69 protein-coding genes and 1 riboswitch (1 of these 70 running past the window's edge) are annotated in these 107,005 nt (G+C 71.6%); of the genes, 32 read left to right on the top strand and 37 right to left on the bottom strand.

Annotated elements, in window-relative coordinates:
• The first annotated feature begins 202 nt into the window (after positions 1-202).
• The 3 genes from ABGB05_RS11530 to ABGB05_RS11520 are packed head-to-tail and all read left to right on the top strand — an operon-like array spanning position 203 to position 3,386.
• Positions 203-1,759 (top strand): Nramp family divalent metal transporter, encoded by a 1,557-nt coding sequence (locus ABGB05_RS11530; RefSeq protein WP_347653239.1) that lies wholly within the window; start codon positions 203-205, stop codon positions 1,757-1,759.
• Between the two features lie 19 nt (positions 1,760-1,778).
• Positions 1,779-2,357: a hypothetical protein gene (locus ABGB05_RS11525; RefSeq protein WP_347653238.1), complete on the top strand. Its 579-nt coding sequence runs from the start codon at positions 1,779-1,781 to the stop codon at positions 2,355-2,357.
• A gap of 3 nt (positions 2,358-2,360) precedes the next feature.
• The gene (locus tag ABGB05_RS11520) at positions 2,361-3,386 is read left to right on the top strand and encodes a TerC family protein (RefSeq protein ID WP_347653237.1); all 1,026 of its coding nucleotides are present in this window, start codon (positions 2,361-2,363) and stop codon (positions 3,384-3,386) included.
• A gap of 66 nt (positions 3,387-3,452) precedes the next feature.
• Here ABGB05_RS11520 and ABGB05_RS11515 read toward each other — a convergent pair whose 3' ends face one another.
• Positions 3,453-3,662, bottom strand: a complete 210-nt coding sequence (locus ABGB05_RS11515) for a hypothetical protein (protein ID WP_347653236.1) — start codon at positions 3,660-3,662, stop codon at positions 3,453-3,455.
• A 661-nt stretch (positions 3,663-4,323) separates the two neighbouring features.
• On the opposite strand from ABGB05_RS11515, the gene oxc reads away from it, so the two are divergent.
• Positions 4,324-6,057, top strand: a complete 1,734-nt coding sequence (gene oxc / locus ABGB05_RS11510; protein ID WP_347653235.1) for an oxalyl-CoA decarboxylase — start codon at positions 4,324-4,326, stop codon at positions 6,055-6,057.
• Positions 6,058-6,256: 199 nt separating this feature from the next.
• Complete coding sequence (locus tag ABGB05_RS11505; protein WP_347653234.1) at positions 6,257-7,615, top strand: NAD-dependent succinate-semialdehyde dehydrogenase; 1,359 nt, start codon at positions 6,257-6,259, stop codon at positions 7,613-7,615.
• A 71-nt stretch (positions 7,616-7,686) separates the two neighbouring features.
• On the opposite strand, the gene ABGB05_RS11500 is transcribed toward ABGB05_RS11505, so the two are convergent.
• Positions 7,687-8,445: a TetR/AcrR family transcriptional regulator gene (locus ABGB05_RS11500; protein WP_347653233.1), complete on the bottom strand. Its 759-nt coding sequence runs from the start codon at positions 8,443-8,445 to the stop codon at positions 7,687-7,689.
• A gap of 124 nt (positions 8,446-8,569) precedes the next feature.
• On the opposite strand from ABGB05_RS11500, the gene ABGB05_RS11495 reads away from it, so the two are divergent.
• A complete protein-coding gene (locus ABGB05_RS11495) occupies positions 8,570-9,157 on the top strand; it encodes an NAD(P)H-dependent oxidoreductase (protein ID WP_347653232.1) in 588 nt (195 codons plus the stop codon).
• A gap of 33 nt (positions 9,158-9,190) precedes the next feature.
• The gene (locus ABGB05_RS11490; protein WP_347653231.1) at positions 9,191-9,940 is read left to right on the top strand and encodes an SDR family oxidoreductase; all 750 of its coding nucleotides are present in this window, start codon (positions 9,191-9,193) and stop codon (positions 9,938-9,940) included.
• Positions 9,941-10,001: 61 nt separating this feature from the next.
• Here the strand turns inward: ABGB05_RS11490 and ABGB05_RS11485 are convergent, their stop codons facing one another.
• The 7 genes from ABGB05_RS11485 to ABGB05_RS11455 form a co-directional block, all read right to left on the bottom strand.
• A complete protein-coding gene (locus ABGB05_RS11485) occupies positions 10,002-10,763 on the bottom strand; it encodes a GntR family transcriptional regulator (protein ID WP_347653230.1) in 762 nt (253 codons plus the stop codon).
• Between the two features lie 266 nt (positions 10,764-11,029).
• Entirely contained in the window at positions 11,030-12,754 is a 1,725-nt protein-coding gene (gcl, locus tag ABGB05_RS11480; RefSeq protein ID WP_347653229.1) for a glyoxylate carboligase, read from the bottom strand.
• 364 nt (positions 12,755-13,118) lie between these two features.
• Positions 13,119-14,123 carry a 2-dehydropantoate 2-reductase gene (locus ABGB05_RS11475; RefSeq protein WP_347653228.1) on the bottom strand — a complete coding sequence of 335 codons (1,005 nt, stop codon included), beginning with the start codon at positions 14,121-14,123 and terminating at the stop codon, positions 13,119-13,121.
• A gap of 388 nt (positions 14,124-14,511) precedes the next feature.
• The gene (locus tag ABGB05_RS11470; RefSeq protein WP_347653227.1) at positions 14,512-15,474 is read right to left on the bottom strand and encodes a LysR family transcriptional regulator; all 963 of its coding nucleotides are present in this window, start codon (positions 15,472-15,474) and stop codon (positions 14,512-14,514) included.
• A 26-nt stretch (positions 15,475-15,500) separates the two neighbouring features.
• Positions 15,501-16,613 carry an AAA family ATPase gene (locus ABGB05_RS11465; protein ID WP_347653226.1) on the bottom strand — a complete coding sequence of 371 codons (1,113 nt, stop codon included), beginning with the start codon at positions 16,611-16,613 and terminating at the stop codon, positions 15,501-15,503.
• A gap of 2 nt (positions 16,614-16,615) precedes the next feature.
• Positions 16,616-17,263 carry a nicotinamide riboside transporter PnuC gene (gene pnuC / locus ABGB05_RS11460; protein WP_347653225.1) on the bottom strand — a complete coding sequence of 216 codons (648 nt, stop codon included), beginning with the start codon at positions 17,261-17,263 and terminating at the stop codon, positions 16,616-16,618.
• Between the two features lie 219 nt (positions 17,264-17,482).
• A complete protein-coding gene (locus ABGB05_RS11455; RefSeq protein ID WP_347653224.1) occupies positions 17,483-20,551 on the bottom strand; it encodes a S8 family peptidase in 3,069 nt (1,022 codons plus the stop codon).
• Positions 20,552-20,731: 180 nt separating this feature from the next.
• On the opposite strand from ABGB05_RS11455, the gene ABGB05_RS11450 reads away from it, so the two are divergent.
• A complete protein-coding gene (locus tag ABGB05_RS11450) occupies positions 20,732-22,018 on the top strand; it encodes an endo-1,4-beta-xylanase (RefSeq protein ID WP_347653223.1) in 1,287 nt (428 codons plus the stop codon).
• A 31-nt stretch (positions 22,019-22,049) separates the two neighbouring features.
• Here ABGB05_RS11450 and ABGB05_RS11445 read toward each other — a convergent pair whose 3' ends face one another.
• Positions 22,050-22,637, bottom strand: a complete 588-nt coding sequence (locus tag ABGB05_RS11445) for a hypothetical protein (RefSeq protein ID WP_347653222.1) — start codon at positions 22,635-22,637, stop codon at positions 22,050-22,052.
• A 133-nt stretch (positions 22,638-22,770) separates the two neighbouring features.
• Between ABGB05_RS11445 and ABGB05_RS11440 the strand changes: the two genes are divergently transcribed.
• From ABGB05_RS11440 to ABGB05_RS11415, 6 genes are all read left to right on the top strand, one after another.
• Positions 22,771-25,560, top strand: coding sequence for a family 78 glycoside hydrolase catalytic domain (locus ABGB05_RS11440; protein ID WP_347653221.1), 2,790 nt, complete (start codon positions 22,771-22,773; stop codon positions 25,558-25,560).
• Between the two features lie 257 nt (positions 25,561-25,817).
• A complete protein-coding gene (locus ABGB05_RS11435; protein WP_347653220.1) occupies positions 25,818-27,374 on the top strand; it encodes a sugar ABC transporter ATP-binding protein in 1,557 nt (518 codons plus the stop codon).
• The gene (locus ABGB05_RS11430) at positions 27,371-28,432 is read left to right on the top strand and encodes an ABC transporter permease (protein WP_347653219.1); all 1,062 of its coding nucleotides are present in this window, start codon (positions 27,371-27,373) and stop codon (positions 28,430-28,432) included. Before ABGB05_RS11435 ends, ABGB05_RS11430 begins: the two co-directional genes overlap by 4 nt.
• A complete protein-coding gene (locus ABGB05_RS11425) occupies positions 28,422-29,480 on the top strand; it encodes an ABC transporter permease (RefSeq protein ID WP_347653218.1) in 1,059 nt (352 codons plus the stop codon). The genes ABGB05_RS11430 and ABGB05_RS11425 overlap by 11 nt, the downstream gene beginning before the upstream one ends.
• A gap of 125 nt (positions 29,481-29,605) precedes the next feature.
• Positions 29,606-30,664, top strand: a complete 1,059-nt coding sequence (rhaS, locus tag ABGB05_RS11420) for a rhamnose ABC transporter substrate-binding protein (RefSeq protein ID WP_347653217.1) — start codon at positions 29,606-29,608, stop codon at positions 30,662-30,664.
• A gap of 109 nt (positions 30,665-30,773) precedes the next feature.
• Positions 30,774-30,989, top strand: a complete 216-nt coding sequence (locus ABGB05_RS11415; protein WP_347653216.1) for a LuxR C-terminal-related transcriptional regulator — start codon at positions 30,774-30,776, stop codon at positions 30,987-30,989.
• Positions 30,990-31,056: 67 nt separating this feature from the next.
• On the opposite strand, the gene ABGB05_RS11410 is transcribed toward ABGB05_RS11415, so the two are convergent.
• From ABGB05_RS11410 to ABGB05_RS11380, 7 genes are all read right to left on the bottom strand, one after another.
• Entirely contained in the window at positions 31,057-33,273 is a 2,217-nt protein-coding gene (locus ABGB05_RS11410; RefSeq protein WP_347653215.1) for a ubiquitin-activating E1 FCCH domain-containing protein, read from the bottom strand.
• Positions 33,274-33,420: 147 nt separating this feature from the next.
• The gene (locus ABGB05_RS11405) at positions 33,421-34,353 is read right to left on the bottom strand and encodes a carbohydrate ABC transporter permease (protein WP_347653214.1); all 933 of its coding nucleotides are present in this window, start codon (positions 34,351-34,353) and stop codon (positions 33,421-33,423) included.
• On the bottom strand, positions 34,347-35,438 hold the full coding sequence (locus ABGB05_RS11400) for an ABC transporter permease subunit (protein WP_347653213.1): 1,092 nt from the start codon (positions 35,436-35,438) through the stop codon (positions 34,347-34,349). Before ABGB05_RS11400 ends, ABGB05_RS11405 begins: the two co-directional genes overlap by 7 nt.
• A 44-nt stretch (positions 35,439-35,482) precedes the next feature.
• Positions 35,483-37,096, bottom strand: a complete 1,614-nt coding sequence (locus ABGB05_RS11395) for an extracellular solute-binding protein (RefSeq protein ID WP_347653212.1) — start codon at positions 37,094-37,096, stop codon at positions 35,483-35,485.
• Entirely contained in the window at positions 37,078-40,746 is a 3,669-nt protein-coding gene (locus ABGB05_RS11390; protein ID WP_347653211.1) for a hypothetical protein, read from the bottom strand. The genes ABGB05_RS11395 and ABGB05_RS11390 overlap by 19 nt, the downstream gene beginning before the upstream one ends.
• A 10-nt stretch (positions 40,747-40,756) precedes the next feature.
• The gene (locus ABGB05_RS11385; protein ID WP_347653210.1) at positions 40,757-42,355 is read right to left on the bottom strand and encodes an FAD-dependent oxidoreductase; all 1,599 of its coding nucleotides are present in this window, start codon (positions 42,353-42,355) and stop codon (positions 40,757-40,759) included.
• A gap of 94 nt (positions 42,356-42,449) precedes the next feature.
• Complete coding sequence (locus tag ABGB05_RS11380) at positions 42,450-44,138, bottom strand: FAD-dependent oxidoreductase (protein WP_347653209.1); 1,689 nt, start codon at positions 44,136-44,138, stop codon at positions 42,450-42,452.
• A 334-nt stretch (positions 44,139-44,472) separates the two neighbouring features.
• Between ABGB05_RS11380 and ABGB05_RS11375 the strand changes: the two genes are divergently transcribed.
• From ABGB05_RS11375 to ABGB05_RS11365, 3 genes are all read left to right on the top strand, one after another.
• Positions 44,473-46,026, top strand: coding sequence for an FAD-dependent oxidoreductase (locus tag ABGB05_RS11375; RefSeq protein WP_347653208.1), 1,554 nt, complete (start codon positions 44,473-44,475; stop codon positions 46,024-46,026).
• A gap of 17 nt (positions 46,027-46,043) precedes the next feature.
• Positions 46,044-47,096: a LacI family DNA-binding transcriptional regulator gene (locus tag ABGB05_RS11370; RefSeq protein WP_347653207.1), complete on the top strand. Its 1,053-nt coding sequence runs from the start codon at positions 46,044-46,046 to the stop codon at positions 47,094-47,096.
• Between the two features lie 109 nt (positions 47,097-47,205).
• Positions 47,206-48,144 carry a hypothetical protein gene (locus tag ABGB05_RS11365; protein ID WP_347653206.1) on the top strand — a complete coding sequence of 313 codons (939 nt, stop codon included), beginning with the start codon at positions 47,206-47,208 and terminating at the stop codon, positions 48,142-48,144.
• On the opposite strand, the gene ABGB05_RS11360 is transcribed toward ABGB05_RS11365, so the two are convergent.
• Positions 48,141-49,616: a hypothetical protein gene (locus ABGB05_RS11360; protein ID WP_347653205.1), complete on the bottom strand. Its 1,476-nt coding sequence runs from the start codon at positions 49,614-49,616 to the stop codon at positions 48,141-48,143. The two genes, ABGB05_RS11365 and ABGB05_RS11360, sit on opposite strands and share 4 nt — an antisense overlap.
• Positions 49,617-49,792: 176 nt before the next feature.
• Positions 49,793-50,827 (bottom strand): LLM class flavin-dependent oxidoreductase, encoded by a 1,035-nt coding sequence (locus tag ABGB05_RS11355; RefSeq protein WP_347653204.1) that lies wholly within the window; start codon positions 50,825-50,827, stop codon positions 49,793-49,795.
• A 502-nt stretch (positions 50,828-51,329) separates the two neighbouring features.
• On the opposite strand from ABGB05_RS11355, the gene ABGB05_RS11350 reads away from it, so the two are divergent.
• Positions 51,330-52,556 carry a hypothetical protein gene (locus ABGB05_RS11350; RefSeq protein ID WP_347653247.1) on the top strand — a complete coding sequence of 409 codons (1,227 nt, stop codon included), beginning with the start codon at positions 51,330-51,332 and terminating at the stop codon, positions 52,554-52,556.
• 63 nt (positions 52,557-52,619) lie between these two features.
• Here ABGB05_RS11350 and ABGB05_RS11345 read toward each other — a convergent pair whose 3' ends face one another.
• Both ABGB05_RS11345 and ABGB05_RS11340 read right to left on the bottom strand, forming a co-directional pair.
• Positions 52,620-54,110, bottom strand: coding sequence for a phosphoesterase (locus tag ABGB05_RS11345; protein WP_347653203.1), 1,491 nt, complete (start codon positions 54,108-54,110; stop codon positions 52,620-52,622).
• Between the two features lie 229 nt (positions 54,111-54,339).
• Positions 54,340-55,518, bottom strand: a complete 1,179-nt coding sequence (locus ABGB05_RS11340) for a DUF5685 family protein (protein ID WP_347653202.1) — start codon at positions 55,516-55,518, stop codon at positions 54,340-54,342.
• Between the two features lie 236 nt (positions 55,519-55,754).
• Between ABGB05_RS11340 and ABGB05_RS11335 the strand changes: the two genes are divergently transcribed.
• Positions 55,755-57,521: a thiamine pyrophosphate-dependent enzyme gene (locus tag ABGB05_RS11335; protein WP_347653201.1), complete on the top strand. Its 1,767-nt coding sequence runs from the start codon at positions 55,755-55,757 to the stop codon at positions 57,519-57,521.
• A gap of 504 nt (positions 57,522-58,025) precedes the next feature.
• On the top strand, positions 58,026-59,306 hold the full coding sequence (locus tag ABGB05_RS11330) for a hypothetical protein (protein WP_347653200.1): 1,281 nt from the start codon (positions 58,026-58,028) through the stop codon (positions 59,304-59,306).
• Between the two features lie 70 nt (positions 59,307-59,376).
• Here ABGB05_RS11330 and ABGB05_RS11325 read toward each other — a convergent pair whose 3' ends face one another.
• From ABGB05_RS11325 to ABGB05_RS11300, 6 genes are all read right to left on the bottom strand, one after another.
• A complete protein-coding gene (locus ABGB05_RS11325; RefSeq protein WP_347653199.1) occupies positions 59,377-59,916 on the bottom strand; it encodes a gluconokinase in 540 nt (179 codons plus the stop codon).
• Positions 59,906-61,135, bottom strand: coding sequence for a D-mannonate dehydratase ManD (gene manD / locus ABGB05_RS11320; protein WP_347653198.1), 1,230 nt, complete (start codon positions 61,133-61,135; stop codon positions 59,906-59,908). The genes ABGB05_RS11325 and manD overlap by 11 nt, the downstream gene beginning before the upstream one ends.
• 107 nt (positions 61,136-61,242) lie before the next feature.
• Positions 61,243-62,391, bottom strand: coding sequence for a galactonate dehydratase (dgoD, locus tag ABGB05_RS11315; protein ID WP_347653197.1), 1,149 nt, complete (start codon positions 62,389-62,391; stop codon positions 61,243-61,245).
• Between the two features lie 14 nt (positions 62,392-62,405).
• Positions 62,406-63,215 (bottom strand): carbohydrate ABC transporter permease, encoded by an 810-nt coding sequence (locus tag ABGB05_RS11310; protein ID WP_347653196.1) that lies wholly within the window; start codon positions 63,213-63,215, stop codon positions 62,406-62,408.
• Positions 63,215-64,144 (bottom strand): sugar ABC transporter permease, encoded by a 930-nt coding sequence (locus tag ABGB05_RS11305; protein ID WP_347653195.1) that lies wholly within the window; start codon positions 64,142-64,144, stop codon positions 63,215-63,217. Before ABGB05_RS11305 ends, ABGB05_RS11310 begins: the two co-directional genes overlap by 1 nt.
• A 130-nt stretch (positions 64,145-64,274) precedes the next feature.
• Positions 64,275-65,519, bottom strand: coding sequence for a sugar ABC transporter substrate-binding protein (locus ABGB05_RS11300; RefSeq protein ID WP_347653194.1), 1,245 nt, complete (start codon positions 65,517-65,519; stop codon positions 64,275-64,277).
• 175 nt (positions 65,520-65,694) lie between these two features.
• Between ABGB05_RS11300 and ABGB05_RS11295 the strand changes: the two genes are divergently transcribed.
• Positions 65,695-66,498 (top strand): FCD domain-containing protein, encoded by an 804-nt coding sequence (locus tag ABGB05_RS11295; protein ID WP_347653193.1) that lies wholly within the window; start codon positions 65,695-65,697, stop codon positions 66,496-66,498.
• 76 nt (positions 66,499-66,574) lie between these two features.
• Here the strand turns inward: ABGB05_RS11295 and ABGB05_RS11290 are convergent, their stop codons facing one another.
• Positions 66,575-66,865, bottom strand: coding sequence for a hypothetical protein (locus ABGB05_RS11290; RefSeq protein ID WP_347653192.1), 291 nt, complete (start codon positions 66,863-66,865; stop codon positions 66,575-66,577).
• Positions 66,866-66,872: 7 nt separating this feature from the next.
• Positions 66,873-66,938: riboswitch (guanidine-III (ykkC-III) riboswitch) on the bottom strand.
• Between the two features lie 153 nt (positions 66,939-67,091).
• Here ABGB05_RS11290 and ABGB05_RS11285 point away from each other — a divergent pair.
• Complete coding sequence (locus ABGB05_RS11285) at positions 67,092-68,216, top strand: magnesium and cobalt transport protein CorA (RefSeq protein ID WP_347653191.1); 1,125 nt, start codon at positions 67,092-67,094, stop codon at positions 68,214-68,216.
• Between the two features lie 48 nt (positions 68,217-68,264).
• Here the strand turns inward: ABGB05_RS11285 and ABGB05_RS11280 are convergent, their stop codons facing one another.
• The 5 genes from ABGB05_RS11280 to ABGB05_RS11260 form a co-directional block, all read right to left on the bottom strand.
• Complete coding sequence (locus ABGB05_RS11280) at positions 68,265-69,416, bottom strand: magnesium and cobalt transport protein CorA (protein WP_347653190.1); 1,152 nt, start codon at positions 69,414-69,416, stop codon at positions 68,265-68,267.
• A 231-nt stretch (positions 69,417-69,647) separates the two neighbouring features.
• Positions 69,648-69,923, bottom strand: coding sequence for a ubiquitin-like small modifier protein 1 (locus ABGB05_RS11275; RefSeq protein WP_347653189.1), 276 nt, complete (start codon positions 69,921-69,923; stop codon positions 69,648-69,650).
• A 2-nt stretch (positions 69,924-69,925) separates the two neighbouring features.
• A complete protein-coding gene (locus ABGB05_RS11270) occupies positions 69,926-71,011 on the bottom strand; it encodes an exo-alpha-sialidase (RefSeq protein WP_347653188.1) in 1,086 nt (361 codons plus the stop codon).
• Between the two features lie 136 nt (positions 71,012-71,147).
• Entirely contained in the window at positions 71,148-72,389 is a 1,242-nt protein-coding gene (locus tag ABGB05_RS11265; protein ID WP_347653187.1) for a sialidase family protein, read from the bottom strand.
• A gap of 22 nt (positions 72,390-72,411) precedes the next feature.
• The gene (locus ABGB05_RS11260; protein WP_347653186.1) at positions 72,412-73,500 is read right to left on the bottom strand and encodes a hypothetical protein; all 1,089 of its coding nucleotides are present in this window, start codon (positions 73,498-73,500) and stop codon (positions 72,412-72,414) included.
• A gap of 139 nt (positions 73,501-73,639) precedes the next feature.
• Between ABGB05_RS11260 and ABGB05_RS11255 the strand changes: the two genes are divergently transcribed.
• The gene (locus ABGB05_RS11255; protein ID WP_347653185.1) at positions 73,640-75,280 is read left to right on the top strand and encodes a glycosyltransferase 87 family protein; all 1,641 of its coding nucleotides are present in this window, start codon (positions 73,640-73,642) and stop codon (positions 75,278-75,280) included.
• Between the two features lie 63 nt (positions 75,281-75,343).
• On the opposite strand, the gene ABGB05_RS11250 is transcribed toward ABGB05_RS11255, so the two are convergent.
• The 3 genes from ABGB05_RS11250 to eccCa form a co-directional block, all read right to left on the bottom strand.
• Entirely contained in the window at positions 75,344-77,014 is a 1,671-nt protein-coding gene (locus tag ABGB05_RS11250) for a right-handed parallel beta-helix repeat-containing protein (protein WP_347653184.1), read from the bottom strand.
• Between the two features lie 84 nt (positions 77,015-77,098).
• Positions 77,099-79,156 (bottom strand): hypothetical protein, encoded by a 2,058-nt coding sequence (locus ABGB05_RS11245; protein ID WP_347653183.1) that lies wholly within the window; start codon positions 79,154-79,156, stop codon positions 77,099-77,101.
• Positions 79,157-79,245: 89 nt separating this feature from the next.
• On the bottom strand, positions 79,246-83,217 hold the full coding sequence (gene eccCa, locus ABGB05_RS11240; RefSeq protein WP_347653182.1) for a type VII secretion protein EccCa: 3,972 nt from the start codon (positions 83,215-83,217) through the stop codon (positions 79,246-79,248).
• A 41-nt stretch (positions 83,218-83,258) separates the two neighbouring features.
• On the opposite strand from eccCa, the gene eccD reads away from it, so the two are divergent.
• The 6 genes from eccD to ABGB05_RS11210 all read left to right on the top strand — a co-directional run bounded on the left by eccD (position 83,259) and on the right by ABGB05_RS11210 (position 88,809).
• The gene (gene eccD / locus ABGB05_RS11235; protein ID WP_347653181.1) at positions 83,259-84,647 is read left to right on the top strand and encodes a type VII secretion integral membrane protein EccD; all 1,389 of its coding nucleotides are present in this window, start codon (positions 83,259-83,261) and stop codon (positions 84,645-84,647) included.
• Positions 84,648-84,695: 48 nt separating this feature from the next.
• Positions 84,696-86,105, top strand: a complete 1,410-nt coding sequence (gene eccB, locus ABGB05_RS11230) for a type VII secretion protein EccB (protein WP_347653180.1) — start codon at positions 84,696-84,698, stop codon at positions 86,103-86,105.
• Positions 86,106-86,167: 62 nt separating this feature from the next.
• A complete protein-coding gene (locus ABGB05_RS11225; RefSeq protein WP_347653179.1) occupies positions 86,168-86,584 on the top strand; it encodes a hypothetical protein in 417 nt (138 codons plus the stop codon).
• Between the two features lie 9 nt (positions 86,585-86,593).
• Positions 86,594-88,123 (top strand): hypothetical protein, encoded by a 1,530-nt coding sequence (locus ABGB05_RS11220; RefSeq protein WP_347653178.1) that lies wholly within the window; start codon positions 86,594-86,596, stop codon positions 88,121-88,123.
• A 42-nt stretch (positions 88,124-88,165) separates the two neighbouring features.
• Positions 88,166-88,501, top strand: a complete 336-nt coding sequence (locus ABGB05_RS11215; protein ID WP_347653177.1) for a WXG100 family type VII secretion target — start codon at positions 88,166-88,168, stop codon at positions 88,499-88,501.
• Complete coding sequence (locus tag ABGB05_RS11210; protein ID WP_347653176.1) at positions 88,498-88,809, top strand: hypothetical protein; 312 nt, start codon at positions 88,498-88,500, stop codon at positions 88,807-88,809. The genes ABGB05_RS11215 and ABGB05_RS11210 overlap by 4 nt, the downstream gene beginning before the upstream one ends.
• A gap of 4 nt (positions 88,810-88,813) precedes the next feature.
• Here the strand turns inward: ABGB05_RS11210 and ABGB05_RS11205 are convergent, their stop codons facing one another.
• Positions 88,814-89,875, bottom strand: a complete 1,062-nt coding sequence (locus ABGB05_RS11205; RefSeq protein WP_347653175.1) for a S8 family serine peptidase — start codon at positions 89,873-89,875, stop codon at positions 88,814-88,816.
• 191 nt (positions 89,876-90,066) lie between these two features.
• Here ABGB05_RS11205 and ABGB05_RS11200 point away from each other — a divergent pair, with 191 nt between their 5' ends.
• The 3 genes in view from ABGB05_RS11200 to ABGB05_RS11190 are tightly spaced (at most 19 nt apart) and all read left to right on the top strand, a layout consistent with a single transcriptional unit that may run on beyond the window.
• Positions 90,067-90,450: a YbaB/EbfC family nucleoid-associated protein gene (locus ABGB05_RS11200; RefSeq protein WP_347653174.1), complete on the top strand. Its 384-nt coding sequence runs from the start codon at positions 90,067-90,069 to the stop codon at positions 90,448-90,450.
• Entirely contained in the window at positions 90,447-90,779 is a 333-nt protein-coding gene (locus tag ABGB05_RS11195; RefSeq protein WP_347653173.1) for a hypothetical protein, read from the top strand. The genes ABGB05_RS11200 and ABGB05_RS11195 overlap by 4 nt, the downstream gene beginning before the upstream one ends.
• A 19-nt stretch (positions 90,780-90,798) precedes the next feature.
• Positions 90,799-107,005 carry the 5' portion of a DUF6531 domain-containing protein gene (locus tag ABGB05_RS11190; RefSeq protein ID WP_347653172.1) on the top strand. The gene runs 9,800 nt beyond the window's last position, so 16,207 of the gene's 26,007 nt are visible here — the first part of the coding sequence; the start codon lies at positions 90,799-90,801; its stop codon lies off the right edge, out of view.

The following is a 107,005-nucleotide window of genomic DNA, read 5'->3' as shown; positions in this document are numbered from 1 at the left end:
TCGGTCGCGGCGACCGCCGCGACGGACCCACCGGAAGGTCGGGGAAGGTCCGATGCACATCCGCTACACCACACCAGGCAGTTGGAGGGGCCACTAGCCTCACGGCGACCCGCTCCGCGGCCAGGGGTCGAAGGACACATGCACGTCGGGTCCGGCTCCGTCCACCGGATTCGTGTCGTCGGAAGTCCCTAGGAGGTCCAGCGTGGACGCTTCGAACCGCCCTGCCCACAGCCAGTCGACAAGTAGTACGCCAGCGACATCCGGCACCACAGAGATCCCCGACCAGCGCTCCGGCGCAGGCGGGGGCACCGCCACCGAAACCCGGGTGTGGCGGGCCGGCAAGCTCGAACCGATGCCGATCCGCGAACTCCCCAAGGCGCCACCCTCGGTCCACCTGCTCGGCCCGACCGTGTTCCTCGTCGCGCTCGGCGTGGGCATGGGCGAGTCGTACATGTGGCCCCGGCTGGTCCTGATCTTCGGGCCGGAGATCCGGTGGCTGTTCCTGATCGGCGTCACCCTCCAGGCGTTCGTGATGCTGGAGATGGCCCGGTACGCGATGGCCACCGGCGAGAGCATCTTCTTCGGCGCCGCCCGGGTCTTCAAACCACTGATGTGGTTCTTCTTCAGCGTGGCGATCCTGGTCTACATCTGGCCGGGGCACCTCTCCACCGGTGCCGCCGCGTTCGAGCAGGTGACCGGCATACCCTGGACAGTATCCGCGTGTGTGGGTCTGATCCTGGTCGGCATCGTGTTCAGCCTCGCCAAGGTGATCTACCCGCTGCTGGAGAGCCTGCTCGGCATCCTGATCGGTGTCCTGGTGATCGGCACCGCGGTGGCCGCCTCGATCGTCGGCCAGTGGAGCGACGTCACCGAGACCCTCGGCGGCATGTTCCACTTCGGCTACCTGCCGGACGAGGCGATGTCGGCGACCTGGTTCCCGGTCATCGTCGGCGCGATCGCCTTCGCCGGCCCGTCCGGCATGCAGCAGATGTGGTACACGCTGCACCTGCGGGACTCCGGCGCCGGCATGGGCGCGCACATCCCAAAGATCCGGGGCCTGCGGCACGCCGGTGAGCAGGAGGTCATGCCGTCGCGTGGCTTCATGTTCGACACCGACAACCCGGAGGAGATGAAGAAGTGGAAGGGCTGGCGGCGGTGGGTCACCTTCGACGCCCTGCTGCTCTTCTGGGGTGTGACGATGCTGGTCACCATCTCGTTCACCGTGCTGGCCCAGACCGCGGTCCGGGAGAACCCGAGCGTCGGTGACGTGATCCGGGACGGCGAGCGGGAGGCGGCGCTGAGTGCGATGGCGGAGGCCTTCGCCTCGGCCGGAGCCCCGGTGCTGCACGGCATCTTCCTCGGATTCATCGCGCTGATCGGTCTCAACGCCACCCTGGGGCTGTTCGACTCGTTCTCCCGGGGCCAGGCGGACATGACGTACCACTTCGTCCCGGGGGCCAAGCGGTTCAGCATGTCGAAGCTGTACGCCGGCTTCCTCTGGGGCGTGATCGTCTTCGGCATCCTGATCCTCAACTTCGGTCCCGCGGACGGCCCGGGTGCGATCCTCGACATCCTGGCCTTCCTGTCCACCTTCGCGATGGGCGCGTACTGCGTCGTGCTGCTGCTGGTGAACAACCTGATGCTGCCGAAGAAGATCCGACCGAACATCTTCCAGAACCTGGTGATCGGCTTCGGTGCGACGTTCTACCTCGGCATGCTGATCTACAGCCTCGTCCGCTTCGGCGTGGTCATCGACTAGACGGAAACGAGGACCTGTGATGACTGCTGACCGTCTACGGCAGCTGACCGAACTCGCCACGCCGGGGGCCGCGATCGGGCTTCTCGGCGGGCTGGCCACCGCCGGAATGGCCCTGATCGCCGGCCAGTCCGGTGGCTGGGCCCTGGCCGCCGGCCTCGGCCTCGGCCTACCGCTGGCGCTGGCCGGTGCCGGGTACGGGCTGCTGCAGGCGCGCGGCGTCCTGTCGCCCGGGGTGTTCGCCCCGGCGGCGCTCTTCTGGCTGGTGGCGTTCCCGATCGCCCGGCTGCTGCACGAGGTGCTGGCCGGCCTGCTTCTCGCAGGCCGGCCGGCCCTGCCGCCGGACGTCCTCGGGTTCCTCGTCTACCAGGCGATCGTCAGTCTCGGTTTCGCCATCGGGTTCAGTTGGCTGCACGAGCGGATCGCGCCGTACTGGCTGCGTCGGATCCGGCACCGCAACCCCGCCGCCGACCGGCTGTACGGCTTCTACCTCCGGCACGCCGAGGCGCAGTACCGGGCCCGGGAGAGCCGACGGCGGACCCGGGCGACCGCCCGCGCGACGGGCCGACCGGCCCTGTTTCGAACTGGCCCCAAGGAGTAGTTCATGAACCTACCGGTCTGGGTGTGGGCCGTCACGATCGGCGGCTTCCTCGTGATGATCGCCTTCGACTTCTACCTGGTCGCCCGTAATCCACGTGACCCGTCCTTCCGGGAGTGCGTCGCCTGGGTGAGCTTCTACGTACTGGCGGCGGTCGTCTTCGGGTTCGTGATCATGGGAACCCAGGGCACGTCGTACGGCGGGCAGTTCTTCGCCGGCTGGCTCACCGAGTACTCGCTGAGCGTCGACAACCTGTTCGTCTTCGTCATCATCATGAGCCGGTTCGCGGTACCCCTGAAATACCGGCAGAAGGTGCTGCTGATCGGCATCGTGCTGGCGCTGCTGATGCGGGCCGTCTTCATCGCGGCCGGCGCCCAGGCCATCACCCGGTTCGACTGGCTGTTCTACATCTTCGGCGCGTTCCTGATCTACACCGCGATCAAGCTGGTCGGTCCGCAGCACGAGGACGAGTTCTCCGAGAACGTCGCGCTGCGGACGATGAAGCGGATCCTGCCGACCACCGACGGCTACCGTGGCTCGTCGGTGCTGGCCAGGGTGGACGGGCGGATGATGGTGACGCCGATGCTGATCGTCATGATCGCCATCGGTACCACCGACCTGCTGTTCGCCCTGGACTCCATTCCGGCGATCTTCGGCCTGACCCAGGAGCCGTACCTGGTCTTCACCGCGAACACCTTCGCGTTGATGGGCCTACGGCAGCTCTACTTCCTGATCGGCGGGCTGCTGGACCGGCTGGTGTACCTCAGCAAGGGTCTGGCGATCATCCTGGCCTTCATCGGGGTGAAGCTGGTGATGGAGGCCCTGCACCATGACGGCGTCTCCTGGGCGCCGGAGGTGCCGATCGCCGTCTCGCTCGGGGTCATCCTCGGGACCCTGGTGGTCACCACGGTGGCGAGCCTGGCGGTGTCCCGGCGGGAGCAGCGGCAACGGCCGACCGCCGCCACGGAGGGTACGGAGGCGGATATCGCCGACGCCCCCGATCCGGTGGCGGCGGAGCGGGACAAGGTCTGAGGCGGGACGAGGTCCGTACCGGATGCTCGGTCAGGCCGCGCACCGGCGGCCTGACCGAGCTGCCCGTCAGACCTTGAGCAGGTCCTCCTCCGAGGCGGAGCCCCGGAGGAAGCGCTCGATCTCCTCGTCGCTCGGCCGGGCGGCCCGACGCTGGTTCTCCAGCGCGGCGGCCAGGCCGAGGCCGAGGGAGCGGCCGTCGGCCGGGAAACCGGTCGGCAGGGCCAGGCGGTCGCTCAGGCGGGTCAGGGAACGCGAGAACGTTCGCCAGGTGGTCATGACATCACCCCTGATTGATTGGTCTTCCCGGGAAACGACGCTTCCCGGGACTGTGCGCACCGGACCGGCGGCGTTGCGCCGTACGGGTCGGTGGTCCGGCAGGACACCCGGATGTGCCTGGTGGGGCCGGGCACACTCCGGGTCGCCGGGTTTGCCGTCGCCACGTTCTCCTCGGGTGGCGGCGGGGTCTGTCGCCGGATCGGCCGTGAACGGGGGATACCCGCGACGACCGGACGGGGCCGCGGCGTTGCGTCCCGGATCGGTGGTGTCAACGGTACGGTTCGCCTCCTGTGTGGAGCTACCCGGTGTCGTTCCACCACAAACCTGCTCAGTGCTCGTCCTGTCCGTTGACAGGTCCCATGTTGTGCGCTTCCAGGATACCGCCTGCGGTATACAAAAGACGATCTAGTGACCAAAGCCACCGCCGGGACCGTCGCGTTCCCCGTGACCAGGCCGGCACTGGCGGGCCGGCGGCTGCCCGGAAAACGTGCCTGCTACCCCCTAGACACTCCGCTGTTACATGGTCCACGATTATTGCCTACCCCATACGGTATGCAATTCTGGGGACGGCGAGGGGGAGGGTGTCGGTCGACCCCGACGGCCGGCGTCTGGATTGCATATGCATACAGCGGTCGCATGACCACGATGGAGGACTCTGATCATGACCATCGCTTCCGTCCGGGAATCAGAAGCTGACGGCGCCGTAGGTGCGAAGAAACTCACCGACGGAATCCATCTGGTCGTCGACGCGCTCAAGCTCAACGAGGTCGACGCCATCTACGGCGTCGTCGGCATCCCGATCACCGACCTGGCCCGCCTGGCACAGGCGTCCGACATCCGGTTCATCGGCTTCCGGCACGAGAGCGCCGCCGGGCATGCGGCGGCCGCGGCCGGCTTCCTGACAAAAAAGCCGGGAATTTGCCTGACCGTCTCCGCGCCGGGCTTCCTCAACGGGCTGGTGGCCCTCGCCAACGCCACCGTGAACTGCTTCCCCATGGTGCAGATCTCCGGATCCAGCGAGCGGCACCTGGTCGATCTGCAGCGGGGCGACTACGAGGAGATGGACCAGCTGGCGGCGGCCCGACAGTTCGCCAAGGCGGCATACCGCGTACACCGGGCCGAGGACATCGGCCGCGGCGTGGCCCGCGCGATCCGTACCGCCGTCTCCGGACGACCGGGCGGCGTCTACCTCGACATTCCGGCGGCGGTCCTCGGCGAGGTCATCGACGCGGACCTGGGCGCGGCGTCGCTGTGGCAGGTCGTCGACCCGGCACCGCGTCAGCTGCCGGAACCCGCGGCCCTGGACCGCGCCATCGAACTGCTCGCGAACGCCGAGCGGCCGCTCGTCGTGCTCGGCAAGGGCGCCGCGTACGCGCAGGCGGACGAGCAGGTCCGCGAGTTCGTCGAGCGTACCGGGGTGCCCTACCTGCCCATGTCGATGGCGAAGGGGCTGCTGCCCGACGACCACCCGCAGTCGGTGGCCAGCACCAGGTCGCTGGCACTGCGCCGGGCCGACGTCGTGATGCTCGTCGGCGCGCGGCTGAACTGGCTGCTCGGACACGGCGACGCGCCGCAGTGGGACCCGGACGCCAAGTTCATCCAGGTGGACATCGCCAGCACCGAGTTGGACAGCAACCAGCCCATCGCGGCGCCGCTCGTCGGTGACGTCGGTTCGGTGCTGCAGGCCCTGATCGATCGGACCAAACCCGGCCAGATCACGGTCCCGGCCCAGTGGCGCGACGAGCTCTCGGCCCGCTCCGCGGCGAACGTCGACAAGATGGCGAAGCGCCTCAAGGCCGCCGAGACGGCACATCCGATGAAGTTCCTGGGCGCGCTGCAGGCCATCCGCGACGTCCTGGCGGAGAACCCGCGGGCGTACGTCGTCAACGAGGGTGCGAACGCGCTGGACCTGGCCCGTAACACCATCGGTATGTCGGTGCCGCGACACCGCCTGGACAGCGGCACCTGGGGCGTGATGGGCATCGGCATGGGGTTCGCGATCGCCGCCGCGGTCGAGAGCGGAGACCCGGTCGTCGCCATCGAGGGCGACAGCGCGTTCGGCTTCAGCGGCATGGAGATCGAGACGATCTGCCGCTACAACCTGCCCATCGTCACGGTGGTGCTGAACAACAGCGGCGTCTACCGCGGCGACGAGGCGTCACCGTCGGCAGACCCGGCACCGACCGCCCTCACGGCCCGCCACGACGTCATGATCAGCGCTTTCGGGGGCAAGGGCTATCGGGCGACGACGCCGGCGGAGGTCACCGCCGCGCTGCGCGAGGCCCTGGCGGCGCGGCGGCCCGCGCTCATCGACTGCGTCATCGACCCCGCCGACGGGACCGAGAGTGGCAACATCGCCCACCTCAACCCGAAGGGCATCACGGTCCAGCGCTGAGGACGACCGGCTGTCCTGTGTTCCACGGTGCGCCCCGGTGACCGGGGCGCACCGCACCGTCGGCGTCGGCGTGGACGGCGTCGGACATCTCGCTCAGGCGCCCCGGTGAGCAACGCCCCTTCGCCGCGACGAACCCGCGGTGCGGGTGAGCGGCCGGCCGATGCGCGACCGTGGTCAAGAACGGAGGGCTCGGATCCCCATGTACACAGTCACCGACCCAGCGACGGGTGAACTGGTCGAGAAGATCGAGAACGCGACCGAGGAGGAGGTCCGGGAAGCGATCGACCGCGTCCACCATGGGTACCTGTCGTGGCGGCGCCGGTCGGTCGCCGAGCGGGCCACCATCGTGTCGAGGGCGGCGGACCTGTTCGCCGAGCGCGCCGACGAACTGGCGGCGATCATGACGCTGGAGATGGGCAAGCGGATCAACGAGGGTCGCGGCGAGATCGGCGTGGTCGTCGACATCTTCCGGTACTACGCCGACAACGGCCCCGCGCTGTTGGCCGACGAGCCACTGGAGATCAGGGGCGGCAGGGCCGTCATCACCAAGAACCCCATCGGGGCGCTGCTCGGGGTCATGCCGTGGAACTTCCCCTGCTACCAGATCGCCCGGTTCGCGGCGCCGAACCTGGTCCTCGGCAACACCATCCTGCTGAAACACGCCTCGATCTGCCCCCGGTCGGCGGCCGCGTTCGAACGGGTACTGCACGACGCCGGAGTGCCGGAGGACGCGTACGTGAACATCTTCGCGTCCAGCAGGCAGATCCCCGGGATCCTCGCGGACCCCCGCATCCAGGGCGTCTCCCTGACCGGCAGCGAGCGGGCCGGCATCTCGGTCGCCGCCGAGGCCGGGAAGCATCTGAAGAAGGTCGTCCTGGAACTCGGCGGGTCCGACCCGCTGGTCCTGCTGGACACCGACGACATGGACCGGACGGTGAAGGCGACCGCCACCGCCCGGATGCGCAACTGCGGCCAGTCGTGCAACTCGCCGAAGCGGATGATCGTGCTCGCCGACATCTACGAGGAGTTCGTCGACCGGTTGACCAAGCACGTGGCCGAGACCTTCGTACCCGGCGACCCCCGCGACCCCGCGACGAAGTTGCCGCCGCTGGCGTCGGTCGCGGCGGCCGACGAGGTGGCCGGTCAGATCGAGAAGGCGGTCCAGCAGGGCGCCACACTACGCACCGGCGGGCGTCGCATCGACCCGGGCGCCTATCTCGAGGCCACCGTGCTCACCGACGTGACCCCCGAAATGGACGCCTACCACGAGGAGATCTTCGGCCCCGTGGTGGTGGTCTTCCGCGCCCAGACCGAGGAGGAGGCGGTCGCGATCGCGAACGACTCGCCGTTCGGGCTCGGCGCCAGTGTCTGGGGCACCGATCCGGACCGGTTGCGCCGGGTCGCCGAGCAGATCGAGTCCGGCATGGTGTATCTGAACAGCGCCGGTGGCTCGCAGGCCGACCTGCCGTTCGGCGGGATCAAGCGCTCCGGGGTGGGCCGGGAACTCGGCCCGGCCGGCATCGAGGAGTTCATGAACAAGAAGTCCATCCGGCTGTGAGGCCGTGACGACCTGTGAGGCAGTGACGACGGACGAGTAGTCGTCGCACCCGGCCGCGGTCCGGGCGCCGGTCACCCGGTGCCCGGGCCGCGGTCCTGGTTCCGGCCGGCCAGGGCGGCGGCGATCCCGTTGAGCACGTGGTCCAGCCCGTACCGGAAGCGTGCGTCGGGGGACAGGTGCGCGAGCCGCCCCTCGCGGATCGTCCGGTTGAACATCGGGTAGCGGCCGGACGCGACGACGTGTCCGACGTACGGGCCGACGTACTCGCTCATCCACCGCTCGCGGTCCATGCCGGTGTGCCGGGCCTGGTCGAGCCAGCCGATCTCGTCGCGGACGGCGCTGGCGACGTAGTCGCCGACCATGCCGTACAGGCTGGTGATCTCGTCGATGTGCAGGCCGAACCCGTCGAGGGCGCGCAGCGCGAAGTCGTAGACCCGAAGCGAGTGGGGCCCGAGGGTGGGGCGTCGGGCCAGCGTGGCCCGCCACGGGTGACGCAGCCCCACGGCGCGGGACTGGTGCGCCACCAGCGAGAGGTCGGCCCGCCAGTCCCCGCCGGGCCGCTCGGGCAGGTCGATCTCGCCCGTCACCGCGTCCACCATGAGGTCGATCAGGTCGTCGCGTTTCGGCACGTAGCGGTACAGCGACATCGCGCCGGTGCCGAGTTCCTGGGCGATCCGCCGCATGGTCGCCGCGTCCAGCCCCTCGGCGTCCGCGATCCGGATGGCTACCTGGGTGATCTGTGCCCGGCTGTAGCCGGGCCGTCGCCCAGGACCGGACCGCTCGACCCGCTCCGGGGACATCCAGATGCTGGCCCGGCTGTTGTCGGACATCACACCCTCCGTTCTCTTGCGTACATCGTACCCAAATGGCTAGCGTTCATTTCGGGTACGGCGTACGCGAATTGTTCCGGGTGCGGCCACACCCCTTCGATCCACTTCCGCCTGAGGAGCAGACATGTCCGACAACCGGCTGAGACTCGCCGTCATCCTGGGCAGTGTCCGGGACGGACGGTTCGGCCCGACCGTGGCCAACTGGTTCGTGGCCGAGGCGCAACGCCGCGACGACGTGCTGGTCGACCTGGTCGACCTGGCCGAGGTGCCGCTCGGTCCGGAGGCGCCGTCGAGGTCGCCGTCGGCACAGACGCTGCGTGCCCTCGGTGTCCTGACCCCACGACTGGCGGCCTCCGATGCCTTCGTCGTGGTGACCCCGGAGTACAACCACAGTTATCCGGCGGCCCTGAAGAACGTGATCGACTGGCACAACGTCCAGTTCCACGCCAAGCCGGTGGCGTTCGTGTCGTACGGCGGGCTCGCCGGCGGACTGCGTGCCGTCGAGCACCTGCGGCTGGTCTTCGCGGAACTCCACGCCGTCACCACCCGGGACACGGTCAGCTTCCACGGTGCCTGGAGCCAGTTCGACGGCGAGGGCAGGCCCAAGGACCCGGAGGGTCCCGCCACCGCCGCCACGACCCTGCTCGACCAGGTGACCTGGTGGGCCCGGGCGCTGAAGCACGCCCGGAGCACCGCCCCCTACCAGGCCTGATCCAGACGCGACAGATCGAGAGGCGAACCAGTCATGAGCACACGTGCCGGCAGGACGGCGCTGGTCACCGGCGGCAGCAGGGGAATCGGCCGGGCGATCGCCCAGCGCCTGGCCCAGGACGGCGCCCGGGTCGCCGTGCACTACGGCAGCAACGCGGCGGCGGCGAAGGAGACCGTCTCGATGATCGAGGGGGCCGGTGGGCAGGCCTTCGCCGTACACGCCGAACTCGGCGTACCCGGGGATGCCGCGGCGCTCTGGGCGGAGTTCGACGCGCAGGCGGACGGGCTGGACATCCTGGTCAACAACGCGGGGATCCTCGGCGACCCGCAGGAGATCGGGGACGTGAGCGACGCCGCCTTCGACCACGTCTTCGCGGTCAACGCCCGGGCACCGTTTTTCATCACCCAGCAGGGACTGCGACGACTGCGGGACGGCGGCCGGATCGTCAACGTCTCCACGATGCTGACCCGCGGTTCCGCGATGCCGAGGTCGATCGTCTACGCCATGTCCAAGGGCGCGCTCGACGTCTTCACCGCGACCCTGGCCAAGCAGTTGGCGCCGCGCGCCATCACCGTCAACACCGTGGCGCCGGGGGTCATCGACACCGACATGCACCAGGGGCGCCTGGTCGGCGACACCCGGGCCTGGTTGTCGTCCCTGTCCCCGATGGGTCGACTGGGTACGGCCGAGGACGTCGCCGACACGGTGGCCTTTCTGGCCTCCGTGGACAGTCGCTGGGTGACCGGCCAGTGGATCGATGTCTCGGGCGGCACCCTGTTGTAACCGGTGCCGCCCGTCAGGCCGGGGAGCCCTTCCACGAACGGGACGCGGAAAGGGCTCCCCGTCAGGCCAGGGCCTCCCGCTCGGCGGCCTCCTTGCGCCGCTGGTGGTAGCTCTCCCGGGTGCGCTCGGTGTGCTTGCGCATCAGCTCGGCGGCCCGCCTACTGTTCCGGCCGGCGATCACCTCGATCAGCGCCGCGTGCTCGTCCCACGCCTCCCGGCCCCGGGACTGGGCGATCGGCGCGTAGTACCACCGGACCCGACGGTCCACCATGGCGATCAGCTCGGCCAGCACCTTGTTGCCGGACATGCTGACCACGTACGCGTGCAGGGCCGCGTTCGCGGCGACCAGGCCGGACTGGTCGTTGTCGCTCAGCGCCTTCTCGCCGGCCGCCTGCAGTTCGTGCAGCCGCTCGACGTGCGCGTCGGTGACGTGCTTCGCGGCCAACCGGGCGGACTCGGTCTCCAGCAGGGTACGGGTGGCCAGCAGTTGGTCGGCCTCCTCCTCGGTGGGTACGTGTACGAAGGCACCGAGAGCCGGGCGCAGGTCGACCCAGCCCTCGCTCTGCAGGCGCTGCAGCGCCTCCCGGACGGGTTGCCGGCTGACGCCGAGTTGGGCGGCGAGCTCGTTCTCGACGAGGTGCTCACCAGGTCGCAGTTCCCGGTTGATGATCATTTCGGCGATGACGTCGTAAACCGCCTGGCGCAGCGGTGCGGGACGCTCCAGCGGTTGCCGGGCGGCCCGGCTCTGGCCGCGGGTGGCGGCGAGCCGGCGGCGCCCGCCGCCGCTGGCGGCTGGCGAGGACGAGCCTCCCCAATCTGTCATCGACTACCTCCGGCCGCGAAAGAACGAATCGGACGCTGCTCGCGTCCGAACCTGGGCTATAGCATACAGTCGCCGACATGCAATGACGTCGCCGGCGGTACGTGACCGCGACGACTTCCGGTGAAATCGACATCCGGTGACCCCGGCCGGGAAGCTTTCCCGGTGGTGCCGTCGGGGCGGACGGCTCGGCCGTCCGCCCCGACATTGGGTTTGACGATGGTGAATGGCGACGGCTCGACGGAGCGCGCCGCGCCGGGAGCCGGAATTCAGCCGGCGAGGCCGTCCCGGTACTCGATCTCCGGAACCGGCTCGAACTCGTTGACCTGCGCGATGCTCAGCCCGTGCGCGGTGTTCGCCTCCCGCTCGATCATCACCTCGACCAGCACCGGACGGCTGGTCCGCTTCGACTCCTTGCTGGCCCAGGCCAGCGCGTCGGCGATCTCACCGGGCCGGGTCACCCGGCGGCCGGAACAGCCGTACGCCTCCATCACCTTGACGTTGTCCGTGCCGTACTCGTCGTAGTGGATGTCGACCTCGTAGTTCATGTCGTAGCCGATCTCGGCCTGCCGGATGAGTCCGAGATACTCGTTGTTCAACATCACCAGGACGAACGGGATGTTGTACTGCGCGGCGACCGCGAGTTCCTCCACCAGGAACTGGAACGAATAGTCGCCGACCACCCCGACCACCTCGGCATCGGGTTTCGCCGACTTCACCCCGATCGCCGCCGGAATCTCCCAGCCGAGCGGACCGGCCTGCCCGCAGACCTGGTAGTGCCGGGGCTTGTAGACATTCTGGAACTGGCCAGACCAGATCTGGTAGAGACCGATCGCGGTGACGAAGTAGGTGTCCGGGCCGAAGAATTCGTTGATCTCCCGGAACACCCGGGGTGCCTTGATCGGCACCGAGTCGAAGTCGTCCCGACGGACCAGGGTGCGGCGCAACTGGCGTACCCGGGCGACCCACTCGCCGCGGTCCGGCAGCGCGGCGCGGCGCCGGGCCGCGTCGCGCAGTGCCACCAGGAACGCCCTGGTGTCCGACACCACGCCGAGGTCCGGGCCGAAGACCTTGCCGAGCTGGGTCGGCTCGATGTCGACGTGGATGAACTTCCGCCCGGCCCGGTAGGTCTCCAGGTCACCGGTGTGTCGGTCGCCGAACCGGGCGCCGAGCGCCAGGACCAGGTCGGATTCCAGGAACGATGCGTTGCCGTAGCGTTGGGTGGTCTGGATGCCGGTCATCCCGGCGAACAGGTCGTGGTCCTCCGGGATCGCGCCCTTGCCCATCAGGGTGACCTGCACCGGCACGGTCAGCAGCTCCGCGACCTCGCGCAGCAGGTCGCCGGCCTCGCCGATGATGACGCCGCCGCCGGCCAGGATCAGCGGGCGCTCGGCGGCCAGCAGCATGTCGAGGGCGCGCTCGACCCGGGGCGGGTGCGGTTCGACCACCGGCACCGGCAGCGGGGCGTCGATCGAGGCGTCCCACTCGATCTCCTGCCGCTGTACGTCGATCGGCAGGTCGATCAGCACCGGCCCCGGACGCCCGGAGCGGGCGATCCGGAACGCCTCCCGGAAGATCCAGGGCGCCTGGGCGGCCTCCTTGACCTGCACCGCCCACTTCGTCACCGGCTTGGCGATCTCCACGATGTCGACCGCCTGGAACGCCTCCTGGTGGAGTTTGTTGGTCGGTGCCTGGCCGGTTATGCAGATCATCGGGATGGAGTCCGCCTGGGCGGTGTAGAGACCGGTGATCATGTTGGTGCCGGCCGGGCCGGACGTGCCGATCGCCACCCCGACCCTGCCGTTGGTCCGGGCCCAGCCGTCCGCCATGTGGGTGGCGCCCTCCTCGTGGCGGACGATCAGGTGCCGCATGTCGGTCTTACGCATCGCCGCGTACAGCGGCAGGATCGCCGCGCCGGGGCAGCCGAAGACGACGTCCACGCCCTCCGACTGGAGCACCGCGACGACCGCGTCCATGCAGGGAATCTTTGCCATGGGGTAGTCAGACCTCCGGATAGTGGGCGTGGGTGGTCAGGGGCACGGGAGCCTCCGGGGCATCGGGTGTCCTGTGGATCGGGCGGGCTCGCCGGTCCGGGACGGGGGATGGGGTGGGGTCCGGGGCGCCGACGGCCCGCCTGGTGGTGACCGGCACCGGGTCTGCGGTGCGGATACGCGTTGGCGAATGTGCATACAGTATGCGGTCGGCACTTACAGTGCAAGACTCTGCGGCACCGCCGCCGGGTGGGGTGGTCACCTGGTCGGGGTTCCGCCCGGTCGGCGTACCGGAGCGGTCACGGGTTCTGCGGCTCGCGGGCGACCTGCCGGTTCCCGGCGGTCGGTCCGTCCGACGGGGGAGGGGTCAGGCCGCGCGCATGGCCGGGGCCTCGGCCCGCCTGGCCAGCATGGTCCGGCCCAGCAGGTCGGTGGCGGAGTAGATGGTCCGCAGGGTCGGGGCGGGTGCGCCGGTGATGTCGGCCATCTCCACCACCGCGGCCGCGATGGCGTCGAGTTCCATCTCCTTGCCGGCCTCGAGGTCCTGCAGCATCGAGGTCTTGTGGTGGCCGACCCGCTGCGCGCCGTCGATCCGTTTCGCGATGGAGATCTCCGGAGTGCTGCCGACCCGGTGCGCGATGTCGAGCGTCTCCTCCATGATCCGTTCGATCACCCGCCGGGTGCCGAGGTGCTCACACATCTCCACCATGGTGGCCCGGGTGAGCGCGCTGAGCGGGTTCAACGCCACGTTGCCCATCAGCTTGATCCAGATGTCGTCTCGGAGGTGTCGTTCGACCGGACACTTCAGGCCGCCGGCGATCATCGCCTCGCTGAACCGTACGCACCGGTCGGAGATCGTCTCGTCCGGTTCGCCGATGGAGAACCGGGTGCCCTCCAGGTGCCGGATCACCCCGGGGGACTCGATCACGGTCGCCGGGTAGACCACACACCCGATCGCCCGTTCCGGCGCCATCACCGCGGAGGTGGCGCCCCCCGGGTCGACCGCCTCGATGCGGTGGTTCTCGTACGGGCCGGCGAGCTTGTGGAAGTACCACCACGGAATGCCGTTCTGCCCGGCCACCAGTGCGGTCTCCGGTCCGAGCAGGGGTTCGAGCAGCGGCCCCGCCGAGGCGTACGAATGGGCCTTGAGGCCGAGGAAGACGTAGTCCACCGGGCCGACCTCGCCGGGATCGTCGGTCGCGTGCGGATGGGCGGAGAAGTCCCCCCGAGGGCTGAGCACCCGGACCCCTCGGGTCCGTAGTGCGGCCAGGTGTGCCCCACGGGCGATCAGATGGACATCCACTCCGGCCCGACACAGGGCCGCGCCGACATACGCGCCGATGGCACCGGCTCCGAGCACTGCAACTCGCACGGGCAGCTCCCTTCACAAAGGACTTACCTGTATGCGTTATGTTGAGTACAGTATGCAATTACTGGTGAGGCTGGCAAGCCTTCGAGCTGCCGCCCCAGGTCAACCTGTCTCTTTCCCCGGCAGTCGCCGGTACGTTTCTCCGGCGACCATTCCGAACCCGGGCATGGCGGAAAGCGGGCTGTCGCCCAAGGGCCCGCGTCGGCCGTCCACCGACACGGGCCCCACCGCTCCGGTGGATGTTTTGTGCCCTGCCCCGGGGCGGGTACGCCGTCCGGCCCGTGGCCCGGTCGCCGGACGGTCACGCCTCACCCACCAGGGTGGTCGACCAGCCCGGGCGGAACAATGAGCAATCCCCGAACGGCCGATCGGTCGTACCTATCGATGCAGGTCAGACTGCCTCCGCCGGCACCAACGCGTCGATGTCGGACTGCAGGTCGAGGTCCTCGGCCACCCGGATCAACGCGCTGGTGACCAGCGGCTGCGGATCGCGGTCCAGCACCAGCAGCCCGACCGTGCTGGTCGCGGTCGGCTCGACCAACGGCAGCACCCGCGTCCCGGGCGGTACCCCCAACAGCCCCAGCCAGGCCTGCGGGATGACACTCGCCCAGTTGCCACCCCGGACGTGCGAGCAGAGCGTGGAGACCGAGTTCGTCTCCATCCGCGGGGTGACCGCCACCCCGGCCCGCAGGAACAGGTCGTCGAGGATGCGTCGGTGCTGCATGTCCGGGGTGAGCAGGCAGAGCGGCAGCCCGGCGACCTCCGCCCAGCCCACCTCGGTACGTTCCGCGAACTCGCCGCCCTGGCTGGTCAGCAGGACGTAACGCTCGTCGTAGAGCGGAATCGTCCGGAACCCGGCGAGCGGCTCACCGGTGAGATAGGTCAGCCCGGCGTCCAGTTCGAAGTCGATCAGCCGACGGTGGATCTCCGCGGAGGTCAGCGAGAGTACGGTCAGACTGGTCCCCGGATGCAGTTCGCAGAACGGGCCGGTGAGCAGCGAGACCGGCGGCAACGAGGCCGGCACCGCACCGAGTCGCAACCGCCCGGTCAGACCCTGGTGGCTGGCCCGGCCGAACTCCGCCACCAACTGGTCCCGGTCGGCGAGCAGACGCCGGGCCCAGGCCAGCAGCCGTTCGCCCTCCGGGGTGAAGCCCTCGAACCGGTGCCCCCGGCGGACCACCGAGACGCCGAACTCCGCCTCCAGCTTGCGGATCCCGTCGGAGAGGGTGGGCTGACTGACCCAGCAGGCCGCCGCCGCCCGGCCGAAATGCTGCTCCCGGGCCAACGCGGTGAGGTACTCCAACTGGCGCAGGAACATCGCCGACCACTCCTCTCCGCCCGGCCTCCGGGCCAAGTAAACATCGGTACGGTGGGTCCGGGTCAGGCCCCGGTCGACGAAACCTCCGTGCCCCTGGCCGGCAGCGGATCGGCCAGCGCCCAGCCCCGGGCCAGCAACGCGTCGCAGGCCTCCAGCGCGGCGGCCAGGCGTACCTCGGGTGCGCCGGTGAGCAGGATGAACGGGGCTCCGGCGGCGTGCAGCTCGGCCCGGAACCGGTCGGTCATCCAGCCCCGCAGGTGCGCACCGTCGCGCAGCCCGTCATCCTCGAAGGGCACGCCCTCGTGGTCGGTGAGCAGGTAGAGGTCGGCCATTCCGGCCGCCGCCCGGACCGCCGGCGAGGTGGCCCCGAGATAACGCTCCTCCCAGACCGCGGTCGCCCGGGCGTCGGTGTCACAGACCAGGATCGGCGACCCGTCCCGGGCGGCCGACTCCTCGGCGGCGTTCTGGGCCCGTACCACCTCGACGAAGTCCTCCGGACCCCAGGTCACGTCGAAGACGGTCGCGGCCGGGTCGACCGCGCGGAGCGCGGCCAGCTTCCGTGCGGTCAGCTCACGGCCGTACTCCGGCACCCAGCGGGTGTCGGCCCAGACCCCGCCCCGGGCGCGTAGCGCGGCGGCGAGCGCGCGGGAGAGCGTGGTCGTCCCGGTGGACTCGGCGCCGACCACGACCACCCGGCGGGTGAACCAGGCCCGGACCGGGGGCGCGAGGTGGTGCCAGTACGCGACCGGATCGGCCCGGACCGCGGTGCCGGAGACCGGTACGATGGCCCGGTCGCGGTCCACGCAGACATGGGTGGCGGCGAACCGTCGGGCCAACTCCTCGCCGTACGCCTCGGAGCTGAACACGGCGTCGACGACGGCGTCGCCGACCGCCCGGCGGAACACCGCGCAGTGCGCGTCCCAGGCCCCGGGGTCGGCGTAGTCCACCGGGTGGTCGTCGACGACACCGACAAACCGGACCCAGGGTGTCGAGGCGTGCACCTCACGCAGCCAGCGCAGCCGGTCGGCGAGCGGGACCGACTCCACACTGGACGGCGCGACGACCACGCTCACCCGGGCACAGTCCGCCGCCGCGCTCTCGACCAGCCGGTGGTGCCCGGCGTGCGGGGGATAGAACTTGCCGACCACCAGACCGTGGCGGAACCGGGGCGCCATGGTCAGGCGACCGCCGGAGCACCGGCCGGTTCCGGCACGTCGGCGGCCCGGCGCAGGTCGGCGCGCCAGGCCCGGAGCCCGAGTACACAGAGGGCGAGGAACGCCAGGTAGAGGATCGCGGTCAGCCAGAGGTCCTTGTAGCCGTAGAGCGGGATGTAGACCAGGTCCACGGTGATCCAGAACCACCAGCTCTCCACCAGCTTCCGGGCCTGCCCGTACGTCGCCAGCAGCGAGAGCGCGGTGGTCAGCGCGTCCGGCAGCGGCACCGTCGACCCGGTGAAACGATCCAGGAAGTACCAGAGCGCACCGGTCAGTACGATCCCGGCGACCGCCAGGCCCAGCCACTCCGGCCGGCTGGTGCGGCGTACCCGCAGCGTGCTCCGGCCCGCCCCGCCGAAGGTCCAGGACCACCAGCCGTACGCGCCGAGCAGCACGTAGACGATCTGCAGGCCGGCGTCGGCGTACAGGCCGGCGGACCAGAAGACCACCATCAGCAGCAGGACGTTGAGGATGCCGACCGGCCAGTTCGCGATGTGCTGGCGCACCACCAGGTAGACGCAGAGCAGACCGGTGGCGAAGCCGAGCAGTTCCGCCCAGGAGGTCGGCGCACCGAACACCGTGAACGCCGCCGAGTTGAGCCAGTCCAGCACCGTTCCTCCTTGTCAGCCGGTCGGTCGACACACGGTAGCCGAAGCCGGGCCGCCCGATGGCGACGGCTGTTGCCGGCGCCTCCTCCGTCTGCCGCGGACGGCCGCCGCCGGCGACCCGGGTTCCCGGCGGACCCCGGGCGGCGGCCGACGGGAGGCCCCCGCCCCGCGACGTCCCGAACCGCCCGTGGGTGGGTCCGGACGTCGCGGGGCAGGGTCAGGTTACGACCGCACCGTGATCGGCAGGGTCTTGAGCGTGTCCTTGCCGTCGCCTACCACCAGTGCGCCGACGTAGAGCCGGCCCGGGGTGAGCCCGGCCCAGCGCAGCGTCAGGTTCGCGGTGGCGCCCGCCATCACCGTGCGCTTCTTCGGATCGATGGTCAGCCTGCCGTCCGAGCTGCCGGGCTGGCCGGGCAGCAGGGTGGTGACGGTGTAGGTGTTGTCCTCCTGGCCGGCCGGCATGTTGAGGGTGTACAGCTGCTCGACGACCAGTGTGTAGTCCCCGACCCCGGGTAGGGCCACGATGGCGCCGTCCCGGCTGCCGTACCTGGTGGCGACGACCGTGTTGGTGTGGTCGTACACGTCGACGATGTAGTCGGCGCAGGGCGGCAGCGGGTCGGCGCCCCAGTCGATCTCGGTGCAGCCCGGAGCCTGACCGGTCACCATGATCTGCGGGTTCACCGTGCCCGCCGGTACGTGCACCGTGCTCCGGTGGATCGACGCCGGCAGCGGCACCGGCAGGTTCTCCGGCGACCGGGAGTCCCAGATCGGCGCGTCGCCGTGCAGGGTGGTCGTGGTGGCGGTGCCGTCGGTCAGGCCGATCACCTGGGCGGCCAGCGTGCCCCGGTAGCCGACCTGGGCGGTCATCGGGAAGCTGCCGGCCGTGCCGGTGCCGGTGATCTGGTCGGGTGTGATCAGCCCGGTGTTGTGGACGACCAGCGGGATCCTGACCTGGTGGCCGGACTTGTCACGCCAGGTCAGCGCACCGTCCGCCCAGGTGCCGAAGGCGCCGGACCGGTTGGTGATCTCCACCTCGAAGGTCGCGGTCCGCCCTGCCGGCACGTGCAACGTCGCCGGGGTGACCTTCACCGCGTAACCGGCAGGGGCCCGCACGTCGGAGGTGTAGGTGCCGGCCCGGTCGCTGACGTTGGTGACGGTACGGGTCACGGTCTGGGTGCCCACCATGTTGCCCATCGAGATCGACGGGTAGTTGAGCTGGTTCGTCGCGATCGCGCCGGTGGTGTCACAGCCGTCGGTCGGGACAAACTCCCCCTTCGCGGCCAGCCCGCACAGGTACTTGCGCCAGTCCTGCTCGGTGGAGTCGTAGACCAGCCCGGGATCGAAGACGTCACCCGGTTGGACCTCGCCGGCGCCGTAGTTGAACGGCGTCGCCGGGGCGTCCCCGAGCTTGATCCGGTTGCCCCGGTCCGTGGTGTCCACGGCGGTGGTCATCATCGCCGAGCGGATCGCCGACGGTGACCAGGTCGGGTGCTTGGCCCGGAGCAGGGCGGCGAGGCCGGCGATGTGCGGGGCCGCCATCGACGTGCCCGACTCGAGGGCGAAGTCCTGCCCGCCGGTCGCCGGGGAGAACGCGGCGGCGACCGCCATGCCGGGCGCGCTGATGTCCGGCTTGAGCAGGTCGCTGCGGTTGAAGAGGGACGGACCCGCCGAGGAGAAGCCGGCGACCTGGGGAGCCTCGACCGTGGTCAGGTGTCCCGCCGAGATCGTCGCGGTCGCCCCACCCTGTGCGATGTACGCGGCGACCGGTGGCGCGTCGGTGTCGAGGATGTGCACGGTGGGCACCGAGTGGGTGTCGGCGTCCAGCGAGTTCACCCCGTCGTTGTAGAGCACCATGCCGATGCCGCCGGCCTTCGCCACCGCGGCGCTCTTCGCGACCCGGTCGACGACCCCGCGCAGGCAGAACACGATCGCGCCGCGGACCTTGGCCGGGTCGAGCGCGCCGTCCACACAGAGTTCGGCGTCGCCGGGGTTGTCCGGGTGCAGGGCGCTCGCCCTGCCCGAGACCAGCGGTGCCGGGCCGGCAGCGGCCGCTCCGATACCCACGCCGGTGACCTGCCTGCCGTTGCCGAGGGTGAGCGTGCGGCTGTGCTGCCGGTCGATGGTGCTCGCCGCCACCGTGGTCACCCAGGGCACGGAGTTGTCGATGGTGCTCGCCTCGGGGCCGGCGTTCCCGCCCGCCGCCGCCACGAAGACGCCGGCCGCGGCGGCGTTGAAGAACGCCTGCTCGATCGCGGTGTACCGCTCGTTGTCGTCACCGATCGAGTAGTTGATGACGTCCACACCGTCGGCGACCGCGTCGTCGATGGCCTGGACGATGTCGGTCGAGCTGCCGGTCGCCGAGCCGGCGCCGGTGTCGTACAGCGCCTTGTAGATCGCCAACCGGGCGGCCGGCGCCACGCCGGAGATCTCGCCCAGGGACTGGCCGGCGACCGAGGCCGGCACCCCGTGGTTGCCGGCCGCGGTGCTCGCCGTGTGGGTGCCGTGTCCGTTGCGGTCCCGGGGTGAGGAGTACTCGTCGGGGAAGGCGTCGGCGAGCCCGGCGTACCAGCGGGCGCCGATCACCTTGTTGTTGCAGGTGATCGGCGCCTCGATGCCGACGTCGCAGGTGCCCTTCCACTTCGCGTCGATGACCGCCTGGTCCGGGCGCGGGGTGGGCAGCGGGGCGAAGCTGGCGCTCTCCGGCCAGAAGCCGCTGTCGATCACCCCGATGATCATGCCCTCGCCAGCGTGCCGGGCGTCGCCGAACTGGCGCTCCCAGACACCCGTCCCGCCGGTCAGCCCGAGATAGTCCGGCGTGTACGAGGCGTGGGTGTGCACCTGGACGTCCTCGTAGACGGCACGTACGCCGGGAGTGGCCCGCAGCCGGACCACCTGGGCGGGGGACAGGCGTGCGGCGAAGCCGTTGAAGGCGGTGTCGAAGGTGCCCTTGACCTGGTCGGCGGGTACCCCGACGCCGGTCAGCACCGCGTCCCGCCTCTGCCGCAGGTGCTCCTGGTACGCCCGGGCGTCGCCGGAGCCGCGGTTGAGCCGGCCGCCCTCCGCCGCCCGGGTCCCCGGCAGCCCCGGTAGTCCTCCGGGGTAGGTGGCCAGTGGCTCCTCGTCGAGTTGGACGAGGTAACGGGCGACCGGCCCGTTGCTGGTCGGGGGCGCCGCCGCGGCGTTCGCCGCCGATGCGCCGACCAGACCCGCCGCGAGCAGGGCCGTGGTGGCCAGGATGCTGACCCGCCCCCGTGCTGCTCGGCCGGGTTGGGTTGTTGTCAGGGGTGGCACGTGGTTGTCCTCCACAGTCGAGGCCGACAGTCACAGGTGGTGGCGGCCGCCGAAATGTAAGATCAACTACGGACCGCTGAGAAGCACTCGTTACCTGGATCACAAGCCCGTTGAACACCGGTTACGGTCCGACAGTCGCTGCCCTCGCCCGGCCCGGGGCGATCGTGCGAGGATTCCTCGATGTTCTCCGAATCTGACCCGGCGATCCGCCGGACCCGTGCCGCGGACGCCACGCTGACCGTGACCTCGGGCGGGGTTCCGCTCGCCGACCAGGACGTGGTGGTGGCGCAGCGCGACCACCGATTTCTCTTCGGCTGCACCGGGTTCGAGTTCATCCCGCTCGCCAACGGCGAACTGACCGCGACGCCGGGTGTCGGGCCGGGCGGTGGGCAGGGCTCGCTGGGCGAGGCGGACGCGGCGCCGGTCGAACGGCTCGCCGAACTCTGGTTCGACCTGTTCAACTTCGCGACCCTGCCGTTCTACTGGGGACGGTTCGAGCCGGATCGCGGCCGGCCGGACACCGAGCGGGTCCGGAACACCGCCCGCTGGTTCACCGAGCGGGGCTGCCCGGTCAAGGGGCACCCGCTCGCCTGGCACACGGTCAGCGCCGACTGGCTGCTGGACCTCTCCAACGAGGAGATCGTCCGGGCGCAGGTGGACCGGGTCCGCCGTGAGGTCACCGACTTCGCCGGTGTGATCGACATGTGGGACGTGATCAACGAGGTCGTGATCATGCCGATCTTCGACAAGTACGACAACGGCCTCACCCGGATCTGCCGCGAGATGGGACGCATCCCGCTGATCCGGACCGTCTTCGACGCCGCCCGGGAGGCGAACCCCGGCGCCACCCTGCTGCTCAACGACTTCGACATGTCCGCCGCGTACGAGTGCCTGATCGAGGGCGTGCTGGAGGCGGGCATCAAAATCGACGCGCTGGGCCTGCAGAGCCACATGCACCAGGGCTACTGGGGTGAGGAGAAGACCCTCGCCATCCTCGACCGGTTCTCCCGGTACGGCCTGCCGATCCACTTCACCGAGACCACCATCCTCTCCGGCGAGCTGATGCCGGCCGACATCGTCGACCTCAACGACCACCAGGTCGACGAGTGGCCGAGCACCCCGGAGGGGGAGGAACGGCAGGCGGACGAGATCGTCCGGCACTACCGGACCCTGCTGGCACACCCCTCGGTCGAGGCGATGACGTACTGGGGGATCGCGGACGGCGGCTGGCTCGGCGCACCCGGCGGGTTCGTCCGCGCCGACGGCAGCCCGAAACCGTCGTACGACGCGCTGCGCGCACTGGTCAAGGGGGACTGGTGGCTGCCGCCGACCACACTGCGTACCGACGCCGACGGCCGGGTACGGCTCACCGGCTTCCTCGGCGAGTACGAGGTCGGCGCCGCCGGTCGGTCCGCGACCTTCCGGCTCGACACCCCCGGTGAGGTGCGCCTCGACGTGTCACTGTGAGGCGGGCGGCGTGCCCGGTCGGTCGGGCGGTTCAGACGAAGACCAGTCGGAGCGTGTCGAGGACCTCCTGACATGCGGCACTGATCTGTTCTGGCCGCTGGTCGTACTGGCAGATCACCTGGACCATGAAGTGTCCGGCGAAGACGAAGGTGGCGTCGTAGCGGAACGGCTCCCGGTCGTCCGGCTGGACGATGCTCTGCTGCCAGGCGGGATGGCCGGCGACGGTGGTCCGGACCGGCGGCGTGGCGCTGATCGCCGCGACCTTGTCGGCGTAGCCGGCGAGCCGGGCCGGGAACCGGTCGTCCGGTTCGACGGAGACGTCGGCGTCGAGCAGGTACGAGGTGACCGCGATGACGTCGAGACCCCGGGTGCCGGCCGGCACCACCCATCGGGTGGTCCGTACCGGGTGCAGCGGTACGGCGATCCGGTAGTCGTCGGTGTCGGTGAAGCCGCTCGGCACGTCGAATTCGACCGGTACGGGTTCGGACGGTGTCGTCGGTTCGGCGGGCGGCTCCGGCGGACCGGATCGTCCAGCCGAGCAGCCGAGCAGGGCGGGGACGAGCAACAGGGTGAGTGCCGCGGCGAGGGCCGTCCCCCGTACGACGCTGGACCGGATCACGAGGACGACGGTAACCGGCACCGGCAAGGTTCCGTGCCGCGCCGGATTCGGTCACGTCGATCGGCTTCCCGGTCGTCCACCTCGGACGTAACCTGCCTGAAACGATTCAGGCAGGTCGAGCGCGAGGAGCGACATGACACGCCGACGATCCGCACGCCTCCGGACCGCAGTTGTCGTCACCGGCGTACTCGTCGCCGGGACCGTTCTCACCGGCGTACCCCCGGCGGCGGCCGGCGGCGCCCACATCCCGGACCGGCGGGGTCACGCGCCGCTGGCCCCCGCCGACCTCACCGTCGACGACCGGGACCACCCGTTGAACGTCGAGGGGACACCCCGGTTCGGCTGGCTGCCCCGGGACCGTGACCCGGACGAGACGCAGACCGCTTACCGGATCACCGTCGCCGAGGCGGCCGGTCGGCTGGTCTGGGACTCCGGCAAGGTCCGCTCCGGACAGCAGTCGTACGTGCCGTACGGCGGCCCGGCTCTGCGCTCCGGCAGCGCGTACCGGTGGACGGTCCGGACCTGGGACCGCACCGGCCAGGTTTCCCCGCCGGCCAGCGGCGCCTTCGAGACCGGCATCTCCGACAGCGAGTGGGAGGGCGCCAGCTGGATCCGGCGCACCACCAGCGACGCCGACGACTACACCCTGGCCCGCACCGAGGTCCGCCCCGCACGCGGCCGGGTGGTCCGGGCCAGGGTCTACACCGCCGCCGACCACACCTACGAGCTGTACCTGAACGGCCGGCGCGCCGACCGGGGCACCTCGTTCGGCTACCCCGGCGAGGACTACTACCAGGCCGCCGACGTCACCGGACTGGTGGAGGCCGGCGAGCCGCTCGCGATCGCGGTCCGCTACCACTGGTACGGCAGCGGACAGGGCCGCCCGGCCGGCGCCCGGGGTCTGCTGCTCAAGCTGGTCGTCGAACACGCGGACGGCTCCCGGGAGGTCTTCGGCACCGACGGGACGTGGCGGGTTAACCGGGACACCCTGTTCGTCAACGGCGCCGCCCGGCGCAACGGTGAGGGTGACCGGGTCGAGCGGCAGGACGCCCGGGCCGAGGTGGTCGGCTGGACCCGACCCGGCTACGACGACAGCGCCGCGCCGTGGGCCCCGGCCGAGGTGCTGGGCGCACATCCGGTCGCGACGTACCCGCACCTGATCGGGCAGGAGACCCGGCTCGCCGAGACGACGGTGCGACCGGTGGCGCTGACCACCGCCGCCGACGGCACCGTGGTCGCCGACTTCGGCGTGGTGATCCCGGCCCGCCCGGTGGTCCGGTTCGACGCCGGGGTCGCCGGCCGGGAGGTGGCGATCCGGGCCGGCTACAACCTGACCGGGGCGGGTCGGGTGGCCACCGACACCCTGCTCTCCCAGGGCACCGACCTGAGCTTCCCGTACCTGCAGAAGGACGGACCGCAGGAGTTCCGGGCCTTCACCCATCTCGGCTTCCGCTACCTCGAGATTCCCGGCGCGGGAGAGCCGATCGGCCGGGACGACGTCTCGGCGGTGCTGGTGCACACCGACGTCCCGACCGGTCGGGAGGCGACGTTCCGCAGCTCGGACCGGACCCTCGACGCGGTCTGGGAGCTGCTCAAGCGGTCGGCGATCTACTCCGTGCAGGAGGCGTTCGTCGACACCCCGACCCGGGAGAAGGGGCAGTTCCTCGGCGACGCCGCCGACATCTCGTACGCGACGATGAGCGGCTTCGGCGAGCGGGACGCCACCCAGCAGGCGATCCGGGAGTTCCTGCGCTCCGCCGAACGGTTCTGGACCACCGGCAACGATCTCGGCCGGTACAACGCGGTCTATCCGAACGGCGACGGCAAGCGGGACATCCCGGACTACTCGTTGATGTTCGTGGACTGGGTGTGGCGGTACTACCAGGAGACCGGGGACGCCGGACTGCTCGCCGAGGCGTACCCGGCGATCCGGAACACCGCCGACTACGTGCTGCGACACATCCCGGCCTCCGGACCGACCGCCGGCCTGGTCACCCAGCTCTCCGGGGGCAGCGGCGCCTACCAGTACGGGATCGTCGACTGGCCGGAGCCCGGCCGGTTCGGCTACGACATGACCGCCGCCGCCCGGACCAGCATCAACGCCCAGGGTGTGGACGTGCTGCGCACCGTGGCGTGGGTGGGCCAGGCGCTCGGCCGACCGGCTGCCGAGGTGGCCGGGTACGCCGACCGGGCCGACGCGCTGGTCGAGACGATGAACCAGCGGCTGCGTCGGGCCGACGGGGTCTACGTGGACGGACTCTCCGTGACCGGGGAGCAGAGCGGGCACGCGGGGCAGCACAGCACGTCGTACGCGATCGCGCACGGGGTGGCGCCGGCGGCGGACCGGCCGGCGCTGGCGGCGTACCTCGCCGGGCTGGGGATGCGGCAGGGCCCGATGACCGCGCACTGGCTGCTGCAGGCGTTGACCGACGCGGGCCGGCCGGACGCCGTACTGGAGCTGTTGACGAACCCGGATGACCTGGGCTGGGCGAACATCCTGGCCCAGGGCGGCACCTTCACCTGGGAGGCGTGGACCCTCGACCCGGGCAGCAACTTCAGTCAGTCGCACGGCTGGGGCGCGCAGGCCCTGGTCGACGTGCAGCAGACGCTGCTCGGGGTCCGGGTGGCCAGCCCGGGAGCGGCCCGGGTCGACGTCGTGCCCCCGGCGACCGGGCTGGGCCGGGCCGCCGGCACGGTGCCGACCCAGCGTGGCCCGGTCTCCGTCGACTGGCGGCGGACCGGCGGCGGCCTGCGGATCGAGGTCGAGGTGCCGGTCAACGTCACCGCCCGGGTCGCCCTCCCGGTCACCGCCGGTACGTCGTACCGGGTGTCCGGTCCGGGGCGGGCGAGCTACCTCGGGGTCCGGGACGGGCGGGCGGTCTTCGAGGTCGGCTCCGGCCGGTCGACCTTCCAACCCCGGTAGTCGGACGCCGGCCGCCGCCGTCGCGGTTCGGTGGCGGGGATCCTGACCGCCGCCGTTGCGGGCTGGCGGCCGGGATCCTGACCAGGGCCCTTCCGGTGCGCGTCGTTGCGCACCGGAAGGGCTCTTCCGGTTTCGGATCTCGCGAGAGTCCGGCAGGTAACGATTGGGTAATCGAGCCGAAACGCTTGACCGGTCCCGAAACGGCGATTTACCGTCTTCATCACAGTGGACTGAAACGTTTCAGGCTGGAGGGCTCGGTGCCCGAACGGGAAGAAGACGCTCCGGTGCTGCTGACCATGTCGGACGTACGGAAGTCGTTCGGCGCGGTGCACGCCCTGGTCGACGTACGTCTGGAACTGCGGGCCGGCGAGGTGCACGCGCTGGTCGGCGAGAACGGCGCCGGCAAGTCCACCCTGGTCAAGATCCTGGCCGGGGTACACGAGCCCGACGACGGCGTACTGACCCTGGACGGTGCGCCACTGCGACTGACCGGGCCCGCCGACGCCCGCGCCGCCGGCATCGCGGTGATCTACCAGGAACCGACGCTCTTTCCCGACCTGTCGGTCGCGGAGAACATCTTCATGGGCCGGCAACCGCTGCGCGGGCTCCGCCGGATCGACACCGCCCTGATGCGCCGGCGCGCCGCCGACCTGTTCCGGCGACTCGGCGTACACCTCGACCCGGACCGTCCCGCGCGCGGACTCTCCATCGCCGACCAGCAGTTGGTGGAGATCGCCAAGGCGCTCTCCTTCGACGCCCGGGTGCTGGTGATGGACGAGCCGACCGCCGCGCTCTCCGGGGTCGAGGTGGAACGGCTGTTCGCGGTGGTCCGCTCGTTGCGCGAGGCCGGCGCCGCCATCCTGTTCATCTCGCACCGCTTCGAGGAGGTCTTCGCGCTCGCCGCCCGGATCACCGTGATGCGGGACGGCCGGTGGGTCTCCACCGATCCGGTCTCGGCGCTGGACACCGCCCAGGTGGTCCGCCGGATGGTCGGCCGGGAGATCTCCCAGCTCTTCCCGAAGCAGGAGACGTCGGTCGGGGAGACCGTGCTCAGCGTCCGGGGCCTGACCCGGACCGGGGTCTTCTCCGACGTCAGCTTCGAGGTGCGCCGGGGTGAGATCGTCGCGCTCGCCGGACTGGTCGGCGCCGGCCGCAGCGAGGTCGTCCGGGCCCTGTTCGGCCTCGACCCGTACGACGCGGGTGAGGTGCGGGTCGACGGCGTACGCCTGCCCCGGGGCCGACCGGCTGCGGCGCTCGCCGCCGGCCTCGCCCTGGTGCCGGAGGACCGGCGGCAGCAGGGCCTGGTGATGGAACTGTCGGTCGAACGGAACGCGACCCTGACCCGACGCTGGCCGCTGGCCCGGTTCGGGCTGCTCGGCCGACGTGCCGAACGGGACGCGGCCCGGACCTGGGCGGACCGGCTCCAGGTGAAGGCGGGCCGGCTGACCGATCCGGTCTCCACGCTCTCCGGCGGCAACCAGCAGAAGGTGGTGCTGGCCAAGTGGCTCGCCACCGAGCCCCGGGTGCTGATCGTCGACGAACCGACCCGGGGCATCGACGTCGGGACCAAGGCCGAGGTGCACCGGCTGATGTCCCGGCTCGCCGCCGACGGCGTCGCGGTGTTGATGGTCTCCAGTGAACTGCCGGAGGTGCTCGGCATGGCCGACCGGGTCCTGGTGATGCACGAGGGACGGCTGGTCCGGGAACTGACCCGGGACGCCGCCGACGAGGAGTCCGTGATGCTGGCCGCCACCGGCGCCACCGGGTCGCCGGCCACCGGCATCAGCACCGACCGGCGGGGAGGAGCGGCGTGACCGCCACGACCACTTCCGGTGCGACGCCGGAGACGCCGCCCCGGCCATCGGAGCCGCCACGCGACGGTAGCTCGGCCGCCCACCGGATCTTCATGGCCCGGGAACTCGGCATCGGCCTCGCCCTGGTGCTGCTGGTCGCGGTGACCACCGCGGTCAACCCGCGCTTCGTCTCCGGGCAGGGCCGCAAGGACCTGCTGCTCGGCGCCACCATCCTGGTCGTACTGGCGGTCGGACAGGCGATCGTCATCATCACCCGGAACGTGGACCTCTCGGTCGGCTCAGTGCTCGGGCTCTCCGCGTTCGCCACCGGCAAACTCTTCCTGGCGATGCCGGACGCCCCGATCGTCCTCGCCCTGCTCGCCGGGGTCGGCGTCGGCGTGCTCTGCGGCGTGGTCAACGGCGCCCTGATCGCGGTCGCCCGGGTCCCCGCGCTGGTGGTGACCCTCGGCACCCTCTACGTCTTCCGGGGCGTCGACTACTCCTGGGCGGCCGGCCAGCAGATCAACGCCGCCGACCTGCCCCGGGGCTTCAAGAGCCTGGGCACCGCCACCCTGCTCGGGATACCGGTGCTCGCCCTGTTCGCCGTCGCGGTGCTGCTGGCCGCCGGCTTCTACCTGCAGTCGTACCGCAGCGGCCGGGAACTGTACGCGATCGGGTCCGACCCGGCGGCGGCCCGGCTGCACGGCATCCCGGTCGGCCGACGGGTCTTCGGCGCGCTGGTGGTCAGCGGCGGGCTCGCCGGACTGGCCGGGGTGCTGTACGCGGCCCGGTTCGGCACCCTCGACGCGGCGGCCGGCACCGGCATCGAGCTGAACGTGGTCGCCGCCGTGGTGGTCGGCGGCGTGGCGATCTTCGGCGGCAGCGGCTCGGTGTACGGGGCCGCGCTCGGCGCCGTCCTGCTGAGCACCATCGGCAGCGCGCTGCCGGTGCTGCGGATCGACCCGTTCTGGCAGCAGGCCGTGGTCGGCGCGCTGATCCTGGCCGCGATCGGCATGGACCGGGCGCTCGCCGCGCGAATCGCCCACCGTCTTCGGGAAAGGAGAGCCCGTGGCGCCTGACCGGGCGGGCCGGCCGGCCCGCTGGTTCTCCGCGTTCGGCAGCTGGGACGTCCTGGTGGTCGTGCTCCTGGCACTGGTGGTCGTCGGTGCGTCGGTACTCGTCGAGGGGTTCGCCACCGCGCGCTTCTGGGGCTTCCTGCTGCTCGACGTCGTACCGATCCTGCTGATCGCCCTGCCGATGACCCTGGTCGTCATCACCGGGGAGATCGACCTCTCGGTGGCCAGCGTGCTCGGCCTGGCCAGCGCGGTACTCGGCCAGCTCTGGCTCACCGGGCTGCCGCTGCCGCTGATCCTGCCGCTCGTGGTGCTGCTCGGCGCGCTGCTGGGCGCGGTGAACGGGCTGTTCATCGCCGGCTTCGGGCTGCCGTCGCTGGCGGTGACGATCGGCACGCTGGCGCTCTACCGCGGCCTCGCCTACGTGGTGCTCGGCGACCGGGCCGTCGCCGACTTCCCCTTCGGCTGGACCGGCGGCGCCATCCGACCACTGCCCGGCACCACGGTGCCGTGGGTGGTGTTGGTGCTCGCCGTACTCGCCGTCGGGTTCGCCGTGCTGCTGCACGCCACCCCGATCGGGCGTGGCCTGTACGCGATGGGCAACAACGAGCAGGCCGCCCGCTTCTCCGGCATCGCGGTGGCCCGGACCACATTCTGGCTGTACGTGCTGACCGGCGCGGTCGCCGCCCTGGCCGGCGTCTTCTGGACCATGCGGTACGCCAGCGCCCGCGCCGACAACGGGGCCGGCCTCGAACTCACGGTGGTGGCGGCGGTGCTGCTCGGCGGGGTCTCCATCTTCGGCGGCCGGGGCACCCTGGTCGGTGTGGTCGCCGGGGTGCTACTGCTGATGACCCTGCGCAGCGCGCTGCAGCTCGCCGACGTACCGGCCGACACCCTGACCGTGGTCACCGGGACCCTGCTCATCCTCTCCGTCGTCGGCCCGAACGCGGCGGCGATGCTGCGGGCCCGGCTCCGCCGTCGACGACCCGACGCACCCCGGGCCACCCCGTCCCGATCCGCTCCGACCCCGGTCACCGGCGCGCCAGGCGCCTGACCCCACGCCGCCTCCGGCCACCCACGCCGGTACGCCCCACCCCGCCCCACCCAGCCAGCACCTTCTCCGTACGCCGGACCGTACGACCCGCGAGGGCGCGGCGGTCCGTCGAGAAAGGACCCGCGATGACTGTCAGACGATCCCCGGCTCTCCGCCTCGGCGTCACCCTGGCCACGTGCACGGCGCTGCTGCTGAGCGCCGGCTGCGCGAGCGACGAGGGCTCCACCGCGGGTGGCTCCAACGGTGGTGGCGGCACCACCATCAAGGAGGGCCTGAACGTCGCGTTCCTGCCCAAGCAGGTGAACAACCCGTACTTCACCGTCTCCGACAACGGGGGCAAGGCGGCGGTCGAGGAGTTCAAGGGCGAGTACAAGGAGGTCGGCCCGTCGGAGGCGAGCGCCTCCTCGCAGGTCAGCTACCTGAACACGCTGAGCCAGCAGGGCAGCGACGTGATCGTGGTGTCGGCCAACGACCCGAACGCGATCTGCGGCGCGGTCAACCAGGCCCGGCAGGGTGGTGCAAAGGTGGTCACCTTCGACTCCGACACCAACAAGGACTGCCGCGACCTGTTCGTCAACCAGGTGACCGGGCAGGGCATCGCGGAAAACCAGGTCAAGCTGATCTCCGAGGCGATCGGCGGTGCGGGCAAGGTCGCGATCCTCTCCGCGACCGCGAACGCGACCAACCAGAACGCCTGGATCGAGCTGATGAAAACCGAGCTGAAAAAGCCCGAGTACAGCAAGATCGAACTGGTCACCACGGTCTACGGCAACGACGACGACCAGAAGTCGTTCCAGGAGACCCAGGGACTGCTGGCGTCGTACCCGGACCTGAAGGGGATCATCTCGCCGACCACCGTCGGAGTGGCGGCGGCGGCCCGCTACCTCTCCGGTTCGGAGTACAAGGGCAAGGTCGCGCTGACCGGCCTCGGCACCCCGAACCAGATGCGGGACTTCGTCAAGGACGGCACCGTCAAAAGCTTCGCGCTGTGGAACCCGGCCGACCTCGGCTACCTGGCCGCCTACGCCGGTGCCGCGCTCGCCTCCGGGATCATCACCGGCAAGGAGGGCGAGAAGTTCACCGCCGGCAAGCTCGGCGAGTACACGGTCGGCCCGGACGGCGTGGTGGTCCTCGGCCCGCCGACGGTCTTCGACTCCGCCAACATCGACCAGTTCAACTTCTGACCGTCGGTCCGGGTGCGACCCGTCCGTCGCCGGAGAACGGACGGCGGGTGGCACCCGGACCGGCCGTCGTCGTCCGCCCGGCCGCCGGGCCGAGAGTGAGGAGTGGGCCGTGACCGTACCGACCGTGCGACGTCAAGCCCTGGACGACCAGGAACTCATCCTGCTCCGGCTGCTGGCCGACGGACTCTCGTCCGAGGCGGTCGCCCGGCGGCTCGGTACGTCGGAACGGACCGTCCGACGGCGGGTCCGGGCGATCTGCGACCGGCTCGGGGTGCCGGCGCCGATCTCGGCGGTGGTCTGGGCGGTCCGCCGGGGTCTGCTCTGATCGGCGGCGTGCGGGCGGCCACCCTCGCCCCCGGTCGGCGGACGAGGGTGGCCGGGAGCGGCCCTGGTCAGCTCACGACCTGGTAGCCGAACTGCACCTCCAGCCCGGCGGCGGCGGCGGTGCCGAGCACCCGGAGCTGGAGGCGGCGGGCGCCACCCACCCCGTCGACGGTGAACGGTGCGGCCAGCCGGGTGGTCTGCACCGCGGTGGTCGCGGCGACCGCGGCGCCGCCCGCACTGGCCCCGTCGGCGTCCAACCGGACCTGGCAGCCGCCCTCGGCCAGCCGGCGGGTCACCTTCACCACGGTGATCCGCTGTCCGTCGAGATAGAGCAGGTTGCCGAAGTCGTACGACCCGTCGGTGACCGCCCCCGGAATCCGCGCGGTCAGCCAGCCGTCGACCTGCTCGACCCCCTTGTTGCCGGTGAACCGGGTCTGCGCGGTCGGCGCGGTGACCAACTGGTACGGGCCGGCGGTGTTGCCGGCCAGGTCGTTGTCGGCCACCAGCACGTCGGTGGCGGCGCAGACGACGCCGTAGTCCTGCCGGGAGATACCGTCGGCGAGCGCACCGATCGCGTTACCCACGACCACCACCCGGCTCGCCGAGGAGCGGATGTTGATCCCGGCCGCGTTGCGGAAGGCGGTGCCACCCCCGGTGTAGCCGTGCGTGTGGGTCACCTCCGGCAGGTCGAACTGGGTCGGGCTGACCACCTCGATCCGCCACTTCCCGTTCGCCTCGGTGGTGCCGGCGACGTCCTGCACCGAGATCCGGTCCCCGGTCTCCCAACCGTGGGCGTCGCTGGTGGTCAGCCGTACCCGGCCGGCACCGTTCGCGGTCGCCGCGGTGACCGTACGGGCGAACGACGGGTGCGCGGTGCGACCGTTGTTGCCGATCAGGCAGCCGGTGACGGTGACCCGGGTCGAGCCGATGTCCAGTCCGTGCCGGCCGCAGCCCCGGATGACGCTGTTGCTGAACGTGGCACTACCGGTGAAGCCGGCACCGATCCGGACCGCGTCGTCGTCGTTGTCCGCCGAGATGTAGGTGTTGGTGAAGTGCGTCTGCGCCCCGGCCTCGAGCAGTACCGGCACCCCTCGGGCGTTCTCGAAGCCGCCGCCCTCGAAGTACAGGAACTTCGGGTACGACCCACCGGTGGTGTTCTTCAGCCAGATCCCGTGCCGGCCGAACAGGATCGCGGTGGCGATGAACTTGATCGACCCGCCGAGTCCGTCGATCACCAGGTTGTCGGTGCCGTGGTTGGCGGTGCCGGCGGAGATGCCGCACTGGACGAACTCCACCGGGTCGGCCCGGGAGTCGTTGTTCACCCCGTTGAGCAGGATCACCTGCTGCCCGGTGAAGCCGTTCCAGACGCAGTTGACGAACCGGACGGTGTTGCAGCCGCGCAGGGTGAGGCCGTTGTAGCCGTCCTTGAACCGGACGTTGGCAAAGCTCAGCATGTAGTTGCCGTCGGTGCCGTCCCGTTCGGTGGCGACCATGCTGCCGCCGGTCAACCCGCTGCCCCGGACCTGCAGGTCACGCAGGCCGCCGCCGCGTACGCCGGCGAGCCGGAAGCCGTCCGCCGCGCCGGTGGCGACGATGTACTGGGTGGAGTACTCGTCGTTGTCGGAGACCCCGGCCCCCTGGAAGATGACCGGTACCCGGGTGACCCGGATGGTCTGTTCCAGTCGTACCCTGCCCGGACCGGCCTCGACGGTGCCGCCGGTCGGCAGTGCGTCGACCGCGGCCTGGACCCTGGGGGAGTCGTTCTCCGTACCGTCGCCGGTCCAGCCGAACCAGGCCAGGTCGACCCGGGACCCGACGGGTCGCCGCCACCGTCCGGTGGCCTGGCCGGTGACCGCGAGGATCGTGCCGCCGTTGTCCGCCTCGGTGGCGGTGGCGTCCCAGTACAGGACACCACCGCCGAGTCCCGGCCGGTCGGCGTGGTAGCCGCGCAGGTACACCTGCTCGCCGTGGCTGGTGCCGGCGGTGCCGCGCAGGTCGGCGACGGACGTCACCGAGGGCAGCTCGGCGGCTCGTCGGCGGTGGTCGGTCGCCGGCCTGGCCTGGGCGGTGCCGGGGGTGAGCGTCGACGCGCCGACCGCCATCCCGGCCAGCCCGAGCGCGGCCAGGGCCCGGCGGCGCGACGGGGCGTCCGGGTGGCGGTCGGGTGACCGGTCGTCCGGGTGGCGGTCGGGTGACGACGCGTCCGGATGGCGACCGGGTGACCGGTCGTCCGGGTAGCGGTCGTGCGGCCGGTCGGACGACGACCGGCGGGAGGTGCTGTCCATCGGTTACTCCTGCTCTCGGGCAGCCTCCGGCACGGCAGCGGCGGTGCGGCCGGTGCCAGGGCGGGGTGGTGGGACGGATGACCGTGCCGAGCGGTGGAGCTGTGGAACGGGTGGTGCCGGTGGCCGGTGCCGGTGTGGTGCGGGCGGTCAGCCCTTCACCGCGCCGATCACCATGCCCTTGGCGAAGTGCCGCTGGAGCAACGGGTAGACCAGGCAGATCGGCACCAGCGACACGACGAGGATGGCCATCTGCAACGACTGCTGTGGTGGTACGACCTCACCCGGCAGATCCGTGCCGACCTGGGTGTTGTCCACGACGTACGTCCGGAGCACCAGTTGCAGCGGCCACTTCTCGGTCGAGTTGATGTAGAGGACGGCGTTGAAGAACGCGCTCCAGTAGGCGACCGCGTTGAACAGCCCGATGACCGCGATCACCGCCTTGGAGAGCGGGATCATGATCCGGGTGAGGATCTGCAGCTCACTCGCGCCGTCGATCCGGGCCGCGTCGACGATCTCCCGGGGCACCTCCAGGAAGAAGGCCCGCATGATGATGACCTGGAAGGCCGAGGCCAGGCCGGGCAGGATCAGCGCCCAGTACGAGTCGATCAGGCCGAGTTCCTTGACCAGCAGGTAGTTCGGGATCATGCCGGCGTTGAACAGCATGGTGAGCAGCACCAGCACCAGGATCGGCCGGTGGCCCCAACTGCCCGGTCGGGACAGTGAGTACGCCAGCAGCGCCACCACCGTCACCGACAGCAGCGAGCCGACCAGGGTGATGCCGATCGAGACCAGGGTCGCCCGGGTGACCACACCACCCCGGAAGATCGCCGCGTACGCGTCGAACGACGGATGCTGCGGCCAGAGCACGTAACCGCCGGCGGCGGTGATCTGCTCCTGGCCGGCCAGCGAGGTGGAGATGACCGCCACGAACGGCAGCACCACCACGGCACAGCAGAGGAACAGGACGACGCCCTTCAGGCCGCGTACCGCCACGTTCGGCACGGGTGCGCCGTTGACGGTGCGGGGCCGGCGTACCGGGGGCCGGGTCGGGGTCGGTCGGGATCCGGTCGCGGTCACCATTTCGCGTAGATTCCTCTCTCCCCGAACAGATGCGCCACCTTGTTGGCGCCCAGCACGAGGATCGCGCCGATCAGGCCCTTGACCAGCCCCACCGCGGCCGACACTCCCCAGTTGCCGCCGACGATGCCGTAGTTGTAGACGTAGGTGTCCAGCACCTCGGAGCGTTCCAGGCCCACCGGCCCCTGTTGCAGGATGATCTGCTCGAAGCCGACGCTGAGCACGTCGCCCAGCTTGAGGATGAGCAGCAGCACGATGACCGACCGGATCGCCGGCAGTGTGACGTGCCACAGTTGGCGCAGTCGGCCGCCGCCGTCCACCGCCACGGCCTCGTACAGCTCCAGGTCGACCCGGGAGATCGCGGCCAGGAAGATGATGGTGCCCCAGCCGGCGTCCTTCCAGATCACCTGCGAGGTGATCAGTGTGAAGAACAGGTCTGGGTCGCCGATGATGTCCAGCAGTGGGAAGCCGTGCTGGCGCGCCCAGTTGTTGTAGATGCCGGCGTTGCCGAGCATGTGCTGGAAGAGCGCGACGATGATGACCCAGGACATGAAGTGCGGCAGGTACAGGATCGACTGGACCATCCGCTTGATCCGCTCGCTGAGCAGGCTGTTGAGCAGCAGGGCGAGCGCGATCGGCACCGGGAACACCACGACGATCTGCAGGAACGAGATGATCAGCGTGTTCTTGAGGGCGTTGAGGAACGCCGGGTCACCGTTGAAGATCACGTAGAAGTTCTGGAACCCGACCCAGGGCGACTCCCAGATCGTCAGGTACGGCTGGTAGTCCTTGAACGCGATCACGTTGCCCAGCAGCGGCACGTACTGGAAGAGCAGGACCAGCGCCACCCCGGGCACACTGAGCAGCAGCAGGAAGCGGTCGCGCCTGAGTCGCTGCCAGTGGGACAGCCGACGCGGTCGCGGCGGACCGGGTCGTACCTCCGCCGCCCCGACCTCGGGTCGGGCGGGTACGGGCGCCGCGTCCGTCCCGGGCACCGGAGGTTCACCGACGTCCGGGCCGGTGGTGACGGCGGCGGGTGCGGCCCGGGTCGCCTCGCCGGCCGACCCGGGCGTTCCGCTGGAAGCCATCCTCGTACCTCCGATCTCTCCGATGGGTCGCGGCGCCCGCGCCCTCACTGCTGCTCGGCGAAAGCCTTCTCGTACTCGCCACGGATCTGGTCGCCGCCGGCCGCCCGCCACTGCCGGACGGCGTCGTCCCAGGCGCTGATCGGCTTGCGGCCGAAAACGATGTCGAGTTCCGCCGTGTCGATGATCTTCGTCAGCTCACCCGACTTGCTCAACGAGGTCTCCGAATAGAGCCCTTCGGCCGGGTTGCGCACCAGGTGGGGGATCGCCTTCTCCTGGAACGCCCGCTGCGCGTCCACCCGGGCGCGGTCGGTCGGACCGAGCACGTGCGGGGATTCGCTGATGTACTCCAGCGGCAGCTTCGCCTCGACGTTGCCGAGGTCGGTACGGACCGGCACGTCACCCTGCCAGTTCCAGTGCGTACCCTCGACGCCGAACTTGCGGAACATGTACTCGCTGGTCCCGAGCGGCGCCGCGAGCCAGTCACAGATTGCCAGCAGCTTTTCGATCCGTCCCTTGTCGGCCTTCTTGAACGCGGTCAGCGCGAAGGACGGGGCACCGGAGCGGTGCACCGGGCGGGTGCCGGCGTCGTAACCCGGGGCGACGATCCCGCCGACCTCCACCTTGTACGTGTCGGCCAGGACGTCCCAGGCCGCGTAGCCGTCCGAGTTCAGTGCGACGGTCCCGTTGCCGAACAGGTCCCGTAGCTGCAGCCGACCACCGATCGTGTCCGGGTGGAAGAGCCCGGCCTGGTACATCTCGGCGACCCGGGCGACCGCCTCCTTACGCTGTGGCGACTCCACCTCGGCGACGAACTTCCCACCCTGCTCCTGCCACACGTTCGGTACCCCGAGCATGTCGCTGACCAGGATGATCACGCCCTTGGCGCTGGCGAACGCCCACCGGTTCTGCCGGGCGTCGGTCAGGCCCCGGGCCAGTTCCAGGAACTCGGCGTAACTCGCCGGTGCCGGGTTGAGCCCACGCTGCCGGAGGAGGTCCGCCCGGGCGAACATGATCCGCCCCACGATCGCCCGGGGGATCGGCACCGCGTAGATGCCGCCCCCGTACGCGGTGGCCAACCACGGGTCGCGCGGAATGTTGGCCAGGAACGGGAACCTGGCGACGGCCGAACCGGAGACGAACTCCGACAGGTCGGCGCAGAGCCGGGTCAGTACGTCGGCCCGGCGGGCGAGCCGCGCGGAGATCAGCATCATGTCCGGCAGGTCGCCACTGGCGATGACGGTGGAGAGCTTGTTCAGGTAGTCGGCGGACGGGGTCATGGTGATGTTCAGGTTGGCGCCGAGCCGGTTGTTCAGCTCCTGCCAGTAGCGGTTGGCGCCGACCGCCGGTGGTACCGGGTTGAACATGTTGGTGAGGACCGAGACGTCGCCGAGCCCTTCGCCGGGTTTGCCGGTGACCCCGGTGACCAGGTTCCTCGGATACTGGTAGTAGCCGGCCATCACGCCCTCGGCGGTCGGCGGCAGGTCCGGCTTGACGAGCTGGGACGGGATGTAGTCCGGCAGGGTGACGCTGCCCGCGCCGCCCCGCCCGGTCGGCGTCGACGAGGATCCGCACCCGGTCAGCAGACCGGTGCCGGCGGCCAGGGCGGCACCTCCGGTCAGGGTCAGGAACCGGCGCCGGTTTATGACGGTGTTACGCATCTTCCACTCTCCCCTCGGTGTTCGGGTTGGCGCAGGATCAGCGAGACGACCTGCCAGGCATCGAGTTCCACCACGACCTCGCCGGCTTCGTCCACCTCCCGCTCGGTGATCTCGCGTTCGTCGGCGTGGCAGAGTACGGCCCGTCCACCCGGTCCGGCCGGATGCCGCAGCCGGAACCGGCCGGGCTGTCCGGACAGGTCCTGCAGCCGGACCAGCAGCCCCGCACCGTCCCGGGGGGTGGCGACGGTGGCGTGCACCGAGGCCGGCAGCCCCAGGTCGACCAGTGCATGGCCGGCTCCGGGCAGCGGTCGGGGCGCGACGTCGAACTTGTCCAGCCGGGTCACCTCGGAGACGGTGTCCGCCGCCCGTACCTCGCGGCCGAACCGGCCGGCGGTTACCGGGTCGAAGGCGGCCAGCGGGGTGAAGGCGTACCGCAGGCGCAGCGTCCCGTCCTGCTCCGGCGGGGTGTTGGTCGGCCAGTAGTTGTTCAGCACCCACGAGTAGAGGGCGCCGGAGGCCGGGGCGAACCGCTCGAACCAGGAACCGCGGACGATGTCGCCGACCGTGAACAGCGGGGCGTCGGCCGAGGTCCAGCAGACGGCGGGACCGTCCGGCCGGTCGGAGACCACCACGCCGTACTGGGTGGTGAACCAGTCGTGGCAGGCTCCCGGCGCGTGGTCGCGGGCGGGGTCGATCCAGCCCTGCTGCCGGTCGTAACGGATGGTCGGTTCGGCGGCGGCGAACGGGAAGGCGACGTAGACCGCCTCCTTGGCGAGCACCTTCCGCTTCTCGAACTCCACCAGGACGTCGACCCGGTCACTGTCGTCGCGTAGCAGCACGTCGACCTCGATCCGGGGCAGGCTCGGCGCCGTGCCGACGGTCCGCAGCCGCCAGCCGTCGTACGTCCGGCGCAGCCCGACCGCCCGCATCCGCGCCGGCACGACGGTCAGCTCCGGCGGGTCCGCGACCGGGCGGCGGCCGAGCAGCGTGCTGCGTGGGTACGGGTCGTGCTGGTGCGGTACGCCGCTGTGCGCGAGGTGCTCGCCCCGGGTCAGCGACTCCGGCCCGTTGACCACGTGCAGAACCTGGCCGAGGTGGGGTCCGGAGCGCTCCAGCAGCTCCCGGCCGGTCGGCCGGTGGCGCAGCCCGGTCACCGCCCCGGTCGCCGGGTCCAGGGTGAGCCGCCATCGTGCGGTCTCCAGCGTCGCCGGCACCGGCCGCCAGCCCTGCGGATCCGCGTCACCGTCGCCGGTGCCGGCCGTGCCGCCGTCGCCGGCTCCGGCCCCGTCCTCGGCGCCCGGGGCCAGGGTCCGGGGTTCGCCGACCGGTACGGCCCGGTAGCCGAAGCCGGGTACCCCGGGCACGGTCAGCCGGACGGTCCGCAGACCGTTGCAGTCGGTCAGCACCTCGGCGGGCAGTTCCGCACCGTCGGCCCCGGACGGGACGCCCCGCAGGGTCTCGACCTCGACCTCGATGTCCCGGGTCCAGCCGAGTGGGTTGTGCACCAGCAGGGTCGGACCGGACGTGCTGACCAGTTCGCCGAGCTGGCTCGACGCCCGCCGGAGCTCGTCCAGGGCGCCGCGGTGTGCGTGGTGCACCTGGTCCCGTTTCCAGTCGAGTTGGTCCTCGACCTGGTGGCCGTGCGGGTGGGCCGTACCGTGCGCCCAGGTCCAGGTGTGCTCACAGCCGTACAGCGCGCCCTCCCAGGCGGCGTCCAGCGCCGTCCGGTTCGGTCGGTAGCGGTCGTCGGTCCAGGAGACCAGCGCCGCCAGCCCCTCCGCCGCCGGCAGCGCGCTCTGCACCCGACGGTGCTCGGCGACCACGGCGGCGCCGGTCCCGACACCGTCCTCCCAGTAGCTGCCGCCGTCACCGCGCCACACCGGCAGCCGGTCCGCCAACGGCCGGACGGCAGCCAGGTAGTCGGCCATCGTCGAGACCACGATCCGGGGGTACGCGTAGACCGCGTTCCACCGTGCCGCGAAGCCGGCGTCGCCGTCGGCCAGGTCCTCGTTGTCGGCATGGGTGCCGATCACCGCGAGGTCGGCGGGCAGGTAGTCGGGACGGTCGTACCGGGCCAGCAGCCGACAGAACGCGTGCGCGCCGCCGACGACCGTCTGCGGGTCACCGAGCATGAACCGCAGCTGGGAGTACGTGTCGGAGAAGTGGGTCAGCACCCGGGACCCGTCCGTCCCCTCCCACATCACCGGGCTGGCCAGGTGCTGGGCGTCGCTGTCGGCGTTGCCGCCCCGGTGGTGGTTCTCGATCCCGACGAACGCGTCGATGCCCAACGCCCGCAGCATCGACGGAACCGCCGCGCTGTACGACGGCACGTCGGTGAGGTTGGCGTAGCTCACCGGTACGCCGTACCGGTCTCGCAGCCGGGCCGCCTGGTACGCCGCCCGGTAGGTCTCCTCCAGGCTGGTCACCCCGGACAGGAAGAGGCTGTGGAAGGCGTTCACCGCCAGCCGGCCGGAGCGCAGCGCGGCGAGCAGCCGCTCGGCCCGCTCCGGCGACCGGGTCGCCAGGTACTGGTCGACGACGAGCGAGCCGTCGACCGAGAAGGCGAATCCCGGGTCCCGGTCCAGCGCGTCCAGCGCCCGGTCCAGGTTCCGGCTGTGCAGTTCGAGGACCTTGCCCTGCACGTCGGTGTAGCCGACGTCGAGGTGGACGTGCGGAATGAAGTGCAGGGTCCACCTCCGGGCCGGCGACAGTCGGATCGTCCGGACCGGAGTGTCGTCCACCAGCACCTCGGCGGTGCTGTGCGCGGGGAACTCCGGCACGGCGAACCGGACCCGTACCTGCCCGAACCGGCGGTCCGGGCGGGCCAGTTCGACCGGAAACCTCCGGCCGTCCAGCCGGACCACGGCCCGGCGGGGCCAGGCCGGCGTGCCGGCCGGAACCGAAACCGTCAACTCGACGAGTTCCCGCGGCCCGTCCGGCCCGTCCAGGAAGAGCGGTGTCGCGACGAGGTCGACGGCCAGCGCCCCGGCCGCCGGCGCCGCCGGTGTCGACGGCATCGCCGACGGTAGCGGCACCGTCGGGGGAGTGGGTGCCGCGTCCAGGGTGAGCCGGTGCCAGGTGAGGCCGCTGCCGAAGTGGTTGCCGAACTGCTCCCGGTGCCGGCGGCGTTCGCCGTCGGGCGGTCGTACCGGGCCGACCGCCGCCGCCTCGTCCAGGGTGGTGGTCACCGCGATCACGTGCTCACCGGGCGGCAGCCAGTCGACCGGCAGTGGCACCTCCAGCCGTACGTCCCCGGCGATCGGCCCGTGCCGGTACACCTCGGTACGGTCGTCGCGTCGGACCGCCGGATGGAACAGTCCCCGGTGCCGCCCGTCGAGTTCGATCTCCAGGTCCGGGCAGGGGCCGTGCCCGGCGGCGAACTCCAGCCGCAGCAGGTAGCCGTGTTCCGGCGCGGCACCGGGAGCGATCCGCACCGGCAGCTCGACGCGGTGCGGCCGCCAGCCGGTGGAGGCGTTCAACGGCCCCGGCTGGAAGGCCGGCAGGTCGACACCGGGAGTGGCGAGAGCCACCGGCAGCGCCCCGGCCCTGACCTCGGCCAGCGCCGCCGTCCCGGCCAGTTCGGTCCGGGCCGCCGTCCCGGCCACATCGGTTTCGGTTGTCGTTCCGGCCAGCTCGGTCTGCGGTGCCACGTCGGTCACCTCAGTCCAGCTCGGGCAGGCTGAGGACGGCCCCGTGCTCGCGCAGCGCGGCGGCAAGCGTCGGATAGTCGTACTCCTGCACCGGCCGGCCGGTGGCCAGCGACTGCGCGGCGAGTTCCCCGCACGCCTCGCCGAGCATGCCGTAGTTCGGCTCCATCCGGGGTGAGGTGTAACCGACGTGGCTGGCCGAGAAGCAGATCGCGACGGTGATGTTCTCGATCCCGCCCGCCGCCGGGAAGAGGACCTCGGCCGGCATCTGGTAGAGGTCCACCGGCGGATTGGTCTCGTCGCCGCTGAGCGTGCCCTCGCCGACGATGACGTCGTCGCCCTCGGGGTAGTACTGCACGAGGTGGCTGTCCATGCCGTACTTCCAGCAGCTGACCGCGGTCGGCTTGGTGTTGTTCGGCTTGAGCAGGTCGTGCTGGGTGAGGACCTTCGCCCCGATCATCCGGCGGGCCTCCCGGATGTAGAGGGCGTGCGGGAAGCCCTGGCCGTACGGACTGTCCACGAACTCGTCCGGCGGCAGGCCGAAGGTCCGGGCGTCGGCCCGGAAGCTCTCTGGCAGCGACGGGTCGTTCGCCAGCCAGTGCAGCATGCCCTGGTGCCAGCGGACGTGCTCGGCGATCACCTCCTCGCGGCGCCGCCAGGAGCCGTCCGGGTAGTCCCAGGAGGCGCCGGGCAGGTCGAAGCCGATGAACAACGCCTGGTTCGTCTGGTACTTGCCGTTCGGCAGCAGCGCGGTGTGGGTGACGATCGAGGAGAGCCCGGGCAGGTTGCGCTGGCGCAGCAGCTGACCCAGGTAGTGGTAGCGGCCCGGGTCGTAGTCGTCCGGCTTCGGGAACGGGATCCGGTCCGGGTTCGTCGACAGCACGCCCCGGAAGTTGTACGCCTGCGTCTTGGCGTCCCCGTCGCCGGCCTGCTGGTCCGGCACCGAGCGGACCGGGTAGCGGTCGTTCGGGGTGAACGGCCCCTTCCGGTACGCCTGCACCGGCTGGAAGCCGGCGAACGGCTCGTCGTAGCGGGAGCGGGGTTCCCGGCCGAACGTGTACGGCACTCCGGCCGCCGCCATCAGGTCGCCCTCGTACGACGCGTCGACGAAGAACCGGGCCCGCCGCCATCCGTCGGTGGTCCGGACGCCCCGGATCCGTCGGCCGGTCACGTCGACGTCGTCCGGCCCATGGATCCGGTGGTGCAGCAGTACGGTCGCCTTCGCCTCGTCCAGCAACTGCCAGGCGACCCGCTCGGCCACCTTCGGTTCGAACCGGTACTCCGGGCCGTCGAGGCCGTACTCGGCGCCGATGCCGACGAAGAAGCGCTGGTAGGTGAGCCCGGCCAGGGCGGCCGCGATGTTCGGGGTGTCGGTCTTGACCAGACCTCCGGCGACGATGCCGCCGACGTGACCGGTCGGCTCCAGGATCAGGGAGCGCAGACCACGCAACCGTAGCCGGAGCGCCGCCATGATCCCGGCGAGCGTCGCACCGTAGATGATCACGTCGTACCCGTCGTCGACGGCGTCGTACCCGTCGTCGCGCACGGCGTACTCGTTCCCGTCGCGGACGGCGTGCTCGTTGCTTTCGGCACCGGGCGCAGCGGAGGACATCCGAGTTCCTTTCGGGGTGGGGTGTGAGGAAGGGACCCTGCCGGTCGTCTTCTGTTGTGGAAGGGCCTCTCTCCGACCTGTGGGGCAGGGCGGCTCAGCTGGTGCGGGTCAGGTTCCTCGGCGGCCGGGGCAGTGGCTTGGCCAGCACCGGGGTGGCGCCCTTGGCGGCCTGGGACGGGCGGGTCCGCCGGATGTCGTCGGGCCAGGCGGTCGGGATGCCGAGGGCGCCGGTCAGCAGTCGCTGCAGGTCCCCGGTCCGCTCCGGGGAATCGGCGACCGCGTGTGGCTCGGTCCCCCCGCTCAGGCAGAGCGCGGCCAGTGCGCCGACCGCCTCGCCGATGCTCCACTCGACCGGATGCAGCCGGTAGCACCCGTTGGTGATGTGGGTGGTGCCGATGTTCTTGTTCGCCGGCAGCAGGTTGCGTACCCGGACCGGGACGAGTGCGCCGAGCGGGATCTGGAACGGGTAGCACTCCAGGTTGACGTAGTTGATGCCGGCGGTGCTCGGGTGCAGGTCGATGTTGTAGTGGCCGATCCCGACCGAGTCGGCGAACTGGACCGCGCCCTCGCCCTCGGGCCGGTCGACCACCGCGACGTGCTGCTCGACCACGGTGAACCGGGCCCGGATCCGCCGCGACTCCCGGATGTACGCGGTCTTCGCCAGCCCGTCGTCGGTGCCGGTGAGGTCGGGCCGCAGCCGCAGGCCCGGGTAGCCGTGGCCGCCGTCCGGTCTGGGCGCCTCGGTCTGCATCCAGTGCAGGTACGACAGCGACAGCTCCCGGCACCGGCGCAGGGCCAGATCCCGGGCGGCCTCGTCGACGCCGGGGCCGACCAGCGGCGCTTCCCAGTAGTCGATGTTCGGCCAGTTCACCAGACTGATGTCGGTGTCCACCAGTTCGGGGTCGAACTGGGTACGGGCCCGGATCCGCCGGAAGTGCCACAGGTCCGGGAGCCGTACCGCGTCCATGTCGCCCTCGAAGATCCGGTTGGTCCGGCCCTTCATGGTGTGGATGTCGATCTTCTCCCAGGAGAGCTGCGGGCCGGGCCAGAACGGGTCGACGTGGGTCTTCCAGTGGTCGTACGACGCCGGACGGTCGACCACGTGCTCCTCGCCGGGCCGGTACTCCAGCGGGAAGCACCAGGTGATCGCCTGCTGGTCGAACGGGTCGGCGACCGGGGCGGCGTACGGCTCACCGGTCTCGTCCTGCGCCTCGGCTCCGACGACGTGTTCCACATCGGCGAGTTCCAGCAGGTCGCCCAGTTCGGTGGCGTCGACGACAAACGGGGCACTGACCGTGCGCTCGCCGCCGGTGCGGCGGTCGGCCAACGTCACGGCCCGGACGTGGTCGTCGTCGGTGTGGGCGGCGACCGGTACGTGGTGGTGCAGTACGGTGATCCGCCCCGCGGAGACGTACCGCATCAGCAGTTCGCTGATGACCGCGGCCCCGACCTGCGGTTCGTGGCAGAGCCGACTGACGTTGCCGAGTCCCGGGTTGAGGGTGGGGTCGGCGGCGGCCGACGGCAGCAGCGGATAGTTGCGCCGGTAGTAGTCGCGGATCCGGTCGCGCAGCTCCCGGTAGCCGGGGGAGGTGTGCCCGGTCTCGATCCAGGGGTGTTCGTCGGAGGGGACGGCCTGAGCGGTGAGCTGGCCGCCGAGCCAGTCCGTCTCCTCGGTGAGGACGACCCGGTGGCCCAGCCGGGCCGCGGTCAGGGCTGCCGCGACCCCGCCCAGTCCACCACCCACCACCAGGAGGTCGGTCTGCAGTTCGGTTGTCCCGCTCATGCTCATGCTCCTCGGCTCGCTGGCCAGTCCGCTGCCCGCCCGCCCGTCGCCTCGGGTGGACCTCGTGTCGGGTGGATTTTGTGTCGGGTGGATCTCGTGCGGACGTCGGGGGCGCTGTCCGATCACGACGGTTTCGGCACCCGCCCCGACCCCGGGACAGACTGCTAATATATTGGCGATCTTCGCCGGGTTTCGGTTGCGGACACGTTACACACCGACGTCGCTCCGGTGTCAATACGTTGAGATGCAGTAACTTCGGTGACAAATTTGCATCGACAGATTAGCAATTATTAGCTATTCCAGGCTCGTCGCCGGGGTGTTACAAAGCAGAGCCATGAGCCCAACCCCAGCGCTGCCCGGACTGCACCACTACCTGCCGCCACCACCGGACACGGTCGCCGAGACGGTCCACGCCGACGTGGTCGTCTACGGCGCGACCTCGGGCGGGGTCGTCGCCGCGGTACGTGCCGCCCAGGAGGGCATGTCGGTGCTGCTGCTCGCCTTCGACGACCACGTCGGCGGCATGAGCGCCGCCGGCCTGGGCACCACCGACGTCGGCCGACCGGAGACCGTGGCGGGCCTGGCCCGGAGCTTCTACGCGCACGTCGCCGACGAGTACCGTGCCCCGGACCCGCACTGGGGCGTCGAGGCGCACGTCGCCGAGGAGATCTTCCGGCGCTGGCTGGCCGAGGCCGGGGTCGAGGTACGGCACCGACAGCACCTGACCGACGTCACCAGACTCGCCGGCCGGATCGTCGAACTGCGCACCGACGACGGATGCCGGTACCGGGCCCCGGTCTACGTCGACGCGTCCTACGAGGGTGACCTGATGGCCGCCGCCGGGGTGTCGTACACCGTCGGACGGGAATCGTCGGCCACCTACGGCGAGTCGATCGCCGGGGTGCAGCACAGCGTCAACCACCAGTTCACCCGGGCCGTCGACCCGTACGTCGTACCCGGTCGGCCGGAGAGCGGTCTGCTGCCCGGGATCAGTCCCGATCCGTACGGAGAGGTCGGCGACGGCGACCGGCGGGTGCAGGCGTACAACTTCCGACTGCACGTGACCAACTCCCCGAACCGCCTGCCGTTCCCGGAACCCGAGGGCTACGACCCCGGTCGCTACGAACTGCTGCGCCGCTACGTCGAGGCCGGCGGCTACGAGTTGTACGGCCGGACCACCGAGGTACGTCCCGGGATCTTCGACATGAACAACCACGGCGCGTTCTCCTCCGACCACATCGGGGCGAACTACGACTGGCCCGAGGCGGACCACGCCCGCCGTGAGGAGATCTTCCAGGACCACGTCAGGTACCAGGCGGGTCTGCTGTACTTCCTGGCCAACGACCCCGGGCTGCCGGCCGCGGTCCGGGAGGCGACCCGGGAGTACGGGCTCGCGCCGGGAGAGTTCGTCCACACCTCGCACTGGCCGCACCAGCTCTACGTCCGGGAGGCCCGCCGGATGGTCTCCGACTACGTGATCACCCAGCACGACGCGGCCGGCCGGTCCCGTTCCGCCGACCCGCTGGCGCTGGCGTCGTACGTGATGGACTCGCACAACGCCAAGCGGGTGCTGGTCGACGGTCAGCCGCGTAACGAGGGGAACGTGCAGGTGCCGGTGACGGTGCCGTTCGGGGTGCCGTACCGGTCGATCGTGCCCCGCCGGGGAGAGTGCGACAACCTCCTGGTCGTCTCGGCGATCTCGGCCTCGCACGTCGCGTTCGCCTCGGTCCGGATGGAGCCGGTGTTCATGATGGTCGGTGAGGCCGCCGGCTGCGCCGCCGCACAGACGGTGACCGCCGGAACGACGGTTCAGGACATCGACTATGAGACGCTGCGCAAGGCGTTGCTGCGCGGTGGCGCGGTCCTGGCCTGGCCGCCGACGCGGTGAACGAGGGGGGTGGAGGCGTGGGCAGGCAACCGACCCGGGGTTCGCGACAGGCGGACATCGCCCGGGAGGCGGGGGTGTCGCAGTCGACGGTGTCGTTGGTGCTGAGGGGGGCGGGTGACCTCAGCCGGATCTCGGCCGAGACCCAGCGCCGGGTGCTCAGTGCCGCCCGCCGGCTGCGCTATCCCGGCACGTCGGTTCCGCGTACGCCGACGGACCGGCGGGCGGCACCGCACCTGCTCGGGGTGCACACCTTCGAACCGATCTTCCCGACCAGCGCCCGGGACTACTACTTCGAGTTCCTGCAGGGCATCGAGGAACAGGCCGGCGTCGAGGGGTGCAACCTGGTGCTGTTCACCGCCGCGCGCGACGAGGGTGGGGTGCGGCGGATCTACCGTGACGGGGTCAACGGGCTGCGTCAGGCCGCCGGAAGCGTGCTGCTGGGCCACCACGCCAACCGTGACGACCTCGCGCAACTCGCCCGGGACGGGCACCCGTACGTCTACATCGGACATCGTGAGGTGCCCGGAGTGGAGATCTGCTACGTCGGCGGCGACTACCGCTCCGCCACCGGCCGGATCGTCGACGACCTCGTCGCCCTGGGGCACCGGAGCTTCGGCTACCTGGGCGAGGTGATCCGGTACGAGACCCAGGCCGACCGCTGGGAGGGTTTCGCCTCCGGGCTGGACCGGTTCGGGCTGACCGTGCCGACGCCCGCCTTCGCCCGGCCGGAGCAGTTGACCGCGAACTGGCTGGACAGCACCCTCGCCGCCGGCGCCACCGCGATCCTGGTCGAGTCGGTCAGCCTGCTCCGGGTCCTGGCCGCGATGATCAGTCTGCGCGGGCTGGCCGTGCCCGACGACGTCTCGGTCGTGCTCCTGGTCGACGACCCGGACGGTGAGTTCGGCCCGGACCGGTGGGCGTCCCTGCACATCCCGCGCAACGCGATGGGGCGGCGTGCGGTGCAGATGCTGATCGCGCTGCTCAGCGATCCCGAGGGCGACCACGAGCGGCAGGTCCTGCTGCCCTGCGCGCACCGACTCGAGCCGACGGTCGCGCCACCCCGGAACTGACCGCGCCGCCGGTGAACAGAGCCGGTGGTCAGGACCGGCGGCCCGGGCCGGCGGCCGGCGCCGGGAAAAGCGGCTGCGCATGCGGCGCCGGATGTGCTGGGATCCGCCGATGACCGACGAACGTGCCGCCTACCAGGCGGTCAGTGACGAGGCGATCGCCCGCTATCTCGACCAGCGTTACGCCGAGGGCGCCGACCTGGTCCGGGCCGCCCGGTCACGCCTGCCCGGATACCGTTCCGACCTCGCCCACCTGGCCGCCTGCCTGCTCAGTCGGGCCGGTCGACCGGCGGAGGCGCTCGCCGAACTGCGTGCGGCGTACGAGGCGGGCGGCTGGTGGCACCGGCGGATCCTGGTCGACGACGACGACCTCGCCCCACTGCACGAGCTGGACGGTTTCGCCGAACTCGTCGAGCGCTCGCACGCCCGGGCGACCGCCGCCGGGCCGGCAGCCCGACCTCCGCTGCTGCATCGGCCTGCCGGGCCGGCCCGGGGACTGCTGGTCGCCCTGCACGGCGCCGGCCAGGACGCCCACGACGCGGTGACCCAGTGGCGGGCCGCGGTCGACGCGGGCTACCTGCTGTTGGCGCTGGACTCCTCGCAACGCAACACCCCGACGTACCGGTCCTGGCCGGATCCGGAGGTGGCGGACCGGGACATCGGCGAGGCCCTCGACCGGCTGCTGCCGGCCGACCGGGAACTTCCGCTGGTCACCGCCGGTTTCTCCGCCGGCGGTCGGCAGGCGGTCCGGTGGGCGCTCGCCGCCCGACCCGGCACGCCGGTCGGCTTCCTCGCGATGGCCCCGGCGATCGGCCCGGACGATCTCGACCCGGGTTGGCTGCCCGGGGCCGTCGGGCGCGGCCTGCGCGGCACGGTGCTGCTCGGCGCCGGGGACGACGACGTACGCGACAACGCGCTGGCCGCCCTCGACACGCTCCGCCACGCCGGCGTCGACTGCCGGCTCGACGAGATCCCGGAACTCGGTCACGACTTTCCCGCCGACTTCGCCTCGCGCCTGCCCACCCTGCTGGCGGACCTGCCCACGGTCTAGATCCAGGCGGCCCACTCCGGCCCGGCGGACGGGCTGGTCGGCCCGGATCGGGCCGCCCGGAGCACGGTGACGTCACGGACCCGGCGGGTCCACGGCCGGACCCGCACGGTGACCACGTCGCCCAGCCGACACCGGTCCGCCAGCTCCTGCGGCAGTACCCAGGCCCGGAGCCGGGCACTGTGGCCGTCGTCGACGACCAGGTGGTGGTTCACCGGCCGGTTCGGACCGTCGTCCCGCACCGCGTACTGCCACACCTGGTGCCAGATCACCTCTCCGGAGACGTCCACGGGCGCGACCAGGGCGATCACCACCCGTACCGCGACGTACGCCGCGTAGCCGAGCGCGGCGAGGCCGAACAGGACAAACCCGAGCAGGATCGGATCGGCCGCCTCCCACAGCGTGGCGTACCCGCCGGAGGCCAGCGCGTCGCCGAACCACAGCCGGCCCGGTACCCCGACGAGCGAGCCGCCGAGTACACCCGCGCAGACCGCACGGAACCCCAGCCAACCCAGTGACTGGCCGTGCAGCAGGGTCCGGCCCGGATAGCTGACCCAGACCTGTCGCCAGGCGCCGCCGTACGACGACCACAGCCGTTCCCGGTCCGCCATGCCCAGCTCGATCAGTCGGGAGGCCAGCCGGGCCAGGCCGAACGCGGCGCCGTACGACAGGTGCCGGTGCCACTGGCCTACCGCGACCGGCGGCACCTCGGCCAGCGCTCCCTGCCCGGCCAGCCACGAACCGAAACCCCGCCAACGGGCGGCCGCGGCCCGGCCGGCGGGGGTGTCCCGTTCGCCCAGGTCACGACCGGTGACGCTGACGAGCACGGTGGTGGTGACCAGGAAGGCGGCGATCCCGCCGACGATGTGGTCGCCGTTGCGGTCGGCCAGGTCGTCGGTGCCGACAAGATGGTGTACGAAGCCGACGGTGACCGCCAGCGCCGCCACCCCGCCCAGTACGCCGAGCGCGGTGACCAGACGCTTCGGGAACCGGCGACGGGACAACCCGAGCTGCCGGGCCTCGGCCACCACCGCCCGGCGGAACGCCTTCGACCACGCCGCCGAACGGTTGACGTCGTGGAAGCCCAGGGCGGCCAGCGGCACCTGGCCACCCGCCGCCCGTTCCGCGACCCGGCTCAGCACCAGCCGTTCGGGCCGGCTGAGCCCGTCGGATGGCTGACCGGTCGGTTGGACGGTGGTGGCCCGGGGGTCCGGTCCCGGCTGACGGAGCACGAGGTGGCCGCGGGCGGCGAGGTCGAGCAGGGTCGCCCGGGCTGCGTCGGAAGTGCCTTGCCATCTGCTGACCAGCAGGTTGACCACCGCCGGCGACTCCGGGCCGGGTGGTGCCGACGCCGGCGCCCCCGGCGCGTCGTACCGGGGACGGGTCACCAGCCGGGCGATCCAGTAGGCGACCGTCCAGCCGGCCAGGCCGATCACCGGGAGGCCGACTTCGACAGCCCAGTCGATGGTGCGCATGGTGGGGCTCCTGCGGGTGGCCGGCTCCGCCGGGCAGCCACCCGGCGATCGCCCCCATGATGTTCGCCGGCCCAGTCAAGCGGGAAGATCCGTCCGGACCTCCGACCTGGTCCGCCAGGTTCGTGAGCTCCGGTGCCGGGACGGGTCGCCCGGCACCGGGGTGCACCGCGGTCGTCCTACCCGGCGAGCAGCTCCCGGACCCGGGGGATCACCTTCGTGGCGTACAGCTCGATGGTGTTCAGCAGCTGGTCGTGCGACAGCGTGCCGTGCGAGTACTTGAGGTCGAAGCGCTGGAGGCCGAGGGTCTGCACGGTGTTCGCGATCTTGCGGGCCACGGTCTCCGGCGAACCGACGTGCCAGGCGCCCTCGGCGACGTCGGCGTCGAACCGGTCCCGGGTCATCGGAGGCCAGCCACGTTCCCGGCCGAGCCGGTTGAACAGTGTCCGGGCGTGCGGCCAGAGCAGGTCGGCCGCCTCCTGGTCGGTACCGGCGACGAAGCCGGGCGCGTGCACCGCCACCGGGAGAGGTTCCCGGCCCAACTCGGTGAGCGCCCGGTGGTAGAGGTCGACATACGGCGCGAAGCGGGCCGGACTGCCGCCGATGATCGCCAGCACCAGTGGGAAGCCGAGCCGGGCGGCCCGGACCACCGACTCCGGACTGCCGCCGACGCCGATCGAGGTACGGATCCGTCCGGACTCCGTCTTCGGATACACGTGCTGCTTCTCCAGCGGACTCCGTACGGTGCCCTGCCAGGTCACCGGCTCCTCGGTGAGCAGTTGCGCCATCAGCTCCGCCTTCTCCGAGAAGAGCCGGTCGTAGTCGGTGAGCTCGTAGCCGAAGAGCGGGAAGGACTCGACGAACGAGCCCCGGCCCAGGATGATCTCGGCTCGTCCCCGGGAGACCGCGTCGAGGGTGGCGAAGCGCTCGTAGACGCGTACCGGATCGTCGGAGCTCAGCACGGTGACCGCGGTACCGAGTCGGATCCGTTCGGTGCGACCGGCGATGGTGGCGAGCACGATCTCCGGCGCCGAGACCGCATAGTCGTCGCGGTGGTGCTCACCCAGCCCGAAGGCGTCGACGCCGAGCCGGTCCGCGAGGACCGCCTGCTCGACCACGTTCCGGATCACCTGCGCGTACGGGAGCCGCTTGCCCGCCGCGTCGACGGTGACGTCGCCGAACGTGTCCAGACCGAATTCCACCTCGGTCGCCATGTTCTTCCTCCTGGCCTCGATGCGCCGGTCGTACCCGTGCGTCCGGCTGCCTTCGGCCGTGTAACGGTGGCGTCGTCGGTCGCATTCCCCGGACGACGGGCGGGAAACTGGCCAGCTCGGAGCGGTCGCCGATCCCCGGCCGGCGCGGCCGGGCCGGCCGGCTCTACGGCGGCCAGGTTCCACGGCGCCTGCCGGCTCTACGGCGGGTGCCGGCACCACGGCCCTCGGGGGTCGTATCGCAGCGGGCGCCGGGCGGCCGGCAATCGGATGGCTCGGCGCCGGGCGGCGACGGCATTGTCACCGGGCCGGCCGCGGGACTCCGGTGCGACTTCCGGAACCCGCCTCTGCAGCGATGCTTCGCAGTTCGTGCCCACAATCCCCGGCATTGACCCGGTGACCGGAGCATGATGTGATCCCCCAACGCGAAAAATCTTCGATATTTCGATCAAACCTCTGGGGGTCGATCGTGGTCGGAATCCGCCGTCCCACCTTCGTCGCGGCGCTGCTGCTCAGTCTCGTCTCCGCCGGCACCGTCGCGGTCGTCGCGACACCAGGTCCGGCGGCGGCGAACCTGCCGACCGCGGCGGTCGCGCTCGGGGACAGCTTTGTCAGCGGCGAGGGCGCCGGGGCGTACCAGCCGGTGACTGACGTCAACGGCACCGCCCAGGGCTTCCCGGGCTGGTCCGCGCCGAACAGCAACGCCTTCTTCTGTCACCGGTCGGCGAACGCCTCGCTGCACCAGGCGAACCTGCCCGGCATCCAGGCCCGGTTCAACCTCGCCTGCTCGGGCGGGCAGCCGTACGACGTCAGCAACGCCTCGGCGACCCGGGCCAAGGGGCGTACGGTCGCCGCGCAACTCGACCAGCTCCGGGCGGTGGCGCAGACCCACGACATCGACCTGGTGCTGCTCGGTCTCGGTTCCAACAACAGCTCGTTCACCTTCGGCGACGTCGCCTCCGACTGTGCGAACCGGTTCATCGCCGACGCCTGGACCGGATGGTGGGAGTTCTGGGCCTACCTCGGTGGACCGGTCGAGCAGGCACCCTGCGCGGCCGGCGACCTGGCCACCCCGGCGGAGTTCTCGGCGGCCACCGCCGAGACGGCCTCGGCGGTCCGGCAACTGCTCGACACACTCGCCCAGGTCGACACCGACGGCCAGCACCGGATCGTCTTCCAGGACTACACCAACCCGCTGCCGCTCGACCTCGAGTCGCGTTACCACGAGGAGGACAACCGGGACGACAGCCGGGACAAGTTCCGGGCCCTCGGCGCCGAGCGCTACGCGGCCGGCTGTCCGGTGCACCGGGCCAGTCTCGCCGCCGGCCACCTCTTCTCCACCGGCCTCGGCACCCTCGTACAGTCGACGCACGCCACCATGCGTGCCGAGTTTCCCGCCGCCGACCTGGTCTACCTGAACGTGCAGCGGGCCTTCGACGGTGCCCGGCTCTGCGAGACGTCGAGCAGCCCGACCGGTGCCCTCGCCACCCCGATCCGGTTGCAGGACGGGCCCACGGGCGTGCCGGTCACCAGTCTCTCCGGCTACGACAAGATCGCCATCCAGCGGATCGCCAACGCCTGTGTCACGTACTTCCAGACCTGCCAGGAGTCGTGGCACCCGAACGCGGCCGGGCACGCGGTGCTCGGGCAGTGCCTGACCGGGGCGGCGGCCACTCCGAACCGTACGGTCGCCTGCGTACGCGCCGGCAACGGCACGATCACCGTCAGCTGACCCCGCCCCGCCTCCGGGCGTTCGGACGGGCCCCTTCCTGGACAGGAAGGGGCCCGTCCCTGCCTAGCGGACGGTCACGAAGACCGGGTTGGAGTAGAACCAGAGGTCACTCCACGGGCTCTCCAGCCCGTCGGCGAGCGGCTCGGCCTCGTCGGTGCTGGTGCCCCGTACCCGGGCGTAGAGGTCGGTCTCGACGTTGCGCAGGGTGTGCCGGATGACGTACTCGTCGCCCTGCCGGCGCCAGTCGCGCGGGCCGAACCGGCCGACGACCTTGGTGGTCGGGTTGGTGTCGGCGTCGCGGTTGGTGACCGGCCCGGTGACCTGCCCGACGATCAGGTCGACCCGCCGGACCTGCGGCCGGTCGCCGTTGTGGTTGGTGCCCTGCAGCGGCCGGAACCGGATCTCGATCTCGACGTCGGTCCGGTTGCGCCGGCTCAGGGTGATGCTCTCGCCCACCGACGCCTCCCGGCCCTGACCCCGGGCGGTGACGTCGAGACCGGTGATCAGGTCACCGGTGGTGACGAAGATCCGGCCGGTACGCAGCGCGTCCATGATGTCGCCATAGTCCTGGCGCGCGTGGACGTAGGTCTTGCTGTACTCACCCGGCCAGAAGTCGGAGCCGCCCCGGGTCCAGTGCACGTGCGAGTCGGACGTCGCGGTGATCCACCAGCGCCGGCCCTCACCCAGCAGCGAGTCCCAGAGCCCGCCGACCCGGGCGGTCATCTGGTCGAAGCCGCCGTGCGTCGGGTAGTTGCCGTAGCCGCCCCGCGCGCCGCCGTTGAGCGGGCCCGCCTGGTGGCCGGGCGCACCCTCGAAACCGACGTAGATGTCCGGGGCGGTGTCCTGGTTGTTACGGAACTCGTGCGGGGTGTCCTGCCCCCAGACGCCCCAGCCCGGGGCGGACCGCGCCGCGTGGTGGGCGATCACCAGCGGCTTGTGCGGCATGTGCTTGGCGTACGACAGGAACTCGACCATCTTGGCCTCGGTGTCGCGGCCCTTGTCGGCGGGGTACGGCTCGTTCTTGGCGAACTTGCTCTCCAGGTCGTAGAGCATCTTCGCCTCGTCGTCGTGCCGCGGGATCATCAGCGTGTGGTGGTCCATCGCGGGCGCGTCGAACTCCATGCCCCAGAACTGCAGCACCTCGGGGACGAGGCGGCGGGAGAGCAGCAGGTCCGGGTACGCCTGCTCCAGGTTGACCTTCGAGTGGTTCGGGCCGCCGTGGTCGGTGCACATGGCCCAGGTCAGGCCGAAGTTCTTGGCCATGATCGCGTTTGTCACGATCGGGTAGACCGCGTCGGCGCCCTTGACGAATTTCGGCGGGTTGGTCGACGTGTCGTAGTCGCCGCTGTACTCGGAGTGGATGTGGTGGTCGCCGGCCCGCCAGGCACGGTTGCGCGGGGTGGCGTGGGACGCTTCGGGGTGCTCGTCCTTGCCGTGTGCCCGGGCCGCACCGCCACCGACGAGCGGGCTGGCGGCGGCGAGCGTCGCGCCCACTCCCGCGTACTTGACGAGCTGGCGCCGCGAAACCTGCGAACGCTCGGAATCTTCTCGCATGTGGAGCCTCTCCTCGAGACAGCCGTGGCTGTGACCAGCGGGGAGTCTCGAGGCGCCGGCTGAATACCGGGTGAACAAAGATCAGGATGGTCGGAAACAGTCAGGCCCGGGGGCCTGAATCGGCCTCCGTCTCCGTCACCCGCCGTGGTCCGGGTCCCCGGCACGGCGTTGCCCGGCCAGGCGCTGCCCGACACACCTTTGCCGGACACGACGCTGCCCGGTCGGCTGCTCAGCAGTCACAACCGCAGCAGTCACAGTCGCAGTTACAGTTGCAGCCGTCGCACCGCCCGCACCAGCACCGGTCACTGCAGCCGCTGTTGTGGTGCTTGCTCCAGGAGGGCTGCCACAGTCCACAGGTGCAGGTCACCAGGGCGCAGGCACCACCGGTGACCAGCGGTGCCGAGCAGCCCTCCGGACGCCGACCCGGCGCCGGCTCGGCCGGATGACCGGTCGGATGGTCGGCCGGGTGGTGGCTGGGCTGGTCCGGCCCGGCGGGACGGACCACCGGCGCGTCCGGGCCGGCGGTGGGCGCCGTCGGACGAGGGTCGGCCGCGAGGGCGAAGGTCCGCTCGATGGCATGTCCCACCTCCCGGACCAGCAGGGCCTGGACCAGCGTCCGGTTCGGCAGCACTGCGTCGGCCAGGGCGAGTCGCAGACCATGGTGCGCGTCCTCGCAGAGCCGGCGGGCCTCCGCCAGGTCGGTCCCGGTCGCCCGGAGCGGGTTGAAGGCGTCCCTGGCCACGTCGTCGGCGTGGTCCTCGACCGCGTCCAGCAGGTGCGCGATCCGGCCGAAGTAACGTCCGGCCTCGGCCAGCGGGTCGGCGTTGCCGGGCAGGCCGGCCAGCACCGCGGTGTGCGCGAAGGCGGCGGCGACAGCGGTCTCGGCCGGCTCGGTGGCGGTCAGCACCGGTACGCCGGGTCGCAGTTCGCGCTCCAGGGTCGCCTGTCGGGCCACCGCCTCGACGAGGACGCCGGTGTCGAAGCCGACCTTCCCGGCGGTCCGCGCGCCGGCTCCCGCCCAGCCGTCGGCGAGCCGGTCGGCCACCGCCGCGAACGCGGGGACCCGGAGCGCGCCGTCCCGGTCACCGACGTGGTCACGGGTCTTGCCGGCGGCGAGCACCAGGGAGACCGCGGCGGCCAGCCGGGCGCCGGGATCGGTCGACGGAAGCACGTCGGCGGACCGGAAGCCACGCAGCGCGCACGGCGCCGCCCGCCGGTAGCCGACCGGCGTCGTGTGCTGGGCCTCCAGGAGTACGCTGACCAGCAGCCCGTCGTAGTTCGTGGTGAGCCGGGCCCGGTGTCCGTGCTCGTCGCGCAGGGTCAGACAGAGCCCACACAGGTGACCGAGCCAGGCGGCGTGCAGCTTGCCGCACATCCGGTGCTTACAGGGCCGGACGATGCCGAACACGGTTCCTCCCAAGATCATTAGCTGCTCAGGGGCGGAGCGTAGCGCCTTTCGTTGCCGGCCACCGCCCCGCGACGCCGAGGGGTCAGGACCCGGCCGCACCTCCGGTCCCGCCCGCGATCTGATATGGCCGTTTATCGCCGGTTATGGTGCTGAAACCGGTTATCGTCGGTGCTGTTGTCGTCGGCGGGCCGGTTGCCGCGCACTCCGACCGTTGACGGACCGGGGGAGGGCCGCTCATGCGGGAGATCGTCGGAGAGACGCTGGCCCGGCGTCTGGTCGACTGGGGTGTCGACACCGTCTTCGGCCTGCCGGGCGACGGCATCAACGGGTTGATGGAAGGCTTCCGGCGGCAGCGCGAGCGGCTGCGGTTCGTCCTGGTGCAACACGAGGAGGCGGCGGCCTTCATGGCCGCCGGGTACGCCAAGGGCACCGGCCGGCTCGGCGTCTGTGTCGCCACCTCCGGTCCCGGCGCGATCCACCTGCTCAACGGCCTGTACGACGCCAAACTCGACCATGCCCCGGTGCTGGCGATCACCGGAGAACCGGAGACCTCCGTACTCGGCTCGTACTACCAGCAGGAGGTACCGACCGGACCGCTCTACCGGGAGGTCGCCGCGTACCACCTGACGGTGACGAATCCGCAGCAGCTGCCCGGGGTGGTCGACATCGCGATCCGGAACGCGCTGGCCAACCGGACCGTGGCACACCTGAGTCTCCCCGCCGACATCCAGGTCGCCGCCGCCTCCGCCGACCCGTACCGGCACGTCAGCCCCGGAACACCGTCGGCGAGCAGCCCGAGTGTCTCCGCGCCGGTGCTGCCGGCGACGGAGGAGGAACTGGCCCGGGCCGCCGAGGTGCTCAACGCCGGGCACCGGGTCGCCATGCTGGTCGGGATCGGGGCGCGGGACGCCCGCGACGAGGTGCTGGCGGTCGCCGACACGCTCGGCGCGCCGATCGTCAAGACCCTGCCCGGCAAACAGGTCGTCCCCGACGACCACCCGCTCACCACCGGCGGCCTCGGGCTGCTCGGCACGAAGCCGAGCGAGCAGGTGATGGAGGAGTGCGACACCCTGCTGATGGTCGGCACCGCCTTTCCGTACGGGAAGTACCTGCCCGCGCCGGACCAGGCCCGGGTGGTGCAGGTCGACCACGATCCCAGCCGGATCGGGCTGCGGCTGCCGGTGGAGGTCGCGCTCGCCGCGGACGCCCGGCTGGCGCTGCGGGAGCTACGGCCGCTGCTGACCCGGCAGGCGGACCGCTCCTTCCTGATCCGACACCAGCAGGGCCGCGACGAGTGGCGGGCCGACCTACGGGCGCTGCGGGACGCCGGCCGGAGCCCGATCGCGCCGCAGTACCTGATCGGCTGCCTCGACGAACTCGCCGCCGACGACGCCATCCTCACCTGCGACTCGGGCACCGTCACCACCTGGTCGGCGCGGTACTGGACGATCCGGGGCCGGCGTGAGTACTACCTCTCCGGCAACCTGGCCTCGATGGCGTGCGGACTGCCGTACGCGATCGCGCTGCAGCACGCCTTCCCGGGCCGGCAGGTGATCGCCTACGTCGGTGACGGCGGCTTCGCGATGCTGATGGCCGAGTTCCTCACCGCCGTCCGGCACGAGTTGCCGGTCAAGGTGGTGGTGAACAACAACAACGCGTACGGGCAGATCCTCTGGGAGCAGATCATCCTCGGCTACCCCGAGTACGCCGTCCGGCATCGGCAGCCGGAGGCGGACTTCGCCAGCTGGGCGACCGGCTGCGGTGGGTACGGCGTCCGGGTCACCGACCCGGGACAGGTGTCGGAGGCGATCCGGGCGGCGTTGGCCCATCCGGGTCCGGCGCTGGTCGACTGCGTGGTCAACCCGAACGAGCCGCCGATGCCCGGCAAGATCCGCTACGAGCAGGCCAAGGCGTTCACCGAGTCGTTCCTGCGTGGGCAGCCGCACAAGGTGGCCACCCTGGCCACCGTCGCCCGCGACAAGATCAACCAGCTCCGTTCCTGACCCGGGCGTCTTGTCCCGCCGACGGCGAACGGCGTCTGTCGCCCACCGTTTATCGGCTTGCGCGGCCTGTCGTGCCCGCGCCATGATCTTCGCCATGTTCACGAGGAAGGGCGACTTCCGCCCGCAACGGTGAGGGCCGTGCCGCCGACCGACCGGTCGGCCGACCTCGGCTCCTTGCCCGGCCTGACGTCCGCGTCGGCGTTCCTGTGCCCGCCGCCCACCGCCGCCGGTCCAACCCACCGCTCACCGACCTCGTCGGCGCAGCCCGCCGGTTCGCCGGTCGGGTTCCGAAGGTTCGACCATCCTGGCCAGGCCCTCCGGTGGCGACGACCGACCGGTCCGGTCGCCTGCTGCGCGCCGGTTGTCGGGCGTGAACCGGCCGGCCCGGCCCGGCCGGCGGTCCGTCGCCCGACGACCGCAGTGCGGCAACCGTCGCATGGCCGCCAGCGGTCCCGACTCCGTCCCTGTCGCGCGCCCCACCACCCACAGCCTGGAGGTAACCCGATGAACGATGCCCTGGCCGAGGCCCGTGAGCTGATCGAGGCCGGTGATCCGGCGGCGGCGGCACGGCGGCTGCGCGCGATGGCGGACCCGGTGCCCCTCGGCGATCTGGCTCCGGTGGTCGAACGGCTCGCCCGGCTGGTCGGCCTGGACGACCTGGCCGGGGCCTCGGCCCGGCTGGCCGCCGACCCGGACCGGACCCGGACGCTGTACGACTTCGGGTACGCCTGCGTCGAACACGACCTGGCGTTCCTGGCGGTACCGGCGCTGACCGAGGCGCTACGCCGGGCACCCGACGCCGACGGCGTACTCGCCGAACTGGCCGTGGCGTTGGAGGAGGAGCAGCGGCACGCCGAGGCGGTGGCCGCGCTCGAACGACGCGGGGACAGCCTGCCCGCCTGGCCGCACCGTTACCTGCTGGTCTACAACGCGCTGATGGCCGGCGACCTGGAGCGGGCGGGACGGCATCTCGACCGGCTGCCCGCCCCGGAGGACGGAGACTGGCGGCCGGCCCACGAACGGGTGACCCGGATGGTGGCCCGGGCCGCCCTGCTCGTCGGGGAAGGCGCCCTCGACCGGCGGGACCTGCGGGGCTGGCACTTCGTCCTCACCGGCGGTGTGCTGGGCACCCTGTCGCCGTACGGCTTCGACGCGGGAATGACCGGGCGGTACGCGTACCAGCAGGACAGTTTCGACCTCTGCCGGCTCGGCCTGGACCGGCTGCGGCTGGTCCTGACGGCGACGGGCCGGCGGCCGGAGTCGTTGGCACTGCTGCCGGACCGGTCCAGCCGGATCCTGGGGCTGGCCGCGGCGGAACTGCTCGGACTGCCGGCCGTTCCGTTCGGCGCCGAGCGCCGGAACACCCTGGTGGTGGCGTACGACCTCACCGAGGTCGAGGACCGCGACGTGCTGGGCGCACTCCGGGAGCGCGCTGCGGGGGAGATCCTGTTCGAACACGGCACCTGCTGGACCAGCCCGCCACCGGTCTCCGCCGACGTCAGCACTCTGCTGGCACAGTTTCTCGTGGCGCCGTGGGGCGAGCGGCTGCGGCAGCGACCGGACGGCTCGGTGGGCCAGGAACCGGCCGACGACCGGTCGGTCGAGGAACTCGCCAGCGAGGTTGTCCGCGCCCAGGGCGAGCCGGACGCTGGTGACGGTGAGACGCCGCCGGACCCGGACGAGACACTTGCCCGCTTCGGGGCGACCGTCGTCGACGGGTGGCTGACCGGCCCCCGTGACCGGGTCCGGTCCTCCGGACCGGTGCCGAGTTCCCGGTTCAGCTGACCCCCGTGGTGTCAGGAAGGACCCCTTGCTGAGCAGCGGCTGCCGCCCGGCGACAGGAAGGGGTCCCTGCTCACAGCCGGAGGCTGTCGATCGCGGCCGTGACCAGTTCCTCGGGCGTCAGCGAGACGTCGAGGGTGACGATCCGTTCGTCGGGCTCGGGTCGCTCCAGGGTGGCGAGCTGGGAGTCGAGCAGGCTCGCCGGCATGTAGTGGCCGGTGCGTCGGGCCATCCGGGCCCGGATCACCTCGGCGGATCCGTCGAGCAGGACGAAGTCGAGGCTCGGCGGGCCCTGGCGGAGCACGTCCCGGTAGGAGCGTCGCAGCGCGGAGCAGGCGAGCACCGTCGAGGTTCCCTCGGCGGCCCGGGCCGCCATCCAGGTGGCCAGTTGGCGCAGCCAGGGCCAGCGGTGTTCGTCGCCGAGCGGTACGCCGGCCCGCATCAGCGCCACGTTCGCCGGTGGGTGGAAGTCGTCGGCCTCGACGAAGGCGAGTCCGGTGGCGGCGGCGATTCCCCTGGCCACGGTGGTCTTGCCCGACCCGGACACCCCCATCACGACGATGTGCCGGGTCGGGCGGACCAGACCTGGGACGGACCGGCCGTCACCAGTCATGGACGGTCCCGTCCTTGAGGCGGTTGAACGGCAGGTACGCCGGCACGTACGGGAACCGGGCGGCGGCCTCCTCGTCGAGTTCGACGCCGAGTCCGGGCTGTTCGCCCGGGTGCAGGTAGCCGTCGGTGAAGGTGAACGACTGCCGGAACACCTCGTCGGTCAGCGGCCCGTGCTGCATGTACTCCTGGATCCCGAAGTTGTGGATCGCCAGGTCGAGGTGGAGTGCGGCGGCCATCCCGACCGGGGAGATGTCGGTCGGGCCGTGGATGCCGGACTTGATCTGGTACTGCGCGGCGTAGTCGAGGAGCTTGCGCATGGCGGTGATGCCGCCGGTGTGGGTGACCGCCGAACGGACGTAGTCGATCAACTGGTCCCGGATCAGCGTCTGGTAGTCCCAGACCGTGTTGAAGACCTCGCCGATGGCCAGCGGGGTGGTGGTGTGCTGCCGGACCAGCCGCAGCGCCTCCTGGTTCTCCGCCGGGGTGCAGTCCTCGAGCCAGAACAGGTCGTACGGCTCCAGCGCCTTGCCGAGCTTGGCGGCCTGGATCGGGGTCAGCCGGTGGTGCGCGTCGTGCAGCAGCGGCAGTTCGGGACCGAACTCGTTGCGGACCGCCTCGAAGACCCCGGGCAGGTGCCGCAGGTAGGCGCGGCTGTCCCAGTCCTCCTCGGCGGGCAGCGGGATGCGTTGCGCCGGCTCGTAGTCGTACCGCTTGCCGTCGATGCTGGGCTGGGTGGCGACCCCGTAGACGGCGTTGATCCCGGGCACCGAGGTCTGCACCCGGATCGACCGGAAGCCGAGTTCCAGGTGGTGCCGGATCGAGTCGAACAGTTCCGGCAGGTCCCGGCCGGAGGCGTGGCCGTACGCCATAATGCCGGTCCGGGATGCCCCGCCGAGCAGTTGGTACAGCGGCATGCCGGCGGCCTTCGCCAGGATGTCCCAGAGCGCGACGTCCACCGCCGCGATCGCCGCCATGGTGACCGGGCCGCGCCGCCAGTACGCGGACCGGTAGAGGAACTGCCAGGTGTCCTCGATCCGGTGCGGGTCCCGGCCGATCAGCAGCGGTACGACATGGTCGGTGAGGTACGAGGCGACGGAGAGTTCGCGCCCGTTCAGGGTGCCGTCGCCCAGGCCGGTGATCCCCTCGTCGGTGGTGATCTTGAGGGTGACGAAGTTGCGGTCCGGACTGGTCACGATGACGTCCGCGGCGACGATCTTCACGGCGTGCCTTTCTCGGTGGGTCGGTCAGAGAATTGTCGGAGGTCGGCCGGTCCGCGCCGGCACCGGGTGGCCGGTCGGTGGGTTGGCCGCTCGGTGCGGGGTGCGGTTCACCACTCCGCGAACGAGCCGTCGGGGTGTCGCCAGACCGGGCCCCGCCAGCTGTGTCCGCGCTTGTCCGCCAGCCGTACGGCGTTCTCGTCGACCTCGATGCCGAGGCCGGGGCCGGTGAGTCGCAGGATGTGCCCGTCGACGAAGGCCAGCGGGGTGGTGTCCAGCACGTAGTCGAGCACCTCGGCACCCCGGTTGTAGTGGATGCCGATGCTCTGCTCCTGGATCAGGTGGTTGGGGGTGGCGAACGCGACCTGCAGGCAGGCGGCGAGCGCGATCGGCCCCAACGGACAGTGCGGTGCCAGCTGTACGTCGTACGTCTCGGCCAGCGCGGCGATCTTGCGGACCTCGGTGATCCCGCCGGCGTGCGACAGGTCGGGCTGGGCGACCGCGATCCCGGCCTGCAGCACCGGTAGGAACTCCTGCCGGCTGTAGAGCCGTTCCCCGGTGGCCACCGGGGTGCTGGTGCTTCGGACGAACTCGCCGATCAGGTGCGAGTTCTCCGGCACCACCGGCTCCTCCAGGAAGAGCGGCCGGTACGGCTCCAGCAGCGGTGCGACCCGGCGCGCGTTGGCCAGGGTGAACCGGCCGTGGAAGTCGACCGCGACGTCGCGGTGTTCGCCGAGCACCTCACGGGCGGCGGCGACCCGCCGCACGACACCGTCGAGTTCGGCGACCGAGGCGATCGGGTTCATCCGGCCGGAGGCGTTCATCTTGACCGCGGTGAGTCCGGCCGCGACCTGTTCGGCGACGTGGTCGGCGACCTCGGCCGGTTCGTCGCCGCCGACCCAGCCGTAGATCCGGATCCGGTCCCGGACCGGGCCGCCGAGCAGTTGGTGCACCGGGGCGCCGAGGTGCCGGCCGGCGATGTCCCAGAGTGCCTGGTCGAGCCCGGAGACGGCGCTGGCCAGGATCGGCCCACCCCGGTAGAACGACCCCTTGGTGAGCACCTGCCAGTGGTCCTCGATGCGCAGCGCGTCCCGGCCGACCAGCAGTTCGCTGAGCTGTTCGACGGCGGTGCGGACGGTTTCGGAGCGGCCCTCGCAGGTCGCCTCGCCCCAGCCGACGAGCCCGCTGTCGGTCTCGACCCGGACGAACAGCCACCGTGGTGGGACGAGGAAGGTCTCGACCCGGACGATCTTTGTCATGCTCTGTTTCGACCTCAGCCCTTGGTAGCACCGGCGGTCAGGCCGGAGACGACGTACTTCTGCACGAACAGCGCGATCAGCATGATCGGCAGGGTGACCACGGTGGACGCGGCCATCAGGCCGCCCCAGTCGATGCTGGCGTAACCGACGAAGTCGAAGATCGCCACCGGCAGGGTCTTGGTGTCGGCGCCGGAGAGCACCAGGGCGAACATGAAGTTGTTCCAGGAGAAGATGAAGGAGAGGATGCCGGCGGTGGCGATGCCGGGCGCGGAGAGCGGCAGGGTGATCCGGCGGAACGCCCCGATCGGGGTCAGGCCGTCGACCTGTGCCGACTCCTCAAGTTCCGTCGGCAGGCCGTCGAAGAAGCCCATCATGATGTAGACGATCAAGGGCAGCGACACGAACATGTGGCTGAGGATCAGGACGGTGAAGCCGCCGACCAGCCGCAGGTTGCTGAAGACGTAGTACCAGGGCACCAGCAGGCTGACGCCGGGGATGACCCGGGCCATCAGCACCACCAGCGCCGACCGGCGCATGGTGAACCGGCTCATCGAGTACGCCGCCGGCACGCCGAGCAGCAGCGACAGCGCGGTGGCGGCGAACGCCACCCAGAGGCTGTTGCCGATGAACTGGAGGTAGTTCGCCTGCTGCAGCACCTTCGTGTAGTTGTCGAAGGTGGGGGAGAAGACCAGGGCCTTGCCGGAGTCGTAGATGTCGACGTTGGTCTTGAACGAGGCGCCGACCATCCAGAGCAGCGGGGCCAGCAACGCGACCACCACGACCGCGAGCGCGACCGCCCGGAAGATCTTGTACGCGCGACCCATCACCGCTCACCCTTCTTCTTGGTACGGGAGGTCAGCAGCCACATCGAGCCGATGATGATCAGGAAGAAGATGATCAGAACGGTGGAGGAGATGCCGTACTCGTTGTAGTCGAAGCTCAGCCCGTAGGCGTACACGTTCAGGGTCTCGACCTCGTGGAACGACCCACCGCCACGACCCTTGGTGGCGTAGAGGATGTCGAAGGTCTTCAGCGCGTCGATGCCGCGCAGCAGGATCGCCACCACCACGGTCGGCATCAGCAGTGGCAGGGTGACGTGCCGGAACCGCTGCCAGGCGTTGGCGCCGTCGACCCGGGCCGCCTCGTCCGGCTCGTTCGACAGCGAGGTGAGCCCGGCGAGCAGGATCAGGACCACCATCGGGGTCCACTGCCAGACGTCGATGAAGATGGTCGTCGGCAGCGCGCTGTGCTGGCCGGCCAGCCAGGGCTGCGGGCCGATGCCGATCCAGCCGAGCAGCTGGTTGGCCATCCCGATGTTCGGGTCGAAGATGAGCCGCCACATCATGCCGACCGCGACCGGGGTGGCGACCAGCGGCATCAGGATCGCCACCCGTACCCACCGCTCGCCCCTGAACGGGCGCCACAGCAGCAGGGCGACGGCCATGCCGATGACCACCTCGAAGAACAGTGCGACGCCGGTGAAGCCGATGGTCCGGGCGACCGCCGGCCAGAACCGGTCGGTGTCGGTCAGCACCTCCAGGTAGTTCTGGAAGCCGACAAACTCGGACTCGGCCCGGACCGAGCCCTCGGCGTCGGTCAGGCTGAGATAGAGGGTCCAGGCCAGCGGAAAGATGATCAGCGCCCCGACGAACGCCATGGCCGGCGCGGCGAAGAGCCACTTGCGGTGGTTGTTCGCCCAGCGGGCCCAGCCGGGCGTGTCGTCGAGGGTCGGGGCGGAGGGGTTGACTGCCATGGGAACTCCGGATTCGGGGCCAGGAGAGGGGGCCGTGGGCCGCGTGCCGCGAGCAGGACGGTGGGCGCGAGGGGGCACCGGGTAGGCGGCGCCGGGGTGACGCGCACACCGCGTCACCCCGGCCGGCGGCCTACTTCTCGTCGTCCAGCAGCTTCTGGAACGCCTGGTTGGCGGCCTCCGCCGAGGCGGCGACGTCCTTGCCGGTGATGGCGTCCACGATCGGCTGGCCGACCAGCTCGCGGGACTCGGCCACCTTGACCACCAGCGGGCGGTCGTGCCCGACGCCGTTGGCGGTGCTGACCGCGATCGCGTCCGCCAGGTCCTTCGGGTACGTCGCGATGCCCTCCGGGTTCGCCCAGACCGAGCCACGCGCCCCCGGCACGCCCGCCTTCTGCTGGGCCAGTGCCTGCTCCTTGCCGGCCGCCCACTCGATGAACTTCCAGGAGTTCGCCTGGTTCTCCGACGCGTCGTTCACGCCGAGCGCCCAGGACGGGATGTTGTACGGCTTCGAGCCGGCCGGTCCGGCCGGGAAGGGGGCGAAACCGACGGTGTCGGAGACCTTCGACTTGGCCGGGTCGGTGGCGTTCTTGTAGAGCGAGTTCGCCTCGGTGTAGAAGGCTGCCTTGCCCTGGGTGAAGATGGCCATCGCCTCGGACCAGCTCATGTCGGTGCTGATGTTCGCCGGGCCGTGCTCGCGCAGCAGCCCGCCGTAGAAGGCGTACGCCTGCTTGGCCTGCTCGGTGTTGACCGAGGCCTTGCCGCTGGCGTCGACGAAGTCGCCGCCGAAGCTGAACAGGAAGCTGGAGAACTGGGTGACGGCGGCGGCCTTGCCGGTCCGGGCCACGAAGCCGGCGGTGCCCGGGTTCTCCGCCTCGATCTTGGCCGCCGCCGCCTTCAGCTCGTCGAGGGTCTTCGGCGGTGCGCTGTAGCCGGCCTTCTGCAGCAGGTCCTTGCGGTAGTAGAGGACCTCCTGCTCGGTGATGATCGGGATACCGACCACCTTGTTCTCGTAGGTGGTGGCCTGCAGCGGGCCGCTCTGGAAGTCGTCGAGGGCGAAGTCCGCGCTGCCTCTGGCCTTGTCGGTCAGGTCGGCCAGGTAGCGGTTCTTGGCGAAGAGCTTCCCCTCCTGCAGCGGGCGGTACATCATCACGTCGATGTCGCTCGAGCCGGCGTTGAGCTTGACGTTGTACTGGTCGGAGAGCTGGTCCTCGCCCAGTTGGGTGACCTCGACCTTGAGTCCGGTCCGCTGCTCGAACTCCGGCAGCGCCTGCTTGATGTTCTCGGTCCAGACGTGGTTGACGAGGGTGACCCGCAGGGTGTTCGAGTCTCCGCCGTCGTCTCCGCCGCCGCAGGCGGACAGGCCGAGGGCAGCCACCACGGCCAGTGAGGTTCCGAATATCGATCGACGCAACACGTCCATCTTCCCTTCACTCGCGAACGACCCGCCGTTGGGCCGCCGCCGCGGATGCCCTACATCCGCTTAGTGCCGGATGCTAAGTCCATAAACCATACGTATGCAATAGCAGAGCCAGCACTGATAAGCTTTGTTGATGGTCCCGCCGTCTTCTGAGGACACCTCCGTCCGTCTGGACGCCGCACCTCCCCGGCTCGCCGGACTCGTCGAGTCAGGGCTGCACGCCCGCCTGCTCGACCAGCTCGGTACGGCTGTCTGCGGTGGTCGGCTCGCGCCGGGGTCCGTGCTCTACATCGACGACCTCGTCGAGCAGTACGCGGTCTCCCGCTCGGTCGTCCGGGAGGTTCTGCGGGTGCTCGCCTCGATGGGCCTCGTCGAGTCCCGCCGCCGGGTCGGCACCCTGATCCGCGCCGCCAGCGACTGGAACGTCTTCGACCCGCAGGTGATCCGTTGGCGGCTCGCCTCCGCCGGGCGGCTCGCCCAACTGCGCTCCATCACCGAGCTCCGGGCCGCCGTCGAGCCCCAGGCCGCCTCGCTGGCCGCCGCTCGGGCCACCCCGGACCAGGCCAGTGACCTGGTCGGACTCGCCGCGAAGTTGTGGGCGGCGGGCACCGCCGGCAACGAGGCCGAGTTCCTCCGCCTCGACATCGAGTTCCATCGCCTGGTCCTGGTCGGCTCGGACAACGAGATGTTCGTCAAGCTGCACGAACTGGTCGCCGAGGTTCTCGCCGGCCGCTACCACTACGACCTGATGCCGCACTTCCCCCACGAGGAGGCGCTGCAGCTGCACGCCGAGGTGGCCCAGGCGGTCCAGCGGCGGGACGGCGAACGTGCCAGGACCGCGATGGTCCAGATCATGGAACAGGCGATGACGGAGATGAGCACCCTCTGGGCGCGTACCGGTGCGGCGCCAATCCCCGCCGACCCCGGTCTCCGCTGATCCCGGTGCCACGGGGTCGGCGCCCACCGGGACGACCCCGGTGGGCGCCGGCGGACCAACACCGGTCCCGGTCGGGTCACCGTGCCTGTGGCGTACCCGGCGGGGTGGAGTCCGAACGGACGGACCGGGCTCTGCGGTACAGCACCCGGACCAGGCCGGCGGCGGAGATGAGGGCCCAACTCCCCTCCAGGAGGAGGAAGCCCCACGACCGGTCCGCCAGCGCGATCACGGCGAGCACCGCCGAGCCGACGAGGTTGAGCGTCAGATAGCCGAGGGAATCCGGGGAGAGCCGGGAGGTCTGGGCGGCGGCGAAGGCCGACAGGATCAGCAGGGAACCGATGATCTCGATCAGATCGACAGCAGTCATGGGTTTCTGCGCGCCGTCTTTGCTGGGCCGGGTACGGCTGCGCGCTCGTCCGGGGCGGACACGTTCCGGTACCGCCTGGTGATCGAGACTACCTCGGTGGACCCGTCCGGGCCACCGGCCGGGTTCACCGAGGGGTGGTTGCGGGTCGGCGGACCCGGACCGGCGCCGGCTGGCCGACGGGTGGTTCGATGCAGGCCGGAACCGGGCGAGGAAGGGACGGGCGGGGATGGCCGGCTACGAACGGAACGGACGTGCGGGCGGTGGACGGATCCGCTGGTCCGAGCCGGTACGCCGGGTGCTCACCCGGATGTTCCAGGTCGACGACACCCCGGCGGACCCGTCCGCGGCGGGTGGGCCGGAGGCCGACCGGATCGTCGACTGCGCGACGTACCTGGAGGGTCGTCGGCTGCCGGGACGACCCGACTACCGGGCGGCGCTGGCTGCGGCCCGGCGCGGCCGGGGCTTCGTCTGGCTCGGGCTGCACGAGCCCACCGAGGCGGACTTCGCCCCGATCGCCCGCGCCTTCGGCCTGGACGACCTGGTCGCCCGGCACGCGGTCAACCGCGACCACCGGCCGGCGGTGGAACGGTACGACCAGGTGACCGTGCTGGTGCTGCGGACCACCCGGTACGTGGAGCACTCGGAGCTGACCGAGACCTCCGAGGTGGTGGAGACCGGGGTGGTCACCGTTTTTGTCGGGCCGGCGTTCGTGATCACCGTCCGGCACGGCGCACCGGGCGCGTTGCGGCCGGTCCGGGCCGACCTGGAGTCCCGACCGGCGCTGCTCGCGCTCGGCCCGTGGGCCGTCGGCTACGCGGTCTGCGACCGGCTGACCAGCTCGTACGTCGAGGTCGCCGCCGCCGTGGAGGCCGACATCGACGCGGTCGAGGAGCAGGTCTTCGCCGGGCGGCGCCAGGACCAGAGTGCGCACATCTACCAGCTCAAGCGGGAGCTGATGGAGTTCAAGCGGGCCGTCGCCCCGTTGCAGCGCCCGCTCGCCGCGCTGCTCGACGACCGGGTGCTGCCCCGACCGGTGATCCGGTACTTCCGGGACGTCAACGGCGCGCTGCTGCGTACGGTGGAACGGGTGGCCGCCTACGACGACCTGCTCAACTCGATCCTGCAGGCCCGGCTCGCCCAGGTCAGCGTGGAGCAGAACAACGACATGCGCAAGATCGCGGCGTGGGCGGCGATCTTCGCGGTGCAGACCTTCATCGCCGGCCTCTACGGGATGAACTTCGAGGTCATCCCCGGCTCGGAGCTGCCGTACGGCTTCTTCGCGGTGCTGCTGGTGATGGCGGTCGGCACGGTGCTGATGTACCGCGGTTTCCGCCGGAACAACTGGCTGTGAGGCCGGCACGGGCGGCGGCGGTCCGGGGGGCGGCGGTTTGGTCGACGGTCAGAGCCAGTTGCGGCGTTTGAAGATCAGATAGAGCGTGGTGCAGACCACCAGCATCAGGAACAGCGCGTACGGGTAGCCGAAGACCCAGTGCAGTTCGGGGATGTGGTCGAAGTTCATCCCGTACACGGTGCCGATCAGGGTCGGGGCGAACAGGATCGCCGCCCACGAGGAGATCCGTTTGATCTCCTCGTTCTGCGCGTAGCTCGCCTGGGTGAGGTTCTTGACCTCCTCGTTCTGCGCCTGCGAGACCAGCGTGGCGTTGAGGGTCAGGATGTCGGCCAGGATCTGCCGGAACTCGTACACCCGCTCCGAGGCGGTGGTGGCGTGGTCGGCCACGTCGGCGAGATAACGACGCAGCTCCTCGTCGGTCGCGTACTTCTCGAACCCCGCCTCCAGCCCGCGCAGGATGTCGAGCAGCGGACGGGTCGCCCGCTGGAACTCGATGACCTCCCGGGACAGCTCGTAGATCCGCCGGGTCACCCGGGGGTCGCCGCCGAACACCTCCGTCTCGATCTCGTCGATGTCGTTCTGCAGCCCGCCGACCACCGGGGCGTAGCCGTCGACGACGCTGTCCAGGATCGCGTACAGCACCGCCTCCGGGCCACGTCGGAGCAGGTCGGGGTCGTTCTCCATCCGGCGGCGGACCGCGGTCAGGTCGGGAGCCTGCCCGTGCCGTACGGTCAGCACGAAGTTGGCGCCGACGAAGACGTGCACCTCGCCGAAGTCGACCTCCTCGGCCTCGTCGAGGTACCGGGCGGCCCGGAGCACCACGAAGAGGGTGTCGCCGTACCGCTCCAGCTTCGGGCGCTGGTGCGCGACGATGGCGTCCTCGACCGCGAGCTCGTGCAGGCCGAACTCCTCCGCGACGGCGAGCAGTTGGCGCTCGGTCGGCCGGTACAGCCCGATCCAGGCCATCGTGCCCGGCTGTTCCCGCAGCCGGCGGCAGGTCTCCGACAGACTGGCCGGCCCGTCGATCCGCTGCCCGTCCCGGTAGAGCGCCGAGGTGACGACGCTCTCCTCGGCCGGCGGGGCCTGCTCGGCTCCCCGGGGGTCCATCGAGAGTTCCGGTGGCGACTGCGGGTACCGGTCCTGGGAGCGGCGCAGGGCGCGCTTCGCCGGACGGAGGGCCCGCGAACGCCAGTCGGACATGCAAAGCCTCCACAACGAGACGCCGGTCGACGTGTGCGGCGATCCCTGGAAGGGCTGGTCCAACACGGTCGGCCGACGGCCGTACCGGGCCGCCAGCCCACCTCACCTCCACCCGGTGCCGAGCACGGAAACGGAATCCGGCCGGCCGGCACCGGGTAGGTGACCACCTCCTTCACGTTAGGCCGGTCAACGACCGTTCGCACCCCGAGTCACGGACAACGCCGGGGCCGGTCAGCCGCCGGCCACCGAGGGGATCACCTGGACCTCGGCGTTCTCGCCGACCGGCGCGTCGAGGCCACCGACGTGTCGGCAGTCCTCACCGTCGACGTACACGTTGACGTACCGGCGCAGCGCGCCCTGCTCGTCGCGGAGCCGTCGGGTCAGACGCGGCCAGTGCTCCGCCATCTCGTCGAGGACGGCGCGGAGCGTGCCGGCGGCGGTGATCGTCAACTGGCTCTCGCCGGCGACCTCACCACGCAGCGCGGCCGGCACGAGTACGGTCACCATCGCTACACCTGCGCGGCCCGGACGCAGAGCACGTCGGGCAGGTGGGCGGCGACCAACGACCAGGAGTCCCCCTCGTCCGGGCTGGCGTAGACCTCTCCGGAGCGGGTGCCGAAATAGACCCCGGCCGGGGTGCCGTCGTCCACGCACATCGCGTCCCGGAGCACGGCGGGGTGGAAGGGCCCGGTCGGCAGCCCCCGCGAGGCCGACTCCCAGGTCTGGCCGGCGTCGGTGGAGCGGAAGACCCGGCACCGCCGGTCGACCGGGAAGCGCTCACCGTCCGCCGTCAGGGGAAAGGTGAAGATCGTGCCGCCCCGGCGCGGATGGGCCACCATCGGGAAGCCGAAGTCGCTCGGCAGCCCGTCGGCGATCGACTCCCAGGTGACGCCCCCGTCCCCGGAGCGGTAGACGCCGTGGTGGTTCTGCGCGTACATCTGTTCGGGATTCGCGGCGTCCCGGGCCACCTTGTGCACGCACTGGCCGAACTCCGGCCACTCGTCGGGCAGGAAGTACGCCCGGATGCCGGTGTTCTGGGGGTGCCAGGTCGCACCGGCGTCGTCCGTCGCGTAGACCCCGCCCGTCGACATGGCGACGAGGATCCGGGCCGGGTCGGTCGGATGCGGCAGCACGGTGTGGATCGCCTGGCCGCCGAAGCCCGCCTCCCACTGTTTGCGGTGCGGGTGGTCCCACAGCGGGCGGACCAGCTCGTAGTGGACGCCGCGGTCGACCGACCGGAAGAGCGCGGACGGCTGGGTGCCCGCGTAGACCACGTCCGGCTCGTCGGCCGGGCCGGGGGCGAGCTGCCACACCCGTTCCAGGCTGACCCCGGCGTCGGCGGGAAACGCCAGCGGTGCCTCGGCGGGCTCCTGCCAGGTCGCGCCGAGGTCGTCACTGGTGGCGACGCTCGGGCCGAAGTGGGAACTGGTGACTCCGGCGAGCAGCCGGGGAGTGGACCGGCGGGTGTCGATGGCGACCGAGTAGACCCCGGTCATCGGGAAGTGTGGGCCACTCACCTGCCAACTGGCCCGGCCGTCCTCGCTGGTGGCGAGGAAGAGACCCTTGCCGGTGCCGATCGCGAGCAGGACTGTCATGATCGGTTTCCTTTCCGTCACGGAAGGTGGTCGCCGGCCAGTATGGCGACCGTCACCGACAGAAATGACCCGCCGAGCCCGGAGCCCGGCGGGTCGGGGGCGCGGTTCGACTGTCACCGGCCATCCGGGGCCGGGGTCACTCCGGTGTGCCGTTGAGCATCCACGGCAGGTTGAACTTGCGGAACACGATCGAACGGCGTGAGGTGTCGCTGGCACTGGTGTTCTCGTTGACCTCGACCAACGCCCCGACGTGGTAGTCCGCCGTCTTGGCCAGGCTCGAGTAACCTCCCTCGGCCACGTTGCCGCCGCCCAGTCCGGACCAGGCGGGCAGCGGCGCGTCGCTCAACCGGCGGTACACCGGCCAGCTCCGCCCCTCGTCGTAACTGATCCGTACGGTCATCTTCGTCCGGGTCTCGGTACTGGCCGAGTTCAGGAAGACGATCCGGGTCGGCGAGTCGGTGTTGTACCGCAGGATGGAACCCTGGGCGCGGGGGTCCAGCAGGGTCGGATCGGGGGCGAAGGTGTCGAAGCCGCCCTCGACGGTCCCACGGGCCACCCATCGGCGCTTCGCGGTCTCCCAGACCGAGCCCACGGCCCGGTCGTTGCGCATGAGTCGTCCGTCCCGGAGTTCCAGTACGGTGCCCTCGCTCGTACCCTCCTGGTAGCCGCCGCCGGCGCTGGTCAGTCGCTGCACCTTCCAGGTCGTGCCGTGGTCGTCGCTGTAGATGTTGCGGTGCAGCGCCGGGATCACCAGCCGGCCGGTCGAGGTCTGGACGCCGACTCCGGGACCCATCGCGTCCCAGGCCCAGGTCGTGCCGTTGCCGAACGTTCTCGGCTTGAGCGACGCGCTCATGTCCACCGGGTCGGTCCAGCTCAGTCCGTCGTCGGTGCTGCGGGAGACGTACACCTTGCGGTGCTCCCAGGCGGTGATCCGGGTGGTGCCGGCGTCGCCGTTCTGGCTGTAACCGGCCGGGTTCCAGGACATGAACATCCAGACGGTGCCGGTGTCCCGGTCGACGACCGCGGTCGGGTTTCCCCAGGTCCCCTGCCCGGCGCCGACCACCTCACGCAGGGCGGACCAGGTGGCGCCGTTGTCCGTCGAACGCTTGTAGACCAGGTTGATGTTGCCCCAGTCCCGGTTGTCCGCGGCCCGGCCCTCGGCGAACGCGAGCAGGGTGTCGGACCTGGTCCGCACCAGGGACGGAATCCGGAACGAGTGGTACGTGATGCCGTTGAGCGATTCGCCGCCGCCGCCGTCGAAGAGCAGCCGCTCGCTGTGGCTGGCCGGCGCCGCGACGGCGGGGCCGCCCGCCACCGCCACGCCGACCACCAGGCAACCGACCAGCATCACCGCCGTACTGTTCCGCCAGCTTCGCACCGGGTCTCCTTCCCGATCGTCGTCAGACCAGCAGGTCCTTGTAGTAGATGCTGGCCAGTCGGTTCGGCGCGTCCCGGGAGGCGAAGCCGAAACAGAGCCGTGCGGTGGCCGGGTCGGCGGCGTTGGTGAGCTGCACCGCCATCCCCTCCGGCTCCCGGAACGACAGTGAGTAGCCCGCCTGCGACCACGCCCGCTGTACCACCGCGCCGGTGTTCAGGTCGACGGTGGTGATGTGCATGTTGCCGTGCTCGGCCTCGACCGAGTCGTACGTGCCGTACGCGCTGCCCTCCAGCAGATAGAGGTAGCGGCCGAAGCTGGTGTAGCCCTGGAACGGTCGTTCGGCGGCGACCACGGCCGGCTCGTCGACGGTCGCCAACGGGGTGTACGTCCCGGCCTTGACCGCGGTCAGGTCGAAGGCGGAGATCCGCATCCGTCCACCGAGCGAGTAACGCATGATCAGTCGGTTGTGCACGGCGTCGACCGAGGCGGTGGTGTTGGTGGCCCCGGCGATCGGACTGTGCTTCTCCATCGGTGAGGAGTTCGTCAGCACGGCACGGTTGACAAACGGGAACCGGGCCAGCCGGGTGCCCCGGGCGCTCTCGCCGGCCGGTGCGGCGTCCACCTCGGTCCAGAGGTACGTGCCCGAGCCGACCGGCTCGGCACCGATCGACACGCCGTGTCCGAAGCCGAGCAGGTACATCTGACCGAGTTGGTTACCGGCGAAGTCGAGCTGGGTCACGCAGAGGTCGCCGGCCGCGTTGCGGGCCGCGCCGCTGACCGGCGCCGGCTCGGCGAGCTGCAAGCCGCCCTGGAGCACCTGTGCGACGTAGATCCGCCGGTTGATGTTGTCGAACCCGAACGACTGCAGCACCGTCCCGTTGCGCAGCGGCTTCTCCCGGAAGAGCGGATCCGAGCCGTCGGTGAGGTCGAACCTGGGTGAGTCCGGCAGCGCCGCCGCCGCGTAGCCTTCCCGTGCCGCGGATATTCCCCGCTCCGCCGAGACTGCCCGCGGCGCCGACGATCCGGGGGCGGCGGCGGCCGGGGCGGCAGCGCTGACAACGGCGCCGAGCGTCACTCCGCCACCGGTGGCCAACAGGTTCCGTCGCGACATCGCCGCTGCCATCGGTCGCCTCCGATAGTCAATTACTTGCATTTACCGAACTGAGTGAGAAAGAAACTGCCACATCCTCCGAAGGATCCGCAAGAGTGCGAGGCGAACCGGAGGGGCGCCGGGACTCTAGACTCGCGTCATGACACACCGGACGGCGCGGCCACCGTCGAGGCCGCCGTCAGACCGGGGAACGGCCCGGTCCTGGCCCGGTCCGGCGCTCTGGGCACTCTTCGCCGGGACGGCGGTCGTCTCGTCGGTGCTCGTGCTGCGCCGACCGGGCTGGGAGCGGCTGTCAGATCTGCACATCTACCGAGGGGCCGTACGACACCTCCAGGCCGGACATCCGCTGTACGACTACGCCGCCCCGAACGGCGGCCCGTTCACCTATCCGCCGTTCGCCGCGCTGCTCCTCGGTCCCATCGGACCGGTGCCCGAGCGTGTCGTACAGCTGGTCTGGCTGGCCCTGACCTGCGCGGCGGTCGCCGCCATCGCGATGGTGACCGGTCGTGCCCTCGGCCGACCGGACCGGCGTGCCGTGATCGTCCCCGCCATCGCCTGCGCGCTGATGGTCTCCGCGCCGGCGCAGAGCAACCTGCGGTTCGGGCAGGTGAGCGTCTTCGTCGTGCTGCTGGCCCTGGTCGACGGGGTGGGACTCACCCCGGCCCGGTACCGGGGTGTCCTGGTCGGGCTCGCCGCCGCGATCAAACTCACCCCACTGCTGTTCCTGGTCTTCTTCCTGTTCTCCCGTCGGTACCGGGACGCCGTACGCGCCGGTGTGACCTTTCTGGCCTGTGCCGCGCTCGGCGCGGTTGTCCTGCCCGCCGACAGTTGGACCTTCTGGGCCGGCACCGTGCTGAACACCGACCGGGTCGGCAACCTCGCCTCGCTCGGCAACCAGTCCGTGCACGGCATGCTGCTCCGGGCCGGTGTCGACGGCGGGACCCTCCCCCTGCTCTGGGCCGCCCTGGTGCTGGTGATCTGCGGACTGGCGCTGCTACGGGCCCGACAACTGCAGTTCGCCGGGCACGGTACCCACGCCGCCGTACTCGTCGGCTGCGCGACCGTCGCGGCCTCACCGGTCTCCTGGACCCACCACCAGATCTGGCCGGTGCTGGCCGCGATGCTCCTGATCGGCGCGTACGGCATCGCGCGCCGGGTGGCCGGGATGATGCTGCTGACCGTGCTGGTGTTCTCCCTCGGCGTGCTGCTCGGCGACGTGGCGCTGACCCCGGGCATGCAGTTCCTCTTCGAGAACTCCCGCTCGTTCGCGGTCATCACCGTCTGTGTGACCGGCTTCGGCGGGCTCACCGTCGCCGCGGTGGTCGCCGGCAGACGTACCTCCGCCGCCCGGGGCTGGCTCCGGGTCGGCACCGCCGCGACCGTCGCGATCGCCTTCTTCGCCGTACAGCCGCTGCCGGCCGGCGCCGACCCGACCTTCAAGGCGTACGCCCTGACCGACGTGCCGAACCCGCGATACTTCTTCGTCTGCCGGAGCCGCACCCAGTGCGCCGAGTTCGGTGCCGGCGCGCCGATCCGGTTCGGACGCGCGACCGAACCGACCAAGGTACGGATCAGCGGTGTCGTCGACGCGACCATCCACCGGCTGGAGTACCGGTCCGCGCCGGGCGGCGCCGCCCGGGACATCCCCCTGCTGCCGGTCTATCCGGGGCAGTGGCTCTTCTCATTCCGGTCGGCGAGCCTGGCACACGGGCAGTTGACCGCGTACGGTGTCGACGGCCGGCCGATCGCCACCTACGGTTCCGAACTCCAGGGCGGGTAGCCGGTGGCGGAGCGGATGCCGAGCCGGACCTCGTCCGGCCGGCCGGTCTGGCCCGGGCGTGCCCTAGACGCTCGTCGCCTCGTCGAGATCCTCCGGCAACAACAGCTGGAGCTCCTCGGCGGTGGGCATCCGACGGAGTTGGCGCAGGCGCTGCGCCTGTGTCTTGCGCATGCCCTCGAAGAGCTTGCGCGCCTCGCGGCCGTTGCCGAAGTTGCGGTCGCCCATGCGTTCGCCGAAGTACCGAACCAGGCCGTCCCGGACCGGCTCGGTGATCGCGTACTCGTTGGACTCGGCCATCGAGGTGAAGATCTGGGCGAGCTCCTCGCTGGTGTAGTTCTCGAACTCGATTGTCTTGTTGAACCGGGACGCGAGCCCTGGGTTGGCGTCGAGGAACTGGCGCATCTCGTCGGTGTACCCGGCGACGATGACCGCCACCTCGTGCCGGTGGTCCTCCATTAGCTTCACCAGGGTGTCGATGGCCTCCTGCCCGAAGTCGGCGGAGGAGCCGAAGGACCGGGACAGCGTGTACGCCTCGTCGATGAAGAACACCCCGCCGAGCGCCGACTCGAACGCGGCGGTGGTCTTCTCGGCGGTGTGGCCGAGGTACTGCCCGACCAGGTCCCGGCGGGCCACCTCCTTGACCGCACCCTGTGGCAGCACGCCCAGCGCGGAGAGGAGTTGGCCGAACAGCCTGGCCACGGTGGTCTTGCCGGTGCCCGGGGCACCAGCGAAGATCAAGTGGTTGGTGGTGGGGGCGACGGTGAGGCCGCCGCTGCGACGCCACTCGTTCACCTGGATCTCGTCGACGATCGCCCGGACCTCGCGTTTCACCCCGGGCAGCCCGATCAGTCCGTCGAGTTCGGTGAGCAGCCGGTCCACCTTGCCGTCGTCGGCCGCCCCGGCGCGCTCGCTGGCCCCGATCTGGGCCCGGCGGCGGCGGTCGCTGGTGGTGACCTCGGCACGGGAACCGGGCGGTACCAGGACACCGGGGGCGGCGGTCGACTCGGTCCGGCAGTCGACCAGCTCACCGCCGCAGTCGACGCCCAGGCTGATGCCGACCCCGCCGGCGTCGTGCACCCAGCAACCGCGCAGGACCGGCGCACTCTGCTGGGCAACCGCGATGCCTACCTCACCGACCCGGGCCACCTCGCAGTTCTCCACCGTGGGGCGCGAATACTCGTATACGTAGATGCCCCGGTAGCCGCAGTCGGTGATGGTGCAATTACGCAACACCGGGTCGGCGGAGCGGATGATGACCCCGTCCTCCACCACGTTGGTGATCTGGCAGTCGGTGACGGTGCCTTCGCAGTTGTCGAGGTAGAGACCGACGTGGGCCTGTGACACCTTGCACCGGGTCAGTTCGAACCGGCCGCGGGAGCTCACCCGTACGGCTGCGGCTGGGCCGGCGACGACGACACAGTCGCGCATCGTGGTGGAGCCGCCAGCGGCACTCACGGTCGGTGCGTCCGCCCCCTGTAGAACCAAATCAGCTAACTCGACAGTGGACTGCCGGCAGTCGAACACCGGCGCTGCCGGATTCCGGGCCACCACCGTCACCGTGCCCGCCCCGCCGCTCGCGACGATGCTCAGCCGACGACCGCTGAGGGTCAGGTTCTCGTGATACTCGCCGGGCGCAACCGTGATCGCGGATCCGTCGGGGGCCTGCTGGACCGCGTCGTTGATGGTGGGGTACGCCCCGGGCAAGGCAGCCGAGACCTGAACGTTGTGTGTCATGGCTCCGCAGGGGGGATTGGGAAAGCGACGAAGTTCCTGAAGGGACTCTAGCAGGACGGAAACCGGTCGAGACCGGACGCGGCGTCAGGCCAGTCGGCCCAGTGCCTGCCCGGCGTCCACCTCCGGAGTCCGGACCGGATCGGTCACCACCGCCCGACGGTCACCGTCGCGGTATCGCCGGGCCGCGGTCGTACCGTCGCCCTCGGGATCGACGACGCGTGGCTTCGCCGCCGGCTGGTGCGGCGCCTCGCCCGGCAGGACGGGCCGGTTGCGTCGGCCACCCAGCGCCGGTGACCCGCCACCAGCGCCGGCCATCGGCGGGTGCATGGGCGGCAGGAAAGGGGCGCCGGCTGGACCGGGGGTGGCCCGACCGCTGAGAGCTGTGCCGCCGACGCCGGTCGTCGCGGCCGTCCCGCCGGTCCGACCCATCAGGTCCACCGCACCGGAGGTGGGGATGCCGGTCGGGTTGACTGACCGAGCGCCACCGATCCCCGACCCGGCGAGGCCGGCACCGATGGACCCGAGGCCCGGGACGCCGGCTCCGACGCTGCCCAGACCGTCCCCGATCCCGTCGGGCAGCGGAGGGGGGACGAAGGCCGGGGGTGCGCCGACGTCGCCGGGCTGCGGCTGCTGTCCGAGAAGGTCGTCGAGCTGCCGGCGCATGTCCGCCAGGTCCTGCTGTCCGGGCATCTCCGGCTGCTGACCCACCGGCGGCTGCCCTCCCAACTGCTCCTGCTGCTGCTTCTGCTGCTGTTGGAGGTCCTGTTGCTGCTGGTTCAGCGCATCCTGCTGCTTCTTCGCGTCCTCGTTGAGCTTGCGTACGGCGTCGTTGTACTCCTTCTGTCGACGCTCCTGCTCGTCGCGCAGTCGCTGGGCCTGCTTCCGCAGATCCTCCTGTTGTTTCCGCAGCGCGGCCTGGTGGCCGGTGGGTACCGCCGGCGCGCCACCACCGGGCACTTTCGGGGCACCGCCGCCGGGCACTCCCGGTCCACCCGGTCCGCCCGGGGTCCCCCGCCGGCCGTCCGCCTGGTAACCCGGCGGCGGCCCCTGCTGCTCCGGCAGCGCCGGATACCTCGGCAACGACACCCAGGCGCCACCACTGAGAAAGGCCTGACCCAGCCCACTGGCCCGCACGGCCGCCCAGATGTCGAGTCCCCGCAGGAGGTTGAGGGCCTCGAGGAGGACGGGCATCCACACCCCGTATTCAACGGTCAAGCCGTGCTGCGCCTCCACCTGTTGCGCCTTGTACCGCTGGTAGTCCAGAACTCTGCTCTCCAGTTCGTCCTGCACCTCGGCGAGCTCGGCCTGGATGTAGCGCATCCAGTCGGCGCGCCACTCGGTGACCCGAGCCCACTCGGTCATCGAGGAGACCGACTCGTTCGTCCGCTGGATGAACATTCCGGCGGAAGGGCCGTCCCAGCCGCCCTTGAGGTCGTCGGCCTCCTTGCGGACCTGGGACGCGACTTTGCCGAGCCGGGTGGCCACGTTCCCCCACCCGTTGGCCAGGCTGGTGATCACGCCGCCCGGTTCGTTGATGACCGTCCTGAAGACCCGCTTGTAGACCTCCCCAGAGGTGAGTGGATCGTCTGAATTCAGGCCCGCCCACCAGTCCGTCGTGCCGCGGTCCCCGGTCGCTGTCTCCGAGCCGGCGTAGTAGTCGTTCGCCTGGGTAATGGCGGCGGCCATACCCGCGCGGTGCGCTTCGCGGAGCTTCTCCACCTCGTCCCAGCCCCGGTCGGCGTACGGCGCGCGGGGCTGGTGCAGGTCCTTCGGGCCCGCCAGTTCCACCTTTCGGAGCCGCTCCTCGACCTTGCGGAGCTCGTCGGCGCTCTCCAGGTCGGCCGTGGTGTACCGGTAGTGCGCCCCGAGCGTGAACAGTGCCATGTCGTTGACGCCGGTGACGACATCCCGGGCGTAGGAGCCCAGCGCCGTGCTCTGCGCGACCGCGTTGGCGGCGAAGTAGCGTGCCTCCAGGAACTTGACGCCGCCGTCCGGCACCGGCACGTTCTGCAGGATCTGGGCCGGTTCGAGCAGCCTGTTCGGACCGGCATCGGTGTCCAGTCCCGTCACGTCGCCGGACCTGACCCGTCGGCTGAACTCACTCAGCGCGTTGGTGTCCTCGACCGTGATTCGGTACGGCATGCGAAACCCCCTCGCCCCCAGATCGATGCTGAGACTAGCGCCGGACGGCCATTGGAGACAGGCTTTCGTCGCGATCAGACGACCCCGGTTCAGGCGACGGGCTCCAGCCAGCCACACTGGATGAGCCGGGTGCCCTCCTTCCGGGTCACCAGCCAACCCCGACCGGCCGGCAGCGGCCCGGGACGTACGCTGCCGATCAGGACACCCTCCTCGCGGTCGCCCGACATCATGATCCCCGGACTGGCCAGCTCACGGAGGCGCTTGAGGATCGGGTCATAGAAGGCCCGGCTGGCGCCGCCGGCCCGGCGGGCGACGACGAGGTGGAGGCCGATCTCCCGGGACTGTGCGAGCAGGTCGTGGAGCGGGGCCAGCGGATTGCGGTCCGTGGCGACGAGGTCGTAGTCGTCGACGAGCACGAACAGTTCCGGCCCCTTCCACCAACTGCGCTCCCGCAACTGCTCGGCGGTGACGTCCGGCCCGGGCAACCGCTCCTGCATCACCGTCGCGGCGTCCTGGATCATGCGGGCGCTGACCTCGCCCGAGGTGCCGTAGCCGAGCAGGTGGGTGTCCGGGACCGCGCCGAGCAGCGCGCGCCGGTAGTCGATGGCGATGATCTTCGCGTCCTTCGAGCCGTACCGGTCGACGATGCCGCGGGCGAAGACGCGCAGGAAGGTGGACTTGCCGCACTCGTTGTCCCCGAGCAGGATCAGGTGCGGGTCGCCGGCGGTGAGATCGAGCCGCACCGGCTGCAGGTCGTGCTCGGCGATCCCGATCGGGATTCCGGGCTGGTCCGGGCTGCCCACGAGCAGCTCCTGGTATTCCACCCGTTGCGGAAGCAGCCGGACCGGCGGTGCCGTCGGCCCCCGCCACGCCTCCCGTACGGCCTGGACCAGCGCCCGGGTGCCGTCGGCGAGGTCGGCGGCGTCGTGTCGGCCGTCGATCCGGGGCAACGCTGCCAGGCTCTGGTGGCCGTCCGGGGTGATGCCCCGACCCGGGCTCTGCTCCGGTACGTTCGCCGCCGACCGCCGGTCGATGTACGAGTCCGAGGGGTCACCGAGCCGCAGCTCCAGCTTGGTGCCGAACAGCTCCCGGATCGAGCCACGCAGGTCGAACCACCGGGAGCTGCTCGCAACGATGTGGATCCCGTACGACAGGCCGCGGTTGGCGAGGTCGCCGACCCGTTCCTCGAGATCCTCGAACTCGGTGCGCAGGGTCTGCCAGTTGTCGACGACCAGGAACACGTCGCCGTGGCGCTCCTCGGCCAGCTCGCCCGCCCGGCGCAGGCGGCGGAACGTCGCCATCGAGTCGATGCCGCGCTCGACGAAGAGCTGTTCGCGGTGGTTGAGCACCTCGACCACCTCGGCGACGGTACGGCGTACCCGGTTGACGTCGCGTCGCGGCGCGACCCCGCCGAGGTGCGGCAGCCCCTGGAGCGAGGCCAGGCTGCCGCCACTGAAGTCCAGGCAGTACAGCTGCACCTCGCGTGGCGTGTGGGTGAGGGCCAGGGAACAGATGAGCGTACGCAGCAGGGTGCTCTTGCCGGACTGCGGCGCCCCGACGATCGCCACGTGCCCGCTGGCGCCGGACAGGTCCAGCGTCAGAGTGTCCCGGCGCTGCTCGAAGGGTTTGTCGACGACCGCCACCGGCACCAGCAACTGTCCGGCGAGTTGTTCGTCCGCCACCCCGAGGCCGCGCTGCGGATGCGTCTGCGCCGCACCGGTCAGCTCGTCCAACGACGGCGGCTCGGCCAGCGGGGGGAGCCAGACCTGGTGTGCCGGACCGCCCTTGCCGGCGAGCCGCGCGGTCAGGATGTCCAGCAGGGACTGTGCCCCCGGCGTCTCCACGTCCTCGTCGAGGTCCTCCTCGCCCGCCGACACGCTGGTCTCCCGGGGGTCGGCCTGCACCACGTAGCCGGAGTGGAACTCGAAGACCTCAGGCTCCGGTCCGGCGGTCCCGATCTCTTCGTGGCCGCGCCAGGGCCCCGAGACGTACGCGGCACGGAAGCGGATCATGGGCTCGGTGCCGAACTTCAGGTAGCCGTGTCCCGGAGCCCTGGGGAGTTCGTAGGCGTCCGACACCCCGAGCACGGCCCGGCTCTCCCCGGGGGAGAACGTCCGCAGCCCGATCCGGTACGACAGGTGCGTGTCGAGACCGCGCAGTCGGCCCTCCTCCAGCCGCTGGCTGGCCAAGAGCAGGTGAATGCCGAGCGACCGTCCGAGCCGGCCGATCTGCACGAACATGTCGATGAAGTCCGGCTTGGCGGAGAGCAGCTCACTGAACTCGTCACAGACGACGAAGAGACTGGGCAGCGGTGCCAGCGGCGCACCGGCCGCCCGGGCCCGCTCGTAGTCCCGCTGCGACAGGTAGTTGCCCGCCTTGCGGAGCAGTTCCTGCCGCCGAACCAGCTCGCCGTTGACCGCGTCGGTCATCCGGTCGACCAGGGGCAGTTCGTCGGCCAGGTTGGTGATGACCGCGCTGGTGTGGGGGAGCAGGTCCAACTTGGTGAAGGTCGCGCCCCCCTTGAAGTCGACGAGTACGAAGTTCAGCGTCTCCGGCGGGTGGGTCACGGCCAGCGCGAGCACGAGGGTACGGAGCAGTTCCGACTTCCCGGAGCCGGTCGCCCCGATGAGCAGGCCGTGCGGGCCCATGCCGTCCTGCGCGGACTCCTTCAGGTCCAGCTCGATCTGCTCCCCGCCCGGACCGACGCCGATCGGCACCCGCAGCCGCTTGCGGGTCGGCCGGGGAGCCCAGTGCTCCTCCACGTCGACGGTCCGCGGGTCGGCGATGTCGAGCAGGTCGGTCAGGCCGTGCTCCGCGTTCATCGTCCGCTCCGACCCGCCTGCGGCGGCGAGCCGCAGCGGCGCCAGTTGGTGCGCCAGCGCCTCCACCGCGACCAGGCCGAGTTGGTCGGCGTTTCCCAGGTCGCGGGTGCCGTCGAAGGTCCGGGCGGTCAGCTGCCCGTCGTCCCCGATCTCCAACACGAGGTTCGCCCGGTCGAGGTTGCGGGGTGGCTCGGTCGACAGGTCGACCACGGTGACCCCTTCCACGCCGCTCTCCGCGGTGAGGTAGTCGGCGCCACCGATGTCGCCCTCGTCGACCACGACGACGATGTGCGGCCCGCCGTGCTGCGAGTCGGGCGCGCTCGGATCGAAGCGCGGACGCGGCGCCAGGAGCTGTTCCATCATCGCCTCCAGCCCGACGATCCCGGGCGCGATGAGGCGCAGCGGTCCCAGCGCGTCGACCGCCTCCGGGTGCTGGGTGTGCGGGAGCCACTTCGTCCACTCCCACCGGGCCCGGGCACCGCCGCCGACGCAGACCGCCACAAGCAGGTCCTCGGGCGCGTGGAAGGTGGCCGCCTGGGCCAGCAACGCCCGTACCATCGCGCGGGCCCGGGAAAGGTCGCCCCGTACGTAGATCCGGCCGAACCCGTTGAGCGCGAGGACCACCGGCAGGTCGGAGACCTCGCGGTAGGTCCCGAGGAACCGTCGCAGGGCCGCCGCGGCGACCGGCTCGGCCCGCTCGGGGGGCGTGTCCGGGCCGGCCACCAGCCGAGTCGCCAGCTCGCGCGGGCCCAGCCCCAGCCGGACCAGGCAGTAGTCCAGGTCACCACGGCGACGCTCCCAGAGCCGGGCGCTGTCGGTCAGCGCCCACAGCCCGCCCGGGTCGGGATGACGGTAGTACTCGGCGCCGCGCTGGTCCCGTATCGTCCGCCGGACGGCCCGCCGGCACGCGTCCAGGTCCCACAGGAACTCCCGGCGCTGGTTGTGCATCTCCTGCTTGCTCGCGCCGCCGCCGTACATCGAGAGTTGGACCAGCAGCATGCCGAGCGCGGACACCCCGAAGAGAGCACCCGTCACATAGGCCAGCGGACCGCCGCGCTGACCGGCGAACATCAGCGCGAGGGCCAGCGAGCCCGCGAGCATCGGCAGCAGCATCATCAGGTGCGCCCAGCCGCGTCCACTCGGCGCCGGAATCTCCGGGGCCGGCTCGAGCACGATCTCACCGGTGGGATACGGCGGCGCTGGCCGTCGCGCCGGACGCTTGCGGACTACCATGCTCACGGCCGAAACCTCCGTAGGAAAACCGATCGTTGTGGAGCGTCATGGCGCAGACGGCAAGGCTGGGGCTGACCCGCATCGTACTGTTGAGTCCGCAGCGACGTGCCGACCTCTCAGTGCCCCGGCACCTTCCCCTGGTGACCCTGCTACCGACGCTCCTGCGGCATGGCGGCAACGGCCTCGCGGACGAGGGAATTGCACACCACGGCTGGGTGTTGCGCAGGGTCGACGGGCGGTTGCTCGACTCGACGCGCTCGCTGCAGGCGTCCGGCGTGGTCGACGGCGAGACCCTGCTGCTCTCGCCGCAGGACCAGCACTGGCCCGAGCCCGCCTTCGACGACCTGGCCGAGGCGGTCGGCCAGGAGGCCAAACGTGCCGGTGCGACCTGGAACGACCGACACACCCGGCTCGCTGGAGGCGCCGCGACCGCCCTGCTGCTGGCACTGGGGCTCCTGGTCGCCGGTACGGCGGGTCCACCGTGGACGGCTGCGGGCGTCGCGTCGGTGTGTGCCGCACTCCTCACCCTGGTCGGCGCCGTGGTCGTGGCGCGGATGCCGCAGCACGAGAACGTTCCGCTGGTGATGTCGATCGCGGGATACGGCTACGCCGTACTCGGGTCCGTACTGCTGGTGACCGGTGCGCCGCGGGTGGGTCGGGACGCGCTGGTGGTCGGCTGCGCCACGCTGCTGCTGGTCGGGGTACTGAACCTGATCGCGCTCCGGGCGTATTCGGAGCTGCATCTGGCGACCGCCGTGTGTGGCCTGTTCGGTGGCCTGGGCACGATGTTGAGTACGGTCACCACGGTCCCGGCCGTCGCCGCCGGCACCGCCCTCGTGCTGCTGCTCGCCTCCCCGTGGCTACCCCGGATCGCCCTGTACCAGGCGGGCATGCCGGTGCCGAACGTACCGAGGCCGGCCGCCGAGGTGGGCCCCGACGAGCCGTTTCCGGCACCAGTTCAGATCGCCGTCCTGGTAGGACGCGGCGACAGCGTGCTGACTGGCCTGCTCTGGGGGGTCTGCGCGACGTTGCTGGGTAGCGTCGCCGTGCTGGCAGGTACGGCCGACCTCGTCGCCTGGTTCCTCGCCGCCACGGTGGTGCTGGTGTGTGCCCTGCGGACACGCGCGTTCGTCGCGGTCCGGCACCGGCTCCCGCTGCTGTCCACCGCCGGACTCGGCGTCGTGGCGCTGGCGATCCTGACCTGGTTGGACGTCTCGACGGGGGACCGGGCCCGGCTGGTGCCGGTCACGCTGGCGACGGCACTGTTCGCCGGCGCGGGAGCGTTCGTGGCCGGTCGGACCTACGCCGTGCGGCAGGCCTCACCGCAGCTCGGCCGGGTCGGTGACATCACCGAGTTCGTTCTGATCTCGATCAGCGCCGTGCTGGCCGCGGCGGTGACCGGGCTCTTCGGCTACGTGCGGGGTCTCAGTGGCTGAGCCGTCGGTCGACCGAGGCCGGCGGCGTGGTACGGGGGGAGCGGTGCGATGCTGACGCGGCGGGACCTCATCCACTCCCGGCAGTTCCTGCACCGGCGGCTGGTCACGTCGTTCGTGACCCATCAGCCGGATCCGCTGGAGTGGTCCGGCCGGCGGTTGGCCGGCGCCACCCTGGTCTCGGTGATGATGCTGGTGATCGCCGTCGCCGTGGTCGGCATCTACGGCTTCATCCGACCCGCCGGCAACAAGCAGTGGCGGACCTGTGAACGCATCATCATCGAGGCCGAGAGCGGTGCCCCCTACGTCTGTGGCGACGGGGTGCTGTACCCCGTCGAGAACTTTGCGTCCGCCGCGCTGCTGCGTGGCGTGTCGGAGAAGCCGATCCGCGTCGCCCGGGCCTCGCTGACCTGGCCGCGGGGCATGACCGTCGGGATACCCGGTGCCCCGTCGGCGTTACCGTCCGCCCGGGACCTGCTGACCACCCCGTGGGCGCTCTGCGTCCGGCCATCCGGGCGCCCGGGCGCCCGGCCGCAGGCGGTGGTCCTGTTGGGCGTCACGCCCTCGGCCGGTCCCGGCGGCCCACCGACGCAGCTGAGGGCCGACGAGGCACTCGCGGTCAGCGACACCTCGACCGGTCAGCTCAGCGTCATCTACGCCGGACGCCGACACGAGGTACGGGACCACCCGACGGTGAGCCAGGCGTTGCGGATCAACCAGGTCGACACACTGCCGGTCAGCCCGGCGTGGCTCGCCACGGTCCCGACCGGACCTGCCCTCGGCAAGCTGGAGATCACCGGGCGGGGAGGTAAGGTCGCCGGTCTCGGCCAGCTGAAGGTGGGCCAGATCCTCACCGTCGCGGACGGGGACCGGATCCGGACCTTCGTCGCCCGGCCGACCGGTGTCCAGCCGATCTCCAAGCTCCAGGAGGCACTGATCCGCGCCACCGCCGACGACACCTCGCCCCCGGTGACGCTCAACCCGGTACAACTTGCCGGGGTCACCCAACTGGAACCGGCACCGTCGCCGCTGGGCGGGGACGACCCGCTGCCCTTCATGGTGCCGGCCGGCCGCAGCCTCGGTGTGGCCTGCACGGTGAGCGCGGACGGTACGGATCGGCGACAGATCACCGTCGGCGGGCTGGTGCCGACCCGGGACCCGTCCGCCGGAACCTCTCCGGCCGCCCGCGCCTCTGCGGCCGGTACCCCGCTCGCCGACGAGGTCGTGGTCGCACCGGGCCGAGGTGTGCTGGTACGGGCGATGGCGACGCCGACGGCGGCCGACGGCACGGTCTACCTGGTGACCGAAACGGGGTGGCGGTACCCGGTCGCCTCCTCGGACGCGCTCAACCGGCTGGGTTATCAGGGCGTGCCCGCGGTGCCGCAGCCGAGCACGGTTGTCGAACGGCTGAGCCAGGGGCCGGCTCTCGGGGTATTGGCTCTGGCGACGGACGGACCCTGACCGTTAGCATCGGGTCCGCATCGATATTTCCGTGGCGCCGACCATCCACCCTGGAGGTGGCGATGATCTCCGGTAACGACCCCGGCTCGCCCTCGGCGGCAGGTTCCGCCGAGGACACCGTCAGGACCGACACCGCCGCCCACGACGAGTTCGCCACCTGGTTGGTCGGTGGTCCCGGGCCGCTGGGCGGCGTGGGCGGCGAGTCCGAGGCGTTCGAACAGGACGTCGTCGCGTACGTCGAGGGCCTCCAGGAGCTCGCGCGCGGAATCGACACCGAGCTTCGGGAGGCGAACTGGTTCCGGGGCGTCTCCGTCGCGCAGACCCAGGCCATGGCGGTGTTCGTCACCGAGGCCCGGCTGGGGCTGTCCGCACTGGGCAACGCGGCCGGTGCGACCGGCGACACCTACCAGGCGGCGGACCGGGAGTCGCAGCAGCTGTTCGACGCGGTGGCCGGCGACCTGACCGGCCTTCCCCGCTAGGGCGCGTCGGTGCCGACCCGCGACTACTTCACCTATACCGACAAGCCTAAAGGGCAGTCCATCAGCGTGGGGTCGCCACAGTCCACGCAGTGGGACAAGTTTCCGACGTTCTTCCACGTCAAAGGGGTCATCCTCGCGGAGAAGCCGGAGGGACCCGCTGCGCTCGCCAGGGCGTACGGCCAGGTCAAGGTGAAGCTCCAAAAGGCCGCGGACCAGTTGGACGACCGGGCCCACGGATTCAACACGGCCTGGTCCGAAGGTCCGGCGTCGGAGAACTTCTTCCGGCTGACCGGTGCGACGCTCTACAGCCTGGACCACTGGACCGAGAACCTCAAGGACAAGATCGACCGGTTGGAACAGTTGACTCGCGACATCTCCGCCGCACACAGCCAGGCGCAGGACCTCGAGGAGCAGTTCCAGGCCGCATACCAGCGCAGGGCACCCGCTGGTGCCGGCTTCTACGGCTTCCCGCCGGACACCTCGCTGGACAATCCCGCCCTCGACAACGCGGCGGAGGAGGAGCTGAAGGCGAAGATCGAGGAAATCTACCAGGACGTGCACGACACGTTCCTGAAGCTCATCATCGCGGTGGGGAAGCAGCTCGCCCAGAACTTCGTCCGGGCGGCCAACTGGAGGGAGAACTCGGCGGGAAAGGTGCCGGTCAAGTTCCAGGGACCCGACAGGGCGAAGCCGTGGCAGGGCTCCTCGTCGTCCGAACCGCCGACCACCGCGCCGTTGAGCCGCAGCGGTCAACCGGTGAGCTGGTCCACGATGCCGGACCAACCGTCCGACCGGTACGCCATGACACTGTCCGTCGAGCAGCCGATCGATACGGCCTCGATGGTCACGTTCGACACCCCGGCCGGGCCACCGAACCGGTTCGGTGAGTACGGGACAGAAGCGCCGGTACCGGGGGACCGGTCGGCCGAGCAACGCGGCTTCGGCCCGACAACGGGCCAGCAACAGCCGGTCGGCACGGACCCGACCGCGCCCGCCGCACCCGTGGGCGTACCCGGTTCGTTCGGGCGGGGAATCGGTCCGATCGGGGCGTTACCGCCACCCACCGTGTCGCCGGGCAGACCTGCGGATGCTGGCTGGACGGTCCCGCCCGCCGGCCCGTCCACCGGGCAACCTGGCCCGGCCCTCGCCGGCCGGTTCGGCGACCCGGTGGCGGTACCCCCCTCGGCAGGGGAGGCGGCGCCGTCCGCGCTCTCCGCCCGCGGGACGCAGCCGGCGCTCGCGAACCCGATGGTGCCGACCGGCGCGTTGACCGCCGACGGCCCGATGGCCTCGCCGGCCATGGCCGCCAGCGGCTGGTCACAGGTGCTCAGCGCGCGTGCCGCGATTCCCCCGTCGGTGGTGGGCGGAAACGGGCAGGCGGCACCGGAGCGCAACGGCATCATCGGCGATCGCCGGACCGGTCGGCCGGAACAGGCCGAGCCGGCACGGCGGCCGGTGCCGGCGAGGACGGGCGAGGCGGCGAACCCGAGTGACCATGTCGACGAGCGGCGTAGGGCGATCCGTCGCGCCGCAGTGTGACGCGTGCCAGGCCACGTGTCGGAGGAGAGAGAGGGAGGCGGCATGCAGCAGTACGGTCTGCTCCAGGCCGATCACGGGGCCATCGATGCGATGGTCGAGACGATCAAGAGCACCGGCAACCAGATCATCGAGTTGGCCGGCGAACTGGCCCGCCAACAGCAGCGGCTGGAGGGGGCGCTCGTCGGTCAGGCGGGCACCGAGTATCAGAACACCGCGAGCAAGGGTCAGCAGATCCAGCAGAAGATGGCCCAGATCCTCCAGCAGCTGGGCACCGAGACCAGTAACAGCAACCAGAACCTGCAGGTCAACGACCAGCAGGCCGGCGGCGTGGTCAGCGACGCCGGTCTGGCGTACATGAGGGCGGGGTTGAGCGCATGAGGCTCGTGGTCGAGTTCGGCGAGGTCCAGGCTGCGGAGCGGGTTTACCAGAACGTGGTGGACGAGCTCAACCGGCTGATGAACAAGCTGCGTGGGGAGATCGAGCAGCTCACGTCCAGCGCCTACGTGGGTGAGTCGTCGAGCAAGTTCCAGAGTCTCGGCCAGATGGTGGACCAGGCGCAGAGCATCCTGAACAACGACGGGCACCTTGGCGTCCAGATGGCGCTGGCTGCCACGCGCAGCCGAATGGCCCAGGCCGAGGCGGACAACGTCACCGCCCTCAGCCGGGTCCAGAGCAACTTCGCCTGAGGATTCAGGCCCGAGCGCGGCGGCGGCGGGCGAAGGCCGTCGCCGCCGCGTACCCGACAACCAGGACCAGCGTCCCGGCGCCGATGGCGCCCGCCCAGAGCAGCGCCTTCCGGGTGGCGGCGGACAGACCCGGTCGCTGTGTGGGATTCAACGCGGCCGCCGGCACCGGGTGCGGTGCGGGGGAGCGCCCGGGAGCCTCGGCGGACTCGGTCAGCGCCCGGTAAGGGTTCACCCCGCCGTACCCGTAACCGTCGTTACGCGCCCCGCCCGGGGTACCGTCGGCGGTCGCGAGCAGCCGGTCGGCGATCTGTGCCGCCGTCCACTTCGGATGGCGGGCCTTCAGGAGTGCGGCCGCGCCGCTGACCATGGCCGCCGCGGCGGCCGTACCGCCGACGGGGACGTGCCCGCGGATCCGGGCCGCACCGACCAGCTCGACGCCCGGGGCGACCAGATCCACGTGCGGGCCGGAGCCGGAGTCCGTCCACCGGTGTCCGGACGACTCCGCGGCGCCGACGCCGACGACCCCTGGATAGGCGGCCGGGTAGGTGGGTCCCGCCGTCCGGTCGCCGACCGCGGCCACCACCACGATCTGGCGCTTGGCCGCGTCCGCGACCGCTTTCCGCAGGGCGGCGTTGTTGCTGTTCACGGCGAAGGACACCTGGATGACGTCGGCGTCCAGGGCGATGGCCCGGCGGATCCCGGCCGCGAGCCGCGCCGGGGTCACGTCCCGGTACGCGGTGGCCCCGGACCCGTCCTCGCTGACCCGGATCGGCACGATGCGCGCGGCGGGCGCGACCCCGACCAGCGCGGCATCCCCGTCCGGCCGGGCGGCGACCAGACTGGCCACGGCCGTGCCGTGTCCGACGCAGTCGGTCCGGCCGTCGGCCTCGTCGGCGACCACGTCCCAGCCCCGGTCCACCGCCCGGGCCAGCTGCGGATGCGAGGCGTCGACACCGGAGTCGAGCACCGCCACCCGTACGCCGCTGCCGGTGCTCACCTGTCGCAGCCGGTCGGTGTCGAGCCAGCGCAGCGCCCAGTGGGCACCCGTGGCGCGGCCTGCCGGCACCGGTTGGCTGTAACACGCGGCGGCAGCGGCCGGGTCGGCTGTCACCAGCGGCGTCGCCATCCCCACCAGAAGCAGCGCCAGTGGGCGCGTCAGCCAACTCCCGTGGTGGTGAGATCCACACACGACTTTTCCTTTCACGGTCGGCAGCGTACCTTCGGAGCGTGCATGTCGACGGCGAGATGGTGGCTGCGATGCGGGTCCAGGCAGAGGAACTCGCCAGTCGGCTGGAGAAGATGACCGGGCAGCTGACCGAGCTGCAGGAGCAGGTCCGTCAGGTCTCGGTGACGGCGGTCTCCCGGGACGGTCTGGTCCGGGTCACCGTCGGCAGCGACGGCAAGCCGCGCGACCTGGTGCTGGACGCCGCCATCTACCGGAACCCCGACTCGGCGCGGCTGGCCGCGACGATCCTCGACACCATGGAGGTGGCCGGGGAGGAGGCACGCCGGCAGGTGATGGAGCTCTGCCGCCCGTTCGCCTCCGAGGAGGCCATCCAGCAGTACGCCGAGGGCGACCTCAACGGTGCGATGGAACGGTTCCGGCGGCAGATGCCGTGGTTGGGGGAGGCGGACGGATGACCAGGATCAGCGTTCACCCCGGCGCCGAGGCGGCCGCCGAGGCGTTGGCGATGCAGACCGCGGCGGCGTACCAGGAGATCCAGGGCGCACTCGCGGCGTTGAAGGCCAGTCCGTTCGTGGACGAACCGGTGTGCGCCGACGCGGCGCGGAACTACGAGCGGTCGACCGAGACTTTCATCAAGGTGACGGGCGGGTTCTTCGACGAGTTGAGGCGCAGCAGCGACGAGGCCGTCGGCGCGGTCCGCGAGGTGCTCGACGCCGACGCGCTGTCGGTCAAGCCCTTCGCCGAGGCCGACCGGGCGATCACCCGGGTCAACATCTCCTCCTGATCAGCCCACCGATACCCAGATGGGCGTCCCTGTCCCGGAGCTCGGCTGGTGGCAGTGGGTGTGGACGTACGTGGTCTCGCCGATCGCCGGTGGTTCCACCTGGCCGCTGACCGACGAGGACCAGGTCCGGCTCAGGGCCCAGGCATGGCGTGACCTCCAGACGCTGTTGCTGAGGGTGGGTCAGAACACGTCTGTTTCGTTGACGGACATGGCGATGTTGTGGGACGGGCCGTCGGCCGAGGCGTACCGGCAGCGGGCGTACCGGGTGCTGGGTGCGGTGCAACAACTCGTCGACGGCGCCGGCGACATCGCGGACCAGGCGGACGACGCCGCCCTGGCGATCGAGTACGAGAAGAACACCATCGTCCTGTCGGTGATCGCCTGTTGTTTCGAGTTGGCGGCGATTCTCGCGTCGATGTTCTTCACCGGCGGTCTGTCGGCGTTGTTCGGCGCCGGGCCGATCCTGGTGGCGCGCGGAATCGTGGAGCGGGTCTTCCTGCAGACGATGCAGCGGTTGTCGGGAAAGTTCCTCGGCCGGTTGACGGTGGAGGGGTTCCAGGAGGCGATCCAGGAGATCTTCACCTCCGTCCTGGCGCAGTTGGCGCAGATCCTCGAGGGAACACGGGACGGATTGGACGGCGCCCTGATCCGGGACAGCGGACTGGGCGGTGGCGCCGGCGGGGTGGCGGGCAAGCTGACCGAGCCGGCGGCGCGGGGTGGCAAGGCGGCGTTGGACAAGGTCGGTAACCCGGTGGTGAGCAACGCCGGCGACATCGTGGTCCAGGGGACCCACGACACGTTCGCGAACAGCGTTGGCAATGCGACGGTCAATGCCGTCGTCTACCAACAGGCACCGACGCTCGAGGACTTCGTTCCCGGGCCGGACCAGATCGTCGCCGGTGGCATCCGGGAAAAGATCGGTGACCGGGCCCACCAGGCGTACGAGCAGATCGGTGACGCGGCCGGATGGTCGGACCTGTCGGGGTCGCCGATCGCGGTGCCGCCGCCCGGCACCGCGAGCCCGCCGACGACGACCGCTCCACCTTCGGCGACGAGCCCGCCGGCGACATCCGCTCCGCCTTCGGGTACGACGACCGCTCCGCCTTCGGGTACGACGGCCGCTCCACCCTCGGCGACAAGCCCGCCTGCGACGGCTGCTCCGCCTTCGGGTACGACGGCTGCTCCGCCTTCGGGTACGACGGCTGCTCCGCCTTCGGGTACGACGGCTGCTCCGCCTTCGGCGACGAGCCCGCCGGCGACTGCTGCTCCGCCTTCGGGTACGAGCGTGCCGCCGTCGGGTACCGTCCTGCCCAGCTCCGGGGACAGCCCGGTCGGAGCAGGCCCGTCGGCTCCACTGTCGGGAGCCGATAGCCAGGCCCCGCAGGCCGGAACCGATATCCAGGCCCCCCAGGCCGGCACCGATACCCAGGCTCCGCCCACCGGCGCCGACAGTCCGCGTCCGGACATCGGGCTGCCCGGTGGTGAGCCGGCGGCGGTCGATCCGCCGGCCCCCCGCCCAGAAGCCGACCTCGGGGCCGCCGTCGTCCAGACGGGTGGTTCCGATTCCTCCGCGGGCGCCGCAGGGACCGGACCTGTCGGGAATCCACCGTCGTTCGGCACCGGACCGGGGCAGCCCGACCCCGTCGGTCACGGCGTCGACGAGACCACCCCGTCGGCTGGTCCGGCCAACGCCGCACCGGCGCAGTCCCGTACCGACTCCGTCGGGTCCGCTCCTCTGGTCACCAATGTGGGGCAACCTTTCGGACCGGCGGGCCCCCCGGTTGGTCAGCCACCCGCCGTCGTACCGGGCCAGGCCCCCGGAACGCCGTCCGGGGCGCCCACCTCCTCGCCGACGGTCGGCCAGCCGTCGGTCTCCGGGCGGGACCGGCCACCGACCGGGGTCGGCCGTGTCGACAGGTCGCGGACCGGTGACCCGGAACGTCCGCGACAGCACGCCGCGGACCCGACGGTTCCCCCACGGGACGACGAGCCACTGCTGGTGCCGGCGGACCCCGAAGCCTGGGTGACGGCGGGTCCGCACGAGCCGGCGTACGCCGCACCCGGTCGGTCCGACCCGGAGGACGACCCCGGGGCAGAGCCGGTCGGAGACCCGGTCCTGGTCGGTGCGGGACCGCCCGTCGACACGTCCTGGACCGCCCTCGAGATTCCCGGCGCCCCGTCCGGGGTGGGCCGGCGCCAAGCCGATGTGGTGTACGCGGGCGTGTTGTCGGCGCTCGATCGTGGGATCGTCGGCGTTCCCCGGCCGACCCGGATCGATCGGGCCGCGCGGATGGTCCGGGTGCCCGCCCCGGCGGGCGGCCCGGAGCTGCTCTACACGGTGGGAACGACCCCGCCGGGCACCCGGGCGATGCGGAGCCGGGTGGTCGAACGCGACGTCGACGGCACACCCGTGATCCGTGTCGTGATCTCGGACCGGCTGCCCCGGGGCGCGGACCTCGGCGGCGGGCTCCTCCAGCGGGACCTGTGGATCGCGCGGATCCTGGTCCACGAACCCACCGAGGCCGAGGCACTGCGGAGGACCGGATTCGTCTCCCGGCTCCGTCGACTGGTCCGCAACCCTGACGGCGGGACCTGGACACCGCACGACGAGGGACACCGGGCCGAGGTCCGGTACCTGACCGGCCAGGTGGTCGAACTGGAGCAGGCGGGTCGGCGACTCGCCGTCCGTGAGGCACGTCGCCAGCTCGGGCTGCTCCTCGACCACATGGGCGTCGAACTCCCGGACCCGGCCGCGCGCGCCGGTGGGCGGCTGCACCGCCTCGCCCTGTCACCGGCCGAGCTCGCGGTCGTCACGCCGATGCTGGCAGCGGACGCGCCATGGCGCTCCGACCTGCTCCCCGGCGAGCGTCGTCGGGTCCGCCGGGCGCTGGGGGCCGTCTCCGACGACCTGCTCTCGGTGGGCCGGGGCGCGACGGGCCGGGAACTGGCGGACATGAGGCTCGCCTGGCTCGGCAACCGGGGCATCGAGGTCCGAATCGGCGATCGGCCGCCGGTCATGATCGACACCCGGCCACTGATGCGCCGACTCGCGCACAGCGGTCTGCACGGGCCGGCGCTCTCCGCGCTGGCCCTCGACGAGCTGGGCATGGCGTTGTCCGCCGTGCTCGCGACCGTGGACGACCCGCGCCTGAGTTCCGATTCCCGGTTGGCCGACGCCGACCTGCTTGTCGCCCGCGCGCTCGCGCACCGTTACGACCGCCTCGCCGGCCGGCCGCAGCGGCCGGGGACGCTCGAGGAGACGCTGCGACGCTTCCGGGTCCGGGTGGCCAGGCTGACCGCCGCGCAGGCGTTCGAGCTGGCCGGCGAGATCCAGGACCCCAGCCTGGTGTCGCCCGTTCGGCAGCGGACCGTGACCGCCCTGGTGCGGGAGACCGTCACGCTCGTGTACGGCGACGGTGGCGTCACCGGCCAGGTGGAGGTGCTGTCCGGACCCCGGGTGCGGATCACCCCACCGGGCCGACGTCCCGTCGAGCTGGCGCTGCCGCAGTCCGTCGCCGAGCTGGCCGGCGCCGACGGTCCGGACCTGCCCGCGGTCCGGGCCGAGCTGGCCGGGTATCTCGGTGCCCGGCTTGCCGGCCCGGTCGACGGACCGGGGGCGTGGCGACCGACCGTCGGCGGCGACGCGGCCACCCGGGGGGCGTTGACCGCGCTGACCCGGCTGCATCTCGATCCGGCCACGACCGCCGAGACCCGCGCGGCGGCCGAGCGGCAGTTCTACGCCGTGATGACCGGTACGCCGTACTGGCGGGAGTCCGGTACCGAACGGGTGCTCACCGGGCTGGCGCCGCAGGTAGGCGCTCTCTGGCAGCGGGTCGCCGGACCCGATCCCGCCCGCAGCTACCGACCGTTGACGCCGGCCGGGGCGACCCGGCTCGATTCGACCGGCGACGACGACGCCACCGGAGTGTCTGCGGCACGTGCCGTACGCGGGGCGTACCAGTCCTATCTCGACAGCACGCGGCGACTGGCGGAGTACGGGTCCGAGCGGGACCGGATTGTCCGGCTGCTGCGCGGGACCGGTGGACGCCACGCCGGACCGATCGCCCAGGGTGACGCCGGTGGCCGGCCGGACCCGGCGCAGCCCCTCGCCACACCCGCCGTCCGGCTCCGCGCGCTGGACCGGGAGCTGCTGCCCGCGGCGCGGCGGGCGGCAATCGTGGCCGAGGAGGAGTTCGTCCGGCGGCTCGACGCGCTCGTCGACGCACACCGGCAGGTTGAGCAGCGGTTGTGGGCTGAGCGCCGACTCGGTGCCGACCCGGACCGGACCGCGCGGTTGATCGAGCGGCACACCGACGCCATCCGCGGTGTGACCGGAGTCCGGCGCGGCCACGCCGCCGTGGTCGAGCTGGAGCGGTCGGCGGCCGGTCAGCGTGCCGAGGCGCAGCGGCTGCGCCGGTATGCCCGACGGCTGCGCGACCGGGCCGGCCGGCATCCGGGTCCGGCCGGTGACCGGCTGCGAACCCGGGCCGACCAGCTCACCGGCCGGGCCCGGGCGCTCGAGGCGTCCGCCGTCCGAGGCCGGGCCGTCGCCGAGCGGCAGCGCGACCTGCTCGTCGACGAGCTGCGTATCGCGGAGGAGCTGCACGTCCCGCTCGGCGAAGCCGGAACCGGCGGCGGACCGCTCGGGCCCGAGCAGCGCCCCGCCGCGCCGGACAGCGACAGCGTGGCGGCGGTCAGCCGGGCGGCGCGGCGCGCGGTCGAGGCGATGGACTGGTTGCGTCTCGACGGAGACACCCTGCTGGTCACCGCGCCGGGGCAGGCGCAGACCCGGATGCGGCTGACCCTGCGTCCGCCGTCGCAGTCGAGCCGCTCACCCGACGGAATCAGCATCCGGGTGGCGGACGGCCGTCCCGGCTCGCCACCCGTCACCGAGGTGGACATCGCCGTCGACCGGGTCGGCCTCACCGACGAGCCCGACCTGGACCGGGCCACGGGAGCGCTGATCGCCGCCACCCTCGCCCGGGCGGCCTACCGCGAGCAGCGGGCCAGCGGGCGCGGCCGCGGACGGCACGGGTCACGGGCCGGGGAGAACCGCGCGGCCGTCCTCGCCGAGCTGCGCTGGGAGGCGCAGCGCCATGTGGCACTGCTGCGGGGTATCCGTACCGCGGCCGAGCGGGCGGCCCGGGGCGACGCACCGATCCGACGGCAACCGTGGGGTGGACCCGGCGGGCCGACAGTGGACCACCAGGCGCGGTTGCGGCGGCTGGTCGCGGCCCGGAACCCCAGTGAGCAGCGGGTCATCCGCATCCTCGAACGATCCGGCGGGCTCGATTCGCCGGACCGGTACCGGGCACTCGAGCAGGCGATCCAGCTCGCCGCACCCGGCCGGACGGACCTGCCGCAGGTGATCCGGTCCGCCCGGTCCGCCGGACTGCGCATCCGCCGACGGGAGCTGTCGCGACCGTACGGCCCGGGCCCGGTCGGGCCGGCCCTGGAGTCGAACCGGACGCGGGAAACCCCGGTCGCCGGTCCCGCCGCCCCGGGGGCCCTCTCCCTGCCCCTGGCGCCGCAGGCGGCGGTGCCGCGCCGACGGCCCCGGGCCTTCGTGACCACGCGGGTGCTGCCGGCCCTGCGTGACGCCGACCTGGTCCGCGCCTCGTGGTGGGTCGACGACCACACGCTCGCGGTGGTGGACCGGCACGGTCGGCAGGTCGACGTCCGGATTCCGACGGTCCACGGAGACCACGTCGGTGCCCGGGCCGCCGAGCTGCCCGGCGTGCTCATCGAGGCGATCGTGGAACAGGTCTTTCCGCCGGCCGGGGCCCGGGGGACGGCCCCGGCCCGGATCGTGCCGCTGTTCAGGGCGCTGGCGCGGATGCACCGGACGACCCTGGACAGCCGGCTCGACACGCCGATGCGCTCGGCACTGGAACGACGGATGCGGGAGCTGGTGGCGAGCCGGCCCGGGCCGTGGACCGATCCGGAGGGGCTGCGGCTCTCGGCGTACGAGGAGCACCTGCGCGAGCACTTCGCGACCGGAACCGCCGGGCGGACGCCGCGCCCGCCGGACCCGGATCGGCTGCACGAGATGGCGGCCACGGAGTCCGCGCTGGCCGCGCTCACCGGTCCCCGCGCTCCGCTCGGCCCGGTTCTGGCCGCCGGCCTCCGAACCGATGGCCGGGTCGAGGTCGCCCTGCCCGACGGCTGGCGCGACGTCCTGACCCTGCCGCCGCCCGATCCCGGCGTTTCGCCAGAACGCGACCTGCCGGAACTCGCCCGGCAGCCGATCACGCCGACGGAACTGAGCACCGACCGGGCGTTGCCGACGCTCGGCCGGCGGCTCGCGACGGCGGCGGCCGAGGCGCGGCGGGGCGAACTGAGCGAGGCCGAGCGGGTGGCCCTGCCCCACGTCGGCGAACTGCACGGACTGACGGTGTTGCGCGACCGGATCGTGCGACGGCGGCGCGACGCGGCCGACCGGGGTGAGCCGGCGGAGGTGCGCGGCGCCTTCGACCGGGCGGTCGCCGAACTGGACACCGTCGTCGCCGAGCGGGCCGAGCGGTTCGGCCTGCTCGCCCCCGGCGGAGGTAGGCCCGCGGACCCGGTGGGCCGGGCCCTGCTGCCACCCGCGGTGCGCGCGCTGGTCGAGCGGCTCGAGGCCGACACCCGGACCGCCCCGGCCGGTACGTGGTCCGCCGCCGGTCTTCCGACCCTGTCCGACCTGGTCCAGCGGCTGGGCGGACTCGGTCCGGTGGAACGGCGGGTCCTGGCGGCGGTGGTCCGGGTGCTGCCCCGGCTCGACGGTGCGGGTCACCGGCTCGTCCTCGATGCCGACGCGACACTGCGGGTCGAGCCTCGCCGCCGGCCGTGGCGGCCGGCCCCACCGCCCATCCCCCTGCTGGCTGCCGGGACGTTCCCCGATCCTGCCGGCCTGCCCGACGACCCGGTCGCGCTCGACGCCGTCGTCACCGACTGGCTCACCGGAGTCGTCAGGGAGGCCGTCGACGGCAGCCGTCGGCCGGCAGCAAGCTCGCGTGCCGCAGGCAGCCAACCGAGCCGCCGACGGCGGACGCGTCGGGTCTCCGTCCGGCTTCCGTCGGCGACGAGCGCTGCGCCGGCCGACCAGGGTGCGCGGACCGACCACGCGGGCACCGAGGCCGACCTGCGTACCGCAATCCGGTCGCTGGTGGAGCGCCACCCGACGCCGGCCGGCGTCGGGTACACCCTGCGGACCTCGTCGGACGGGCGGTTCCTGCTCGCCGAGCCGGGCCCCGACCGGCCACTGCCGACGATCGTGTTCCGGCTGACCGTCGGCCCGCTCGACGGCGCCGTGGCGGCGACCGAGCCGAGCGGCGAGCAGACCAGGGCCGGGGATCCGATCGTCGAGGTCCGGATCTCGTCGGCGCTGCCGGCGACCGCCCGCCCGGCGGCGATCCGGCAGGCGCTGGTCCGGGTGGTCGCCGAGACCCTGGACGGGACCTCGCCGGCCCGCGGGCTCGTCGACCGGATCCGGCGGGCCTGGCGGGCCTGGACGTCCGACGGCGGCGGGACCGGCCCCGCCGGCGCACTCGATACCCGGATCGCCCTGGCCGAGCTACGGGTGGAGTTGGCCGACCGGGCCTCCGCCGATCCCGACCGGCGGACGACGTACGACGAACGGGTCGGCCGCCTGCTGGAGCGGCTCGGCGTCACGCCGGAGAGCCTGACGGCGCCGGAGGCGGTTCCGTTGTCACCGGGGGACCGGGGAGCCGCGACGGCGCCCGTCGTCGGGCCCACCGATCCCGCCGACGTGATCGCCGGGCTGGTGACCGGGCCCGACGCCGGGGCGGCCCTCGACCCGGCGGAGACCAGGGACCTGATCCGGGCGCTGGCCGGGCCGGACGCGGCCTGGCGGGTGGCGGCGGCGCGGCGCCGGCGCGGCGAGGTGCGGTCGACGCTCGACAACGCCCTGGCCGATCTGGCCGACCCGGCGGTCGGGCTGCTCACCAATGACGGCGGTGCCTTCCGGATGCCGGGCGGGACACTGGTCGACCTGCCGATCCGGGACGAGCTGGTCGACCGGCTGGCCGACTCCGGCGTGGTCGGCGACCGGCTGCGGACGGCCGCCACGGTCGAACTCGTGCGGCGGATCGTGGCCACCCGGCCGAACGACCTCGGTCCGCGGTGGAGTCCCGATGTCGACCTGACCACCGCCCGGGTCCTGGCCCGCCGGATTGCCACCGTGCCCGGGGACGAGCGACCCGAGTACTGGCGCGAACTGGGTGGGGTGCTCGACCGGCTGGATCCGGACCAGCGGGCCGCGTTCGGCGTCCCGCAGGCCGACGACCCCGCCGGGTTGCCCGAGGAGACCCACGCGCTGCTCGCCCGGGCGGGCCTCGTCCCGGCGGCGGACCGCTTCGCGGTGCTGCGGGGGCTGCCCGGGGGCGCCGCGGCAGTGCGGGAGGGCGTCGACCGGATCCGGGAGCAGACGTACCGGAACGAGTCGCCGGCCCTCGCCGACATCGAGGCGGCTCTCGCCGAGCCGCTACGGTCGATGACCCGTGGCCTCGCGGAATACGAGGAGGCGATGACCGCGCGGGCCGAGGCTGCCCGGCGGGCCCGGGACGCGGCACGGAGCCGGGCCGACGAGAAGCGGCGGGCCGCCCGGCGGGAGCGGGAGAAGAGCGACCGTGAGGCGCTGCGCCGGGCGCGGCAGGCCGAGACGGACCAGCGGAACGAACAGGACGTGGCCGCCCGGCACGCCCGGTTGGTCACCCGGTACGAACGGGCCGCTGCCGCCGCCGGCACCGCGCGCCTCGCGTACGGCAAGGTCGCGGATATCCGGGCCGGGCTGGCCCAGGTGCCGGAGAGTCGCCGTCTGGACGCCGTCCGGAACATGGTCGCCGCCGCCGCTCCCGCGCTCGCCCGCTACCAGCTCCTCGAACGGACGCTCGACCAGGTGACGCCGCGCGACGAGGCACTGAGCATCGCGATCCCGGTGCGGTTGCCGCACATGGGGGCGGTGGCCGGCACCCTCAACACGCTGCTGGCCCAGGAGGGTGGTGCCGAGGCGAACATCGTGCCGGACCGCCTCGAGCGGGAGCTGAAGCCGCTGTGGGCCGATCTGATCGGCATGGTCGGCCAAAACCGGCCGGGTGGCACGATCGTGCAGGTCGGCCGGGACGCCGAGTACGAGATCAGGTTCGTCCCGCGGGGCCGGCCGATCGCCCGGACCGACGTGCCGGACCAGGCATCCGAGGGGATGTACGGGCAGATACCGCAGTACACCCCGGGCAGCCGTGGATTCAGTTCGGCGCTGAACCGGAGCATCGGGCTGAGCGGTGCGGTACGACTGGCCGGCGACCGGCTCCCCGACGGGGTGTCCGGGTGGCTGGACCAGGCGAAGGCGCTGTTGAGGTTCCTTGCCGTGCGGGTCAGCGGCGACGTGTCCCGGCGTACCTCGATGGTGAGCAAGGGCGGTCTGGACGCCCTGCCCGGCGCCGTCTGGGACAACCGTGGCGAGGCGACGCTGTTCGACTGGGCCTTCGACGTCGAGGTCCGAGTCCGCACCGCCGCGAGCCTCATCCGGACCGGGAGTGACGGCGACCGGGCCTGGAGCGGGTGGCACACGGTGCGGGAGGGCGCCCCGGGCGACGTACCGACGGCCGAGGTGTGGATGGCGCACCCGTTCACCGAACCGGCGCCCGAGCGGGCGGTCCGGATCGACCCGGCGGAGCGTGACCCACGACTGCCCGAGCACGTCGTGACCGGGCTGACCGGGCTGCCGGAGCTGTACGACAGTGTGCTGGCCGAGTTGGGACCGGAGCACACCGTGGTGGGCGACAGCCTGGCCCGGCAGCTCGCCGTGCACCTGTTCGAGGAGAACCCCGCCCGCATCGTCTCCACCGCCGACCCGGACGGTCCGCCGCTGTCCTACGAGCTCACCGACGACGGCCGCCCGGTGGCCCGGGTGGAGTACCGCACCCGGATCCACTGGGAGCAGGCGGAGATGGTGGGCCGGCCGAGCCGGAAGACGCACCTGGAGCGGCTGCGGGTGCTGTTCGTCAGCGTGGTCGGTGGGGTCACCTTCGGTCGTGGTCGGTCCCTGGGCGGCGAGGTGGGGCTCTCGGCCCGCCTCGTCGACCTGCTGAACCTCGTCGGCCTGGGCGACTGGACCTCGGAGAAGTGGAACCGGTTCTCGGCCAGCTACGCGGCGACCCGGGGCCGGGGCTGGTCCGACTCGATCTCGACGGCGAACGTGGGGATCCATCCCAGCGTCCAGCGGTACGACGGTCGGGTCCAGGCCTACACGATGAAGGTGACCCACGAGGCCGTCGTGCACCGGCTGGACGGCTCGGCACCGGCCCGGGTCAACGCGGGGGGCCGGGGCCTGTTCCAGTTCCCGGAACGGCACGCCTGGAGGTACGGCCTTCCGGTGGACAGGGATGCCTTCGTCCGGCAGGGCGACGGCACGCTGCGGCACGTCGACGAGGTGGTGCCACCCGGCCCCGACGATCCGACGCTCCTGCCCGGATGGCAGGGCACCGGCGGGAACCAGGTGCCGGGCGCCGCGCACGGCCTGGTACAGGGGATGACCGGGATCGACGGAGTTGACGGGATCAGGGCTCGGGTGGCGGCCGAGTTGCGTCGGCGGGGCTGGTTGCCCGAGGTGGACGGCGACGGCTTCCCGGTCCGTTCCGGATCACCCCAGAAGCTCGCCGACGACCTGGCGAACCTGCGTGCGGTGGGCGAGATCTCCACCTTCAGCCTGGAGTCGAACTACGACCAGCTGGTCCAGGACGGCATCACCGTCGAGGTCGCGCTGCGCCGGGGCGGGCTGCCGCCGAAGAAGGTCACGCTGCTGATCAGGCTGGAGCAGCGGACGTGGACGCTGGACGGCTTCACCGACGCGGAGAAGGTGGTCAACCTCAACATCGGCTCCGCCACGACGGGCCGGGGCAGGTCCACCGACCGGACGTGGCGGCACGAGAGCGTCGGCGGACTCGAATCCGAGCCGGATCCGGGCCTCGAGTTCCCGCAGTCGGCGACGCTGTCCGGCCGGGGCAGCCTGACCCGCGGTGCCAGTCTGTCCGAGGGGGACACCAACAACTCGGTGACCCTGTTCGAGAACACCGGCCGGACCGCCGTCACCACCGTCGGCTACGACCTCAACGTCCACGTTGTCGACGACGACGGGAACCTCGAGCAGGACCCGATCGCGACCTACCGGAACGGGACGGCGCGGATCCTGCTCCCGGCGGACATGTTGCGCAGGACTCCCGCGGCGGAGGAGCCCATTTCGCCGACGGTGCGGGAGACACCTCCGGCCGGGACGGTGGAGACGCTCCCTCCGAAGCCGGTGAAGGTGCCCTCGCCGCGCGTACTCAGCACCGCCCGGGTCCTGCAGATGGACGCCCGGGGCCTGTGGGACGGGGTACGGCGGGTGCTTCCGGAGACGTCGAAACCGGGCGACGGCTCCTACCACCACCTGCGCGCGTTCGTGAACGTCACCAGCCTGACCGCCAATCCCGACGCGCTGTACCTGCCGTACCGCACCAACACGGTGGTGGATCCGACCAGGCTGCCGACGGCGGTGCGGGCGTCCCTGTCGATCGAGTTCGAGCCGGGCGCCGTGGTGCCGGAGGGGACCTGGCCGGGAGCGGTCGTCGGAGACATCAACCTGACCCTGCACCAGTCCGGCGTGGGGGTGAGCCGGCAGGTCGCGGTGGGCGCGGGGTTCGGCACCACGGGAACCTCGACGACCGGCGAGGAAGGGTCCGACAGCGCCACGCTCGGCACCTCCGGCACGACGAGCCTGGGCGTGTCCAGCAGCACCGACCGGATCTCCGGCGTGGAGCGGCTGACCATCGACGTCGACACGCACTACATCGCCCGGGTTCCGCTGACCGCCCGACTCACCGGTGTGGAACACCACGCCCTGGGGCCGAAACGGAAACAGACCGAGGTCGGCGGGCTGACGGCGGTCCTGACCTGGCCGGAGCGGACGGCGTTGGCGCTGTACGCGGACGGCGAGCTTCCGCTGTCGCTGTACGACGTGGCCGACGCCATCGAGCGGTACGCCAGCGATCCGGTCGGCGGAGGGGGGCCGGACGGGATCCGCCACCTCGACCGGCACGTCGCGGTGGCGCTGCTGGAGCGGTTCCGGGCCGACGTCACCGAGCTCGAACGTGCCGAGCCCGGACGGACGAGGCATCCGGGCCTGCCGGACGGACGGTTCCGCACCGGCGCCGGCCCGACCGGTGCCGACCTGGCGGACCGGCTCGCGACCCGACTCGTCAAGCAGTTCCCCGACGACCCGGCGCTGGCCGGTCTCACCGATCCGGCGGCGATCATCGACCACGTGATCGCGCACGGCCGCGAGCTGCCGCCGGTCCCGCCCGCCCAGGCCGCGAAGGTCCTCCCGGAGAGTCAGCGGCACGCGATCGGCGCCACCGACGTGGAGGAGCTGGTGCTGACCCGACCGGCCCGGATCGGTCTGGCGCACCGCCTTGATCGGCTCGACCCGGAGCGGTTGGCCGGGGCCCGGGTCGAGCTGATCGAGGCGGTGCGCCAGGGGGTCGAGGCGGTGGCGCCCGGCGCGCTGGACCGTACGCCGGGGCTGGACCAGCGCCTCGCCGGCCAGTTGTCCGGAGAGAAGCGCTGGCGCGGCCACCTCGACGACATGCTCAAGCCCAACGGGTGGGAGTTCGGTGCGCCGGTCGCCGTACCGCTGCTCGGCACCGGGGTGATGACGAGTGAAGAACTCACGATCCGGGTACGGGTCGTCGACCTGGACGCGGGTGAGGTGATCGGTACCAGCCCGACCACCGGGAACATCACCCAGATCTACGGTTACGGGCAGCGCGGGCAGAGCGAGTCGGCCGGCTGGTCCGCCGGACTCAACGGTTCGCTGAGCCTGGGCGTCGACGCCGGCACCGGCATCGGCCGAAGCGGCCGTGGCTCGGTGGGGGAGCAGCACACGATGCTCCAGCGGGTCGCCGACTTCGGCGGGGCGACGCGGGTCCGCCGGACCGGGCGGCTGGTCGTCGAGGTGACCCGGTCCCAGCCGCGGCCGGTGGGGCGGGCCGTCGCGCACGTCGACGAGCTGCTGGTCTCGCCCCGACCGGTCAGCTGGACCCGGCAGCTGGGCGTCTCCTTCGTCCAACTGGTGCCCTCCGCCATCATGGTCGAGCCGGGCCGACCCGACGTCCTCGACCCGTTCCGCGTCCGGGACGACCGGTTCGTCGGGCTGCCGTGGCGGTTCGTGCCCGAGTATGTCGAGCACGGCTCGCTGACGGACCGGATCCTCGCGCGGCTGGCCGGCGAGGACCTGCTCGGCAGGAACGCGGCCGGCCAGGCCGCGGCGGTCCGGAACCAGCTCAACGCGGCCTTCGACCTGGCAGCCCTGGCCAAGTTCCTCGGACCCGGCGGCTTTCCGGCGGTCGACCTGCGCGTCGGAGGTCATCCGGACCGGTTCGTCTCCGTGACCGTCAAGGCACGGCCGTACGACGTCCGGACCGTCGAGCGGGGAGAGGCCGAGCTGGGCGACGTCAACCGGGTCCAGCGGACGACCGGCCAGCAGGACGACTTCAGCTGGCCCCTGCCGCCGAGCCGGGGCGTGAGCCCCGGGTCATGGCCCGCCCCGTTCCTCGACGGGCTCGAACTCGGTGCCCGGATCGGTGGTGGGGCGCAGGCCTCGGCGGGGATGTCCCGCACCACCGGTGACCGCAACGAGCTCAGTGACTTCGTGCGGGGCCAGGTGCGGCGGGTCGGGGTCGCCCTCGCCTACGACCTGACCTTCACCCTGGAACAGCGGCGGCCCGAGGGAACCACCGTGCTGCGCCAGGTACGGCTGCCACAGGCGGTGACCGACGGCCGGGCCTCGCTCTACGCCTTCGCCTCCGATCTTGCCGAGTCGCAGCGGCGCCGGGACCTGGGAGTGGACGGTTGGGCGGGCCGGGTCTGGCGGTTCGACGAGGCACCGTCCGACCTGGAGTCCCAGTGGCGCGAGCGACGGATGCGGGGGTGGCTGGCCCGCTGGCGGGACGTCCCGGTCGGGCGTCGGCACCTGCCGGTGCACACCGTCCGGCCAGACCCCCGCCCGCTGGATCCGGGTGCCGTCGCCCGGCTGGCCGCCCGGCCGCTTCCACCGGGGTCGGCCGGGCCGCCCGGGCTGGAACAGGGTGACACCTCGCACACCGCGCGGGAGATGCCCGGCGCGCCGTCGCATCCCGAGCACCGCGACCCTGGCGCCGCCGCCGACGCCCTGGCCATGGCGTTCCGCGAGGTCCACGGCTCGGACGCGGACAACGCGGCCGGGTCGCGTCCCGATAATTTCTCGGTTCCGATCCCGGGCGGGTTGACGCTCGTCTTCGAGATCGGGGAGACCGCGCCGGGGATCCGGGCCTACCGGCACGAGCCGGAGAACGGCGTGATCCGGGTGACCGTCTCGGATGCGGTCCGCAGCGTGCGACAGATGCGCCGGATCATCGTGCACGAGTCGGACGAGGCGGCGGCGCTCCATCCAGCCGGGATCAGGCAGCGGATCCGGGCGCGGCTGCGGAACCCGGAGCAGCGGTCCGAGACCATCGCCGATGGCGCCCGGCTCGACGACCTGGCTCCGCACCCGGTCGGACACCTCGGCGAGGTGCGACTACTGGCCACGGAATGGTCGCGTACCAGAACGCGGACCCCCCTGTCGTCGGACGACGCCGGGGAAGAGCTGCTCGACATCGAGCGGGAACTCGGCAAGCTGCTCGCGGCCATGCAGGTGAGCAGGCGGGCGCAGCTCACGTCCCTGTTGCCGCCCGAGCAGCTGGAGACCGTGACACGGGTGCTGGACCCCCGGGCCGCATGGCGTACCCACCTGCCGTCCGACGAGTACCGCATGGTCCGGCAGGCGGTCGACGCCGTCCTTCCGGACCTGGAGACCCGGATCCGATGGCGCGACGGGGTTGGCGTGCCGGACCTGCCGGCCCGGCTCACCTGGAGCGCGAACGACAGGTACCGCCTCGACATCGCGGTCGGCGACCGGACCTGGCCGACGGACGTCTTCCCGGAGCTGCTGTCCCTCGCGGACACCGGACTCTCGGGCGAGCGGCTGCGGGCGCGGGCCCGCGACCTGCTGAGCGCCCGACTGTCCAGGGGGCCCGACCAGCCGGATGTCGACGCCGACCGCTCCGACGAGTCAGCCGCTCCTGCCACGGCACCGGCGGGCGTGGCGCCGATGGTCGTGGCCCGGGCGTGGGCCGACCGGTACGCCGAGACCGGGAACCCCGACGTCCTGAACCGGTTCCGGGAGCACCTCACCGAGCTGACCCCGGACGAGTCGTCGGAGTTGTTGGGCGAGATCCCGTCGGGTTCGGTGCTGACGCGGTACCTACGGTGGGCGATCGGCGAGGCGATCCTGACGGAGGCCACCAGGATCGGGTACGGGGCAACGGCGGACGACGGCTTCGCACCGTTCACGGTGCGCGGCTCCACCCTGTCCCCGGAGCACGAGGAGCAGGGGATCTGGCTGTCGTCGGAGGCCGGAGGGGCGGAAATCGCGGCGTGGGACCTGGTCATGGCCGCCGGGGAACTCGCGAACCCGGGCAACGCCGACCTGCCCACGATCCGGGCCACGATGGTGGTCCTGCTCGGCGTTCGGATCGCCGCTGCGCGGGCCGGCCGGTCGTCGCTGCCGGGCGATCGCCCTCTTTCGCCGAGGGCGGACGGGGTTCTCCTCGCGATGGCGGGACTGACCCGGGTGTACCACCACCCGGAGGTGTCGACGGAGACCAGACGGGCCATCGAGCGTACCTTTGCCGGACTGCTCGGGAGAACGGCGCGAATTGCCGACGTGGCCGTGGATCCGGCGACCCTGCCCCCGGCCGTACGGCACCTCTACCGCCGGGCCACCGCGGCCCGGCCGGACGGAGCCACCGGCCCGGTCGCGGAGGCGCGGCGGTCCTCCGACCTGGCGACGGACCCGACCACCGCGACCCCGACCGCATCCGACCCGCAGCACGACCGTACCGCCGGCCGGCGCGGTCCGGACCTGCTGGAGGCGGTCTGGTGGGCGGCGCGGCATCGCGGCGGCGGTATCACCGATCCGGTCGAGCAGGCCGAGTTCGGGCGACGACTCGACGAGCTTGTCGGGATCGTCCAGACCGGGGCGACGTGGCTCGCCGCGGCATCGCGGAACACCGCCGACCCGCTGCGGATGTACGACCTCGCCACCCGGCACGCCCAGGTTCGGGAGGCGCTGACGGCGGCCCAGGTGCACCACGAGTTCGCGACGCGGT

Source organism: Plantactinospora sp. B5E13, assembly GCF_039871775.1.
GTDB lineage: Bacteria > Actinomycetota > Actinomycetes > Mycobacteriales > Micromonosporaceae > Plantactinospora.
Note: the sequence above shows the minus strand (reverse complement) of the source record. Positions and strands in the feature narration are given on the sequence as shown.

Coding starts and splice junctions, on each gene's coding strand:
- ABGB05_RS11525 (WP_347653238.1), top strand. CDS start 1,779: ATGACTGCTGACCGTCTACGGCAGCTGACCGAACTCGCCACGCCGGGG.
- ABGB05_RS11520 (WP_347653237.1), top strand. CDS start 2,361: ATGAACCTACCGGTCTGGGTGTGGGCCGTCACGATCGGCGGCTTCCTC.
- ABGB05_RS11515 (WP_347653236.1), bottom strand. CDS start 3,662: ATGACCACCTGGCGAACGTTCTCGCGTTCCCTGACCCGCCTGAGCGAC.
- oxc (WP_347653235.1), top strand. CDS start 4,324: ATGACCATCGCTTCCGTCCGGGAATCAGAAGCTGACGGCGCCGTAGGT.
- ABGB05_RS11505 (WP_347653234.1), top strand. CDS start 6,257: ATGTACACAGTCACCGACCCAGCGACGGGTGAACTGGTCGAGAAGATC.
- ABGB05_RS11500 (WP_347653233.1), bottom strand. CDS start 8,445: ATGTCCGACAACAGCCGGGCCAGCATCTGGATGTCCCCGGAGCGGGTC.
- ABGB05_RS11495 (WP_347653232.1), top strand. CDS start 8,570: ATGTCCGACAACCGGCTGAGACTCGCCGTCATCCTGGGCAGTGTCCGG.
- ABGB05_RS11490 (WP_347653231.1), top strand. CDS start 9,191: ATGAGCACACGTGCCGGCAGGACGGCGCTGGTCACCGGCGGCAGCAGG.
- ABGB05_RS11485 (WP_347653230.1), bottom strand. CDS start 10,763: ATGACAGATTGGGGAGGCTCGTCCTCGCCAGCCGCCAGCGGCGGCGGG.
- gcl (WP_347653229.1), bottom strand. CDS start 12,754: ATGGCAAAGATTCCCTGCATGGACGCGGTCGTCGCGGTGCTCCAGTCG.
- ABGB05_RS11465 (WP_347653226.1), bottom strand. CDS start 16,613: ATGGCGCCCCGGTTCCGCCACGGTCTGGTGGTCGGCAAGTTCTATCCC.
- ABGB05_RS11450 (WP_347653223.1), top strand. CDS start 20,732: ATGTTCTCCGAATCTGACCCGGCGATCCGCCGGACCCGTGCCGCGGAC.
- ABGB05_RS11440 (WP_347653221.1), top strand. CDS start 22,771: ATGACACGCCGACGATCCGCACGCCTCCGGACCGCAGTTGTCGTCACC.
- rhaS (WP_347653217.1), top strand. CDS start 29,606: ATGACTGTCAGACGATCCCCGGCTCTCCGCCTCGGCGTCACCCTGGCC.
- ABGB05_RS11410 (WP_347653215.1), bottom strand. CDS start 33,273: ATGGACAGCACCTCCCGCCGGTCGTCGTCCGACCGGCCGCACGACCGC.
- ABGB05_RS11405 (WP_347653214.1), bottom strand. CDS start 34,353: ATGGTGACCGCGACCGGATCCCGACCGACCCCGACCCGGCCCCCGGTA.
- ABGB05_RS11400 (WP_347653213.1), bottom strand. CDS start 35,438: ATGGCTTCCAGCGGAACGCCCGGGTCGGCCGGCGAGGCGACCCGGGCC.
- ABGB05_RS11395 (WP_347653212.1), bottom strand. CDS start 37,096: ATGCGTAACACCGTCATAAACCGGCGCCGGTTCCTGACCCTGACCGGA.
- ABGB05_RS11385 (WP_347653210.1), bottom strand. CDS start 42,355: ATGTCCTCCGCTGCGCCCGGTGCCGAAAGCAACGAGCACGCCGTCCGC.
- ABGB05_RS11380 (WP_347653209.1), bottom strand. CDS start 44,138: ATGAGCGGGACAACCGAACTGCAGACCGACCTCCTGGTGGTGGGTGGT.
- ABGB05_RS11375 (WP_347653208.1), top strand. CDS start 44,473: ATGAGCCCAACCCCAGCGCTGCCCGGACTGCACCACTACCTGCCGCCA.
- ABGB05_RS11365 (WP_347653206.1), top strand. CDS start 47,206: ATGACCGACGAACGTGCCGCCTACCAGGCGGTCAGTGACGAGGCGATC.
- ABGB05_RS11360 (WP_347653205.1), bottom strand. CDS start 49,616: ATGCGCACCATCGACTGGGCTGTCGAAGTCGGCCTCCCGGTGATCGGC.
- ABGB05_RS11355 (WP_347653204.1), bottom strand. CDS start 50,827: ATGGCGACCGAGGTGGAATTCGGTCTGGACACGTTCGGCGACGTCACC.
- ABGB05_RS11345 (WP_347653203.1), bottom strand. CDS start 54,110: ATGCGAGAAGATTCCGAGCGTTCGCAGGTTTCGCGGCGCCAGCTCGTC.
- ABGB05_RS11335 (WP_347653201.1), top strand. CDS start 55,755: ATGCGGGAGATCGTCGGAGAGACGCTGGCCCGGCGTCTGGTCGACTGG.
- ABGB05_RS11330 (WP_347653200.1), top strand. CDS start 58,026: ATGAACGATGCCCTGGCCGAGGCCCGTGAGCTGATCGAGGCCGGTGAT.
- ABGB05_RS11325 (WP_347653199.1), bottom strand. CDS start 59,916: ATGACTGGTGACGGCCGGTCCGTCCCAGGTCTGGTCCGCCCGACCCGG.
- dgoD (WP_347653197.1), bottom strand. CDS start 62,391: ATGACAAAGATCGTCCGGGTCGAGACCTTCCTCGTCCCACCACGGTGG.
- ABGB05_RS11310 (WP_347653196.1), bottom strand. CDS start 63,215: ATGGGTCGCGCGTACAAGATCTTCCGGGCGGTCGCGCTCGCGGTCGTG.
- ABGB05_RS11305 (WP_347653195.1), bottom strand. CDS start 64,144: ATGGCAGTCAACCCCTCCGCCCCGACCCTCGACGACACGCCCGGCTGG.
- ABGB05_RS11295 (WP_347653193.1), top strand. CDS start 65,695: ATGGTCCCGCCGTCTTCTGAGGACACCTCCGTCCGTCTGGACGCCGCA.
- ABGB05_RS11290 (WP_347653192.1), bottom strand. CDS start 66,865: ATGACTGCTGTCGATCTGATCGAGATCATCGGTTCCCTGCTGATCCTG.
- ABGB05_RS11285 (WP_347653191.1), top strand. CDS start 67,092: ATGGCCGGCTACGAACGGAACGGACGTGCGGGCGGTGGACGGATCCGC.
- ABGB05_RS11280 (WP_347653190.1), bottom strand. CDS start 69,416: ATGTCCGACTGGCGTTCGCGGGCCCTCCGTCCGGCGAAGCGCGCCCTG.
- ABGB05_RS11275 (WP_347653189.1), bottom strand. CDS start 69,923: ATGGTGACCGTACTCGTGCCGGCCGCGCTGCGTGGTGAGGTCGCCGGC.
- ABGB05_RS11270 (WP_347653188.1), bottom strand. CDS start 71,011: ATGACAGTCCTGCTCGCGATCGGCACCGGCAAGGGTCTCTTCCTCGCC.
- ABGB05_RS11260 (WP_347653186.1), bottom strand. CDS start 73,500: ATGTCGCGACGGAACCTGTTGGCCACCGGTGGCGGAGTGACGCTCGGC.
- ABGB05_RS11255 (WP_347653185.1), top strand. CDS start 73,640: ATGACACACCGGACGGCGCGGCCACCGTCGAGGCCGCCGTCAGACCGG.
- ABGB05_RS11250 (WP_347653184.1), bottom strand. CDS start 77,014: ATGACACACAACGTTCAGGTCTCGGCTGCCTTGCCCGGGGCGTACCCC.
- ABGB05_RS11245 (WP_347653183.1), bottom strand. CDS start 79,156: ATGCCGTACCGAATCACGGTCGAGGACACCAACGCGCTGAGTGAGTTC.
- eccD (WP_347653181.1), top strand. CDS start 83,259: ATGGCGCAGACGGCAAGGCTGGGGCTGACCCGCATCGTACTGTTGAGT.
- eccB (WP_347653180.1), top strand. CDS start 84,696: ATGCTGACGCGGCGGGACCTCATCCACTCCCGGCAGTTCCTGCACCGG.
- ABGB05_RS11225 (WP_347653179.1), top strand. CDS start 86,168: ATGATCTCCGGTAACGACCCCGGCTCGCCCTCGGCGGCAGGTTCCGCC.
- ABGB05_RS11215 (WP_347653177.1), top strand. CDS start 88,166: ATGCAGCAGTACGGTCTGCTCCAGGCCGATCACGGGGCCATCGATGCG.
- ABGB05_RS11210 (WP_347653176.1), top strand. CDS start 88,498: ATGAGGCTCGTGGTCGAGTTCGGCGAGGTCCAGGCTGCGGAGCGGGTT.
- ABGB05_RS11200 (WP_347653174.1), top strand. CDS start 90,067: ATGCGGGTCCAGGCAGAGGAACTCGCCAGTCGGCTGGAGAAGATGACC.
- ABGB05_RS11195 (WP_347653173.1), top strand. CDS start 90,447: ATGACCAGGATCAGCGTTCACCCCGGCGCCGAGGCGGCCGCCGAGGCG.